This window comes from Chlorobiota bacterium (assembly GCA_016700335.1).
In the GTDB taxonomy this organism is placed as follows: Bacteria; Bacteroidota; Ignavibacteria; order OLB7; family OLB7.
This window is the reverse complement of sequence record CP065014.1, coordinates 1,669,118-1,784,460: the sequence shown is the minus strand read 5'-3', so window position 1 is coordinate 1,784,460 and position 115,343 is coordinate 1,669,118. Positions and strand designations below refer to the sequence as shown.

Annotated in this window: 96 protein-coding genes and 3 tRNA genes (2 of these 99 running past the window's edge); 53 read left to right on the top strand and 46 right to left on the bottom strand. The window is 28.2% G+C overall.

Going from position 1 to position 115,343, the window contains the following annotated elements:
* Positions 1-77 carry the 3' end of a DUF5519 family protein gene (locus tag IPP08_07320; GenBank protein ID QQS65593.1) on the top strand. 193 nt of this gene lie to the left of the window's left edge, so the window shows 77 of its 270 coding nt (coding positions 194-270); its start codon lies off the left edge, out of view; it ends in the stop codon at positions 75-77.
* Positions 78-133: 56 nt separating this feature from the next.
* On the top strand, positions 134-1,654 hold the full coding sequence (locus tag IPP08_07315) for an aminotransferase class V-fold PLP-dependent enzyme (GenBank protein QQS65592.1): 1,521 nt from the start codon (positions 134-136) through the stop codon (positions 1,652-1,654).
* Positions 1,655-1,723: 69 nt separating this feature from the next.
* On the opposite strand, the gene IPP08_07310 is transcribed toward IPP08_07315, so the two are convergent.
* The gene (locus IPP08_07310) at positions 1,724-2,602 is read right to left on the bottom strand and encodes a phosphoribosylaminoimidazolesuccinocarboxamide synthase (protein QQS65591.1); all 879 of its coding nucleotides are present in this window, start codon (positions 2,600-2,602) and stop codon (positions 1,724-1,726) included.
* A gap of 173 nt (positions 2,603-2,775) precedes the next feature.
* Here IPP08_07310 and greA point away from each other — a divergent pair, with 173 nt between their 5' ends.
* The 3 genes from greA to IPP08_07295 all read left to right on the top strand — a co-directional run bounded on the left by greA (position 2,776) and on the right by IPP08_07295 (position 4,476).
* Positions 2,776-3,249: a transcription elongation factor GreA gene (gene greA / locus IPP08_07305; GenBank protein ID QQS65590.1), complete on the top strand. Its 474-nt coding sequence runs from the start codon at positions 2,776-2,778 to the stop codon at positions 3,247-3,249.
* A gap of 125 nt (positions 3,250-3,374) precedes the next feature.
* Complete coding sequence (locus tag IPP08_07300; protein QQS65589.1) at positions 3,375-3,965, top strand: sigma-70 family RNA polymerase sigma factor; 591 nt, start codon at positions 3,375-3,377, stop codon at positions 3,963-3,965.
* Position 3,966: 1 nt separating this feature from the next.
* On the top strand, positions 3,967-4,476 hold the full coding sequence (locus tag IPP08_07295; GenBank protein QQS65588.1) for a hypothetical protein: 510 nt from the start codon (positions 3,967-3,969) through the stop codon (positions 4,474-4,476).
* 11 nt (positions 4,477-4,487) lie between these two features.
* On the opposite strand, the gene crcB is transcribed toward IPP08_07295, so the two are convergent.
* The 5 genes from crcB to IPP08_07270 form a co-directional block, all read right to left on the bottom strand.
* Positions 4,488-4,850: a fluoride efflux transporter CrcB gene (crcB, locus tag IPP08_07290; GenBank protein ID QQS65587.1), complete on the bottom strand. Its 363-nt coding sequence runs from the start codon at positions 4,848-4,850 to the stop codon at positions 4,488-4,490.
* A 1-nt stretch (position 4,851) separates the two neighbouring features.
* A complete protein-coding gene (locus IPP08_07285) occupies positions 4,852-6,798 on the bottom strand; it encodes a T9SS type A sorting domain-containing protein (GenBank protein ID QQS65586.1) in 1,947 nt (648 codons plus the stop codon).
* Positions 6,799-6,837: 39 nt separating this feature from the next.
* On the bottom strand, positions 6,838-8,409 hold the full coding sequence (gene pruA / locus IPP08_07280; protein QQS65585.1) for an L-glutamate gamma-semialdehyde dehydrogenase: 1,572 nt from the start codon (positions 8,407-8,409) through the stop codon (positions 6,838-6,840).
* A gap of 103 nt (positions 8,410-8,512) precedes the next feature.
* A complete protein-coding gene (locus IPP08_07275) occupies positions 8,513-10,495 on the bottom strand; it encodes an OmpA family protein (GenBank protein ID QQS65584.1) in 1,983 nt (660 codons plus the stop codon).
* A gap of 61 nt (positions 10,496-10,556) precedes the next feature.
* The gene (locus IPP08_07270; protein QQS65583.1) at positions 10,557-15,182 is read right to left on the bottom strand and encodes a T9SS type A sorting domain-containing protein; all 4,626 of its coding nucleotides are present in this window, start codon (positions 15,180-15,182) and stop codon (positions 10,557-10,559) included.
* Positions 15,183-15,329: 147 nt separating this feature from the next.
* On the opposite strand from IPP08_07270, the gene IPP08_07265 reads away from it, so the two are divergent.
* The 4 genes from IPP08_07265 to IPP08_07250 all read left to right on the top strand — a co-directional run bounded on the left by IPP08_07265 (position 15,330) and on the right by IPP08_07250 (position 18,701).
* Positions 15,330-15,938 carry a hypothetical protein gene (locus tag IPP08_07265; protein QQS65582.1) on the top strand — a complete coding sequence of 203 codons (609 nt, stop codon included), beginning with the start codon at positions 15,330-15,332 and terminating at the stop codon, positions 15,936-15,938.
* Between the two features lie 207 nt (positions 15,939-16,145).
* Positions 16,146-17,879 carry a S1 RNA-binding domain-containing protein gene (locus IPP08_07260; GenBank protein ID QQS65581.1) on the top strand — a complete coding sequence of 578 codons (1,734 nt, stop codon included), beginning with the start codon at positions 16,146-16,148 and terminating at the stop codon, positions 17,877-17,879.
* 46 nt (positions 17,880-17,925) lie between these two features.
* Positions 17,926-18,010 (top strand) — tRNA-Leu (locus IPP08_07255).
* 421 nt (positions 18,011-18,431) lie between these two features.
* Complete coding sequence (locus tag IPP08_07250) at positions 18,432-18,701, top strand: RDD family protein (protein ID QQS67850.1); 270 nt, start codon at positions 18,432-18,434, stop codon at positions 18,699-18,701.
* A 92-nt stretch (positions 18,702-18,793) separates the two neighbouring features.
* On the opposite strand, the gene IPP08_07245 is transcribed toward IPP08_07250, so the two are convergent.
* Positions 18,794-19,264, bottom strand: a complete 471-nt coding sequence (locus IPP08_07245; GenBank protein ID QQS65580.1) for a redoxin domain-containing protein — start codon at positions 19,262-19,264, stop codon at positions 18,794-18,796.
* 217 nt (positions 19,265-19,481) lie between these two features.
* On the opposite strand from IPP08_07245, the gene IPP08_07240 reads away from it, so the two are divergent.
* Together IPP08_07240 and IPP08_07235 are read left to right on the top strand one after the other, a co-directional pair.
* Positions 19,482-20,129, top strand: a complete 648-nt coding sequence (locus tag IPP08_07240) for an RNA polymerase sigma factor (GenBank protein QQS65579.1) — start codon at positions 19,482-19,484, stop codon at positions 20,127-20,129.
* Positions 20,130-20,178: 49 nt separating this feature from the next.
* A complete protein-coding gene (locus IPP08_07235) occupies positions 20,179-21,456 on the top strand; it encodes a hypothetical protein (protein QQS65578.1) in 1,278 nt (425 codons plus the stop codon).
* A gap of 72 nt (positions 21,457-21,528) precedes the next feature.
* Here the strand turns inward: IPP08_07235 and thrS are convergent, their stop codons facing one another.
* Positions 21,529-23,466, bottom strand: a complete 1,938-nt coding sequence (thrS, locus tag IPP08_07230) for a threonine--tRNA ligase (GenBank protein ID QQS65577.1) — start codon at positions 23,464-23,466, stop codon at positions 21,529-21,531.
* A gap of 338 nt (positions 23,467-23,804) precedes the next feature.
* Here thrS and IPP08_07225 point away from each other — a divergent pair, with 338 nt between their 5' ends.
* The 4 genes from IPP08_07225 to IPP08_07210 all read left to right on the top strand — a co-directional run bounded on the left by IPP08_07225 (position 23,805) and on the right by IPP08_07210 (position 26,522).
* On the top strand, positions 23,805-25,034 hold the full coding sequence (locus tag IPP08_07225; GenBank protein QQS65576.1) for an IscS subfamily cysteine desulfurase: 1,230 nt from the start codon (positions 23,805-23,807) through the stop codon (positions 25,032-25,034).
* 107 nt (positions 25,035-25,141) lie between these two features.
* Positions 25,142-25,579, top strand: a complete 438-nt coding sequence (locus IPP08_07220) for a hypothetical protein (GenBank protein QQS65575.1) — start codon at positions 25,142-25,144, stop codon at positions 25,577-25,579.
* Positions 25,580-25,700: 121 nt separating this feature from the next.
* Entirely contained in the window at positions 25,701-26,111 is a 411-nt protein-coding gene (iscU, locus tag IPP08_07215; GenBank protein ID QQS65574.1) for a Fe-S cluster assembly scaffold IscU, read from the top strand.
* Positions 26,112-26,138: 27 nt separating this feature from the next.
* Complete coding sequence (locus IPP08_07210) at positions 26,139-26,522, top strand: iron-sulfur cluster assembly accessory protein (GenBank protein ID QQS65573.1); 384 nt, start codon at positions 26,139-26,141, stop codon at positions 26,520-26,522.
* A 102-nt stretch (positions 26,523-26,624) separates the two neighbouring features.
* On the opposite strand, the gene IPP08_07205 is transcribed toward IPP08_07210, so the two are convergent.
* The 5 genes from IPP08_07205 to IPP08_07185 form a co-directional block, all read right to left on the bottom strand.
* Positions 26,625-27,209, bottom strand: a complete 585-nt coding sequence (locus IPP08_07205) for a hypothetical protein (protein ID QQS65572.1) — start codon at positions 27,207-27,209, stop codon at positions 26,625-26,627.
* 10 nt (positions 27,210-27,219) lie between these two features.
* Entirely contained in the window at positions 27,220-27,714 is a 495-nt protein-coding gene (locus tag IPP08_07200; protein ID QQS65571.1) for a hypothetical protein, read from the bottom strand.
* Positions 27,715-27,789: 75 nt separating this feature from the next.
* Entirely contained in the window at positions 27,790-29,067 is a 1,278-nt protein-coding gene (locus IPP08_07195; GenBank protein QQS65570.1) for an insulinase family protein, read from the bottom strand.
* A gap of 5 nt (positions 29,068-29,072) precedes the next feature.
* Positions 29,073-30,374: a peptidylprolyl isomerase gene (locus tag IPP08_07190; protein QQS65569.1), complete on the bottom strand. Its 1,302-nt coding sequence runs from the start codon at positions 30,372-30,374 to the stop codon at positions 29,073-29,075.
* 63 nt (positions 30,375-30,437) lie between these two features.
* On the bottom strand, positions 30,438-32,561 hold the full coding sequence (locus IPP08_07185; GenBank protein ID QQS65568.1) for a peptidylprolyl isomerase: 2,124 nt from the start codon (positions 32,559-32,561) through the stop codon (positions 30,438-30,440).
* A 153-nt stretch (positions 32,562-32,714) separates the two neighbouring features.
* On the opposite strand from IPP08_07185, the gene IPP08_07180 reads away from it, so the two are divergent.
* A tRNA-Arg gene (locus IPP08_07180) sits at positions 32,715-32,788 on the top strand.
* 53 nt (positions 32,789-32,841) lie between these two features.
* On the opposite strand, the gene cax is transcribed toward IPP08_07180, so the two are convergent.
* The 5 genes from cax to gatB all read right to left on the bottom strand — a co-directional run bounded on the left by cax (position 32,842) and on the right by gatB (position 37,099).
* Positions 32,842-33,903, bottom strand: a complete 1,062-nt coding sequence (gene cax, locus IPP08_07175; protein ID QQS65567.1) for a calcium/proton exchanger — start codon at positions 33,901-33,903, stop codon at positions 32,842-32,844.
* Positions 33,904-33,971: 68 nt separating this feature from the next.
* Positions 33,972-34,673, bottom strand: a complete 702-nt coding sequence (gene mtgA, locus IPP08_07170; protein QQS67849.1) for a monofunctional biosynthetic peptidoglycan transglycosylase — start codon at positions 34,671-34,673, stop codon at positions 33,972-33,974.
* A gap of 61 nt (positions 34,674-34,734) precedes the next feature.
* Positions 34,735-35,376 (bottom strand): LON peptidase substrate-binding domain-containing protein, encoded by a 642-nt coding sequence (locus tag IPP08_07165; GenBank protein ID QQS65566.1) that lies wholly within the window; start codon positions 35,374-35,376, stop codon positions 34,735-34,737.
* Between the two features lie 14 nt (positions 35,377-35,390).
* A complete protein-coding gene (iscX, locus tag IPP08_07160; protein ID QQS65565.1) occupies positions 35,391-35,594 on the bottom strand; it encodes a Fe-S cluster assembly protein IscX in 204 nt (67 codons plus the stop codon).
* A gap of 50 nt (positions 35,595-35,644) precedes the next feature.
* Complete coding sequence (gene gatB, locus IPP08_07155) at positions 35,645-37,099, bottom strand: Asp-tRNA(Asn)/Glu-tRNA(Gln) amidotransferase subunit GatB (protein ID QQS67848.1); 1,455 nt, start codon at positions 37,097-37,099, stop codon at positions 35,645-35,647.
* A 277-nt stretch (positions 37,100-37,376) separates the two neighbouring features.
* Between gatB and paaK the strand changes: the two genes are divergently transcribed.
* Together paaK and ppk1 are read left to right on the top strand one after the other, a co-directional pair.
* On the top strand, positions 37,377-38,465 hold the full coding sequence (gene paaK / locus IPP08_07150; protein QQS65564.1) for a phenylacetate-CoA oxygenase/reductase subunit PaaK: 1,089 nt from the start codon (positions 37,377-37,379) through the stop codon (positions 38,463-38,465).
* A gap of 59 nt (positions 38,466-38,524) precedes the next feature.
* Positions 38,525-40,684 carry a polyphosphate kinase 1 gene (gene ppk1, locus IPP08_07145; protein QQS65563.1) on the top strand — a complete coding sequence of 720 codons (2,160 nt, stop codon included), beginning with the start codon at positions 38,525-38,527 and terminating at the stop codon, positions 40,682-40,684.
* A gap of 244 nt (positions 40,685-40,928) precedes the next feature.
* On the opposite strand, the gene IPP08_07140 is transcribed toward ppk1, so the two are convergent.
* Together IPP08_07140 and IPP08_07135 are read right to left on the bottom strand one after the other, a co-directional pair.
* Positions 40,929-41,258 (bottom strand): DUF952 domain-containing protein, encoded by a 330-nt coding sequence (locus tag IPP08_07140; GenBank protein QQS65562.1) that lies wholly within the window; start codon positions 41,256-41,258, stop codon positions 40,929-40,931.
* 32 nt (positions 41,259-41,290) lie between these two features.
* Positions 41,291-41,824, bottom strand: a complete 534-nt coding sequence (locus IPP08_07135; protein ID QQS65561.1) for an adenine phosphoribosyltransferase — start codon at positions 41,822-41,824, stop codon at positions 41,291-41,293.
* A 394-nt stretch (positions 41,825-42,218) separates the two neighbouring features.
* Here IPP08_07135 and IPP08_07130 point away from each other — a divergent pair, with 394 nt between their 5' ends.
* From IPP08_07130 to lptC, 3 genes are read left to right on the top strand one after another with little or no spacing between them, the layout of a single operon-like run.
* Positions 42,219-43,391, top strand: coding sequence for an acetylornithine transaminase (locus IPP08_07130; GenBank protein ID QQS65560.1), 1,173 nt, complete (start codon positions 42,219-42,221; stop codon positions 43,389-43,391).
* A gap of 22 nt (positions 43,392-43,413) precedes the next feature.
* Positions 43,414-44,037: an HD domain-containing protein gene (locus IPP08_07125; protein ID QQS65559.1), complete on the top strand. Its 624-nt coding sequence runs from the start codon at positions 43,414-43,416 to the stop codon at positions 44,035-44,037.
* A gap of 56 nt (positions 44,038-44,093) precedes the next feature.
* Positions 44,094-44,654, top strand: coding sequence for an LPS export ABC transporter periplasmic protein LptC (gene lptC, locus IPP08_07120; GenBank protein QQS65558.1), 561 nt, complete (start codon positions 44,094-44,096; stop codon positions 44,652-44,654).
* A gap of 8 nt (positions 44,655-44,662) precedes the next feature.
* Here the strand turns inward: lptC and IPP08_07115 are convergent, their stop codons facing one another.
* Together IPP08_07115 and IPP08_07110 are read right to left on the bottom strand one after the other, a co-directional pair.
* Positions 44,663-45,511 (bottom strand): 3-hydroxybutyryl-CoA dehydrogenase, encoded by an 849-nt coding sequence (locus tag IPP08_07115; protein ID QQS65557.1) that lies wholly within the window; start codon positions 45,509-45,511, stop codon positions 44,663-44,665.
* A gap of 45 nt (positions 45,512-45,556) precedes the next feature.
* Positions 45,557-47,911 carry a hypothetical protein gene (locus IPP08_07110; protein QQS65556.1) on the bottom strand — a complete coding sequence of 785 codons (2,355 nt, stop codon included), beginning with the start codon at positions 47,909-47,911 and terminating at the stop codon, positions 45,557-45,559.
* 138 nt (positions 47,912-48,049) lie between these two features.
* On the opposite strand from IPP08_07110, the gene IPP08_07105 reads away from it, so the two are divergent.
* Positions 48,050-48,709 carry a protein-L-isoaspartate(D-aspartate) O-methyltransferase gene (locus tag IPP08_07105; GenBank protein ID QQS65555.1) on the top strand — a complete coding sequence of 220 codons (660 nt, stop codon included), beginning with the start codon at positions 48,050-48,052 and terminating at the stop codon, positions 48,707-48,709.
* Positions 48,710-48,748: 39 nt separating this feature from the next.
* Here IPP08_07105 and IPP08_07100 read toward each other — a convergent pair whose 3' ends face one another.
* Positions 48,749-49,645 (bottom strand): NAD-dependent epimerase/dehydratase family protein, encoded by an 897-nt coding sequence (locus IPP08_07100; GenBank protein ID QQS65554.1) that lies wholly within the window; start codon positions 49,643-49,645, stop codon positions 48,749-48,751.
* 100 nt (positions 49,646-49,745) lie between these two features.
* On the opposite strand from IPP08_07100, the gene IPP08_07095 reads away from it, so the two are divergent.
* From IPP08_07095 to IPP08_07065, 7 genes are all read left to right on the top strand, one after another.
* Positions 49,746-50,405 (top strand): hypothetical protein, encoded by a 660-nt coding sequence (locus tag IPP08_07095; protein QQS65553.1) that lies wholly within the window; start codon positions 49,746-49,748, stop codon positions 50,403-50,405.
* Positions 50,405-50,974 carry a hypothetical protein gene (locus IPP08_07090; protein ID QQS65552.1) on the top strand — a complete coding sequence of 190 codons (570 nt, stop codon included), beginning with the start codon at positions 50,405-50,407 and terminating at the stop codon, positions 50,972-50,974. Before IPP08_07095 ends, IPP08_07090 begins: the two co-directional genes overlap by 1 nt.
* Positions 50,967-53,849, top strand: a complete 2,883-nt coding sequence (locus tag IPP08_07085) for a choice-of-anchor D domain-containing protein (protein ID QQS65551.1) — start codon at positions 50,967-50,969, stop codon at positions 53,847-53,849. The genes IPP08_07090 and IPP08_07085 overlap by 8 nt, the downstream gene beginning before the upstream one ends.
* A 73-nt stretch (positions 53,850-53,922) precedes the next feature.
* The gene (locus IPP08_07080) at positions 53,923-55,059 is read left to right on the top strand and encodes a hypothetical protein (GenBank protein QQS65550.1); all 1,137 of its coding nucleotides are present in this window, start codon (positions 53,923-53,925) and stop codon (positions 55,057-55,059) included.
* A gap of 5 nt (positions 55,060-55,064) precedes the next feature.
* A complete protein-coding gene (locus IPP08_07075) occupies positions 55,065-56,090 on the top strand; it encodes a DUF354 domain-containing protein (protein ID QQS65549.1) in 1,026 nt (341 codons plus the stop codon).
* A 129-nt stretch (positions 56,091-56,219) separates the two neighbouring features.
* Positions 56,220-57,659 (top strand): sugar transferase, encoded by a 1,440-nt coding sequence (locus IPP08_07070; protein QQS65548.1) that lies wholly within the window; start codon positions 56,220-56,222, stop codon positions 57,657-57,659.
* 80 nt (positions 57,660-57,739) lie between these two features.
* Positions 57,740-58,732, top strand: coding sequence for a Gfo/Idh/MocA family oxidoreductase (locus IPP08_07065; GenBank protein QQS65547.1), 993 nt, complete (start codon positions 57,740-57,742; stop codon positions 58,730-58,732).
* Between the two features lie 13 nt (positions 58,733-58,745).
* Here IPP08_07065 and IPP08_07060 read toward each other — a convergent pair whose 3' ends face one another.
* From IPP08_07060 to IPP08_07030, 7 genes are all read right to left on the bottom strand, one after another.
* Positions 58,746-60,065, bottom strand: coding sequence for an FAD-dependent oxidoreductase (locus tag IPP08_07060; protein QQS65546.1), 1,320 nt, complete (start codon positions 60,063-60,065; stop codon positions 58,746-58,748).
* A gap of 13 nt (positions 60,066-60,078) precedes the next feature.
* The gene (locus IPP08_07055; protein ID QQS65545.1) at positions 60,079-61,779 is read right to left on the bottom strand and encodes a T9SS type A sorting domain-containing protein; all 1,701 of its coding nucleotides are present in this window, start codon (positions 61,777-61,779) and stop codon (positions 60,079-60,081) included.
* Positions 61,780-61,890: 111 nt separating this feature from the next.
* On the bottom strand, positions 61,891-62,598 hold the full coding sequence (locus IPP08_07050) for a succinate dehydrogenase iron-sulfur subunit (GenBank protein ID QQS65544.1): 708 nt from the start codon (positions 62,596-62,598) through the stop codon (positions 61,891-61,893).
* A 73-nt stretch (positions 62,599-62,671) separates the two neighbouring features.
* On the bottom strand, positions 62,672-64,426 hold the full coding sequence (locus IPP08_07045) for a succinate dehydrogenase flavoprotein subunit (protein ID QQS65543.1): 1,755 nt from the start codon (positions 64,424-64,426) through the stop codon (positions 62,672-62,674).
* A gap of 32 nt (positions 64,427-64,458) precedes the next feature.
* Complete coding sequence (gene sdhD / locus IPP08_07040; GenBank protein ID QQS65542.1) at positions 64,459-64,866, bottom strand: succinate dehydrogenase, hydrophobic membrane anchor protein; 408 nt, start codon at positions 64,864-64,866, stop codon at positions 64,459-64,461.
* Positions 64,867-64,897: 31 nt separating this feature from the next.
* A complete protein-coding gene (sdhC, locus tag IPP08_07035; protein QQS65541.1) occupies positions 64,898-65,293 on the bottom strand; it encodes a succinate dehydrogenase, cytochrome b556 subunit in 396 nt (131 codons plus the stop codon).
* 117 nt (positions 65,294-65,410) lie between these two features.
* Entirely contained in the window at positions 65,411-67,429 is a 2,019-nt protein-coding gene (locus IPP08_07030) for a (Fe-S)-binding protein (protein QQS65540.1), read from the bottom strand.
* A 179-nt stretch (positions 67,430-67,608) separates the two neighbouring features.
* Between IPP08_07030 and IPP08_07025 the strand changes: the two genes are divergently transcribed.
* From IPP08_07025 to IPP08_07015, 3 genes are all read left to right on the top strand, one after another.
* Entirely contained in the window at positions 67,609-68,037 is a 429-nt protein-coding gene (locus IPP08_07025) for a YtxH domain-containing protein (GenBank protein QQS65539.1), read from the top strand.
* Positions 68,038-68,105: 68 nt separating this feature from the next.
* Positions 68,106-68,669 carry a hypothetical protein gene (locus tag IPP08_07020; GenBank protein QQS65538.1) on the top strand — a complete coding sequence of 188 codons (564 nt, stop codon included), beginning with the start codon at positions 68,106-68,108 and terminating at the stop codon, positions 68,667-68,669.
* Positions 68,638-69,384, top strand: a complete 747-nt coding sequence (locus IPP08_07015; GenBank protein QQS65537.1) for a type III pantothenate kinase — start codon at positions 68,638-68,640, stop codon at positions 69,382-69,384. The genes IPP08_07020 and IPP08_07015 overlap by 32 nt, the downstream gene beginning before the upstream one ends.
* Here IPP08_07015 and pdxA read toward each other — a convergent pair.
* Both pdxA and IPP08_07005 read right to left on the bottom strand, forming a co-directional pair.
* Positions 69,363-70,394: a 4-hydroxythreonine-4-phosphate dehydrogenase PdxA gene (gene pdxA / locus IPP08_07010; GenBank protein QQS65536.1), complete on the bottom strand. Its 1,032-nt coding sequence runs from the start codon at positions 70,392-70,394 to the stop codon at positions 69,363-69,365. The genes IPP08_07015 and pdxA overlap by 22 nt on opposite strands.
* Positions 70,395-70,411: 17 nt before the next feature.
* Complete coding sequence (locus IPP08_07005) at positions 70,412-72,931, bottom strand: DNA translocase FtsK 4TM domain-containing protein (protein QQS65535.1); 2,520 nt, start codon at positions 72,929-72,931, stop codon at positions 70,412-70,414.
* A gap of 167 nt (positions 72,932-73,098) precedes the next feature.
* On the opposite strand from IPP08_07005, the gene IPP08_07000 reads away from it, so the two are divergent.
* From IPP08_07000 to tnpA (IPP08_06920), 17 genes are all read left to right on the top strand, one after another.
* Positions 73,099-74,127, top strand: a complete 1,029-nt coding sequence (locus IPP08_07000; GenBank protein ID QQS65534.1) for a M28 family peptidase — start codon at positions 73,099-73,101, stop codon at positions 74,125-74,127.
* Positions 74,128-75,330, top strand: a complete 1,203-nt coding sequence (locus tag IPP08_06995; GenBank protein QQS65533.1) for a T9SS type A sorting domain-containing protein — start codon at positions 74,128-74,130, stop codon at positions 75,328-75,330.
* A 46-nt stretch (positions 75,331-75,376) separates the two neighbouring features.
* Complete coding sequence (locus tag IPP08_06990) at positions 75,377-75,934, top strand: CDP-alcohol phosphatidyltransferase family protein (GenBank protein ID QQS65532.1); 558 nt, start codon at positions 75,377-75,379, stop codon at positions 75,932-75,934.
* A 2-nt stretch (positions 75,935-75,936) separates the two neighbouring features.
* The gene (locus tag IPP08_06985) at positions 75,937-76,485 is read left to right on the top strand and encodes a phosphatidylglycerophosphatase A (GenBank protein ID QQS65531.1); all 549 of its coding nucleotides are present in this window, start codon (positions 75,937-75,939) and stop codon (positions 76,483-76,485) included.
* 1 nt (position 76,486) lies between these two features.
* Positions 76,487-76,927, top strand: coding sequence for a GatB/YqeY domain-containing protein (locus IPP08_06980; protein QQS65530.1), 441 nt, complete (start codon positions 76,487-76,489; stop codon positions 76,925-76,927).
* A 42-nt stretch (positions 76,928-76,969) separates the two neighbouring features.
* Positions 76,970-77,734: a triose-phosphate isomerase gene (locus IPP08_06975; protein QQS65529.1), complete on the top strand. Its 765-nt coding sequence runs from the start codon at positions 76,970-76,972 to the stop codon at positions 77,732-77,734.
* A 56-nt stretch (positions 77,735-77,790) separates the two neighbouring features.
* Complete coding sequence (lpxK, locus tag IPP08_06970; GenBank protein ID QQS67847.1) at positions 77,791-78,756, top strand: tetraacyldisaccharide 4'-kinase; 966 nt, start codon at positions 77,791-77,793, stop codon at positions 78,754-78,756.
* The gene (locus IPP08_06965; GenBank protein QQS65528.1) at positions 78,753-79,460 is read left to right on the top strand and encodes a gamma-glutamyl-gamma-aminobutyrate hydrolase family protein; all 708 of its coding nucleotides are present in this window, start codon (positions 78,753-78,755) and stop codon (positions 79,458-79,460) included. Before lpxK ends, IPP08_06965 begins: the two co-directional genes overlap by 4 nt.
* A 14-nt stretch (positions 79,461-79,474) precedes the next feature.
* Positions 79,475-81,301, top strand: coding sequence for a tetratricopeptide repeat protein (locus IPP08_06960; GenBank protein ID QQS65527.1), 1,827 nt, complete (start codon positions 79,475-79,477; stop codon positions 81,299-81,301).
* A 124-nt stretch (positions 81,302-81,425) separates the two neighbouring features.
* Positions 81,426-81,499: transfer RNA gene (locus IPP08_06955), tRNA-His, on the top strand.
* A 50-nt stretch (positions 81,500-81,549) separates the two neighbouring features.
* Complete coding sequence (locus IPP08_06950) at positions 81,550-82,017, top strand: hypothetical protein (protein QQS65526.1); 468 nt, start codon at positions 81,550-81,552, stop codon at positions 82,015-82,017.
* Positions 82,018-82,028: 11 nt separating this feature from the next.
* Positions 82,029-82,790 (top strand): class I SAM-dependent methyltransferase, encoded by a 762-nt coding sequence (locus IPP08_06945; protein ID QQS65525.1) that lies wholly within the window; start codon positions 82,029-82,031, stop codon positions 82,788-82,790.
* A 57-nt stretch (positions 82,791-82,847) separates the two neighbouring features.
* Positions 82,848-84,047, top strand: a complete 1,200-nt coding sequence (gene kbl, locus IPP08_06940; protein ID QQS65524.1) for a glycine C-acetyltransferase — start codon at positions 82,848-82,850, stop codon at positions 84,045-84,047.
* Positions 84,048-84,303: 256 nt separating this feature from the next.
* Positions 84,304-86,874 carry a class I SAM-dependent DNA methyltransferase gene (locus IPP08_06935; protein QQS65523.1) on the top strand — a complete coding sequence of 857 codons (2,571 nt, stop codon included), beginning with the start codon at positions 84,304-84,306 and terminating at the stop codon, positions 86,872-86,874.
* A gap of 797 nt (positions 86,875-87,671) precedes the next feature.
* Positions 87,672-87,962, top strand: a complete 291-nt coding sequence (locus IPP08_06930) for a hypothetical protein (protein ID QQS65522.1) — start codon at positions 87,672-87,674, stop codon at positions 87,960-87,962.
* A gap of 123 nt (positions 87,963-88,085) precedes the next feature.
* The gene (tnpA, locus tag IPP08_06925) at positions 88,086-88,520 is read left to right on the top strand and encodes an IS200/IS605 family transposase (GenBank protein ID QQS65521.1); all 435 of its coding nucleotides are present in this window, start codon (positions 88,086-88,088) and stop codon (positions 88,518-88,520) included.
* Positions 88,521-88,727: 207 nt separating this feature from the next.
* A complete protein-coding gene (tnpA, locus tag IPP08_06920) occupies positions 88,728-89,162 on the top strand; it encodes an IS200/IS605 family transposase (GenBank protein QQS65520.1) in 435 nt (144 codons plus the stop codon).
* Between the two features lie 379 nt (positions 89,163-89,541).
* Here tnpA (IPP08_06920) and IPP08_06915 read toward each other — a convergent pair whose 3' ends face one another.
* The 3 genes from IPP08_06915 to IPP08_06905 form a co-directional block, all read right to left on the bottom strand.
* Positions 89,542-90,909: a DUF1446 domain-containing protein gene (locus tag IPP08_06915; protein QQS65519.1), complete on the bottom strand. Its 1,368-nt coding sequence runs from the start codon at positions 90,907-90,909 to the stop codon at positions 89,542-89,544.
* Between the two features lie 144 nt (positions 90,910-91,053).
* The gene (locus tag IPP08_06910) at positions 91,054-93,117 is read right to left on the bottom strand and encodes an Omp28-related outer membrane protein (GenBank protein ID QQS65518.1); all 2,064 of its coding nucleotides are present in this window, start codon (positions 93,115-93,117) and stop codon (positions 91,054-91,056) included.
* A gap of 58 nt (positions 93,118-93,175) precedes the next feature.
* Positions 93,176-94,186 carry an amidohydrolase gene (locus IPP08_06905; GenBank protein ID QQS65517.1) on the bottom strand — a complete coding sequence of 337 codons (1,011 nt, stop codon included), beginning with the start codon at positions 94,184-94,186 and terminating at the stop codon, positions 93,176-93,178.
* A 156-nt stretch (positions 94,187-94,342) separates the two neighbouring features.
* Between IPP08_06905 and IPP08_06900 the strand changes: the two genes are divergently transcribed.
* Positions 94,343-96,259: a glycosyltransferase gene (locus IPP08_06900; GenBank protein ID QQS65516.1), complete on the top strand. Its 1,917-nt coding sequence runs from the start codon at positions 94,343-94,345 to the stop codon at positions 96,257-96,259.
* Positions 96,260-96,296: 37 nt separating this feature from the next.
* Positions 96,297-97,379, top strand: coding sequence for a hypothetical protein (locus tag IPP08_06895; protein QQS65515.1), 1,083 nt, complete (start codon positions 96,297-96,299; stop codon positions 97,377-97,379).
* A 52-nt stretch (positions 97,380-97,431) separates the two neighbouring features.
* Here IPP08_06895 and IPP08_06890 read toward each other — a convergent pair whose 3' ends face one another.
* A complete protein-coding gene (locus IPP08_06890) occupies positions 97,432-98,910 on the bottom strand; it encodes an amidohydrolase (protein QQS65514.1) in 1,479 nt (492 codons plus the stop codon).
* Positions 98,911-99,119: 209 nt separating this feature from the next.
* Here IPP08_06890 and IPP08_06885 point away from each other — a divergent pair, with 209 nt between their 5' ends.
* The gene (locus tag IPP08_06885; GenBank protein ID QQS65513.1) at positions 99,120-99,800 is read left to right on the top strand and encodes a hypothetical protein; all 681 of its coding nucleotides are present in this window, start codon (positions 99,120-99,122) and stop codon (positions 99,798-99,800) included.
* Between the two features lie 63 nt (positions 99,801-99,863).
* On the opposite strand, the gene fbp is transcribed toward IPP08_06885, so the two are convergent.
* The 8 genes from fbp to IPP08_06845 all read right to left on the bottom strand — a co-directional run bounded on the left by fbp (position 99,864) and on the right by IPP08_06845 (position 111,498).
* The gene (gene fbp / locus IPP08_06880) at positions 99,864-100,853 is read right to left on the bottom strand and encodes a class 1 fructose-bisphosphatase (protein ID QQS65512.1); all 990 of its coding nucleotides are present in this window, start codon (positions 100,851-100,853) and stop codon (positions 99,864-99,866) included.
* A gap of 71 nt (positions 100,854-100,924) precedes the next feature.
* On the bottom strand, positions 100,925-102,694 hold the full coding sequence (locus tag IPP08_06875; GenBank protein QQS65511.1) for an ABC transporter ATP-binding protein: 1,770 nt from the start codon (positions 102,692-102,694) through the stop codon (positions 100,925-100,927).
* Positions 102,695-102,766: 72 nt separating this feature from the next.
* On the bottom strand, positions 102,767-103,732 hold the full coding sequence (locus tag IPP08_06870) for a glycosyltransferase family 9 protein (GenBank protein QQS65510.1): 966 nt from the start codon (positions 103,730-103,732) through the stop codon (positions 102,767-102,769).
* A gap of 58 nt (positions 103,733-103,790) precedes the next feature.
* Complete coding sequence (locus IPP08_06865) at positions 103,791-105,197, bottom strand: phosphoglucomutase/phosphomannomutase family protein (GenBank protein QQS65509.1); 1,407 nt, start codon at positions 105,195-105,197, stop codon at positions 103,791-103,793.
* Positions 105,198-105,261: 64 nt separating this feature from the next.
* The gene (gene eno, locus IPP08_06860) at positions 105,262-106,551 is read right to left on the bottom strand and encodes a phosphopyruvate hydratase (protein ID QQS65508.1); all 1,290 of its coding nucleotides are present in this window, start codon (positions 106,549-106,551) and stop codon (positions 105,262-105,264) included.
* Between the two features lie 106 nt (positions 106,552-106,657).
* Entirely contained in the window at positions 106,658-107,764 is a 1,107-nt protein-coding gene (locus tag IPP08_06855) for an ABC transporter permease (protein QQS65507.1), read from the bottom strand.
* 94 nt (positions 107,765-107,858) lie between these two features.
* Positions 107,859-109,628 (bottom strand): hypothetical protein, encoded by a 1,770-nt coding sequence (locus IPP08_06850; GenBank protein QQS65506.1) that lies wholly within the window; start codon positions 109,626-109,628, stop codon positions 107,859-107,861.
* 79 nt (positions 109,629-109,707) lie between these two features.
* A complete protein-coding gene (locus IPP08_06845; protein QQS65505.1) occupies positions 109,708-111,498 on the bottom strand; it encodes a hypothetical protein in 1,791 nt (596 codons plus the stop codon).
* Positions 111,499-111,658: 160 nt separating this feature from the next.
* Between IPP08_06845 and IPP08_06840 the strand changes: the two genes are divergently transcribed.
* A complete protein-coding gene (locus tag IPP08_06840; protein ID QQS65504.1) occupies positions 111,659-113,449 on the top strand; it encodes an ABC transporter ATP-binding protein in 1,791 nt (596 codons plus the stop codon).
* A 13-nt stretch (positions 113,450-113,462) separates the two neighbouring features.
* Here the strand turns inward: IPP08_06840 and IPP08_06835 are convergent, their stop codons facing one another.
* Together IPP08_06835 and IPP08_06830 are read right to left on the bottom strand one after the other, a co-directional pair.
* On the bottom strand, positions 113,463-114,332 hold the full coding sequence (locus IPP08_06835; protein ID QQS65503.1) for a DUF4905 domain-containing protein: 870 nt from the start codon (positions 114,330-114,332) through the stop codon (positions 113,463-113,465).
* A 124-nt stretch (positions 114,333-114,456) separates the two neighbouring features.
* Positions 114,457-115,343, bottom strand: the final stretch of a protein-coding gene (locus IPP08_06830; protein QQS65502.1) for a hypothetical protein. The gene runs 1,075 nt beyond the window's last position; only the last 887 of its 1,962 coding nucleotides appear in the window; its start codon lies off the right edge, out of view — the gene reads right to left on this strand; the stop codon is at positions 114,457-114,459.

The window sequence follows — 115,343 nt, the reverse complement described above, 5'->3', positions numbered from 1 at the left end:
TTAGTTTATACTTAAAAACAGAATTAGATTATAATTATGCAATAGCTTTACTTAAAAGGAAATTTGAAAATTTATAAACTTAAATTTTTAGATTATTTGAGTAAATATTTTATTCAAAATATTTTTATTTAACATGAATGTAAATGAGATAGCTTCAGTTGAAAATAAAATTGAAAATCAATTTGTTCATCAAACATTAGAAGAGTATTTTCAAAAATTTAGAAATAATATTATTGGAATTGAAGCTAAAATTGAGACTCCATATGGTATCAAGCCACTTATATATACAGATTGGACAGCTAGTGGAAGAATGTATAAAACAATTGAAGATAAAATGATGAATGATGTTTACCCAATGGTTGCAAACACTCATAGTGAAACAACATTTACTGGAATGTTAATGACAACTGCATATCATGAAGCACTTCATATTATAAAAGATCATGTTGGAGGTTCTGATGAAGATGTTATAATTTGTGATGGTTCTGGTATGACTGGAGTTGTAAATAAATTTCAGAGGATTTTAGGTTTTAAAATTCATGAAGCTTATAAGAACAAAATTGTATTTTCTAAAGAAGAAACACCAGTTGTATTTGTTACACATATGGAACATCACTCTAATCAGACTAGTTGGTTAGAAACTATTGCAGATGTGGTTGTTGTTGATCCTGATGAAAATGGATTAGTAAGTTTGGAAAATTTTAAAAATGAAATTGAAAAATTCTCAGATAGGAAATTTAAAATTGCAGCTATTACTGCTTGTTCAAATGTTACAGGAATCAAAACTCCGTATTATCAAATTGCCGAGCTAATACATTTTTACAATGGATTATGTTTTGTTGATTTTGCATGTAGTGCTCCTTATACTAAAGTTAATATGCATCCAGAAAACCAGAATCAAAATCTTGATGCAGTATATTTTTCTCCTCATAAATTTCTTGGAGGTCCGGGCACTTCAGGAGTTTTAGTTTTTAGTAAAAGTTTGTATAAAAATCAGATTCCAGATCACCCTGGGGGTGGTACAGTTGAATGGACAAATCCTTGGGGTGGAAGAGAGTATTTTGATGATATTCAAGCAAGGGAAGATGGAGGAACACCAGCATTCCTTCAAGCTTTTAGGACTGCAATGAGCATCAAATTGAAAGATAAAATGGATGTTAAAAAAATGAAAGAAAGGGAAGATGAGTTATTAGAAATACTATTTAAAGAATTAGATAAAATTCCAAATCTCCATGTTCTTGCAAATGAACATAGAAATAGACAAGGTATTATTTCATTCTATATTGATAATTTACATTTCAATTTAGGAGTAAAAATGTTAAATGACAGATGGGGCATTCAGGCGAGAGGTGGATGCTCATGTGCAGGAACATATGGGCATTATTTATTACATTTTAATCAAGAAGAATCTAATGAGATAATTACCAAATACATTAGTGGTGAATGGCTAAAAAAACCAGGTTGGATAAGAATTTCAATTCATCCTACAACAACTAACGAAGAAATAAATATTATAATTTATGCTATTAAAGAAATTGCTTTAAATCATGAAGAATGGTCTTCAGACTATTTAACAATTAAGAACACTAATTCATTTTATCATAAAAAAGATAAAAACTTGTTTGAAGATTTTTCTAAAAATTTGTTTGTATGAAATATCTATTAAGATTAATACGTAAAAATTAATTATTAAGTCACTATTGAAATTTTTTTGATTTCTAAATTAATCTAAGAAAAGTCCAAATTTATTCAAAGCCTCAAAATACTTTTTCTGCGTTCCATTTATAATATAATCTGGTAAAGGTGGGGGAGGAGGATTTTTATCCCATGAGATACTTTCTAAATAATTTCTAAGAAATTGTTTATCAAAACTTGGTTGTTCTATGCCTAATTTATATTCATCTAAAGGCCAAAATCTGGATGAGTCAGGGGTTAATATCTCATCAATTAAGATAATTTTTCCATTTTCATCAATACCAAATTCAAATTTAGTATCAGCAATAATTATTCCTTTCTCAATTGCGATTTGAAAAGCTCTATTGTATAAATTTAAAGAGTAATATTTTAATTTGTTTGATTCATTTTCTCCAATTAGATTTTTCATTTCTTCAAATGATATATTTTTATCATGACCTTCTTCAGCTTTAGTTGAAGGTGTAAAAATAGGACTCTTCAATTTGCTTGAAAGCAATAATCCATCATCTAATTTGATCCCACAAACACAATTAGTTTTTTTGTATTCATTCCAACCAGATCCAGATAAATAACCTCTTACAATGCACTCAACTGGGAAAGGTTTAGCCTTTTTTACATACATTGACCTTCCTTCAAGTTCATTCTTATATTTAGAACAAGGCTCTGGAAAATGATTAATATTGCTAGATATTAAATGGTTAGGTACTATTGAAGAAAGTTGATTAAACCAGTTAAGTGAGATTTTAGTTAACACTTTTCCTTTGTCTGGAATTGGATCATTCATAACAACATCAAAAGCACTAATTCTATCAGTTGCAATAACAAGTAGATTACCATCTAAATCATAGACATCACGTACTTTACCTCTTCGCCATAAATTTAGATCAGGAAAATTTGAATAATTCATATTAATTAATTAATAAATTTATTTTGATGATTTAAAATTGTTTCATCTACAATTTGTAGAATTAAAAAAAACAATTATATTTGTTTTTTAAATAAAAGCCGTGCGCAAAAATAAGAATGCGACGGTTTTATTTTTTTTGAATTGCAAATTAATTTAAATTTTATTATAATATTATGACTGACGTAGTTTATTTAACAAAAGATCGATTTGAGGAGTTGCAACATGATGTAAATTTAATGAAAACAGAAGGTAGAAAATCTGTTGCAAATAAAATTGCTGAAGCTAGATCATATGGTGATTTATCTGAGAATGCAGAATATACTGCAGCGTTAGAAGAGCAAAGCTTGTTTGAAGACAGACTTTACCGTTTAGAGGGAATAATAAATAGAGCTAGGATAATTGACGCCTCTGAATTACCACTTGATAAAGTGTATATATTATCAACGGTTAAAGTTAAGAATTTAAAATCGAAGAAATTAATAAAATATGTTATGGTTTCACCAGAGGAAGCCAACATAGAAGAAAGAAAACTTTCAGTTTCATCTCCTATTGGTAAAGCATTGCTTGGTTCTAAAGTAGGTGATATAGTTCATGCCAATGTTCCTGCTGGAGAAATTTCACTTGAAGTCCTTGAAATTGGACATTAATCATTACTTTTGTTTTATTATTATTTTCATTTAAACTACTCTTTCATTGTTGGGTCAATCTTTAACAACTCTTTTTAAATTTGAGAATTTGTTATTGTATTGTTAATGCCCGCTTTTTCAAATTTATGATACAAGAGTTAGAAGATAGAAAACTTTTAGATTTATACAATTCTGGTGAGAAACTTTTAGTTTTTAACGAGTTAGTTAGAAGGTACCAAAAAAGAATTTATTATGTTGCTCGAAGAATGGTAAAGCGACATGAAGATGCAGATGATATTGCACAAGAAGTTTTTGTAAAAGCTTACACAGCATTAGATAATTTTAGAGGTGATTCAAATATTTATACTTGGTTATATCGGATTGCAATTAATTTATCAATAAATCATCTTAGAAAACAGAAAGTTAGAAAATTTTTTGATATTGATGAATATGCTGATATTTTAGGTAAAGATGCTGATCAAGACAAAAAATTGATAAAAGAAGAGAATGTATCGTTGATTGAAAAAGCAATTCTTACTTTGCCAGATAAACAAAAATCTGTATTTATTATGAGGTATTATGATGAGTTGCCTTATGAAGAAATATCGAATATATTAGGAACTTCAGTTGGTGGATTAAAAGCAAATTTTCATCATGCAGTTAGTAAAGTTTCTGAATATGTTAATAAAGCCCATGCTGAAAGAAAATTGACTGTCGAAAAAAAATACTATAAGTAACATGAATAATTTAAATAGTAAATTGAATGAAGATGAAACAATAGATTTTGAAGTTAAAAAGCTTAAAAATTTACTTCATGAAATAGGTGAAGATGTTAAAGGTTATAAAGATGAACCAGATGAAACTTATTTCCAAAATTTTTTATTTAATGTTCATTCTAAAATTTCAACACCAAAAAAACTAAGTTTTTTTGATAGATTTTGGAAACCATCAACAATGTTAATTCTACCTTCATTTATAATTATTTCTCTATTTCTGTTTAAAAATAATAATGTTAATTACAACATTAAATTAGGAAATGTAATTACTAAAGTTGAAAATTATATTTACCCATTTGAAAATTTATATACTCAAAGAAATTCAAGTGAAATAGCAGAAACTGAAGGGAATATATCAGGATTTAACAACTCAACAAGTTTAGTGCTAAATAGAAGGCAATTAAAATTGTTAAAAGCAATTTCTTTAGAGGATGAAAATGGGATAATATCTAGTCTTGAAATAAAAGATTAATAATAATGGTTTTATTTTGAAAATAATTTATATCCATAGTATGTGAATATTAAACATGAAGACAAACTAATAAAAATATAAATTACTGAAATTAGAATATTCCCATTCTTTAATAGATTAATATTCTCAATTGAAAAAGTAGAAAAAGTTGTAAATCCTCCACAAAATCCTGTAGCAAGTAAAAGTTTAACTTCATAATTAATTGAGTTTTTATCGAACAAAGAATAAATAATTCCAATAAATAAAGAACCAATTGCATTTACTGAAAATGTTAAATATAAATTCTTATTATTATTTTCAAAATTTAATTGTCCTATTGAATATCTTAATAAACTCCCAATTGCACCACCAATACTTACTAATATGTAATTCATACTAATTATTTACCACAGTAAATTTTCTAATAAAACTACCACTATTACTACTTAATTTACAAAAGTATGTACCATTTAAATATTTTTCAACATTTAATTTAATTAAATTTTTTCCAACTTTACATTCAATCATAGGAATATTATCTACTTTAATACCACTTGAATTATAAACTTCTAATTGAATGTTTTGATTGAATTTTAAATCAAAACTAATTGTAGCTAAATCTAAGGCTGGTATTGGAGATAAAGTGAAGTATAACCCATTGTTTAATGAAGTAATTGTTTCAATTGAAGTTGTCCTATTACCAATTAATACATGTGCCATATATAAATCGATATCTCCATTATTTTTACGACCGTCAGCCCAAACAGGAATTGCATAACCAATAGTAGAAACAGTATTGTTATATTCTCCAATACCAAATGAATTATTTTTTAAACCAATTTTAGAAAAATCAGAACTTAAATTTGATATTGGTATATTAGTACTAAAGGTTTTACCATTATCAAAACTCATAGCACTATAATATGAAGTTTGTTTGTTTAATGAATCTAATCTTTTATCATACCAATTGATTACAATTACACCGTTTGGATTTACAGTCATTGATGGATAAAAATTATGTTTAACAATACCTTTTTTATCATCATTAATTATTATTGGGTTGCTCCAAGAATAACCATTATCTTTAGAACTAGTAAAATAAATATCAGCACCATTTTTTTCTTTTTTAGTAATTCCATATCCAGTCCAACACATGTAAAGATTTCCTCTAGATGAGGTATTAGAATAATCTATACTAAGTTGAGGGCATGGATATTGTCGCTTTGCAGAGACCCCTAAAATAGTATCAGAGGTAAGAAAACCAGTTGCAAATCTAGGCATTCTAAATGAAGTTACTTTTTGTGGTTCATCAAAACTATCACCTCCATTTGAAGAACTACAATGCCATAGTGCTAAGTCATTTGTATCATCAATTGATTTTCCCATAAATGTAACATGAACATTTCCATTTGGAGAAACTTCACATTGAGAAAATTGAACTTGAGTAAAATTTTCTCCTGAGATTGGAATGCTTACATTTTGAAATGAATTTGAATTAGCTAATTTTTTCCTAAAATTTATTACTGCTTGAGGATTACTATTCACATTAATTTCATAAAAAACACAATACAAATTTCCTCTATAAGGAGAATCTGTTTTATCAACAGACATCCATTGTTTATCAAATCCTTTGGTAAGAAATCCTAACTGAATATAACTAGATAACATTGCACCTACTCCAATAACATCATTAGTTGGTCTGACCCAATTTTCTCCACCATCAGTTGATGAAGCCCAAACTAATGAGAAATATCCACTATCAGTTGATTTATTTCCTTTGAGATATAAATTAATCCAAGATAAATAACATTTACCATCTTTATCATATGCAAAAAAGGGATCTCCACCCCCAATTGTTGTAACTCCTAATACTTTGGGAGTAGTTTTGAATGCACTTTTAATCCAAGTTTTGCCAAAATCTTTTGTAAAATAAATAGTACAATACAAATTATTTGTTTCACTTTGATAAATTGCTGAAACAACTATATTATTAGTGTCTTTAGGATTAATTGCAACATGAAGTTCACTCTCAACACCTGAACTAGTTGATACACCTACTTCATCATTATTCTCAACTATCTTTGCTAAATTTGGATAGGAATTATAAATATCTTCGTTCTTACTTTTAGATAACGAAGATTTAATTTCATTATTAAAGTAGATATTCCTTATTTCTTCTAATGATAAATGAGTTTTTTCTTCTATAATATCTTTCATCATTTCTTTGACAAACCAAGGTGTATTTTTCATTATTGAATTAGATTCAACTTGAACTTCTTGAGCAAATGAGTATGATTGAAGTACTGATGATATTATAATTAACTTGAATAATATATTTTTCATATAGAAATAATTGAAAAATCACGAATTAATAATTAAAATTTAATTTTTAGATGACACTTTAATTTTAGTTGCAATAGTTTTAGCTTGCATAAATAATAATAAGTAATCACGTCCACCAGCTTTAGAATCAGTACCAGATAAATTAAATCCCCCAAATGGATGTACTCCGACAAGTGCTCCAGTACATTTTCTATTTAAATATAGATTCCCAACAAAAAACTCATTATATGCTTTTTTGATTTTATCATCATTCTCAGAATAAACCGCACCTGTTAAACCATAATCAGTATTATTAGCAATTTTTAAGGCATCTTCAAAATTTTTAGCTTTAATAATTCCTAATACTGGACCAAAAATTTCTTCTAACGAAATTCTTGAATCTGGTTTGATATTACTGATAACTGTTGGCTGGATGTAATACCCATTACCAGTTGATATACTACCTCCACATAATATTTTACCTTCTTTTTTACCTACTTCTATATAGTCTAGAATTGTTTTGTAAGCTCGTTTGCTTACAACAGGTCCCATTTGGAAATTATCTTTAGGATCTCCAATTTGAATTTTCTTAACTCTAGTTTTAATCATTTCAAGAAATTTATCATATACTTTTGTATCAACAATTGCTCTTGAACAAGCTGAACACTTTTGACCTTGGAAACCAAAAGCAGCCGCAACAACACCATCAGCGGCATCTTCAAGATTTGCTTCACTATCTACAATTATACCATCCTTTCCACCCATTTCAGCAACAACTCTTTTTAACCATTTCTGACCTGGATTAGTAATAGAAGCTCTACTATAAATTCTTTTGCCAATTTCTGCTGAGCCAGTAAAAGAGACAAATCTAATAAGATTATGATCAACAATATAATCACCAATCTCAGCTCCACTTCCTGGAATAAAATTCACCACTCCATTGGGGACTCCAGCTTCTTTTAAAATTTCCATAAACAACCAGCCCATCATTGGAGAATCGCTTGAAGGCTTTACAATAACTGTATTACCAGTTACAATAGCAGCTGAAGTCATACCAACTAAAATAGCAAAAGGGAAGTTCCATGGCGGAATTACAGCCCCAACTCCAAGTGGTAAATATTCTAATTGATTTATTTCTCCTGGAACTTGAATAGGTTGTTCAATTTTCGAATATCTAATCATTTCGCGTCCATAATACTCAAGAAAATCAATAGCTTCAGCAGTATCAGCATCAGCTTCAATAAAATTTTTACCTACTTCACTAATCATCCATGAATTAATTTCATTTCTCCTCCTTTTGACAATATTCGCGCATTCAAACAAAAAGTTTGCGCGAGTATTAGCATCTACTAATTTCCATTTGTCAAAAGCTTTACTTGCAGCTTGAATTGCTGATTCAGCATGACTTTTGTTTGCAGATGAAAAGTTTCCAATCACTTCATCTAAATTCGCTGGATTTAAAGAAACGATTTTTTCATCAGTTAAAATCTTTTTCCCATTAATAATTAATGGATAATTTTTATCGAAATTTTTTCTAACAAATGTAAGAGAGTCTTTTTGAGATTGAGCAATTTTTGAATTACTGAAATTTTGATATGAAGTTGGAAAATATTCCTTTAATTTTTTTGTCATTTATATAGATTTATGTTTATAATTTTTGAATACTTATTTTTTTCTAAAAAAACTTGAATAGAATCTAAGTAAGATCCTATTTTTTTATAATTTATAAAATAATTTAATCTCCTGTCTTAATTGTTACTGTTCTTGAATAAAATCTTCCTTCGGGAAATTTGTTGTCAAATAAATCTGATTCACCTTTACCAATCACGCTAATTACATTTGATGTTAACTTACTCGAAACAGCATTTGCTCTAGCTTGTGAAAGGGTTTGATTTAACTTCTCATCACCTAATTTATCGGTATAACCTTCCACTAATGTTTTAGAATTAACTTCTGTTCTTGAATTAACTATATTGATTGCATTTTGATGTTCAGATTTTAAAACAGAACTATTGTAATCAAACAAAATTAATGAGAAGTAACCAGAACCAAAATGCAAATTTGAATCAATAATTGTTCTAGAAATTGGAATAGAGTATTTCACATTAATAATTTTCCCAGAATTTGTTTCAGCATTTAATTCAAGGATTGGGTTAGTTGCAATTGAATCATTCTTTAAAACTAAATTACTAGATTTATTAATTTGAAAATCATTGCCTGTATTCCATTCTATTTTGCTAGGAATAGAGTCAATACCTTTTCTACTTTGAATTATTTGATTGTTTGAAATTATATTTAAATTCCAATTTTTAATAATATCATTATGATTAACTTCGGGAATTATATTTACCAGTGGAGCATATGTTTTATATAAAGTATCGGAAATTAATATTGATGATAGCAATAAAGGATTATCAGATGAAAGTTCAATTCTTCTATTTTCATCTTTACCCTCAACTATTTCAGAATTACTCAAATTATCTTTTGAATTACTAATTTGAATTGCTATTTGATTCTTAGACACTTTACAAATTTTAAATAAATAATCAACTATGAAATTCAATCTTTGTTGTTGTAAAATATTACTTTCACCATCAGATATTCTAGCTTTAAGCAATAGCTTAGTTGTTTTATTATTATTTAATCTCTTACCAATAATGTTTAATATATTATAATAAGTAGCAAACGCACCTTTTCCTTTTAAATTTTTTAAATCAAAATTATTGTAATCAACTTCATTTAAAATTGTATATCTTTCTGGTAATTTATTAGAATCTTTATCAAAAAATAAATAATTTAACAAAGGATATAGTTCGCTAGTAATAACACGTTTTGCATTTAATTTAATTTCCTTTAAATTATTTCCATTCTCATCGAAGATATCAGTTTTTATTTTTAAATTTAATATAGGTTCAACGGGAACTACAACAATGGGTGGCTTAATTATAGGAATTTCTTTTGATGATTTAAAAGAATTTTCAATTCCAATAATACCTCTAATCTGACTTGATTTTATTTTTGCAATTTCAATTTCATTAGTTAAACCACCTATGTAAGAACATTCTAAAAACATGCTTAAGTTATTTGCAATGGGTGCAAAATATTTTCCTCCAATATTAAATCCATAACTTAATGCTTTAGAGTCAGAAAATTCGCTATTCCCATGATAATGAACTTGTCCACCATTTAAAAACTCCGCATTATTAGGACTAACTATTTCCTCATGAACTAAGTAACTTGAGTTTAAACTTAAAGATATAGTAGGTCCAAACAAAACTCTAAATGGTATATTATTAAATACTTGAAATTCACCATTTAAACGCAAGAGTAATAAACTATGAGTAATTTCTGCTAAATTATTTGTAATAGCTTTAGTAACACTTCCATTTGGTAATCTAATATTTGCAGGGTCAACACAGAGAAATGAAAAAATTCCATTTCTAACTGAATATTCAGGCATAAAAGACAAATGGAATCTAGAAAAAATTTCTTTACTAATCATATTCCCAAAAACAAATCCGTTTCCAATACCATTCTCATATAACCCACATGAAAAAGTAGGTGTTAAGCCACCCCCATGATCAACCATAAAAGATCCAGATAGGATGTTATAACCATAACCACCATAAGCTCCAACACTAATAATCTCTTGTTCTTGGGCATTAGTTGAACAACAAATTAATATAAATGTTATCAACAAATTAATATATATTTTCATAAATGAATAGTCTCTGAATTTTTTATCTTTTTAAAATTTTGATTTATAAATACTTTTAAATCTATTTAGTTATTACCATTTTTCTAGATAATGTTTGTAATCCAGTTGTTAATTTGTATGTATAAATTCCTGATGGTAAATCATCTGCATTAAATTCAATCCTTTTTTTTCCATAAGGTAAAATTTCGTTAACTAAAACCTTAACTTCATCTCCATAATTATTAAAAAGACTCAATTTAACATTACTTTCAAATGCAGTTTCAAATTCAATAACAGTATTTGGATTAAAGGGATTAGGAAAATTTTGTTTTAATGAAATATTTCCAAAAGATTTTAATCTTCTATGATATGCATCACAATAATCATCTAATATAAATTTACTAGTAATTCTTTCGTAAATACCGCTAATATCACTGTTGGTAATTTCTGTAATAATTTCAGATTCAATTAAACTTCCTCTAAGTATATCAAATTGAACTTCAATAAATGAAACATTATTTGGTAAAAAGTTACTTGAGTTTATTTCAAAAATAAACATACCAGTTTTACTATTGTAAACTTCATTTGATATAGTTAATCCATTTATCAATGGAACAACTTTTAATGGATTCATCAAGTTAATATCAGTTTTAATATTTACTTTTAAACTATGTATTTCTCCATTTTGAGGATTTCTTAAACTAAAAGGAATACTAGAAACAACACTCCATCTTCCAAATACTAAACTAGGCGGAACTAATGAAACAATGAATTTATCATCAGGTTTTAAGCCCTCACCATTTAAATTCAAATTCAAAGTATCATTACAATTTCCATTAAAATAAATTATAGCAGTACAAGTATTTAAACCAACAATTTGTGGAATAAAATTAACTTCAAACATAATTGTATCATTCGGGTTTAGCACTTTCCCTTTATAATTGTTTGGTAAAGAGAAGCTAAAACCTGGCTTTGTGAGAATTATACTATCAACAACTTGTACTGTTTTACTATTGTTTTTAATCAATGCAAATCCCTTTGTTAAGGTACCTAAATTAACTGGAGTAAAAGTAGGGTTTATTCCAATTAATGATGTTTCATATAAAGCATGGATATTTATTTCTTTATTTAAATAACATGGTTGAGATGTTATATTAATTTTACTATAAAACTCTATAGGACTATTGAGTAATGCTTTAATTTTGATTCCAACTTCTTCACCTGGAGCTAATACAATATTTGTTGGTTGAACTACAAAGACTCCAGGTAAACTAGATGTTAAATTAACTGTATCATAAACCTGACCATCGTTTTTCAAATAAATAATTTTCTCACCAGTATTGTCACACCTATTTAATATAATATCTATCGAATCTAATAATGTTTTATCTGATTTAAGATAATCTAATTTTACTTTTACACCAATTCCTGAAATACTATAACTTAACCGTTTAGTTATAGGGTCATCTAGTTCAAGAATAACTGAATCTTGTGCTGAACCAGTAAAACTTCCCTTTAAACCTAAAATTATATTTATCTGATCTCCATTTTTAAATGAAATTGGAAAGTTAAAATTATTTAAAATAATAAATTTAGAATTTGCACCTTGAGATAAATAAATATTAATAATATTAGTACTATTTCCACCTTTATGAATTATTGGCAAACTATCTATTTTAGAGCTATCGCATGGATAAACACTACCAAATGAAACTCCAGTTGAATTTACATTTACTCCAATAAAAGTACTTGCTTTCAACTTGAAAGATAAAGTATCATCACATAAAATAGATTTTAAAGTAAACTTTAATTCAGAGTTAATGTTTGATGAACTATCGGATAAATAAATAGTAATTAAAAAAGTTTTTTTCTCTTTTGGTAAAAGAACAAACGGTAGTGCTGTTCCCAATGCAGCATATATAGTCGTTGGTTCAAAGTATGCATTATTTATAGTAACTGGTATATCGCCATCATTACTAATAACTACACTATCTCGATATACAGTTTTTATTGTTAATTTACCTTTATCGATTATTGATTGAGATAAAACAACGTTTGCACCTATTGCATTTCCTTTTATAATTACTGTATCAAATAAAGAACATGGTTCATATTTAACAATAAATTTTTCTTCAAAAGGACCAAGTTTAGTTGGATAACAATTAAAAAGTAAAGAATCAAGTTGTCCTGATTGAATATTCAAATTCTTTGGTTCTCTTACTATTTGAACAGAATTATCGTTATATAATCTAACACTAGATACCATTCTACCATCAACAGTTCCAATATTATTTATTAATACTTGAACTAATGAATTACTTCTAACACAAACATTACCAATATTATTAACCTTAGGAAAAAGTCTAATTGCACTGTTTCCCTTAGATCCTGAAACTGGAATTTTCCATGGATTTCTGAATGGGAGTGCATCGTTACTATTTACTAACAGTTCTGCAATTCTCCTGCCGTTAAATAGTGTAGGTTTGAACTTAACAATAAATTTGTCTTTACTTTTTATTGGAATTTTATATGGGAATAATGTAGGGTACAAAAGTTCAAACTGAGTTGAGTCAGCACCTAAAACATCAATTTTATTAATAACAAGTTCTTCATTACCTTCATTACCTACAATTAAAGTATCAATCCTTGTAGAATCTCCGCAAGCTATTCCTAAAAAATCTATTGATGATTTATAAGGTAATGCAAAAAGAGGACTAGTAGCATAAAATCTTACATATATGTTTGTATCACGATTACAGGGTTGTAATCTAAACCAAAATCTTCTATAATTCCAACCTGTATCTCTAGCAATACCTTTGAAACAAATGTTCATTAATGAATCTTTTAATATCGACATATTGAATGGAGCATAAGGAAATTGAGTTAATGAATCTAAACCATCTTGCCCAATCCCGAAGTTTACAGATTGAATTTGATCTCCTATATTTTTAAAAGTTATGCATCCAGTTGTTGGAGCTCCAACTTTTACTTGAGGTAATGTTAACGTATCTTTAATTGTTGCATCAAACTTATAATCTATTGATCCTGTTCCAACTTTTACTTTAACTCTCACAATTGAATTACTTGAATCATTCGATTTAATAATAAGATCTGCAGTAGCATTTAAATTACTAGTTAATTGTACATTAATTGTTAAGTAGCCATTATCTCTAGGGTTTATTTTATAAGGAAAATTTCCACCAGTTGATAATGAAACTCTAAAAGTGCCTCCAATTTCATTTTCAAAATATACAGTATCAATTGTTAATGGTACTTGACCACCATTTTGAAAAGTAAAATAAGTAAAACTTCCACCATTACAAACTGCAGCATTTAATGTTAAATTATTGGCTGATAATATAGTTGGTTTTTCAGCTATTCCAGTTAATATAACAAAAGGGTTAGGTGAAACTCCTTGAATAAAATATTCTAATTTTGCATATTTTCTACCATATGAAATAGGCGTGAATTTAACTGGAGTATTTGCAAATTCACAAGCAGTGATGGCTTGGGATTGATTTAAATCTGCGGTTGTTGTAAACATATTTGCATCCGGTCCTGTTATAGTTCTATTTGTTACTAGTGAATTCCCACCAATAGAAATAATTTTTGCAAAAAAATCTGGAGATTGAACGTTTAGCAAATAAGCTCCAAAATCCAATGTATCAGGTCTTGTATATGTAATTTTTGAATCTTCATCAAATTTATAAATACCATCCCCAACAGCCCAACCATTTTTACTATCTACAAAATAAATATCATCAACTCTATCAACTGTATCCATTCCACAATTTCTAGAATTCCAAGTTTCTCCACCATCTAATGTTCTATAAGTTTTACCACCATCTCCACAAACCCAGCCTTCTAAATTAGAGTACATCGTCACTCCCCACATCCATCCTGGAAAATCAATAAATTTCCAAGTATTTCCAAAATTTTTAGAAATAGTGATTTTTCCTTTTTGAGGGAAAATCCCTTGGTCATCAATAGATGCGATTAAAATTTTATCTAAACTAACATACATATCTTCTTGGAAACCAAAATTACCAGTGTTACTAAAACTAAAAGTTTTACCATCATCTTTAGAAATCCAAATTTGACCTATCCCACCAGTAACATAATAAACTCCATTATAATAATAAGAAGCACCCATTCTCAAATCACTATAACCAATTTGCTTATTATCAATCCAAGTGGCACCACCATTTGTAGTTCTATAAAAATGGATTGGTCGGCTAGAATCGCTATAATTACTCCAAACATAAATACCATTATTTTTATCTTTAAACCACGCAGTACCACTAGTTGATCCAGCAAAATAGATTCTATTTTTAGGTGATACATCTACCCAAGTTTTACCGCTGTTTGTTGTTTTCCAAACTCCATCATCACCAGAAATAAAGCCATTATTTAAATCTACAAAACAAATATCTCTATTTACTGATCCACTAGCATTTGGTAAAGAATCAACCACCCACGAATTTCCTCCATTTGATGTATGCAATACTCTAACACCGGAATTATAAACATTTCCAGTACCTAAATATGAAGCTTCTGTAATCCAACCATTATTAATATCCCAAAAGAGAACTTCCGTAAAAAAATAATTTTGAAAAATTGGGAGTTTTGTCCATTGAGCAGATAGATTGCTAGTGCAAATCAAAAACAAAAAATTAATTGTAATTAACGATTTTAAAATCTTATTCATATGAAAAAAAATTATATTTAAACTAAAATAAATAAAACAAAAGTAAGTTACGAATTGAATCTTAAAGAAAAATATAGTTGAAAACTTTTTTATTTAATAAAAAAATGGATGTAAATTTGTATTCAATTAAATTATAAGAATACTTAGATGTTTAATAAACATGTTTGGAGCAATAGAAGACATAAGATAGAAGTTTTTTTATGCAATACAGAAGTAATTGGAAGTATCGTTAATTTCGAAAGTAATATTATTTTAGTTAATCCAAAATCTGAAATTTTATCTGCTTTATATAGTGAAGGAAAAATAAAAAATATAAATTCTATCAATACAATTGTGTTAACAAATAAATCTATTGACTGTTCAAGAGGATTATGTTCTGTAATGAATTATTTTAAAGTAATGAGACGAAGAAAAGTTTTAACTGTTATAACACGTAATGATGCTTATGCAATATCAATGAATAATTGGTGTTTAAAAATGTTTTCTGGATCAATTTTCCCAACTAAGTTTGTTACTTTAAAAATTAATAAAAATTTCATATACAACGATTTAAATTTATCTTTTAAAAATTATGAATCTGAGATTGATAAAATTTTTTTAAAGATAAGTTCAAAAGTTCATAATTTATATTATTTAGACTCAGATTCTAAATTCGATTTCTTGCAAAAGATTGATTCAGAAATTGATGTTATTATTAATGAATTCAAATTAGAAAAAGCAGCAAAATTGATTAAATATGAATTAGAAATTGTTTAAATAAATAATGAAGTAATTTATTTGAAAGTAAAAGTTAATTTTTTTTGCATTATTACAAGTTATTTATCCTTTTTAATGTAATTATTGAAAAATAATTTCTTTCAATTGAAATTGGATTTATATTTTTGCAAACCTTTTTTTTAGGAATTAAATAGATTTCATTTTATAATGAGATTTTGTAGGAAATAATATATTAGTCTAATTACAATGTCTGAACAAGAAAATTTAAACATCACTGAAAACAGTCAAGATCTAAATACTACTGCAGATTCGGTAACAAGTAATGATTTAAGTGCCCCAACTGAGCAAGTTGCAAGTGAATTGAATGAGCCATTACAACAAGAGATATTTAGTGAAAATCCAACTGAAGATGTTCAAACTGAGCAGATGAATAATTCAATTGAAAGTAATCCACTACCTGAAGTTGTTTCAAATGATGAAAAATCAATTCAAACGTTAATTAACGATACTCAAAATATTTATTCAAATTTAGTTGAAGAGGAAGCAATTAAGCGAGAAGAAATTATAGTTGTTGATAATGAAAAAGAAAAAACTGAAACTAAAGTAGTTATTCCAAAAAGTAAGTTTCCTGAAATTCCAATTGAAGAAATGAAATCTTTATGGGCTGAAGTAGTAACTAAAAAAAATTCTAATCAGATTATTGAACTTACAACAGTAAATCAAAATCGAGGAGGAGTTGTTGCATCATATAAAGGTTTAGAAGTTTTTATTCCTTCTTCACATTGGACATTAGATAGGAATCCTCACATTACAAAAGAAGGTGATGTTTTCACAGCAAATTTTCTAGAAGTTACTAGTTTTGATACTGATGCTAGGAGGATTACTGCTTCACGAAGATCAATTTTGAGAAGAGAAAAATTAGAAACTTTAAATGTTGGAGACAAATTAAAAGGAAAAGTTTCTTCAGTATTAGATTTTGGTGCTTTTATTGATCTTGGTGGAATTGAAGGACTCCTTCATATATCTGAAATGAGCCATACTAGAGGAAGTAGTGCAAATGAATTAGTAAAGAAAGGAGAAGAGATAGAAGTTATTATCAAAGATATTGATAAAACTAAAAAGAAAATTAGTTTAACTAGAAAAGAATTATTACCATCACCATGGGTAGGTATTTCAGATAAATATAAAGTTGGAGAAATAATCAAAGGTAAAGTTTCAGGAATTAGTAAGGTTGGAGCTTATGTTGCTGTTGTCAATGGAATTGAGGGGTTTGTAAGAATTTCAGAACTATCATGGACAAAAAGAATTAACGACCCATCTGAAGTTTTAAAGAAAGGTGATGAAGTTAATGTCAAAGTGCTTGGAATAGATGAGCAAAAACAAAAAATGAGTTTATCATACAAACAAACCCAAGAAAATCCTTGGCAAATTGTTTTGGATAAATTTACTCCAGAAGCAGAATTTGAAGGAGTTGTCAAAAGTATTTCCTCTAAAGGTGTAGTTTTATCAGTTGATGAAATTGAAGGATTCTTACCAAGAGGAAGAATGGGTAAATTGTCACAAAGACTTACTGAAATTCACCCTGGTGAAGTTATTTCAATTTGTGTTATAGAGGTTGATTCAGCAAGAAAATCTGTCATATTTGGAATAAAAGGTGTTGAAAGAGAACCAAGAAGGGAAGCCATAGGAGAAAGACGAGATGGAGGTAGTAACAATAACCTGAGTAGTGGGGGTGGTGGTATGAAAAGAGAAGGTGGAGCTAAACGTGATGGAGATAGAAGAAACAGTGGAAGCAATAGTGGTGATAAAAGAGATGGAAATAACTTTGGAGGTGGAGGAGGTGGTAAAAGATTCGATCGTCGTGAACAAACTGGACCTCCAACAAAAGGATCCAATGAGTTAAAAACATCTGAAACTGTATCAAACTTCACAATAGGAGAAATGTTAGGAGATGCATTAAAAAAACTTCAAGGAAATTAAATTTTAGTACTTTTAATTAAATTCTTATTTTAGAGTTTAGTTATCTGCCCGGGTGGCGAAATGGCAGACGCACAGGACTTAAAATCCTGGGAGCCGTAAGGCTCGTGTGGGTTCAAGTCCCACCCCGGGTACAAGGTTGTATGTTTTTAAGCGGTTTACTGAGAATGCTGTGTCACTTTAAGTGTCATTCTACTCTATAAACTGCTTTTTTTATTATAAAAATTGAATATCTGGATGAGAAAATATAAATTTTTAAATTGAATTTTAATATAAATCAATTCATATCAATCAAATAAAATCAGAATTAAACTAATACTCATTTTTTAACAATGAAATACAAAAATAGAAAAGAAATATTAGTCAATAATAGTTATAGTTTAACTACTCTTGGAAAACGTTTTTTTCAATGATAGTAGATTTGGTATTTCTAATTATCATTTTTGCATTGCTTCAAGTGTTAATTCAGTTATTTGGTTTTGACTTAAAACATATCAAAGTTGAAGGTTTCACTCATATAGATATTGAATCTGATAACATTAGTGAAACCGGTAAATTATTTATATATGTATCCCAACAATTTATTTTACACTAAGTACATATTTTTTTAATGGACAATCTATTGGAAAGAAAATATTTAAAATAATAGTAATCTCCCTTTTTCATAATAAAATTGGATTTTGGCATTGCCTAGAAAGGAGTTTGGGATACGTTGCTTCTTCATTAGAATTAGGACTTGGTTTTATCCAAGCATTTTGGAATATAAACAAAATGACGCTTCATGACAAAATTACTGAAACAATAGTTATTAATTGTATAAATTAAGATAATCCATAATTTATTAAATTGAAAATTACAAAATAAAAAAATCGAATAATTGATAAACAATTACTCGATTTTTTTTTAGGAAAGATAAATTAAGATAAGATTTTATTAACAGCTTCAAAATTTGGTAATTCACCTGCACTTTCTAATACCTCTGAATGAAGTAATATTCCTTCAGTATTAATTACAAATGCTGCTCTTTTAGATACTCCTTTTAACCCTTGTATCCAAGTTTCATAAAACGCACCATATTGTTGAGATACATCTTTGTTATGATCTGATAAAAGTTGTATATTAATTTTGTTAGCATTAGCCCAAACACCTTGAGCAAAAGGCATATCCACAGATATCCCCAAAACAACAGCATTTAATTTTTCATAACTTTCCATATTTTCTGTCATAGTGCACATTTCATTTGTACAAACACCTGAGCCAGCAGCTGGAAAAAAAAGAAGTATAACATTTTTTCCTGAATAATCACTTAATGATATTTGTTTAACACCATCTGAAGTCATTCCAGGTAAAGTAAAATTTGGAGCTAAATCCCCGATTGTTAAAGACATGTAATAATATTTGATTTTAATTAAAAAAAGATTGCAAATCTATTCAAAATATATTAAATTATTGAATAATTATTAGACGAATTTAAAGTAATTAAATTTTTATATTATATTTTCTAATGTTACAAAATAGTTGTTAATTGTCAAAACAAAGTAGATTTTCTAAATTAATTATAAACAACTCTTCACTGTGGCTATTTTCCAAAAAAATATCATTAGCATGTCTAAATTATCTCTTACTTCTGAAACAGATGAAGTACTGTATAAGAATTTTATGATAGGTGATGAAATGGCTTTTACAGCCATATATGAGAGGTATGAAAGGGGTATTCTTACATATTTGAAAACTACAATGCGTGATCAACCTGCCGCAGCTGATGATTTGTTCCAAGAAACTTTTATTAGATTATACAGAGAAAGAACACGACAAGCAAAAGCATTAGAAACAGGAGGAGATTACCGACCAATTGAAAATTTAAAATCTTGGTTATTTAGAGTAGCACATAACTTAGCAATGAGTTATTTAAGGATTGGAAAAAGAACTGTTTCTTTAACTGTTGATGAAGATGATGATAATCCTAATAGATGGGATGAAAGATTAATGGTACCAGTTGAAGAATCATTTGCTGAATTATATGGAAATGAAGATATTTTTAGTAGTGAACAATTGTATTCAAAACTTTTACAATGTGTTGAACTATTACCTAAATCACTAAAAGAAGTTTATGTATTAAGAGAAATGAATGGATTTGAATATGAAGAAATATCTGAAACCATAGGAGTTTCTGAAGAAGCTGCAAGGATGAGATTATCAAGAGCTAGAAAAACACTTAGAAAAGCCTTGAAAAAGTATATTAAAGTAGATTAACCCTTTTAACAATTTTCGAAAATTACAACAAAATATATAATTTTAAATAATGAACAATATAGAAGAAATAATTTCAGCTTACTTAGATAATGAACTTCCTCAAGAAAAGGAAGCAGAATTACATCAGTTGTTATCCGAAAATGAAGAAGACAGAGTTATATTCCGTCAACACATTAAACTTCAACAATTAGCACGCGAAAGCCAATGTATTGTATCTGCTAGTCCTACATTGAAAACTGCACTTTTCACTAGGTTGCAAATGGAAGAAGGTATGACTTATCAAGCTAAAAATGCTTTAATTGATAAACCCGAGTTAATTGAGAATGTAGTAAGTCAACCTAAAGTTGTAAAATCTAAATTTATTTGGAAAAAGAGTTTGATGTTTGCTCCATTTGTTGTTGCTTCACTTTTTGGTACTGTTGTTTTATGGAAATCATTTGTTAGTAATCCTAATATTAGTAGTTTACCTAAAATTGATAAAACTATTACAAAGGGTTTAGATAACTCATTAAATAATGATTTAAGTTTAGTTAAACCCGTTCCAGATCAAGGAGTTATTTCTACTAATTTATTAGATTCAAAAAGTCCTGTACCAGTAATTTCTGATTTAACAACTAAACTTCCATCAACTACTTTTACTTTAAATAAGCAAACTATAGCTTTAAATTCTGAGGTTCCAGGGACTCGTTCTTTAGTAAAATTTGATTCAAAGTTTGAAAAAACTGATTCTCCATCTAGAAGCAGTTCTCAGAGTAATGGAAATAATAGATCTGCAGGTGGTTTAGAAGTTGCATCAATTGTAAATGAGAATGCTAAAGAAAATAGTCATTCTAATATGACACCATCATTACCTACATCATTAAAGTCTACCGAAGCAGATGTAATTGAAATTAGTGATAATTTTTCTGTAGATACAGGTGGACCTGTTAATAAAATGAATTTTACTTCCTTTAATAGTAATAGTTTAGATGATTTAAATACGATGTTTATCGCTTTAAATAATATGAAATTGACCGATGAAAAGTTGGCTCAATTTCAACCAAGTGAAGAATTAAGGAATAATCCTATTTTATTAGCACATAGGAACGAATTAGAGAGTTCTAATAACGGTTTAAGCAAAATTTCAATTGGTGGTAATGGACTAAGTTTCAAACCATCAATTAAATCATCATACAAAACTTTAAGTATATCAAATAATGACTTTATAAAACTACTGGTATCTATCGTTAAAAGTAAAAGAGATACTAAAGGGAAACATGATGCCATCACAGCACGTGAAGTTTTAGAAATTGCTGACTCTTTATTAAAAGAAAGAAGTAAAAAATAAATTTAAATATTATTTAAAAAATAATAAAGTCTTCAATCTTGAATAGATTGGAGACTTTTTTTTAAAGCTAATTTAAAGATTTTCTATCTTACTTAATGAAATCATGTCAATTATTAATTCATCTATTCCGATTTGACCTTTATCTCCATCGCCATGAATCCTTAAAGAAACTTTATTAGCTAATTGCTCTTTTTCACCAATGATAATTAAATAAGGTATTTTTTGCATTTCAGCTTCTCTAATTTTATATCCTAACTTTTCGTTTCTATCATCAAATTCAATTCTAATTCCATTTGAATGAAATTTGTTAAAAACGTCTTTAGCAAAATCCATATATTTTTCTGAAAGAGGTAATATAATAGCCTGAACTGGTGCCAACCAAAACGGAAAATTTCCAGCAAAGTGTTCAATTAATACAGCAGTGAATCTTTCAAAGGAACCAAATGGTGCTCTATGAATCATTACTGGTCGTTGTTTGCTACCATCACTAGCAATATACTCTAACTCGAATCTTTCAGGTAAATTATAATCAAGTTGAACAGTACCTAATTGCCATTCTCTTTTCAATGCATCTTTTACCATGAAATCTATTTTTGGACCATAAAATGCAGCTTCACCAATACCTACTGTATATTCTAAATCATTTGCTTCAGTTACTTCTTTCAGAGAATTTTCTGCTGTGTTCCATAATTCATCTGTTCCAATATTAAACTTAGGATTATTTTTATCTCTAAAAGAAAGTCTAACCTTAAAATTATTTAATTGCAAAACTCTTAACACGTGTTTAACTAATTCGATAACTTTTGAAAGTTCTTCTTTAACTTGATCTGGTCGACAAAAAACATGAGCATCATCTTGAGTAAAACCCCTAACTCTAAGCAAACCCCCTAATTGACCAGATTTTTCATATCTATAAACTGTACCAAATTCTGCTAATCTAATAGGTAAATCTCTAAAACTATGTTGTTTATTTGAATATATTTGACAATGATGAGGGCAATTCATTGGTTTTAACATATACTGTTCATCATCAACTTCTATTGGCCTAAATTGTCCATCTGAATATTTTTCATAATGTCCACTAGTTTTATATAATTCTAAGTTACCAATATGTGGTGTAATAACTTGCTGATAACCCAATTTACGTTGTTCACCACGTAATAATTTTTCAAGATTCTCTCTAAGAACGGCACCTTTTGGTAACCATATTGGAAGTCCTTGTCCAACTAATTGACTAAACATAAATAACTCCATTTCTCTTCCTATTTTTCTATGATCTCTCTTTTTTGCTTCTTCAAGTAAAATTAAATGTTCATCTAATTGAGATTTTTTTGGGAAAGTTATCCCATAAACTCTTTGAAGTTGTTGTCTTGACTGGTCAGCCTTCCAATAAGCCGCTGATATATTCATTAGTTTAATTGCTTTAATCATTCCTGTTGATGGAATATGAGTTCCTCTACATAAATCAGTGAAGTTACCTTGTTTATAAAAAGTTATTTCCCTGTCTTTAAAATCATTTAATAGTTCTAATTTAAATTCATCACCTTTAATTTTAAAAAATTCAACAGCTTCTTCCCATGAAATATTTTCTCTATAAAATTTATTGTCTTCTTTAGCAAGATAACTCATTTTATTTTCAATTTCATGAAGATCAAGTTGTGTTAAACTATAACCGTCTGCAATTTCCATATCGTAATAAAAACCACCTTCAATACTAGGTCCTATACCAAATTTAGTTCCTGGAAAAAGGTCTTCAACAGCTTCAGCAAGTAGGTGGGCAGAGGAATGCCAGAATATTGCTTTGCCTTCTGGATCATTAAAAGTTAGTAATTTGATTGATGAATCTTCAATTATTGATCTAGTTAGATCATAATTAACTCCATTAACAACAATACCAACAGCAACTTTTGCTAAACTTTGAGAAATTCCTTCAGCTATTTGTAAGCCAGTTACACCAATTGGTAATTCTTTTACTGAATTATCAGGAAGTGTTATTTTAATGTTTTGCATGATAATGTATTAGTTAAAAATTCAATTATAAAATTTAGTTTAATTTATATTAAACAAGTGATAAAAAATCTAATTTAATATTACTAAAAAAGCGGACATCCTAATAAAAAGGAATGACCGCCATATAAAGAGAAATAAGCATTGGAACTAATTAAAAAACCTTACAATTGGCTTAAAAGTTGGTTTGAAAGAAAAAAGCTTATCACCTTTACAATAGGTAATCAATTAAATTTAATTGCAATATATAAAAAATAATTTTAAAGACTTATATTTGTAAAGAAATTATTTTACAATAATTTCGTCTTAACCTTTACTAATAATTTATATTTAATAATAAAATGAAACTTCCAATCTATTTAGATAATAATGCAACAACTCAAGTTGATAAAAGAGTTTTAGATGAAATGATACCATATTTTTGTGAAATATATGGTAATGCTTCAAGTAGAAATCATGATTTTGGATGGCATGCAGAGTCTGCTGTTGAGAATTCTAGGAGTATTATATCCAATTCAATTGGGGCTGAATCTAAAGAGATTGTATTTACATCAGGAGCGACTGAAAGTAATAATCTTGCAATTAAAGGGGTTGCTGAAATGTATTCAACAAAAGGAGATCATATTATTACAGCAACAACAGAACATAAAGCAGTAATTGATACTTGTAAATCATTAGAAAGAAAAGGAGTTAGAGTTACATATTTGCCTGTATCAAAAGAAGGTTTTATTGATTTACAAGCTCTTAAAGATGCTTGTACAGATAAAACACTTTTAGTTTCAATAATGCATGCTAATAATGAGATTGGTACAATTCAGGATATAAAATCTATTGGTGCTATCTGCCGTGAAAAAGGGATTTTATTACATACCGACGCAACTCAAAGTGTAGGAAAAATACCATTTAATGTTGACGATTTAAACATTGATTTAGCCTCATTTACCGCACATAAAATGTATGGTCCAAAAGGAGTTGGTGCACTTTATGTTAGAAAGAAAAAACCACGTGTAAGGTTAGCCTCTCAAATTGATGGGGGTGGTCACGAAAGAGGTATGAGATCAGGTACTTTGAATGTACCTGGTATTGTTGGTTTTGGAAAAGCTTTAGAAATTGCAATAAATGAAATGGATCAAGATACTAATCATGTAATTGGACTTAGAAAAAAATTATGGGATGGTATAAATGCAAAGTTAGATGAAATTTATATTAATGGTCCACATCCTGTAATTGATTCAACAAGAAGACTCCCTGGAAATCTAAACATTTCTTTTGCTTATGTTGAAGGAGAAGGGATGATGATGGGCATCAAAGAGATAGCTGTATCATCTGGGTCTGCTTGTACATCAGCAACTTTAGAACCAAGTTATGTTCTAAAGGCATTAGGTGTTGGTGAAGACTTAGCACATTCATCAATTAGATTTGGTCTTGGAAGATTTACAACTGAAGAAGAAATAGATTATACTTTAGATAAATTAATAGGAGCAGTCTCACATTTAAGGGATATGTCACCTCTATATGAAATGGTAAAAATGGGAATAGATCTTAATTCAATTGAATGGGCTCATCATTAATTCAATAATCTTTTGAGACTTTGATTTTGGCATTAATTTTAATTTAGTACTTAACTCAATTCGTTTAATTTCCTTATTTTTGGCAAACATTTATTATTTATTAAAATATGAATTATAGTCTAAATTCTCTTAAGGAAAATCCAAAACCGTTATTTGATTTTATGAAAGAAAATCATTTCCCAGTTTTTCATAAATCAGGAATATTTTTTAGAGATTTTCAATATGGACTCTCTAGGTTTTTAGATAAGAATCAAGTTAAAGTCCCTTATAGTAAATTTGAAAAAGTTGCTTTAGATTTAGCTAATACTTTAGAAGAAAAGGGTATTTTTAGAAGATTAAATAAATTAGGTTATGAATTAAATATGGTAGATTATTCATTAATTGAACCCTTAGAATATGAAGAAATTGAAGAACATGTTTCTGTAAGTGAATCCAAACCAAAAATTAAAAAAGCTCTAGAACCTGTAAGTCCAGAAATTTCAAATCAGAGAATTTTAAAATGGAAAGAAAAAATAAATGCAGCAAAATTAACTAAAGGACTTTAGAGTAATTTTTATATAATATTAGAATCTATAAAAGTAAAATAAATATTGGTTGAAATCGGCATTAAGAAATTGACTCAATAAAAATTTTAAAATAAATTTAAATAAATTTAAATAAATTAATATGGCATATTCAGATAAAGTTATAGATCATTTTAATAATCCAAGGAATGTTGGAACATTAGATGTAAGTGATGCAACAGTTGGTACTGGTTTAGTGGGTGCACCTGAGTGCGGGGATGTGATGAGGTTGCAAATTAAAATTAATCCTGAAACAGGAGTAATTGAAGAAGCCAAATTTAAAACATTTGGATGTGGTTCAGCTATTGCATCTTCAAGTTATGCAACAGAATTAATCAAAGGTAAAACTATCGAGGAAGCATTTGAGTTGAAAAATACACAAATAGTTGAAGATTTAAATTTACCACCCGTTAAAATACATTGCTCAGTTTTAGCAGAAGATGCAATAAAAGCAGCAGTTGAAGATTTTAAGAAAAAACAGGCAACTTTAATTGCTAGCGTTGAAGTATCATAATTACAAATAAAATTTACAAATTGTCAAATGTCAGATATATTAGATATAGAAATATTATCCCCAAAGATTTCAAATCCATCTTCTCCAATTTCTATAACTGAAAAAGCAGTTTTAGAAGTACATAAAATAATGGAACAAAATAAAATTCCTAGTGATTATGGTTTAAGAGTAGGTGTAAAGGGTGGAGGTTGTTCTGGTTTAAGTTACACTTTAGGTTTTGATTCTCAAAAAAGAGATGGTGATAAAGAGGTGTTGTTAGGTGATGTAAAATTGTTTGTAGATGCTAAAAGTTTGTTCTATTTGATGGGAACTGAACTTGATTTTACAGATGGTTTGAATGGTAGGGGTTTTACTTTTAATAATCCTAATGCAGCCAAAACATGTGGATGTGGTTCAAGTTTTGGAGTATAGGTAAATATTTATGTTGTATTAGTGAAATACAGAGAATCCCGTCAAAATTTTTTTTTACGGGATTCTTTCTTTTATCAACCTACACTTTAATTGATTTAGAATTTATTTCCTTTTTTTGGATTTTTTAGTAGTTTTTCCTTTTTTTGTTGCTGAACTTTTTGCATCTGGATTAACTTCTTTGATTGGAGGAGTTTCCACATATTGTGGTGGTCCAGTCCAAAGAATTGTATTTTGCTTATCAAAAAGATATATTGAACCTGTATTCAAATTACTAGATCCAAAAATTGTAACTAAATTACCTATTTTGTCTGTAATTCTCATAGAACCACCATCTTGAGTACCAGAAAGAACGAAAACAGATTTGTTTAAGTCATTATTAAGATTCAATGAACCACCATTAGTAGTTGTTTGCTTTATATTAACTATATTGTTATTACCTTCAAAACTACTATTAATATCAATGTTACCTCCAGATTGATCTGAATTAACTTTAACTAACTTATCACCCATTGGATTTAAAAGTTCTATGCTTCTTGCTTGTACGACTTCAGCAACCTGAGGTTTAAAGGCAAATATAATTGAACCAACTATCAAACATAATGAAACCAATGAATATCTAAACCAATTGTTATTACTTTTTTCAATTCCTTTAAGCCTTTGCTCAATTATTAACATATTATTATTCATACTATTTGATTTATTTATTTTCTGTTGATGAAATAGGGGACCAAGTCAAATTTCCTAAATTATCATAAATAGACAATGCACCTTTACCATCTTTATCTGGGGATGCATTTAATACTGAAACTCCTTGATTGTTTGAAATAGAAATTATACCTCCATTTTGGAAGCCACCAGCACTAACTACGGTTTTTGCTGCATCATTTTGAATTTTTAATGTCCCATATCCATAACTATTTCCTCCTATATTAACAATGGGAGTTTTAAAAGAATTATTAACTGTTATTGTGCCACCATTATTGTCATTACTTAGAACTACAACTGGATCACCCATTGAGTTTACAACTTCAAATTTTCTTGCTTGAATTACATCAGGAATAGAGGGAATTGCTGCAATTGAGATTATACAAATTATGCAAAAAGTTAATGCAATGGAAATTACTCTCCATTTTTTGTTAGAGGACTCTAATTGAGTCAATCTATTATTTAATGTTACTAATTTTGTTTCCATTTGATTGAAAATTATTAAGTTTTAGAAATTTATGATGATTAAGATTACAAATTTAAAATATAATTTATAGTAAATTTATTCAGGTACAAAGTGTAAAACACAGGATTTATTAAATTCTAGAATCTCGTTTGCAAATGCTTTTACATTATCCTTAGTAATTGAATTATATTTTGAGAATTCTAAATTGATTCTATTTATGTCATTTAAGAAAACATGGTTTGAAGCTAAAGCATTTGAAACGCCACTTAAATAATTAAAAGTATTTGATATAGAAGCTTCCATAACATTTTTCGCAGATTGTAATTCCCTAGTTGAAATTCCTTCAGATTTAATTAAGTTGATCTGTTCCATTAACATATTTTCCAATTCTTCTGGAGTAGAAATTCCATTTGATGTTGCTGAAAAAATAATCATTCCATTTTTTTCAAAAGAAGCATTAAAGCATGATACTTGCTGAGCAATAGGGTTAGAGTTAAATACCATACTAGATTGCAACCTGCCTGAGCGTCCTTCTTCCATTATTAAGGCAAGAATATCTGCTGTTTCAGAATTCTCTGAACCAATTTTTAATCCTTTAAATCCTATAAAAACTTTAGATAAAGGAACATTGTCTTTATGAATTAGTCTTTTTTGTCCTGTAATAATATTATCAATTACACCATCAAATTTCACTTCATCTCCTTGTTCAATATCACTATAATGTTTTTCAATCAACTGAATTACATCATCATATTCAAAATCACCAGAAACTACTAAAGTTGCATTATTTGGTTTGTAAAATTTATTATGAAAAGCTTTACATTCTTCAAGTGTTGATTCAGCTAATTGATCCATATTACCAATTGGTGTCCATGAATAATTTGTATCAGAAAATAACATGGAAGTTAATAAAGGAAACAATTTTCCATATGGAGCATTAACATATCTTTGATTATATTCCTCAAAAACAACATCTCGTTGATTATCAAAATTTTCTTGAGATAAATCTAAAGCACGCATCCTATCTGCTTCTAACCACAATCCTAATTCTAAATAATCAGATGGTAATGTTTCATGATAATCTGTCCTATCAAATGAAGTAGAACCATTTAAAGATCCCCCAACTTTTTGAATATAAGTAAAATGTTCTGACTTTTTAAGGTTCTCACTACCTTGAAACATTAAATGTTCAAACAAATGTGCAAATCCAGTTCTGTTTGGTAATTCATTTTTTGAACCTACATGATACCAGACTAAGATATTGACTATTGGTGCTTTATTATTTTTATACAATATAATTTTTAAACCATTCTTAAGTGAATAGGTTTTAAAATCAATTTTATTAATAGCTGATATTTCCTGATTAGTAAACATAATTATTATTTAATTTCCCAATAAATTTTTGATCTCAACTCAACTAACCATTTGGAATATTCTTTGTTTTGTTTATAAACTGTTGCCATACGGGCTAACTGAATTCTATCTTCTTTTGGGTCAAGTTTATGTGCTGGAATTTTCTGACTAAACTTTAAAATATGATAAGCATTTTCAGTTGGAGAAAGAGAAACTATAGAAGGATTTGATATTTCTCCAACTTTTAAATTTGATAAGTCTCTTTTGTAATCTGGAGTTAATTGTTCTGAACTGAATTTCCCTAAATTCCCACCAGAACCTCTAGAACTTTCATCTTCGCTAAATTTTTTAGCAAGTGAATCAAATGACTCCCCTGAATTTGCCTTATTCTTTAACTCATTCAACCTATTAATTAAATTTGTTTTATCAACATCAGATTCTATTACTTTTAATAAAATATGCCTTGTATGATGTTCATTATTTTTTTTATCCAACAACTGAATAATATGAAATCCAAATTGAGTTTCAATTGGTTTTGATATTTCCATTATGCTTAATTGTTTAGCTGCATCTTCGAATGGTTTTACAAATTTCCCTTCACCAACAAAACCAAGATCTCCACCTTTGACTGCAGAACCAGGGTCAGATGAATATCTTTTTGCAAAATCTGAGAAATCCCCACCATTTTTCAAAGAATCGATGATTTTATTTGCTAAGGCAATTGTTAATTCTTTAGCGTTTTGACTAGGTTTGATTTTTAAAGCAAGATGCTTTATTTCAAATTGTTCAGGAACATATGGTAAAGAATCTTTATAAGAACTATAGAATTCGTTTATATCGTTTTCAGTTGGTTTAACATTAGAAAATTTTCTGCGTTGAATATTCTCAACTAACATTTGTGATTTAATTAATTCTCTTGCTTCATTTCTAATTTGAACCATCGTCATTCCATAAATTTTTTCAAGTCTTTCTTCTGAACCAACTTGCTGGATTAGTCCACTAAGTCTCATATCTAATGCTTGTTGAACTTCGTCATCATTAACAGTTATACTATCTTCTTTTGCCTGAGCTAATACTAATTTTTCATCTATAACAGAATTTAATATTTGTTGAAAAACTTTTGGATCATTTACATCTAAATTGTTGCCCTGTTTTTGTTGTATTAAAATATAAATCTGTTGAATAATATTGCTTTTTAAAATCACTTCATTTCCTACAACAGCAGCTACACCATCAATTAGTTGTCTTTTGGATCCTGAAACAACTTGTGAATGAATATTGATTACACTAAAACAAAAAATAATAACTACTAAATAGAACTTATTCATAAATATCAATTTGTAGATTAAATAATAATAAAAAAATTTTAAACGGAAAAATAATGTTAAAGTTTAATGTAATATTGAAGAATTTATCTTTACACCATATTTTTTACCTAAACCTAATAACCAATCTCTAGTCATTTTTTGTGATTTATAATCCATAAAATCACCACTAATCTCTTGTCTAGCCTCATTGTAAGTCATTTCCTTTTCTGGTTCGTAACTATCAATTTTAAAAATAGAATAACCATCTTGGTACTTCATTGGTTCTAAAATATCACCTGTTTTTAAATTTTTAAATTTTTCAAAAATTAATTTGACAAGTTCAGAATTTTTACTTGTATTTACATCATATTTACCTTTTCTTTCTCTATAACCTAATCTTTGTGTATAAATACTGGCTAGAGAATCAAAAGTAATATTACTTTTTGTTTGCAAATAAACATCTTTGATATCTTTTTCATTAAACATATAAATTTCAGATATACCTAATTTTGCTTGAGAAATATACTTTTTTCTATTTGCTTCAAAATAAGTTTTTGCTTCTATGGAATCGAATTTTACATTGTTCCAAACTTCATCGTTTTCTATTTTAAAAATTAAAGTACCATCTCTAAATTCATTTAACAAAGTCTTAAATTCAGGATACTCCTCCTCCAAAGAAATTGCTTCTAATTCAAGAGCTTGTTGTTCTAAAAGAGATTCAATACCTTTATTCATAGATTCTGATGTTAAAGGCATACCAGCAAACTCCTTATTAGTGTTTACAGAATCTATCCAACTTTGCACTGAATATGATTTGCCATTAAACGAATATAAATTCTTAGATTTAATGTTATTTGGAATATTCTTTGACCAGTTAGTATCATTTGCTGTTTTGCTTCTATCAAGAGGATTTAAAAGTTCGTTAAAAACTCCATCATTTAGTTTGTAACCTCTTTTAATTAAAATAGATTTTATATATGGAGATTTATCTTCATTTAAATAATACTGCCTATAAACTTGGCGTAGCTTATCTTCTTCTTCATTTAATAATGGAACTGATGAAGAAAATCTTTTTAGAATCATAATACCAATTTTTGTTCTAAAAGGTTCAGAATATTCCCCATCTTTAAGTTTATACAATCTATTTTCAATTTCTGGTGCTAACTTACCAGGTTTACCTTCAAACCCCATAGATCGAGTATAAAATTGCATGTATTCACCGCCATATGCAGCAGTAACTTTATCATTTGAGATAGTTTTTGCTAATTTGCTAAAATCCTCTCCAGCCTTTAATCTCTTATAAACAGAATCTGCTGAATTTTTTGCACGAGACAACGACAATGAATCAACCATACTAAAATCAATTTCATTATTGTCTTTATTTTTATCTAGTGGATCTCGAATTATAATGTGACCACCACGAATTTTAATTCTAGGAGATATATCAATAACTTTAATTATAACATATCCAGCTGGTACTTTAACTAAATTTGGATATACTTCACCAACTTTTGTATTAAGCACGGCATTTTCCATGCTCTTCAAAATCATTCCACCAGTAATGTATGGTAATACACCTTTATTAGATTTTGTATTTGGATCATCTGTTGAATCTGTTGCAAGTTGAAGAAAGTCAAACTTACCTGATTTGATCCCGTCTAAAAAGAGATTTGCTTTTTTAAATGCACGTAAAGTATCGGCAGGATCATTTGGTCTCATTGAAATATAAATTGCAGAAAACTGCCATTCATTTTTTCTATTTTTCCACATTTTTTCAATAGCTGGATCAACCAATTTTCTTTCTAATAAAAACCCAGTTGATGGTGGAGTTGGAGTTGCTAGTTGTTTTCTATTATCAGCCATTTCCTTAATTATTTCAGGCTTTAGATCATACTTCGAATCCAAAGCAGCTAAAACTTTTAATCTATAATTTGCATATAAATTTATGAATTCAATAATTGTGTCTTTAGGTTGATCAAATAAATTTTTTCCAGACCTATTCCCATTTTTTTTATACGCTTCACTTAACTGTTTAGCTGAAATTTTCTCATTTCCAACTTGTAGTAATATTGATTGATCTGAAATTGAGTTTACAACAACTTTTTTTAATTTTTCTTTTTTAGTGGAAGTTTGAGAAAAACTTAATTGCTGGTTAACAATAATACTTATTAAAACTAATAATAATAGATTAAATTTTTTTAATAACATTTTTTTGAAATATTGACTTAAAGGAAATTTATTTTTACATTTTACAAAGTTACGATTAATTATTTAGGTTTTAATAATATGAGTGTTCAACTTCATTAAAAAAAATTTTCACCATAAGAGTTGGTTTAGTTATTTTCGCAATACAAAAAACTTGTGCCCGTAGCTCAGCTGGATAGAGCAACAGCCTTCTAAGCTGTAGGTCATTGGTTCGAATCCAATCGGGCATACTCTTTAAAGCAAAAAAGCGGATATTAATCCGCTTTTTTTTGAAATTTATTATTTATCCCCACCAAAAAGCAATAGCTATTAAGGTATAAAGACAAATTAAAGCGAGTCCTTCCAACCAAATTGATTCACCATCGAATACTACAAATGCAGTAACTATTACAGTAAGGGCTAAAGCAGCTAGTAACATAGGTGAAATTACAAATGACAAAATTGCTCCACCTAAAAAGTAAGAAACTAATACTAATAATGGGAACAAACCTAAGGCAACTTGAAGGGAACTATTGAGAATTACACTTACTGCATAATCAGTTTTATTTTTTAATGCTAATTGAATTCCAACCAAATTTTCTATTGCATTACCAGCAATTGCAACAATTACTAAACCAGCAAATACATCATTTATACCTAGTACTTGCATTGCTGGAGTTAATGCATCAACAAACCATTCTGATACAAATGCAGCACCAATACCAGATATTCCTAATACTAATAAGGTTAAACCAATTGGCCAAATATCTTTATGTTGACTTGAATTAGTATCTTTTGGTACAATTGTTTTATCTCCTTTAATAGAAAAATATAAGCTTGCAATAAAAAGTATTAATAATACAATAGCAACAAAAATATTTAATGTATTTAAATGAGTTTCAGCAGAAGTGTGTAATTGATTAGTTAATGTTGGAATTGCTAAAGCTGCAAATGCTAATATCATTAATGTCGCAATCATTTTAGGAGGTTCACTTCTAAAATATTGTGTGCCATTTTTTAGACCTCCTAGAAATAATGCTAAACCAAAAACCAATAATGAATTTCCTAAAATTGAACCTATAAGTGCTGCTTGAACAACTTTATCTAACCCAGCTTTTAAGGCGAATATACAAACAAATAACTCTGGCAAATTCCCTAATGATGATTGTAAAATTCCTGTTACATTGGGTCCAAATCTATAACCAAGTTGCTCAGTTGCATCACCTACTATCATTGCCAATAGTGCTAAAGTAACTGTTACAATTACAAACAATAATACTACATTGGAATTTGAATAATGTAAATATCCAGATATGGAAGTAAATATTACACCTATTGAAATAATCAATTTTTCTTTTTTACTCATACTGTTTTTAAATTATTTTGTTATAAATTATATTGTTAGATAAATGTGGTTTAATTAATCTAATATAATTACTTTAAATTATTCATTTTAATTTTTTGTAATGATTTTAATCCAACGCTTTGGAAACCTCCTCTAACTTTTCCAGCTCTTTTTTTAACATAATTATTAGGTTTACTTGGTGACCATTTTCTTGGATTCGGCAATACAACTGCTAATAATGAAGACTGTGAAGGTGATAAAAACTTTGAATTAATTTTGTAATATTTTTGAGATGCTGATTCAATTCCATAAACCCCATTTCCCCATTCAATTACATTTAAATAGATTTCTAATATTCTTTTTTTTCCCCAAAAAAATTCAATCAAAAAAGTAAAATATACTTCTAAAGCTTTTCTGATATAGTTCCTTCCTTGCCATAAAAATACATTTCTAGCACACTGCATTGATATAGTACTAGCACCATATACTTTTTTCCCTTTTAACTTTTCGTTCCTTTTTTTAGCTTTTTTTACAGCTTCCCAATCAACTCCATGATGTGAAAAAAATTTTGCATCCTCAGCTGAAATAACAGCTTTGATAAGGTTGGGTGATATATCTTCTAAATTTACCCATTCTTGATTTATACCAATTTTTTCACCATTACTCATACCTTCTAATGATCTAATAACCATTAATGGAGTAAATGGTGGGTTAACAAATCTAAATATTAAAGTAAATATTATTGATGAAAAAAAAGCAATTAGAATAAAACGGAAAATCCATCTAAATATACTTACGTTTTTTTTTGCTGAAGTATTTTGTTGTGTTTGCAATTAATTAAATTTGGATAAATTATTTATTATCCATTACTAAATAACCATCATTTAAATGTATCATTTTAATAGACTCATTTTTTTTAATACCTGGGATAATCATTTTCAAATGATCAATTAAATATTCTAACCTCTCATTTTCAGAACCCATTTTCAATAACTCCAATTTTTGATTTGAACTTAATCCAGATTTTGTGGCGAACAAGTAAGAATTTGCATTTGCAATCCATTCTTTAGCAAACAATTTGTCTTCAAGATTTTCAAATTTTATTGAGTCGAGCAATGTTGAAAACAAATTTTTAGTGGTACTTAATAAATACTGATCAACTTCAAATGAATAATCTTTAACTAATTTTATATCTGCTCTATAAAAAATCTCATCATTAACATTTTTAAATTCACTATCTAACAAATATTTTTCTGTTCCAACTACTATAATATCGAATGATCCTTCACTAGTTGTATTCCAAACTTTTGTTACTTTAGCTAAGCATCCAATATCTTGTATACCATTTTCATCAGAATAATTTACACCAAATTCTAAATTTTTCAACCAACATTCATTTATCAAATTAATATATTTTTCTTCAAAAATATGCAAAGGAAACTGTGAACCAGGGAAGAGAACTAGGTTCAAAGGAAACATGCCTATATCTTTCATTTACTTTATTTAATTTATTGATTATCTTTCCATTCCTCATACCAAGCCATCTGAACAGCTTCAAGTTTACTCTCATTTGATTCTGATGGATCACCATTAAAATCCTCAAGTTCAATTATCCACTTTAATAAATCTGTATATCTAATTGATAAAGGATCTATACTTTTATATTTTTCATATAATGAAATTCCAATGTCTTCTATATCATACCAATTCATAAATCTTAATATTAAATAATTTTTAAAATGTTAACTCTATAAAAAAAACTCTATTCTAGTAATCTTGTAAGTATTTCATTTATCAATTTAGGATTTGCTTTACCACTTGTTTTCTTAATAGTTTGACCAACTAAAAAACCAAATAAATTAGTTTTACCGTTTTTATAATCAGTAATACTTTTGGGGTTTTCTGATAGAACTTGCAGGACAGCATCTTCAATAAAATTAAAATCACTTATTTGGAGATATCCTTTTTCTTTACTTATATCACCTGCAGTTTTAGAAGTAATAAGCATTTCATTAAAAATGTCTTTTAAATTTTTGGATGAAATAACTTCCAAACAAAACATATCAATTAGTTCTGCTAACCGCATAGAATCTATTTTAAATAAAGTAACATCAATTTGCTTTTCAGTAAGTATTCTTAAAACCTCAGTCATAATAACATTACTTGTAACTTTAAAAGATTGAGCATTTTTAACTTTTAATTTATTGCATGTTGATTCAAAATAATCAGCTAATGTTACAGTCTCTGTTAAAAGGGTTGCATCGTAATATGGAATGTTATAATGATTTATAAACCTAAATTTTCTTTGAATAGCAAACTCTGGAAGTTCTTTACTCATTGATTCAATAAGTTCATCAGTTACTATTATAGGAGGTAAATCTGGATCAGGAAAATATCTATAATCATTCGCAGATTCTTTCGTTCTCATAATCTTTGTTGACTTAGAGCCAGCATCCCATTGCCTAGTTTCTTGATAAATAATTTCATTATTTTCTAATGCAGTTATTTGTCTAGAAATTTCAAACTCAATTGCTTTTTCAACATTTCTAAATGAGTTCATATTTTTAACTTCAACTTTAGTTCCGAACTTTTCAGCACCAATCAGCCTAACTGAAATGTTAGCATCGCATCTTAAAGCTCCATCTTCCATATTACCTGAGCAAATACTTAAATAAGTAACAATACTTTTAATTTGTTCGAGATAACTGTAAGCTTCTTGAGCATTTCTGATATCTGGTTCTGAAACAATTTCAATTAAAGAATTTCCCGCTCTGTTTAAATCTATCAAGCTATTATTAATATCTAAATCATGAATAGATTTACCGGTATCTTCTTCAATATGAATTCGTGTAATCCCAATTTTTTTTACATCGCCGGAAATCAATTCAATTTCAATATGTCCATCATAACAAATTGGATCCTCATATTGAGATATTTGATAACCTTTAGGTAAATCTGGATAAAAATAATTTTTTCTTGCAAATGTACTTTTACTTCTGATCTTACAATTAGTAGCTAATCCCATTTTGACAGTCCATTCGATCAAACTTTTATTAATCAATGGTAATACACCTGGATGAGCTAGTACAACAGGATCTGTGTTAGTATTTGGGGTTGCACCAAATTCACTACCAGCAAAAGAAAAAGATTTAGTCTTTGTTAAAAGTTGTGCATGTACTTCGAGCCCAATTACAGCTTCGTATTTGTTTGTATTTATTTGAGTTTTAATCACCCGCAAAAATAAGGTTTAAGTTTTAATCAATTGTTTGAATTAAATGAATAATTAATTTGAAAAATTACTCTTATTTATATTTTTTAATATTCATACACTACTTATTATAGAAAATGTTAACAAAATTTAACTTTAAATATGTTATTTGATATTGTATGACTTGTATAGTTAAGTTATTTTTGTAAAAATATTATATTTTTTTAAAATAGTAAACTATATTTCGATTAAAATCTGGCTACTAATAATATATTAAATTTTAAAAATGAATCCAAAATTCCATAATCTTAAAGTTAAAAAAATAATTAAAGAAACAGAAGATTGTGTTTCAATTCAATTCATAGTTCCTGAAAATTTAAAAGAATCTTATCAATTCATTCCTGGACAATATCTTACATTAAGAACAATAATTAATGATGAAGATGTTAGAAGAAGTTATTCAATCTGTTCCTCAGGTATTAATGATGATTTAACTGTTGCAGTAAAAAGAGTTTCAAATGGAAAATTTTCTACTTTTGCCAATTCAAATTTAAAAATTGGAGATGAATTGCAAGTTTTGACTCCAATGGGAAAATTTCATTCAAGTGAGAATTATAATTCATTAATAAAAAAAAATTATGTTGCATTTTGTTCTGGAAGTGGTATAACTCCTATTCTTTCAATAATTAAAGCAATTTTAATAAAAGAACCAAAAAGTAGTTTTACATTGTTTTATGGTAATCAAACTACAGATTCAATAATTTTTAGAGATGAATTAGATGCACTAAAAAATAAGCATATGAATAATTTAAGTATTCATTATTTACTTAGTAAAGAAACTTTGTCTTCTCCTTTATTCTGTGGAAGAATTGATAAAGAAAAATGTGAATATTATTTTAAATATTTAATAAACGTTTCAGAAGTTGATGAATATTTTCTATGTGGTCCTGAAGAAATGATTTTTAATGTAAAAGAAGCATTAAATATAAAAGGAGTTGAAGATAAAAAAATTCATTTTGAACTTTTCAATACTGACGGATTGTATGTAATTCAAAAAATAAATTCGGTTATTACTAATTCTGAAATAAATGATATAACTTCTAATGTAACAGTTATATTAGATGGTTTTACATTTGATTTTAAACTTCCTAAATCTGGTAAAATATTAGATGCTGCTTTAACCAATGGGGCTGATTTACCATTTGCCTGTAAAGGAGGAGTGTGCTGTACTTGCAAAGCAAAATTAATTGAAGGAAAAGTTAGTATGGATTTGAATTATGCATTAGAAAAAGAAGAAGTTGAGGCAGGTTATATACTTACTTGTCAATCTCATCCAATAACAGAAAGAGTGATTGTTTCATTTGATGAAAATTAGAGTTATAAAAACAATTAGATTAAATTTTAAATCAATTCAAATTTTTATTTTAAAGATATATGATAAAAAATAATGGATTAGTTGTAATATCAAACAGTGAAAAAAAGTATTCTAGAAAATATTTTATAAACAGGGAAATTAGTTGGATTGCGTTTAATGAACGAGTTTTAGAAGAAGCTGAGGATTTATCTCATCCAATTTTAGAAAGGCTTAAATTCTTATCAATATTTTCTACAAATCTTGATGAGTTTTTCATGATTAGAATTGCTGGATTAAAAGAACAAATAGAGTTAAGTGTTATTAATACTTCTGCTGATGAAATGTCTCCTCAAGAACAATTGTTAACTATTTCTGAAAAGATTAGACCATTATTAAAAAGACATGAAGAGACATTAATGAATGATGTAATGCCAAAGTTAGCTGAAGCAGGAATTACGCTTTATAGGTATGAAGAATTATCAGACTCTGAAAAAGAAAGGTTAAAAGATTATTTTTTAAAAGAAGTGCTACCAGTTTTAACACCTTTAGCAATTGACCCAGGTCATCCATTCCCACATCTTTTAAATAGAAGTCTAAATTTAGCATATGTTCTTAGAAATCCTAAAAAACATCTAACAGAAGATTCATTCCACTTTTCAGTGATGCAAGTGCCAAGTGTATTTACTAGATTTATAAAAGTTTCTGGCGATACAAGAGGTCATCATTTTGTGTTACTAGAAGAAATTATCCAAGCAAATGCAAATGCCTTATTCCCTGGGTTAGTTGTTCAAGCATCATTTCCCTTTAGAGTTACTCGAGATGCTGATATAGAACTTACCGAAGATGATGCCGAAGATTTGATGAAGACTATGGAAGAAGGAGTTAGAAGAAGAAAATGGGGTGAGGCAATTCGTTTGGAAGTTTCAAATAAAATGCCCGATGATATTAGGTACATTTTAAAAATATCTTTAGAAATAGAAGAAGATGATATTTACGAAACATCAGCTCCAATTAATTTATCTGATTTTATGTACTTACATAAAATTGGAAGAAGAGAACTCAAAGATCCACCTTTTAATGGATGTATAGCTCCTGCATTTAAAGATAAAGAAGAATCAATATTTTCTGCAATTCGTAAAAGTGATATTTTACTTCATCATCCTTATGATTCTTTTTCAAATGTAATTGATTTTATTGTTGCTGCTGCTCGCGATCCAAAAGTAATGGCTATTAAGCAGACCCTTTACCGAACTGGTAAGGATTCTCCAATTGTAGAAGCATTAATTAAGGCTGCAGAAAATGGTAAACAAGTAACTGTGATTTTAGAGTTGAAAGCTAGATTTGACGAAGAGAATAATATTGTTTGGGCAAAGAGATTAGAAAAGGCTGGAATTCATGTAGTATATGGGTTGATAGGTTTAAAAACTCATTGTAAAGTTACTATGGTTGTGCGTCGTGATGCAAACGGAAGCCCTAGAATTTATTTACATATAGGTACAGGTAATTATAATCCTTCAACTGCTAAATTATATACTGATTTAGGATTAATAACAGCAGATCCAGATTTAGGATCTGATGCAATTAATTTATTCAATTATTTAACAGGGTATGCAACTGATATCAAATGGAAAAAATTAGTAATGGCTCCTTTAAATTTAAGGGAAAGAACTTTAAGATTAATTTCACGTGAAATGGAATGTCATACCGAAAAAAAACCTGGTAGAATTATTGCAAAAATGAATTCATTAGTAGATGAAGAGATTATCTCTGCATTATATGATGCATCAAATAAAGGTGTAAAGATTGATTTAATTGTACGTGGAATTTGTTGTTTAAAGCCAGGCATCAAAGGGGTTTCAGAAAATATTAAGGTAATATCTATTGTTGGAAGATTGTTAGAACATAGCAGAATATTTTATGCAGAAAATTCAGGAAATGAAGAAATATATATTGGCTCTGCTGATATGATGCCTAGAAACTTAGACCGTAGAGTTGAAATTCTTGTTCCAATTACAAACCCAATTTTGAAAAGTCAAGTTAAAAAAATTCTTCTAACATATCTATCTGATAATACCAAAGCTAGGCTTTTAAATTCAGATGGAAGTTATTCAAAGCTATTCCCAAAATCAAATTCAAATAGAATAAATTCTCAAGAAAGTTTCTTTATAAGTGAATTAAAAGATTCTCAAACATCATCAACAAGAAAAGTGAAAAGTCTTGTTTCTAGAAGAATAGATTAATTGATAATTATAAAATAGAATCTAATTTGATTTTTTGATTACTTCATTATCCATTAAAAGTAAAATTTATGTATGATTTTAATAAATTTCAAAGATGTATTAATATAATAATATATAACTCTAATTTTATTGTTTTTTGAGGTAATGAAATAGAAGTTGAAATTATGGAATATTTAAATTTGAAATTTTATATGATTTAATATAAATTTATACTAAATCATATATAAAAACTAATTCAATACTATTAAATTTCAAAAAAATAATTCCCAATATTATCTTTTTTTAACTTGATTATATTAGCAATAGAAATCTTGTTAATACTTCCGTAAATATGTGGAAATAATTCATTTGAGTTGTAAATATCTTCGTATTTTAATTTAGATTTTAACAATGTTTCATCTATTTCTAATACAATTAGGTTAAGTTTTGTTCCTTTGAAAAATGTGGTAATGACTTTATTTATTTGAGATATCAAAGAGCAATGTATAAACCCATCACTTTGAAAATTTTCAGAAAAATATTCATCTAATTTTTGATTAAAGTAGTAATCATAATCAACAATATGATAAATCATAAAAGGTTATTTATTAAAAAAGTATTTATTTATTAGTCTTCATTTTTGAAATCAATTAATGAAAAAATATTATTTATTCCAATTGAGTTCATTAATTCTCTCCCATGCAAAAAAGACAATTCTATTAAGAAGCTTGCTCCAACAATATCTCCACCACATTTGTTTATTAACTCTGAAGTAGCTGAAATTGTGCCACCTGTAGCCAATAAATCATCATGAAGTAAAACTTTTTCTCCAGGAAGTATCGAGTCTTTATGAATTTCTATTGAATCTGAACCATATTCTAGATTATAATTTGCTGAATAAGTTTCAAAAGGTAGTTTGCCTTTTTTACGAACAAGTGCAATTCCAGTATTTAATAAATAAGCAACAATACTTCCTAACAAAAAACCACGAGACTCAACTACAACAATTTTACTAATATTGTAACCTGAAAACTTATCTGCAATTTTTTCTCCAGAATATTTGAGTGCCTTATTATTACCCAATAGAGTTGTAATATCTCTATACATAATTCCTAGTTTTGGATAATCAGGAATTGAACGTATGTACTTTTTTAGATCCAATGTTTTTTTATTACAAATGTAGGAAAAGTGAAATAATTATATTTTATCGATTTAGATTTAGATAGAATACCTAAAAAGAATTCTTTAAAATTGAAAATTGAAAATTAAAGTTTTCAATCTATTATAATTTATTGTGCTATAAAAAATGAACTTCCTTATATTTGCACAGTTTTAAAATTACATAACTTATAACAACAAACTCACGGTAATAATATGCCTTGCGGAAAAAAAAGGAAACGTCATAAGATGTCTACTCACAAACGTAAAAAAAGACTACGCAAAAATAGACACAAAAAGAAAAGATAGTTAAAGACCCTTGCTTATAAATTAATAGGCAAGGGTTTTTAGTTTGTTAATTATTTGTAAATTAACCTTTATTAAAAAGAAAAATATAATGAGTTTGATAGAAAGAGAATCAAATGTATTGTTTCATACATACAAAAGGCTTCCAATTGAGATTGAGAGGACTGAAGGTATGTATATTTATACTAAAGATGGGAATAAGTATTTAGATATGTTAGGTGGAATTGCTGTAAACTCATTAGGTCATTCCAACCCTAAAATTATTGAAGCAATAGAAATTCAGATTAGGAGATATATGCATGTATCAAATTTTTTTTATCAAGATAAACAAATTGAATTTGCTGAAAAATTATCGAAACAAACTGGATATTCAAAAGTGTTTTTATCTAACAGTGGAAGTGAATCTACAGAAGGATCTTTAAAATTAGCAAGACTTTGGGGAACTAAAAATAATAAAAATGAAATTGTTGCTTTTACAGGTAGCTTTCATGGAAGAACTTATGGAGCGTTGTCATTAATGGATAAACCTAAATACAAGAATGGAATGGGTCCATTTTTACCAAACATAAAAGTGATTGAGTATAATAATGTTGAAAAATTAATAGAAACGATAAGTATAAATACTAATGCAGTATGTTTGGAATTTATTCAAGGTGAAGGAGGAGTTGAAAAAGTATCAGAAGAATTTGTAAATGTGTTAAAGGAGTTAAAAAATAAATTTAATTTTTTAATAATGGCAGATGAGGTACAAGCTGGAGCAGGTAGAACTGGAGTTTTTAATTCATTCGATCAATTTAATATAAAACCAGATATAATTTGGTTAGCAAAAGGTATAGGAGGAGGTTTGCCTTTAGGTGCAATTTTAGCAAATGATGAAATTGCATCACTTTGGACTTATGGTAAACATGGGACAACTTTTGGAGGAAATGCAGTTTCATGTTCTGCTGGAATCGTGGTTCTTGATGAGTTAAATAATGGTTTAATGAATGATGTAAAATTAGTTGGAAATGATTTTATATTTAAGTTGAATTTATTGAAAAATAAATTCCCAGAAAAAATAAAAGAAGTTAGGGGAGAAGGTGCTATTATTGGAATAGAAATGTTTGAAAATGCTGAAACTTTTGTTAATAAATTATTGGAACAAAAAATAATTTCTAATTCAACGAATGGAAATGTAATTAGGCTTTTACCACCTTTAATTTATACAAGTGAGCACAATGAATTATTTGTGAATGAATTTGAAAAAATATTGTTAACAAATTAGATTAAAGTATAGATTAATAATTATGAATTTACCTCAAGAAGTTCAGTATAACAAAACATATTTAACTTTATCGGATCTAAAATATTTAACTCAAGGTTATGTTAATTCATTAGATATGATTAGAATTTCTGGTGCATATGAAATGGCTCAAGATATTCATTCAAACAAAAAAAGAAATGATGAAACTCCATACTTTTGGCATGTAACTAGAGTTGCAAAAATAATAATTTTAGAACTAAAAATTTATGATCCTGACATAATCTGTGCTTCATTATTACACGATGTTATTGAAGATTTACCAACTCTTAAAGTAGAAGTATTAGCAAATAATTTTGGTATTTATCCAGCTACTTTAGTAGGTTTGCTATCAAAAGACATCTCTGAAAAAGATCCAATTAAACGAATGCTAATTGATGCTGAATACATTGCAAGAATTGCAAATTCTAATCTTGATTGTAAAATTATTAGATTTTCTGATAAGCTAGATAATATGAGGTGTTTGGAGTTTAATTTAAAAAGAAATCCTATGAAATATATTAAAGATACTATTGAAAATTATTTAAATATGATTAAAGATGAAAATGATAACAGTTTGATTTATTTAAAACAAAATATTCAAATTGCACAAAACAGATTCTTGGGTTAGATTCATTGATGTGTAATTAATTTGTTTAAATAAAATAAGTCAATTTATTAAAAATTATGAACAATTATAAATTCTTAATTGTATATATATTCATATTGCCAATCAGCTTCAATTTTTTATCATGTTCGGATTCAAATGAAATTGATTCAACAATTGGTAAAATTGTTATTAAACCTGATGATCCTAACGAAGAGAGTATAAATGCAACAATAATAAGTTCAGATTCAAATTGGACAAAATCAAAAGTTCATTTTGGTAGGGCTAGAAAGTACTATGAAAAATTTGAAACACTTATTGATAAAAAAGTGATTATAGAATTTTTTAACACTAATGGCATTTTAACTTCAACAATGATATCTGATAGTGGTAAAATTGATGATAAAACAAATGATATGTACGCTTATAATAATGTACTAATACATAGTTTAGAAAATAAAACAATAGTAATTGCTGATAGTATTGGATATTTCTCTAATGATAAAATATTTAAATCAAAATCAAAAATAAAGTTAGTTGATAGCATTAAGTTTAGAGAAATTGAAGGCATTGGCTTTGAAAGTGACAATGCCTTACAGAACTATAAGATATATGATGTTTCAGGAATTAGTGGTAGGTAAAAGTTAAATTATTTACTATAATCATAAAATCCTTTCTTTGTTTTTTTTCCTAAGAAACCAGCAGATACCATTTTTTTAAGTAATGGTGAAGGTCTGTATTTACTATCCCCAATTTCAGTATGAAGAACTTCCATTATTGCTAAGCATACATCCAATCCAATAAAGTCAGCTAATGCTAATGGTCCCATTGGGTGAGCCATGCCTAATTTCATAACTGTATCGATATCATCAATTGAAGCCACTCCTTCCATAACACAAAAAATAGCTTCATTGATCATAGGCATCAAAACTCTATTTGAAACAAAACCAGGGAAATCATGAACTTCAACAGGTACTTTTCCAACTTTTTCTGAAAGTTCTTTTATAGTATTGAATACTTCCTGCGAAGTAGAATACCCTCTAATAATTTCAACCAATTTCATTATTGGCACTGGATTAAAAAAATGCATACCAATAACTTTATCTGGTCTACTAGTTTTAGCTGCAATTTTTGTTATTGATATTGAAGATGTATTTGTAGCTAAAATTGCATCAACAGGAGCATTATCATCAATTGTTTTGAAAATTTGTGATTTTATCTCAAAGTTTTCATTTGCTGCTTCAATAATTAAATCTGAAACTTTAGAAATCTCATCTAATTTTGTTGATAAATTTATTCTGGAAATTATTTTTTCTTTAACTTGAATAGTAATCAATTCTTTCTTAATTATTCTATCAAGGTTTGAGGAAATTGTTGTTAAGCCAGCATCTAAGCGCTCTTGTGATATATCAACCATATTAACACTAAAACCATTTTGAGCAAAAAGATGAACAATTCCATTACCCATAGTTCCTGCTCCAATAACTGTAATTCTCATTTTAATTTTTAGTTTTATTTTTATTTTTTATAATTTTGAAATTAACTATTTGTAAAATACTAATTTTTTAATAGAACTATTCGCTCCTGAATATAAAGCTAAGTAATATATTCCTGAATTAAAATCACTAATCGAAAAGCTCAATAGATTTTCATCATTTTGAAATTCTTGGTTCTCAAATAAAATTTTTACTAAATTACCATAACTATCATACAAAAAAAGTTTAGAATTATAATCAGATTCAACTGTAAAAGAGAGACTAACAATTTGATTGTTAAAGTTATTTACTATCTTATTTATTGATGTTTTATTAACAACTTCAATTGACCTATCATTAAAATGAGAACTGCCACAATTACTAATTAACGCCATTCCTGGGGACATATCGTAACATGAATCAGTAGAAAAATTGAATAATACAGAATTTGTATCACCTGATAATGTTAATAGATAAAAGTATCCTAAAGTGTCCAATCCAATTTTATTTTTTTTGGGGAAAACTGCTTTTAAATTTCTAAAATTTCCTGAAATAGAATTTTGTTCTAATTGTAAAAAATCTCCATTTTTGTTTTTAACATAAAGTGGATAAAATGAAAAAAGATTGAAATATAAATAAACAGGTATTTGTAAATTATTCCCAATGTAATCGTAACAAATAACAGGCATTTTTAAAGTATCATTATATCCCAATTTAATTGTATCTCCATAAATATTGTATTTCAATGAACCTCCAGAAATACAATCATCAATTTTTACTAATCCTGGAAATGAATGGAAACAATTTTGTACAGAAAATGTGATTTCAGTCCCTTTAGGATTAGCTTTCTTTGCTTCAAATTTAATGTAACCAATATTGTCAATTATTTTATTAGGTATTAAAAAAGTAGAGTTATAAGCTAGTACATTCCCAGATTTTGAAACAATGCTAGAATTTAAAACATTTTTGGTTGAACTTAAGAATGAAATTGGATTTAAATATGATGTATCAATATTTATAATTAAGTTTAAAGAATTGCTTACATTTGTTATGTTATTCAGTATAATTGGAATTGTAAAAGTATCTTTTATTGTAACTCTAGAAGTATCACTTTTAATTACTGAATAACTTGAGCAACAATCTTTAAAAACCTCAACATCACCAATTTGAATTTTTGAAAATTTTCTTGTATCCCCGTCTGCATCAACAAGAATACTATTAGAAATTGTTCCACCAGATAATGGCAAACCTTGGATACCATAAATTTGTTCAGAAGAATCTTTTCCAATAAAAAATCTAAGGCTATTGCCAGTAACCCACAAAATTGAATCACATTCTAGAACTCCAAAATTATTTTTTGTTCCTAATGTAACACCACCAGCACAACTTGTATTAGAAATTCTTGGATCACCTATTTTATACTTATTTTCTGACTCAGGCAGCCATGTACCTGGAAATCTTGATTTGCTAGAATATTCTAAAACTCTTGATTCATGACCATATTGTTGAATATTATCAGTGTTAATTGTTCTTTCAGCAAGGAACATTTTAGTACCATCAATATTAAATGTTATATCTGAAACGGGGTAAGAATAGTTTACAATACTTCCAAATGATGGTAAATTGATTTCTAATGAATTTAAAACTGGTACAAATTCACTATTAATAATAGGAACAGACCAAATTTGATTGGATAATAATAAATTAGGTCTAGATTTTTCTTCAACAAAACGGCTATAATAAAGTCTAGAATTTTTGTAATAAACTCCAAATAATCTTTCACCTAAATCAGCAAAACCTGGTAAATTATCATCTTGATTAAATGGATCAAAAGTACTTAAAATTTTACCATCTAAAGATATTCTATATATTTTTCCATCTTCAAAATTTGAAGCAAACAATTGGTTATTTTCATTATCATAACATATATTACCTAAGCCTGGTTGATAATGATACTTAGTATCTTTAAAATTAGGTAAAGAAATAAAATTACTAATTGCACCAGAAAATGCATCTATTTTATAGATTCCACCACCACCCAAAGGTCCGTATGAATAACTTCCAAAAGGGTAATCATTAGTTAAAGGCCAATAGTAATAATATGGAAAAGTTGATAGATAAATATTTTTATTTTTATCTAAAGTAATACCAAAAACTGGACCTAATTTTTCAACATTCCAACCCCCAACATTTTCACCGTGATAAATATTAACTTTCCAATTCTCATTTTTATTTACTTTTTCCCAATTATTTAAATTCAAAATCGAAACGACATTTACTTTTGGTCCTGGTGGTGAATTTGCACTATCTCCATAAGTAGTTATTATAGCATATCCACTCTGAATTGGTAATAAAGATTGTTGAGATTTAATAACTCCAAAACAAAGAAAACTTGTAATTACAAATAAAAAATATTTAATCAATTTTAACAATAAGTATGAATAGAGAATTTTAAAAAGTTTTGTTTAACTTTAACTAATTTAACAATAATTAAATATAAATAGTATTGTGCTATTTTTGTTTATTAATATTTATCACCACTGAATATAACAATTACAACTTTGACAAATAAAAGATTTTCTCAATCTGACAGTTTAAAAAAGGACTTAATTAATCAACTCAAACAAAAGGGTATTAATGATCAAAATGTTTTAAAAGCTATTTATGATGTGCCAAGGGAAGAGTTTGTAAATATAGATTTTAAAAGTAAAGCTTATGTAGATGATGCATTACCTATAGATTGTAATCAAACAATTTCACAGCCATTCACAGTTGCTTTTATGACTCAATTGTTGGATATTGAACCTGGGATGAAAGTACTTGAAATAGGCACTGGTAGTGGTTATCAAGCCGCTATATTATATTATTTAGGTGCAAAGGTTTTTTCAATTGAAAGACATTTAGATTTATTAAACAAAGCTAAGTTTACATTTGAAAAATTAGGAATTGAAATTCATAGTTTACATGGAGATGGATCAATGGGATGGAAATTATCTGCACCATTCGATAGGATTATTGTTACTGCTTCAGCTCCTGAAATTCCGGATACTTTACTCAAACAATTAGCTGTTAACGGCAAACTAGTTATTCCTGTTGGTGATAAAATTAAACAAACAATGTGCTTGGTTGTAAAAAATAATATTGGTGAAGGATATGATGTATTCGATTATGGTGAGTTTAAATTTGTCCCATTAGTTGGAAAAAAGGGATGGGAAAACTAATGTTAAGAAAATTAATATGGTTATATTTTTATTAATTAATTATGAATTACCTAATTCTGTTTTCATTAACTTAAAAGAATCAATCAATTTAGTAGGTTGCCAACCATATTTTTTTAATTTTGTAGAATCAAGTAAAATATCACCTTTTATACCTGTATAATTTTTTAGTTCAGAAGTTAAAATTGGTTTTATCAAACTAGTATCTAAATTGAAGAATGAAGAATATCTAAATGCAAAATCTGACCTAGTTAAACTCTCACCACCCCCAATCACAAAAATCTCATTTGTAATATTTTTTGATAACAATAATTCAATAGCATTACATAAATCATCTACAAATAAAAAACATCTAGATTGATCAGAAAAGACAAAAACATTTTCATTTTTAAGAATTGTTTGTTCAATAAAATTATTAAATGAATTTGAAAATTTATTAGAAATTCCATACATCAATGTAGGACGAATTATTAACCAATTGTTTGATGTATTCACAATAATTTCTTCAGCTAAATATTTTGAATTTGCATATTCATTCTCTATTGGTTGAGTAATAGTTGTTTCTTCATTAGAATACTCTAAACTTTTTTGATATATTAAATCTGTTGAAATAAATACTAATTTAAAGTTATAGATTTTAGAGAACTCTGCTAATAATTCAGAACTTAGAACATTTGTTTCATAGATATTACTTGAGATAACTTGAGGGTTAGTTTTAGCTGCACAATGAATAACAAAGTCGGGTCGAAAAACTGAAATTGCATTCTCCAATTCGATCTTTTCGGTACAATTAATCCTGAAAAGCTCATACAGAGCAGAGTAGCTTTGCAAGCAGTGGAATTGGTTATACCCTGCAACTATATGATGTCCATTTTGAAGAAATAATTTTACCAATCTCGACCCGACAAAACCTTGAGAGCCAGTAATTAAAATTTTCATATTAATTAAATTAACATTTAATTAAATAAATAAATAAAAGATTTTTAATGAAATAAAAAGCAATTTTCTAAATCAAAAAGATTGATTAACTTAGTGTATTATGAAAAACTACTTAAACCAAATAGTCGTATTTTTTGTTCTGTTATTGATAACTTTGTTCTTTACAAGTTGTGATAAAAGATCAGACGATAAATTGAACAACAATAATCAAACAAATGGTCAGATTATTGAAGATGATTCTTCAAATACAAGTATTCTTAATGATAATTCAGCTGAGAATCTTATAGAATCAGCATTGTCAAGCTATACTTCCATAGAGGGTTTTATTACTGAAGATCAAAAGATAATTAACTCAAACATTTATTACAAATTAGATATTAATGAAGTTAAAGATTATTCTGCATTAAAAATCATTCTATCAAATCAGTTTACCCAAAAATCTATAGACGAAATTATAACCTATTATTGTTGTGTACAAGATACTCAAGGGATTTTTGTTTGCTCTCATTCTGAAGATGATGTTAATGGCTTGTTTGAAGACTTCATGGTTAAAAATACAATTGATAATAAAAACAACACTGGCAAGATTATTGTTGATCTCCAAATTGGAGAATCTGGTCAATCTGATACAAAGGAAATTAAAGTTGCAAAAATTAATGATAAGTGGCTAATTGATGAAAACCCATTTGCAATAAATGATAAGATAGAAACAGGTAATAATTTAGGAACAAAAGACTCTATTAAAATTAGAATTAAATAATGATTAAAGATTTATTTAAATATATATTTATCGTATTAATTATATACTCAACACAAATTGAAAACTCTATTTCTCAAGTACTTGAGTTATCACTTAAAGAAATGACTAATGAATCTAACAGAATATTTATCGGATCTGTAATTAAAGTAAATAGTTCTTTAGATAACAATAAACAATATTCCACATATACAGAATTTAATGTCGAAAATGTTATCAAAGGAGAAATTAATAAAACTATTGTAATCAAACAATTTGGAGGCAAAATAGGAAAAAAACAAATTTATTTAGAGCATATAAAGTATTTTAAAGTTGGAGAAAATGTATTAGTGATGTTGTATCCTGAAAGTAAGTTAGGTTTTACAAATCCAGTAGGCTTGAATCAAGGGGTTTGGACTATTATTAATCAAAGTCTAAATATTAAATCCACAAAAATTTTTTTTCAAGGTATTAAACTTGATAAATCTTTCAAGGAGAATTTAGAAGTGTACTATGGAAATTCAAAAGTTAAATTAAGTGCATTTGTTAGTTTGTTAAAAAGAATTGTTAACAATCAAAAATCAAATGAATAGTTGTAAAAAACTTTGTTATTTATTATTAACAATAACGATAAGTATAAGCAAGTCGTTTGCTGGTGGACCTAATTATGCAGTTGGCAATATACCAGCAGTTTATAGAGTTAATATTGTTAAGTACCAAACTGATCAAGGACTTTTAGGAATTCTTAATAATCAAAAGGCAACTCAAATAGCAATAAATGGATTCTCAAATTGGGCTAGTTTATTAAATTCTAATTTAAAAATAGAATATTCATCAATTTTATCCCATGATGTAACAAGTCCATTAGATGAATATATTTCTGGTCCAAATCAATTTAATGATAATGTAAATCCAATTGTATTTGATAATAATGGTGATATAACTGATGCATTATTAGGTGTTGGAGCTAAAAAATCAGTATTAGGATTTTCTGGATCTCAATCTGATGGAGTTAATTTAACTGAAGGATTTGTCATTTTATGCGGCAGTTTAGCAATTAAAAATGATACTTTAGAAATTGAAAAATTCCAGACAGTAATGACCCATGAAGTAGGTCATTTCTTTGGTTTAGCACATTCACAAATTTCTTCACATGGGGAATTCCCAACTATGTACCCTAACATAATTGATTATCATAATCAAGGTAAATTAAAATCTGATGATATTACATCATTGACTTTATTGTATCCAAACCCTACTTTCTCAAATTCTTATGGTTCTATAACTGGAAATATTTACAAGCAAAATAATAGTCCATTATCGGGCATAAATGTAATTGCAGTAGATGCTAATAATGGGAATTTATATTCAACTGTTGTTGATTATTTTTCTGGTGATAAAATTAGTTTTGATCAAACACAAAAACCTAATTCAAAAGGATTTTTCAGAATTGATGGCTTGCCTGAAGGAAATTATTTTATTAGGATTGAACCCATAAACTCGAAATTTAATGGTGGTTCATCTGTTGCAAGTTATAGTACTCCAATTAACACAAATATTTACTCTGAATGGTACAATGGTTCAAATGAAAATGGAGATATGTTACGAGATAATGTAAATGAAAAATCCACTATTAGTGTAACAAATACTAAGGTAACAAATGTAATTTTGATAGCAAATGAGTCAAACTCAATAAATGAAATAATCCATCATCCAACAAGACCAACAGATCTTGTAACATGCCCAAACGGTACAACAACTAAGTACGCTCTTAAATTTAATGCTCCTTCAAATGGTTCAGTTGTAGGAATTCGATTAGCATTAGATAAAGGTTCAAAATTACCAAAAGACTCAAAAATTCAAATTACTCTTTATGATGATTTAAATGGATTTCCTAGTAATGTTATTGGATTAATTCAACTAAAATTGGAATATGTTAATAGCGATATAATTAATGATTTTTGGTTGAGGTCTTTAGGTAGAAAAATTAATTTTAAAAATGGAGATTCATTTTACATAGAGGTAACATTGTTAGATTCTGGTAGTTTGGTATTTCCTTCAGCCCCTGATGTATCAACAAGATATAGATCATACACTGATAAATTATGGCAGAATTATGGTTCAGCTTTTTTTATGGATTTGATTTATTCTAATGTATTAAGTCCTGCAACTGAACCCCAGTTAGAATTGAATCCTCGAGATACCATGTATTTCATTTCAAGATTAAATGATTCTATAATTAGTAATCTTTCAATTAAAAACATCGGTGTTAGTATCTTAAATGTTAATTCAATTGAGTTAATTGGAAAAAGTAATGATAAAAATGTTTTCTCTTTTAATGAAAAATCTAATTTTAAAATTTCATCAGGAACAGAAATTATTTTACCAATAAAATTTTCACCTCAAGATTTAGAAAATAGTGTTAGTAAATTAAAAGTTACTAGTGATTTTGGAGTTGAAACTATTACGCTTATTGGTAAAGTTTTAAGTCCAAGGTTATTAATAAATAATGATACATTAAATTTCGGAAAGTGGAGAATTGGAACTACTAGTAATACACTTAATACAATTATAAAAAATGTTGGTAGTGATACTTTAAAAATTACATCAGGAAATTTGATAAATAATGGATCTAACAACAACATTATAAAATTAATTAGTCCAAATTTTGATAAAACTTTATTCGTTTCTCCCACTGATTCACTAATGTTAAGTTTTTCTTTTTCACCTTTAATTGATAAATCATACTCTGCAATTCTAGAACTTAAAAGTAATATATTAGGTTTTAATACAATGTTTAATTTAACAGGAATTGGAATTTCACCAAAGTTAAATGTAAATCCTAGTATGTTAGATTTTGGAAATGTTAAAACTATTGAAAACAATTATTTGGATTTTTCGTTATTAAATATTGGGACAGATGAACTGAGATTAAGCAATTATTTTATTACATCTGAATTAAATAATTTACAAAATAATTCCTTTACTATTAGTAATCCACCAACATTCCCATTAATTATTCAACCAGATTTAAACCGAGTTTTTAAAATTAAATTTACTCCAACAGAAAAGGGAAGCTATAAAGGTTTGTTGAAGTTGTTTTCTATTGATCCAATGGATAGCATAGATATTCCGATTATTGGCAAAATAAATGATATTACAGAAGTAAATTCTGAGGATTATATATTGAAAGATAATCATTCAAATAAGTTATTTATATACCCAAATATAATTTCCAATTTACTTTCCTTCAAAATAAATTTAGATGATTCAGATCAAAATTATATTTTAAATTATAAAATTTTAAATTCTTTATCAAAAATTATTGTAAGTAAAGAAGAACTTGTTAGTAATCAATATGAGTTAAATAAAACATTAGATTTAAGTCAATTTCCGAATGGAGTATATTTGTTAATAGTTGAAATTGAAAGAAAAAAAATGATTAGTAAATTTGTGATATTGAGATAAAATTTTTAACAATTATTATTTAGTTTGTTTGATAAATTCTAGAATAAATAGTCTAAAAAACTTTTTAATAAAGTTGGATTACAAAGGGCATGATCCCTTTGATTTACCAAATTCATTATTTTTTAAATTCATTCCATTTAATTGGTATTATTTACAATTATTAGTTTCAAAATTTGGATCTAGGATAGCCCCTGATTGGCTTAGAAAGTTGTTGTTAGTTCCATTAATTGAAGACCCCAAAACTTATAGTTGTTCATATTTTAGTTATTTGTTAAATGGGGAAGATTCAAATTCAAATGAAATGATAAAGCGCCTTTTATCAATATCAAAAAAGGATGAAATAGGGATTTATTGGGGTTATGATTTTAATTGGCCAACTTTAGATGGAACTACAAATAAGAAGGGAGATTCTACAATTGTACCTGGATCCTTTGCCATGTTGGCTTTATCTGTTGAATCAATTTTAAAGAATGATGAAAAATTAAATTTACAACTAATTAGCTCTGCTAATTATTACATATCAAAACATCTATTATACAATCAATTTAAACAACCATTCATTGGCTATTTTAAACATTCAATTTCAAATACTCATAATGCTAATTTACTTGGTTGTGCTTCAATGACATTAGTTTTTACAATATTTGAAGACAAAGAAAAACTTAAACTTTTAGCAGAATGTGCTAAAACCTCAATTGATGAAATTGATGAAACTGGATACATCCCATATAAAGATTCTAAAGATGGGATGTGGACAGATTGTTTCCATCATCTATATGTAATTGCATCTTTGAGAATGTTATTAGAATTGAATCCATATATAGACAAAGATATTTACCAAATTAAAATTAATTTATTGGAAAACTTTTATAAGAATACATTTTTTAGGGAAGATGGCTTGATAAATTATTATAAAAATAATCAATATCCAATTGATCCTCACAATTATGCAGTTACTTCTATTTACAATATTTTATTTTTGAACAATAATAAATTTGCAATTTCATTATTAGAAAAAATTGACAGTTTAACTTGGTCAAAAAATGAAGGTAGATATTTTCATAGAATAAACAAGTTTGGAAAAATTGATAAAAGGAAATTTACTAGGTGGGGGCAAGTATGGATGTTATTAGCATTTTCAGTTGTTAAGAATGAAGATAAATTAAAAGAAATTATAATTCAAATTCAACAAAAACTTACAAAAAAATAAATATTTTGCATAGACTTTGGATTGATTTAGATAACTCTCCTCACGTACCATTATTTGCGCCATTAATATTAAAACTACAATCTTTAGGATGGAATGTAAAAGTAACTGCAAGAAATTTTGCACAAACACTTGATCTTGTAGAACAGTTAAGTGTTGAAGCGGTTGCTGTTGGTAAGCATGCTGGTAAAAATAAAATAAATAAAGTACTAAATTTACCAGTAAGAGCTATTCAATTAATTAATGAAGTTAAATCTTTTAGTCCTACACTTTCATTGAGCCATGGTTCTAGGACTCAAGCGATAGCATCAAAATTAATGGGAATTCCAATTGTAACTATGTTTGATTATGAATGGAGTGAAATGAAAATATTAGGTACTCTTTCTAAGTATATGTTATGCCCTGATTATATTAGTATGCAAAGGTTAAAGGAAGCAGGTTTACCTATTAATAAGGTAATTTACTATAAAGGGTTAAAAGAAGATTTATATATACATAACTTTTTACCAAATCCAGGATTTAGGCTATCTATTGGATGTTCTGAATCAATGAAACTAATTGTAATTCGCCCACCTGGAATAATTGGTAATTATCATAATGTTTTAAGTGAACTATTATGTAAAGAAATTGTGTTAAAAGCTATAAGTAATGAAAATAATTTTGTAGTAATATTACCTAAAACAGAGTTAGAAAAAAAGTTTATTTCTAAAATTCTCGATTCTAAATATAAAGCAAAAGTTTTGGTTCCTTTGAAAGCATTAGATGGTTTACAGTTAATCTATCATTCAGATATTTGCTTTAGCGGTGGAGGAACTATGAATAGGGAAGCAGTTGCTCTTGGAAAACATGCTTACAGTCTGTTTACTGGTAAAAGAGGAGCTGTGGATGAAGAGTTAAATAAATTGGGTAAATTGACGTTTTTAAACTCTAATAAAGATATTGAAAATATTGATTGGAATTTAAACTCAAAGCCTGAAAAATATTTAGGTAATAATATAACGGATGAAATTATTAAAGTTTTAAAAAAAATATAAATGAGTATTAAAATTAAAATTTTAAATAACTCATTATTAAACATTTTAAAAACTAAGTTGTTTAGAAACAACTATTAACAATTAAATGTAAATAGTTGAAAAATTATTTCATAAGTTATTAGAACATATATGTCAATATTTAAATCAATACAATTTACTAAAATATTTTTAGCATTAATAGATTTTGTAATCCTATTAATAACTGCTGGATTGATTTTGTTGTTCCGGCTTAAATTTTCGAATTATAGTATAGAAATAAATGAGATAGTTTACTTTACTTTATCATCATTTATCGCAATACCAATCTTTAGAGAATTTCAACTTTATCGTCACAAAATATTTACGACTGGTATTGAACAAGTTGTATCTTTAGCTAAAGGTGTACTTTGGATTGGAATATTACAATCTATATCTTTGTTTTTAATAAAGAATACTGAAGCATTGGGTTATAGCAGATCTCATACAATACTTTATATTGTACTTGGTTGTATATTTTTATCACTTTTTAGAGTGTTGTTTTTTAGAAAATTTTATTTAAGGTTAAATGAAAACAAAATAATATTTAGAAATGTTTTAGCAGTTGGAGCTGGTTCAACAGGTCATGCTCTAGCTACTCATATAAATGATAATCCACAATTAGGTTTATCAATTGCTGGTTTTATTGATGATGATTTAAATAAAATAGGTAAGCAACTTTTATCAAAACTTATTTATGGTCCAATTGAGAATGTAAAAAATGTATTAAACCAAATTTCTGTAAACGAAATTTATATCGCAATTAATTCAATACAATATTCTCGTTTATTAGAAATTATTGAGATTTGTAGATTAACAGATATTCCTGTTACAGTGATTACACCACATTTTAGAATAGTTCATGATAAACTTGATATTAGTGAATTCTCAACTATTGATTCTTTTACTTTTAATTCAAATTCAAATGAAGTCTCTTTACCAACCAGTTGGTTTATAAAAAGAAGTATAGATTTTATTGGATCTTTATTAATAATATTGATTTTATCACCTATTTTTATTTCAATTGCAATTGCAGTAAAATTTACTTCGAAAGGAAAAATATTTTATAAATCTGATGTTGTAGGTAAAGATGGTAAATTGTTTACTTGGTATAAATTTAGAACAATGTACCAAAATAATGACCCAAAAATTCATCAAGATCATTTAGAGAAAATTATTAAAGAAAATGGTACTACAGAAAAAATAAAAGATGATCCACGAATTACTAAAGTTGGAAAAATCCTAAGAAAATTCTCATTAGATGAATTCCCTCAGCTTCTTAATGTTATAAAAGGTCAAATGTCACTGATTGGTCCAAGACCATGCCTAAAGTATGAATATGATCACTTTGATGATTGGCATAAGGAAAGATTTAAAATAAAACCTGGAATGACTGGAATGTGGCAAGTATTTGGAAGAAATAATAGTGATGTAACTTTTAACGATTCAATAATTATGGATTTGTATTATATTCATAATTATTCTCTTTGGTTAGATTTTAAAATTGTTTTAAAAACCATTCCAACTGTTTTGTTTGGTAAAGGTGGAGTATAGCTTACAGTTATTTTATTTCTGTTTTTAAGTTTATGGGTTAAAATTAAATAAATTAAAAATTATTAAATTATATAAATAAATTGATAAAAATAGGTGTGATAGGATGTGGTTATTGGGGACCAAATTTAATTAGAAATTTTCATGGTTTACCAAATGCTAAAGTAAAAACTGTAAGTGATTTAAGAAGTGGTAGACTTGATTATATAAAAGAGAACTATCCTGATATAAATACTACAGAAGATTTTAATGATATAATATCTGATAGTGAAATTGATGCAATTGTAATTGTTACCCCAGTAACAACTCATCGTGAATTAGCAGAATTAGCTCTAAAAGCAGGTAAGCATACATTTGTAGAAAAACCTTTGGCACATACTTCTAAAGATGCTTGGGATTTAGTTGAGATAGCAAAAATTAACAATAAAATTCTTGGTGTTGGTCATACTTTCCAATTTACTCCAGGCACGAGAAGAATAAGAAGAGAACTTGAATCAGGTAAAATTGGAAAGGTTTTTCATTTCAGTTCTACTAGAATAAACCTTGGTCCTCCAAAAACTACCGTAGATGTTGTATGGGATCTTTGCCCACATGATCTTTCAATAATACTTCATTTATTTAATGAAATGCCTGTTAAAGTAGATGCTTCTGGTACATCTTTTCAATGGAAAGGATTTATAGATAATGCACATATTAATCTTGAATTTTCTGGAAACAAAACTGCACATATTCATTTATCTTGGTTATCTGCAAATAAAACTAGATTAATCCAGATCTTTGGTGAAAATGGATCAATTGTATATGATGAAATGTTAGCTCCAGATGGAAAAGTAAAGTTATATGATAAAGGTATAGATAATAGAATTAACTCAAAAGATCACGAAGTATTAGCATATTCTGCAGGTGATATACATGTATTAGCTCTTGAACAACATGAACCTTTAAGGTTAGAATGTTCTGAGTTTGTTAATGCAATTCAAAAGGGAACTGATATTCCAAACAATGGAGTTATTGGAGCTCAAGTAGTAGAACTATTAGAATTAATTTCTAAAAAAATAGAATTTAATAATCTGTAGATTTAAAAGAAAATTATTTACAATCTTTTAAAAAAAGTTCTGCTGCTTTAAAACCACTTTTCACACCTCCTTCTATTGTTGCTGGAAGTTTAGTATCAGTCCAATCACCAGATAAATAGAAGCCTTTTAAAATAGTTTTAGTTTTGAGCCTCATTCTTTGGGCTTCTGGGGTAAAAATTGGTGTTGCTCTATTTTCCTTTATAATTTCGAAATCCAAAACTTCAGCATTTTTTAGTTCTTTATAACAAATTTTTAATTCATCAATCACAATATTATATAAATCAGTATTTGTTAATTTAGAAAGTTCTTCAGCAGAACTAATTGTGCAACTTATGAGTGTATTTTCTTTATTCTCAGTAAACATTTTCCGTTTATTAAATAGCCATTCAATTCTAGTTCCTGTTAGTGCATTAAATAATGGTAAATTGTAATGCCCTTTAAACCAAATGTAAATTGAAATTATAGGTGAATATTTAAATTCAGGTATATTTAAGCTACTTTTCAAAATCTTATCATCATTGATAATCCTCGATAAAACATCAGATGGTACAGAAGAAATAATATTTTTTGTTTTAATTTCAGAATTATCTTTAAATACAATTCGATAATAAGAATTATGAAAAAATATCTTTGAAACAGATGAATTATACAATACTTTTCCGCTTGAATTTTCAATAATTTTTGTAGAATTGATAAATAAATTCGATAATCCAGTATTTGAAAAATATAACAAAGATGAATTACCTTTACCTAAAAATCCTTCTTTCATAACATTTACAAACAATGAAGCAGATGCTAATTCAGGTGAAGAATTTATAGTTGCAATTACTATTGGATTCCATAATCTATAACAAATATTTGAACTCTGCTTGAATCTATCTAATAAATTTTTAACAGTTTCATTGGGGTTTACATCATTTAAAAGTATATAATTTATTAAAGGGAATATTAATAACTTTTCCTTGATTGATAAATTCTTAAATTTCAAAATTGCTAACATACTTCCTATTTGTGGATTAAAAATAGCAGGGTAAGATAAATTTGATATTCCTGAATATCTATCTCTGAATTCAATATTACTAGGAAAATTTTTAACTAAAAATTTAAAAGTATCAAGTTTTCTAAATAGCTTAAAAGTATAATTATAACAACCTAAAAACAAATGCTGACCATTATCAATTACATCACCTGATAGTTCATTTATAAATGACCTTACTCTTCCTCCTAAATATTTCCTAGATTCAATGAGTATAGGTTTAAAGCCATTTTCAGCTAATATTACAGCAGATGAAATACCTGAAACACCTCCGCCAATTATAACAATTTCTTCCACTTTATTTTATAATTTAGCTTATAACAAATTTTTTAATTATAGTTTCATTAGTTTCAAGATTTCTAATTTTTAAGAAATAGACACCAGATTTTAGATGCTTTGTTGGAAAAAACAGATGGCTTTCATTATTATATTTTTGAAATGTAATCAATTCACCAATAGTATTAAAAATTTCTAAATTGAATGAAGTAGATTCTTTGAAATTTAAATTTATAATATTGTTATAATAGCTAAATGAGAAATTGTTTTTATTTTGTTCAACTGAAACTGTAGAAATTTTAAATTTATATTTCGCTATAAACCCATCTGTAGTATCAAATTCATTTACAGAAGGAATCATTATATTTCTAGAAGAATCAAAAAACATTTTACCATAAAATTGACCAGCAATAATTACATCAAGTGATTGCCCATTTTGCTTTACATAAACATAATTACCCTCGTTTGTTAACTCACCTCCAATTGAAAGTATATAAGGGTTGATATAAAAATGAATAGGAAAATAAACAATTACATCTGATTTACCTTGACTTTTCAACATATAATTTGGGAAGTCAATACTATCTCTAAATTCTCCAATCATACAGGGAATCCCTTGATCAAACATAAAAACTGAATGTAAATTATCTTCTCCTTTTCCACCAAAATTAAAGAATATATTAAATTTCCCATTGTTTGAATAATCAGCACAATAGGCATCAGAACCTCCAATAGGTAATGAAAATTTTTTTAAATTTGATTTATCGAAATAGCAGGTATCAGAATAGTTACCACCAACAAAGAAATGTGAATCATCAGAGGTGTGTAAACTGTTTACATAATCATTTTGAGGACCACCTATTGTATTTATAAATGATATTTTTCCATTTGGAGAAATGCCACAAACAAATCCATCAACTCGACCATTTGAAAAAGTAGAATCAGTTTGGTTGTTTAAAGATTGAAGCAAGTCAGAAGTATATGAACCACCAATATATACAAATCCTTCAGGAGAGACTGCCATTCTAGCCTCTGTCAATCCAACTGAACCATTCATTGAAGTAGTCACCGAATTGAAAATTACTTTTTCAAAATCTGGTGAGTATTTAATTAAGAAAAGTGATAGCTTTTGATTTGGTTCAATTTCATCAACTGCATTCCCAAAATCCATATCAAAAGTCCCATTATAAGTACCATGAATATAAATGTTATCGTATTTATCAAGTTCGATAGCCTCTATGTATTGGTATCCTTGAGAACTAATGGTTTTAGCATAAACTAAATTACCATCAGGATCATACTTTACAATGTAACCATCATAATTTCCCTTACATTGAAATTTCAAATCAGAGTTAGAGAACTTTAATGTATCATTGTAATAAGCTCCAACAAGATAACAATTCCCTTTTGAATCTAGAGAAATTGAAGTACCATAATCATAATCTTTAGAACCACAAGATCTTATCCATAATACTTCACCATCTTGAGATTGTTTCATTACAAAAGAATCGTATCTTCCTCTTGATTTAATTTTATAACCATCACCTTTGTTTGTACCTACTTCAGAAGTTCCACCAAAATTTCCAATAGAATAAACATTGTTTGATTTATCAACTACAATTTTTTCAATAGCATCAAAATCCCGCCCAGCAACTGTTTTAACCCATTGTAGTTTTTGAGCAAGTAATAAACTACTTGTATTAAAAAATATTAAAAAAAGTAAAAAACTTTTCATAATGTGATTATTAAATCATTAAAAAAATTGAAAAACACAAGGAATAAAAAATAAAAAAAATGCCACACATATATTTAATGCGTGGCAAAACATTAAACCAAACATTTTAATTTAAATACTTCTTGAAACTGCACGTTTTTTCAATTGAGAAAGGTGCCAAGTAATATTAATGTCTTTAGGACAAGCTTCTACACAATTGAAAATTGTGTGACATCTCCAAATTCCATCTGGAGAATCAAGAATATCCATTCTTTCATCAGCTGCTTCATCTCTTGTATCAAAAATAAAACGATAAGCCTTTAACATAGCAGCTGGAGCAATAAATTTTTCATTAGACCATAACGAAGGGCAACTTGTTGAGCAGCATGCACACAAAATACATTTTGTACATTCCATTAACAATTCTGCATCATCATTATGTTGGTATCTTTCAATTTGAGGAGCTTGAGTTTTGGTAATTAAATATGGTTTAATCAACTCATATTTAGCAAAGAATTCATCCATATCAACAACTAAATCCTTAATAATTGGCAAGTATGGTAAAGGTTCTATAACTATTGGTTTTTTATAATTTATATCTTGTAATAAAACTGAACAAGCTAAAGTATTTCTACCGTTTATTTTAATCCCATCTGAGCCACACATACCGTGAGCACAAGATCTACGGTATGTCAGTGTTCCATCTTGGGTTTCTTTGATCTCACTCAACACATCAAGAACCCTCCAATCTAATGCAGCATTTGTAATGGTATAATCTACAAATTTAGGTTCAGTATCTGTTTCTGGATTGTATCTCTGAATACGAAATGTTATGTTCATAATTAAATAAATAATAATCAAAAAGTAAGTGAAAAATAAATTACTATAACAAAATATAAAAACAGATTAGTTATTAATATTTTCTAATCATTGGTTTATATTTTGTAATTACTACTGGTTTGTATTCTAACCTAGGTTCATTGCCTTGATTGTAAAAAGCAAAAGTATGTTTCAAGAAATTTTCATCATCTCTATTTGGATAATCATCACGTGAATGACCTCCTCTAGATTCAGTTCTTTTTAAAGCACCATAAGTAATAGCTTCAGCAGAATCAATTAAATTTTCTAATTCGAGAGCTTCTAATAAATCGGTATTAAACTCATTACTTTTATCATCTATAGTTATTCTAGAATATTTATCTCTAATTGTTTTAAGTTCTTCAGTCATTAATAGCAATTTTTCATGTGTTCTAAATACTCCTACATTATTCATCATTTTGTCTTGAAGTTCTTTTCTAATAGCACCAATCTTTTCATTTCCAATATTATTTTTCAAAGCAGAAATCTTTGCTTTTGTTGCCTCATCAAAGTGATGGGATGGTGGAATTAATGTTGCACCAGATTTAAGAAATTCCATAACTCTTTTACCTGATCTTCTGCCAAAAACGATTAAATCTAACAAAGAATTAGTACCAAGTCTGTTAGCACCATGTACAGAAACACAAGCACATTCTCCAGCAGCATAAAATCCAATTATAATATCACCCTTTTCATTTGATAGAACCTCACCATTTACATTTGTAGGAATCCCACCCATTGCATAATGAGCAGTTGGTTGAATAGGTATTGGTTGATTCTTTGGTTCAACACCTAAGTAAGTTCTTGCAAAACCAGTAATTTCAGGTAACTTATTATCTAGAACTGATTCATCTAAGTGAGTTAAATCCAAACCAATATAATCAGTACCATCAGAACCTTTAATACCTCTACCTTCAAGCATTTCGGTAATAATTGCTCTAGAAACCATGTCTCTTGGAGCTAAATCTTTAACAGTAGGAGCATATCTAACCATAAAGGCTTCATTATCAACATTTCTTAAAATACCACCTTCTCCTCTAGCTGCTTCAGAAACTAGTATACCTAATCTCCATAATCCTGTAGGATGGAATTGAATAAATTCCATATCTTCAACTGGAACACCTCTTCTATAAGCAACAGCAGAACCATCACCAGTACCAGCATGTGCATTTGAAGTAATTCTAAATGCTCTACAAAGACCTCCAGTAGCGAATACAACGGCTTTTGCAAGAAAAGTATGAATTTCTCCATTCCTAATTTCTAATGCAATAACTCCTTTACAAATATTATCTTCAATAATTATATCAGTTACTTGAAATTCATTAAAAAAGTTAATACTATTTTTTAAACAATTTTCATATAGAGTATGAAGCATAACATGTCCAGTTCTATCAGCCGAGTAGCAAGCTCTTTTAACAGCAACTCTTAAGTTCTCATCTTCAGGGCTTGGCCTTGTATGTCCACCAAATTTTCGTTGAGCAATTTTTCCCTCTTTAGTCCTGGAAAAAGGCATCCCCATATGTTCAAGTTCGATAATTGCTCGAATAGCATCATAACACATTACATCAATTGCATCTTGATCGCCTAAATAGTCAGATCCTTTAACAGTATCAAAAGCGTGCCATTCCCAAGTATCTTCTTCTTCATTTGCTAATGCAGCACAAACACCACCCTGAGCAGCACCTGTGTGAGATCTTAATGGATGTACCTTACTTAAAACAGCACAAGTATATGGCGATTGAATTTCAACAGCAGCTCTTAAGCCAGCTCCACCTGCACCAATAACCAAAACATCAAAACTATGTTGCATATAAATTTTTTACTAATTTATGAATTTTAAAATTATCTAATTGCAGTTACTGTTTGAACTCCTGCATTAGGATCAAAAGTGAAAAGAGTATTTAATCCGATTCCTAAAAAAACTAATGAAATTACTATAAACAATCCAAAAAGTGTCATGGTTATCATAGGTTTTAATTTGAAATCTCTTATAATATTCCACATTCCTTGAACTCCGTGATACATTGCAAGAATTAAGAAAGCAGTATATAATCCTATAAAAGCTGGATTAGTTAACCTTTCACTAACAGCCTTCCAAGTGTGCCCTGCATCAGCTGATGAATGGACCATAAAGAAATGTCCTAATGTAAGTACAATCAATGCTAAACCGCTTAGACGTTGCATTATCCAAGCAAAAGCCCCACTACCTCCACGACCAGAATATTGAAAAGACCTTTTTCTGTTTTCCATTTATAAAATTTAATTGAAAAGAATAATTTAATTAGTGACTAAATAGCATTAAATATGCCATGAATAGAATTAATATACCTGCAATAATATATACTAATTTAAGAATTGATTTATGGTTTTTTGCACCTTGTCCTAGATCTACTAATACAATTCTAAATCCATTTAAAGAGTGGTATATAACAGGTATGAATAAAAGAAATTCTATTACAACAAAAATTGGTTTTTGAAACAACTTCATTTCTTCGGTAAAAGCAGCTTCACCTTTTGTAATTGAACTTAATGCTACAATATGAAGAAACAAATACATAGTTAGAGCAATACCAGTACCTCTATGTAAAATCCAAGCCCAAGAACCTGAATTTTTTTTATAAGTTAAAACAATTTTTGACCATCTACTAACAGGTTTTTCTGATTGAATGTAAGCCATTTTTTATATATGAAAATTAAAAATTCTTATTAAAAAAGTTACTGATGTAAAAGAAAGAATTGAGTCTTCAAAAATAACATTTTTAGTTAAATATTATTATTTTTTTCTATCAAACAACTATTTATGAATTGCCTCTAAAACTAACTCAGCAACATCTTTTACTAAAATACCACTATCATTTGCTAATGTTTTAACTCCATCACTCATCATTGTCATACAAAATGGACAGGCAGATGCTATTACCTGTGCACCTGTTGATAAAGCTTCTTCAGTTCGTTCAATGTTAATTCTTTTTCCTTCCGTTTCCTCCATAAACATTTGAGCACCACCAGCTCCACAACAAAATCCTTTATCTTTATTTCTAGGCATTTCAATAATTTCTAAACCTGGTATATTGTTTATCAATGCCCTAGGAGGTTCATAAGTATTATTATATCTACCTAAATAACAACTATCATGGAAAGTTACTTTAGCTTGCATTTCATTTAAACCCTTTATTCTTCCTTCTTTTATAAGATCCTCTATAAAAGCAGTATGATGAATAACTTCATATTTACCACCAAAATCTGGATACTCATTTAAAAGTGTGTTAAAACAATGGGGACAAGAAGTAACAATTTTTTTTACATTATAATTGTTTAATGTTTCAACATTCATTTGAATCATTGAACTTGCTAAATATTCATTTCCCGCTCGCCTTGCTGGATCTCCAGTACATTTTTCTTCAGTACCTAAAATTCTATAATTGACTTCAGCAATATCCATTATTTCAGCAAAAGCTTTAGTCACTTTTTTATATCTATCATCATAACTTCCAGCACAACCAACCCAAAATAAAACATCTAAATTCTCAATTTCATTTTTAGTTGCTGACTCCATTGATTTAACTTTTGTTCCTTGTGTCCAATCAGATCTTTCTGAATTAGAAAATGCCCAAGGGGTAAAATTATTTTCAATATTCTGAAAAGCAGGTTGTAATTGAACAGGGAAATCAGATTGCATCATAACTTGCCAACGTCTCATATCAATTATTGCAGGAACATGCTCAATCATTACAGGGCATTCTTGTACACATGCCATGCAAGTTGTACATTGCCATAATGCCTCATTTGAAATATAATCTCCTATAAGTACTTTTTCAAATATAGATGGATCATCAACACCAGGAATGTCTTGTACACCTTTACTCCTAAGAACTTGAGGAGCTTTATCCATTGTTCGATTATTCAAACCAATAATTATTTCCTTAGGGTCTAGAATTTTTCCTGTTGAATTTGCTGGGCATACTGTACTACATCTTCCACAATGTGTACAGGTCATTCCATCAAGCAATTGTTTCCATGTAAAATCTTCAATATCACCCTTACCAAATTTTTCTAATCCTACTTGTTCAAAATCTATTTTTTCTAATTTATTAACCGTTCCTAAATTACTGAAATACACGTTAGGAATTGAAGTGATAACATGTAAATGTTTTGAATGAGGTAGGTAGTTCATAAACCCAAAGATAACAAGTATATGTAACCACCAAGAAGTTTCAAAAACAATTTTTGAGAAATTTCCATTAGTAAATAATGGATGTAATAATCCACTAATAGGTCTGATTGCCCATGAATATTCTTCATTAGCACCAAGCCTTGAAGCATTTGTTAAAAATAAAGAGGTAACGATTACAAATATAAGCGTGAGAATGATCATAGCGTCTCGTTGTTCAGAAGGGCTAACAACAAGGCGTTTAATGTTACCAGAAAGTCTTCTAATAGCTGCCCAAATTACTCCCACAATAATAGCAATGCAAAAAACGTCTTGTGAAACTGTGATCATTGAGTAAATAGGACCTAGCCAATTGAGGTTGCCATGAGGGATTAAACCTTCAACAATCGATTCTATAACAGCTATTAATAAAACTAAAAACCCCCAAAAAATCATTGCATGAACAGCTCCCGCAACTTTATCTCTTAGTAGTTTAGTTTGCCCGATTGCAATAATTAGAACATTTTTTACTCTGGTTAGTATGTTATTAAAACGATTTTCATTTTGACCTAATTGTAGATAACTTATAAGTCTTTTGACGTTTTGCAACATTGCAACAACAGCTGTAATAAAGCAGATCCAAAAAATTATATGTTTGAGCATTTATAAAGAAAGGTAGAAATTTATTGATGTGAAATTACAAAATTTATTTTAAGTAACTTATTTAATTTCTTATAATAAATTTATAATTTAATGATGAAACTTTCAATTTTAGAATGTGTTTAATAAAAAAAATAAGATTTAATATAAATTAACTATAACTACACAAAAATTAAAAAACTATGTCACAAATTGATGAATCAACAAGTTTAAGCAAAGGACTACTATTAGGTCTTTTGGCAGGTGGAACTGTAGGAGCGGCACTTGCATTATTGTTCGCACCAAAAACAGGAAAGGAGCTTCGTGCTGATCTACAAGAACGAAGCGGTGAATATATTGATAAAGCAGGAGTTGCAATTTCAACTGCATTGGATAGTGCTCAACAAATCGTTACTGATGGCAGAGTTAGAGCTGATAAAATAGTTGAAGATGCTAAAAGTAAAGCATCAACAATTCTTTCAGATGCGGAAAAAATTGTAACTGAAGCAAAATCAAAAGCTTCTACTCAAGGTGGACAGTTGAAAGAATCTTTAAGCAAAATTTCAGAAGCAGCTAAAGCAGGAGTAGATACTTTTAGATCTGAATTTGGAAATTCAAAACAATCTGTTTAATTTACTTTATATTTGTGCCGGATTCATTTGAAAATTGAATCCGGCATTTTTTTTAATAAAATATTAATATGGAAACAATACTTTATGTTTGTGGTTGTTTAGCATTGATTTGTCTTGCAGCCCTATTTTTTTATCTAATTAGATTCTTTTCATCTGCTAAAATATTAGTTGATAAATCATCTAATACAATGGAACAATTAGTTGAAGAGATAAAAATTGTAAGAGTTGAAGCAAAGGAAACTTTAGATAATCTAGATGTTTTAATGCAAAATTTAATACCTACAATTGAGAACCTCAACATTTCAATGGTGAAAGTAAATCAACAATTAGATTCTGTTGAAGTAATTACTCAAAGAGCAAAAAATGTTTCATTAAATATTGAAAGAGCATCTGAAGATGTAAGTTATGCTGTTTCTAAAGCTTCTAATATTGCAACTGCTGTGGTTGGTGTACAACAGTACATGAGTAAAAAAAATAAAAAAAATGTAACTCAAACAGTTGGGGTAATTGGTGCTATTGCAAAAGCTATTGATGCTTTTAAAGAAAGGTATGTTGAAGTAGAAATGCTACAGAATGGTGATATTACTCATCTATATCAGAATGAAGGATACGATGATGTTTATAAACAATAATATTTATAATGACAAATTACATTATTTAGAAATTGGTAATTCTACTTACAAATTAGCTGTAAAATCTGATGATAATACATTTAATATTTTAAGAACAAACAGCCCTGACGAGATATCAAATTTAATTGTTGACAAAAAAATATTAATTGCAATTACTTCCCAAAATGTTGCAAATTATTCAAATGTTGATTTTGAAAAATCTAATTTAGAGATCATTGAAATTAATAAATTATTCACATTTATTTCTGACACATATTCACCTCCAGAATCAATTGGATTAGATAGAATATTAAATCTTTATGGTTTAGAAAATGACTCAATTGTCGTTTCTTGTGGTACTGCAATTACTATTGATTCTATCAAAAACAATTCTCCAATTTGGGGTGCAATTTTACCTGGTTTTAAAGTAATGTTTAATTCTCTAAACAAAACAATTCCTAATCTTCCAACTTCTGATTTTGATTTAATTCCAAAAATTCCTGCTAAAAATACTACAGATTCAATTGCAAATGGAACCTCAAAAGCACTATTTTATGCAATTTCTGGTATTATTAATGAAATTGAATTGTTGTATTTTAACTCTATTAAACAACAAATCATAATAACTGGTGGCAATGCTTTGTATCTATCAAATAACTTAAATTCAAAATCAATAATTATAGAAGATTTGATTTTCAAAGGAATGGAAAGGTATTACAAACTATTTTGTTTATAATTTATTTCAGAAAATAATTTTCTGTTTTTTACAATTTTAATATTGCTTAATACTGATTCTATAGTACTTTGAGGGTCTGCCAAATTTTCTCCCGCAATATTAAATGCGGTTCCATGATCAGGTGATGTTCTTATAATTGATAAGCCTGCTGTAAAATTAACCCCAGTATGACCACTATACATTTTTAAAGGTATTAAACCTTGATCATGGTACATAGCTAAAATTGCATCTTGATTTAAAGGGTTGTATCTAGCAAAAAATCCATCAGCTGGAAATGGTCCACTTATCAATTTTCCTTCAGATTTTAGTCTGTCAATTATTGGGTTAATTATTTGTAATTCTTCATTTCCAAAACTTCCATTTTCACCTGAATGAGGATTTAAACCTAATACAGAAATTCTTGGTGAATCAATTCCAAAATCTTGAATCAATGAATAATATAAAATTCTAATTTTATTTTCAATATTTTTATTAATTTCTACACTTACATTTAATAAAGGAATATGACTTGTTACTAAAGCAACCTTCATTCTTTTTAAACTGTTATTAATAACTTTATCAACCATTAAAATCATAAGTGGAGAACCATCTGTGTAATGTGAAATCATTTCAGTATGACCTTGAAAATTATATCCACCATAATTCAATGCTTCCTTAGATATTGGGAGAGTAACAATTGAATCAATAATATTATTTAAACAATCAATAGTTGCACTTTTTATAGAATCTCCAGCATGACGGCCACTTCCAGAAGATACTTCTCCAAAATTTATAGTTGATGAATCTGAATTTACATTTTTAATTTCACTTTTAAAATTACCAACTTGTAATATATCTCCAACTATTTTAGCTTGAGTAAAATTTATTTTGTATAAATATTCTCTTAACAAATTTATATTAGAATATATTACTGGGGTAAACAAATTCACATCATCAATTCCAAGTAAAGTTTTAACTAAAACTTCTACTCCAATACCATTAATATCTCCAATTGTAAAACCAATTTTCATAAATATATTTTTAATAATTAAAGATATGCTTCGAGTTCAGATTCACTTTCTAAAAGTACAGCTCTGCCCTTAGCACCACTACCTACAATTGGTCCTACAATACCAGTACTTTGCAATTGATCCATAATTTTTGCAGCCCGACCATATCCAAGTTTCATTTTACGTTGTAGGAATGAAGTAGATGCCTGCTGATGAGAAACAACTAGCCTTGCTGCTTCATCAAACAAAGAATCTTTATCTCCAATTTCACCAAGCCTAATTTGTTCTTCTTTTTCAATTATACTTGGCAGAAAATAAGGTCTTGAATAACCTTTCTGTGCTCCAATAGCATTGCAAATATCTTCAATTTCCTCAGTAGAAATATATGCATTTTGCATTCTAATTGGTTTAGGATGAGAATTTGAAAGATAAAGCATATCACCATTTCCGATTAATTGTTCTGCTCCTCCAGTATCAAGTATAGTTCTAGAATCAATTCTTGATGCTACTTGATAAGCAATTCTTGCAGGGAAATTTGCCTTGATAATTCCAGTTATAACATCCACTGATGGTCTTTGAGTTGCAACTAATAAATGAATACCAATAGCTCGGGACATCTGAGCCAACCTAACAATAGGTTCTTCAACTTCTTTTTTAGCTGTTATCATCAAATCTGCGAACTCATCAATAATTAAAACTATGTAAGGAAGTTTTTTAAAGACTTTACCTAATTTGTTTTTTAGTAATCCTTGTTCTAATTTTCTATTATAATCTGCAATATTTCTTTGTCCTGCATCCCCTAAAATTGTATACCTGCGTTCCATTTCCATTACCAAAGATTTTAAAACCAAAACTGCATTCCCAGGAGTTGTAATTATATCTTCATCAACGTCGGGGCAGTGTGCAAGAAAATGATTTGCTAATGCTCTATATTGAGTTAACTCAACTTTCTTTGGGTCAATTATTACAAATTTTAAATCACTTGGATGCATTCTATATAATAATGATGCAACCATGTTATTAACGCCAACAGACTTACCAGATCCTGTTGCTCCAGCAATTAAAAGATGTGGCATTTTTGCTAAATCATCAACCACAACCTCACCTGTTGTATTTTTTCCAAATGCCAAAGGAAGTTGCATATCTATTGATCTAAATCTTTCAGTATTAATTACTGATCTTATTCTTACAGTCTCCCTTACATGATTTGGGATTTCAATACCAACAGTACCTTTGCCAGGCATTGGAGCTATCAACCTAATACCACGGGCTTTCAATGCTAATGCAATGTCATCTTGTAAAGATTCAATTTGAGAAATTTTAATTCCAGCTGCTGGAACAAACTCATACAATGTAACAACAGGACCAGGTATAATTTTAATGTTTTCAATTTTTATTCTAAAAGTCTCAAGTTTTTCTTGAAGTAATCTTGCATTGATTTTCAATTCATCATCTTCAATTAATGCTAATTCTTTTTGAGCAGTTAACAAATCTATTGAAGGAGGTGTATAATCAATAACTTCATCGTTTACATCTAAGAAATCATCTTCTGAATCAAGCTCTAAGTCTAAACTATTTTTTTCTGAATTAATTTTTAATGCATTCATTCTCTGAAACTCTTCATGGTTAGTAAATCTATCTTTTATATTAGTTTCATTATCTATTACATTTGATTTTTGATTATCTAAAGTTTTATTATTTGCAGGTCTTTCAATAGTTGGTTCATGGAAAATAAAATTATCATCATTAAATAAATTATTATTTTTAGAGTTTTCATTTTTAATTTTCCTTAACATAATTGCTGGGTCTTCTACTTTAGATAACTTAATGACTTCATTAGTTTTAATATTCGATTCATTTTTGAAAGGTTCGTGCCCTTCAGAGATTTTAGATTTTAGGTTTGTACTAGTAGATTTTGCTTTTTCAGAAATATTATGAGCAACATTTCTAGTTACAGTTAATGCATGCGAAATATTAAAATTCACAGCATATATTAAAACAATTATAGTTATAGCTGCTAAACAAAGTAAAGCACCAACTGACCCTAACAGAGCAGAAAGCATTGATGCAATAAAAGATCCAATTGCACCTGACCATTCCCATGTTGGTTTAGGTAGCCAGCTAATAAATTGAAAAGAACCAAATAATGTTGCTAATAGTGTTGCTGAAAGGAATGCAAATAACGTCATTCTCCAAACTCGTTGATAATCATTACCTTTAAACAATGCTATACTCCAATATATTAGAATTATAGGAATAATAATTGAACTGTAACCTATTGTTAAGTTAATAATTGCATTTGAAAATATTGCACCAAGTAAACCGAGCCAATTATGTGTTGTATCTGCTTTTGCTGATACTAATGGTTCGTTTTTAATCAACCCTAATAATTCTTTAAATGTAACTTGAATATTAGATTGATCTTTAGTTGTATAACTTATTAATGAAAGAAAAAGTAATATTGAAAATAAAAAAAGACAAACAGAAGCAACTTGTCTGAATCTATCATCAGAATTTTTCTCAATTATTCTTTCTTTATTTTTATTATATCTAGCCATGAATTAAAAATTAGTTTTTTTTAAGTATTCAATTAAAATTAAACAATAAAATTTTGTTGATTATTTTATTATTTAATATACAAATATTTAAATTTATTTATTTTAGAAACTTAATTCCAAGTTTTCTCTTGTAAATATTATTCAAAGTTAATGTAATTAAAATTTCAATGACAAACAAACAGAAAATTTTTAAAGTTGTAGTTTTATTATTAATTGTTTTATTAAATGCATGTCATGAAGTTGGAAATAATCAAACTGATAAAAAAACTGACTCAACATCCTCTAATTTAACTTTAAAAAATGAACAGATAGATAAGTCTGGATTACCTAGCTTTATAGGTAAAAATGCATGGGATATTTGTAATGATTTCTGTAAAATTGGACCTAGAAACCCAAATTCAACAGGTTCCAAAAAAGGATTAAAGTTTATACTAGATTTCCTAAAACCCCTTTCAACAAATGTTAAAGAACAAAATTTTATTCATGATGGTTATAACGGAGAAAAAGTAAATTTAACAAATGTAATTGCAACTTTTAATCCAGATGCTAGTAAAAGAATTTTGTTGTGCACTCATTGGGACTCAAGACCCAGAGCAGAAGAAGATTCTGATTCAACTTTACATAACTTACCTATTTTAGGTGCAAATGATGGTGGAAGTGGAACTGCAGTACTTTTAGAACTTGCAAAAATATTAAAAGAAAATCCACCAAAATTTGGTGTTGATTTAGTTTTTTTTGATGGCGAAGATTATGGTAAAGAAGGAGATTTAGAAAGCTATTTTTTAGGAGCAAGATACTTTTCCAAAAATTTACCAATTGGTTATAAACCTTCATTCGGAATTTTGTTAGATATTGTTGGAGATCATAATGCTATTTTTGAAAAGGAAGGTTTTTCAATGGAAAAAGCACCAGATGTTGTAAATGTTATTTGGAATGGCGCTAATGATTTAGGATTAACTCAATTTAAAAACATTTTAGGAGGAGGAATTTCAGATGATCACTATCCATTGAATGATGTGGCAAATATTCCTACAATCGATATTATTGATATTGAAATGGTAGGTAATAGATCAAATGATCCAAATAGAAGATATTGGCATACACATCAAGATACAATGGATAAAATTAGTGAATCATCTCTTGGAAATGTTGGAAAACTTATGGTTTATACAATCTACAAATTAACAAAATATTAAATGAAATTAATTGCCGTTATTGCAATACAAGTTTTCTTTTTTTCTCAATTGTTTTCTCAAATCATAACTGAACATAATGATAAATGTGGTAAGCTAGATTTGAACTTTGAAAAAGAAAGATTGTCCTTATTAGGTTCTGGGTGGGGCTATAATTATGATTCACTTCTAAATGATTTGACAAGATGGAGAAGTTCACCATATGTCAAAATTGATTCGATTGGTAGAAGTGTTAAAGGGAGAACAATTTGGCAGTTAACTATAACTTCAAAATCAGATAATCTAAAAAAAATAGCATTTATTCATTCGAGAACTCATCCAAATGAAGTACAAGCAAATCATGTTGCAAACCAAATTATTGAACAACTAATTTCAGAAAAAGATTATTCTAAAGCATTTAGAGAAAATGCAATTTTGTATGTAATTCCACAGTATAATCCTGATGGTGTTGAACTAGGTAAACCTCGTGAAAATGCAAATGATATTGATTTAGAAAGAGAATGGGATAAAAGTCCAATGCAAATTGAAGCAGCTTCTTTAAAGAATAGGTTTATGCAGATTATGAGTACAAATAATCCTATTAGAATTGCTCTAAATTTACATTCAGCTTACACATGCAAAAGGTACTTTGTTTTTCATGATCCAACTGGTACATCTATTGAATATTCTGAATTGGAAAAAAAGTTTGTTACTGGAGTTAAATCATTCTTTTCGAATGGTATTGAACCTTGGGATTTTAATATCACATGGGTTGGCACTCCGTCAACATTATTTCCAGAAAGTTGGTGGTGGTTTAACTATAATAAAAATGTTATTGCATTAACTTATGAAGATATGAATTGCGATGCTAACGGAAAATATGATTCTACTGCTTTTGCAATTATTGGTGGAATTGGGAAATATTTAGGAATACCAAGAACTCTTTCAGTTAATGCAAATGAAAAATTGAATTTGAATCTAAATCAAAATTACCCAAATCCTTCTAGAGTTAAAACAACTATTGATTTCTCAATTTTACAAAATGATAATATAAAATTAATTGTATCAGATTTGTTAGGAAATGAATTGATTAAATTAGTTGATGGAAAATATTTAAGTGGAAAATATAGTATTGATTTAGATCTACATAGTTTACCGCAAGGAAATTATTTATATTCATTGAAAACATCTGATAAAATTTTAACAAAAATTCTTACTGTTTATTAATTATTTTTACAACATACCAAACCTAATTTCAGGTTCAAGAATTTTATTGTCTCCACTATTTGTTTGGCTACTTTTAAGTGGTGATAGTATTTATGTTCAAATTGCATCATTAGTATTTTTAATAGCTGTTATAACTGATTGGTATGATGGTTGGTATGCAAGGAAATACAATGCTTCTAGTAGATTTGGAGTTTTTTTTGACCCTTTAGCAGATAAAGTTTTAACTGGATCTGCCTTATTTGCTTTTACTTTTTTAGGTGTAATTTCTTTTTGGGGTGTATTTGTTATTACATTTAGAGACGTTTATGTAACTGTGTTAAGGATTATTGCAGAAAAAAAAAATTTACCAGTGAAAACATCATTATTAGCAAAATGGAAAACTGCACTTCAATTTGTTTTTATCTGGTATTTAGTATTAGTTTTTACAATCAAATCAAGTGTTAGTATCCAAAAATTAATTTCAGTCTCCGATACAACATTTTTATTTTCTAAATGGATTTTAGATTACTCAATGTTTTTATTGTTGTTGTTATCGGTTATAACTTCAATTCAATATACAATTGATAATAAGATGACTATAAAATCTCTATTCAATTATCAATAATTATGATTAGGTTGCTTAAAAAACCTGAATTTAAAATTTCAGTTGTAGGTTTGAACAAAGATGGTTTAAATTATTTAGAACAAATATTTTTAAGTTTTTTTTTCACTGGTTTATCTCCAATTGCTTCAGGTACAATCTCTAGTATTTTAGCATGTCTTATTTATTATTTTCCACTTGGAAGAAATTTTTATTTTTTAATATTTTTATCTTTATCAACATATTTGTTAGGTATTAAGCCATCTCAAAAGGCAGAAAAATTTTTAGGTAAAGATCCAAGTTTTGTCACTATTGACGAAGCCAGCGGAATGTGGTTAACAATGGCTTCACCTTTTATTATTGCTAACATCTATTATGTATTTATATGTTTTGTTTGTTTTAGGTTTTTTGATATTGTGAAAGTTTTCCCTTCAAATTATTTTGATAAAAGAAAAGGGGGTTTTGGTATAATGACAGATGATATTTTTGCAGGTATATATGCCAACATCTGTTCACATTTAATTTGGATAGGTTTAAGCTGGTTCCCAATTTTTAAACATTTCTTTAATAATTAATATGACATTTACTGAAAGAATAAATGAAGATTTGAAATTTTCTATGAAAGCTCAGAATAAAGAAAGAACTGAAACATTAAGGTCTTTAAGGTCAGCAATGATTGAGCTTTCTAAAACTGGCAAGAATGTATCTTCTGACGATGAAATGAAGGCAATTTTAATTCAAGCTAAAAGAAGAAGAGATGCGTACGATGCATTTATTAGTGCAGGAAGGGAAGATTTAGTAAATAAAGAAAAAAATGAACTTTTAATTATTGAAGAATATCTACCTTCACAACTTACTGAAAGTGAGATTAGATCTGAAGTTGAAAGTATTATAAAAAATTTAAATGTATCCGGAATTGATTCTTTTAAGCTTGTTATGCCATTAGCTGTTTCAAAAATGAAGGGTAGGGCTAGTGGAAGTGTAATTCAATCTATTGTTAAAGAATTATTGTCATAAATTAAATCAAATAATAAAAATTAATAAACAAAATTTTAAACTATGCCAAAAAGAATTATAGTTGGGAATTGGAAAATGAATTTAAACCTAACTGAAAGTATTAAACTTGCTGAAGGAATTAAAAAACTTATTGTTAAGTTGAATCTACCTGATGATATTGATGTAGTAATTTGTCCTCCAAGCATTTCTTTATTCCCAGTTGTGAATGCTATTGTTGGAAGCCCTATTTCGTTGGGTGCACAAAATATGCATTACGAAAAATATGGTGCTTTTACAGGTGAAATTTCTGGTGAAATGTTAACTTCTGTTGGTTGTGAATATGTAATTTTAGGACATTCTGAAAGAAGAGGATTATTTGGTGAAGATGATGCATTTATTAATAGTAAAGTTTTATCTGCCATTCAAAATGGCTTAACTCCGATATTATGTGTTGGTGAGAGTTTAGAAGAACGAAATGCTATGCATCATCAACAAATAATTAGACAACAACTAGAACTTGGATTATCTGGAGTTAAAAATGAAGATTTAGAAAACATTGTGATTGCTTATGAACCAATTTGGGCTATTGGAACTGGAAGAAATGCAAGCCCTGACCAAACTGAAGAAATTCACAAATTGATTAGAGATGTGTTAACTACTTTATATGGAAATGACGCCTCAGAGATTCCAATCTTATACGGCGGAAGTATGAAACCTGATAATGCTAGAGATATATTAGCTCAACCTAATGTTAATGGAGGCTTAATTGGTGCTGCTTCGTTAAAAGCTGAGCCTTTTATTGAAGTTGTTAGGTTTTTGTTAGGGTAATTTAACTTCAATTTTAAATTCGTTAAATAATATTAACTTCAACATAATTTTTTGATATTTTTCTTTTAGAAATTATATACCAATTCTTTAATAAACTTGATAGAAGATTTAAAGAAAAAAAGAAATTTAAATCTCATCTTCCGGTAATATCTGTAGGTAATTTATCCGTAGGCGGTTCTGGGAAATCTCAGCTTGTTATTTGGTTGATAAAATCTCTTCAAACTGATTTTAATATTCTTGTACTTACGAGAGGGTTTAATAGAATTTCTAAGTTAGATTTGAGTTCTAAAAAACAAGCACTTACTGTTGAAAATTTTGGAGATGAACCTGTTATGATTTCTAATTATTTATCAAATGGTGAAATAATTGTTTCAAAAAATAGAACTAATTTCCTAATACAAAATCAAGATTCTTATAAAGGATTTATTGTGATATTAGATGATGGTTATCAGCATTATAGATTAGAAAGGGATTTAGATATTTTAATTGTAGATGATGAAACTTCAAAATCAAATAGAACATTGCCAGTAGGCAAATTGAGAGAAAAACCAGAAGAAATTATTAGAGCTAATGTTGTACTATATACTTCCATTAATTCTTACAATTATGCTCGTCAATTCGCAAGTCCTGAAGCAAAATTCTTTGATGTTAAATTTCTAATTGATTCCATTTATAATTATAAAAATGAGGTTGTATTATTAGATAATAAATATAAAAATTTATTAGTAACAGGAATTGCTAATCCTCATAGAGTTTTAAATAGTTTAAAAGAATTCGGTGTAAATATTAATGAGTTTATTGAATTTAATGATCATCATAATTATACAGAAAATGATGTACAAAATTTATTAAAAAAAAATTTTGATTTTATTTTAACTACTGAAAAAGATTTTGTAAAACTGAAAGAATTTGATTCAATAATAAATAGATTGCTATTTATAAAAATGAAAACTATTATTAATGATGAAATAAAATTATTGGAATTTGTAAAGAAAAAAATTAATGATAAGCAATTAAAATGATTATTGGAATTTCTAAAGGGAGTGGTCATCCTAAATATAAAAATTATAGTAATTGGATCTCCAAAGATAGAGCTGACGTTATGACAATTGACTTAAGCGAATCTGAAAATAAATTTGAAAATCTTAAATTTATTGATGGATTAATTCTTACTGGTGGACCTGATGTAAATCCGAATTTGTATGAGTCTCCAGATTTAATGGATAAATGTGATTTAGTTGATATGATGAGAGATGATTTTGAATATAAATTAATTGAATTTGCCGAAGAAAATAATATCCCAATTTTAGGTATTTGTAGAGGCTTACAAATTTTAAATGTTTATTATGGTGGTTCATTAATTCCTCATATACCTGAGGTAGTTTCAGAGAATATTCATTCGAAAAATAATAATCAAGATAATTATCACCAGATAGAAATTCAACCAGGAACATTATTGTACAAAACTATTAATGAATTTAGTGGAGAGGTTAACTCAGCACACCACCAATCTGTTAATAAACTTGCAAATGGATTTATTGCTTCAGCAAAAAGTAATGACGGAATTGTTGAAGCTATTGAAAAATTAGATCCAAATTCAAAACCTTATTTGCTGGCAGTACAATGGCACCCTGAAAGAATGATTAACCAAGAAAGTTCTTTTACAAAAAATATAAAAAATCGATTTTTATTAGAAGTTGAAAGCAAGATAATTTTCAATAGTTAATCTATTGTTTACTAATGAAAAAATTAAGTTTAGTTATTTTTATTTGCATGTACCCCATTTTAGTTTTTTCTCAACCCGAACTAGATAACTCAAGGTATAAGCTTGCAAATAGCTACGAAAATTTAGGAGATACTAAAAATGCAGCTCGTATTTATAAAGAACTTTATGATTTAGATAAGAACTCAGATGAATTATATGAAGATATATATAGAACTTTTTCTCAAAATAACTCACTCGCCGATTTATTAACAATTACTCGTGAAAGATTTTTCTTAAAACCAAATAATTTTTTGCTAACACTTAGATTTGCTGATATTTTATATAGAAATAATCTTAAAGATTCTTCAAATTTCTACTTCGATATTGCAATAAAACAAAACCCACAAAAGTCCGGTAATTACTTAGCAGTAGCAGAAGCTCAAGCAGGATTAACTCTTTACCAAAATGCTATTAATACAATTATTCAAGGTAAAAAGTACTTTGTTTCGAATTCTGAATTTTCTGATGTTCTAGGCAAATATTATGCAAAGATTTCTAAAAATGAAGAATCAATTTTATCTTTTATAGACTATGTAACTGAAAATCCAAATCAAGTTAATTATGTAATTAATCAGTTATCATTTTTTACTGAATCTGATACATTTAATAAAACCTGCATTTCAATATTAAAAAACAAAATTGAAGGCCAAGTTGCAATTAACGAATTAACTCAAATTATAATTTGGTTGTATTCTGAAATACAAGACTTCGAGAATGCTTTCACTTATGTGGTTAGAAATGACAAAGCAACAAATTCCAATGGCTCTAAAATTTATTCTTATGCTAATAAAATGTATCAAGAATCAAAATATGATGAATCGTTAAGAACTTACAAATATATTATAGATAACTATGAAAAAAATAATCCATTAAATCAATCATCAATTTATGGTTATGTAAATTCTCTTGAGAAAAAATATAAAAGTTGTAAAATAATTTCATTGAAAGATGCTAATGATTTGATAGATAGATACAAACAAATTGTTTCTGACAACAAAGGTTCTTTTGTTGCTGGTGAATCATTAGTTAAGTTATCTGATATTACTTCTAAAGTTTTAAAAAATTATAATCTGGCAATAAATAATTTGCAGATTGTTTTAGATGAATATCCAAAAAGCAAATCAATCTTTGAGGCAAATTTAAAATTAGGTGATGTATATTTAATACTAGGAGATACATCAAAAGCTGCAATTTATTATAATAAAGTTATTTCCGAAAAAAGTAGTGGATTAAATTATGCAACTAAATATAAGGAAGAAGCAACATTAAAAATTAATATGCTGCTATATTATCAATGCAGGTTTGATGAAGCTCTAGCAGGATTCACAGAAATTTCTAACAACCCAAAGTTGGATATAACAAACGATGCAATTGAAAAATTATATTTAATTCAAGATAACTTAAATCAAATTCCAGAAGCATTAAAACATTTTTCTAAAGGGGATTTTTATTATATACAAAATAAGTATATTGATGCATTGTCAGAATACCAATTATGTTTTAATCTATCAAAAAAAGAAAATATTGGTGTAGATGCATTAATAAAAAAATCAGATATATTTTTAGAATTAAATCAAATTGATTCTGCATTATTTATTCTAAAATTTATTAAAATAGAGTTTCCAAATTCTCAAAATCTAGATCTAATATATTTTAAAAGTGGAGAAATTTATGAAGAAAAATTTAACAACAAAAATGAAGCAATTTCAAATTATATGCAAATTCTAACTGAATTTCCGAAATCTACTTTAATTAATAAATCGAGACAGAAAATTAGAAATTTAAGAGGTGATAAAAATTAAAAAAATGTAAGAAAAATTTTGATCAATATTAATTTTATCTTTTGAAATTTGTATTTATCCAATAATTGGAATTTTTGTTTAAAATAGTTGGTATAATTTTTTTATCTTTGCATAATAATTTATGGCGGGTATAGCTCAGTTGGTTAGAGCGTCTGTTTGTGGCACAGAAGGCCGTGGGTTCAAGACCCACTACTCGCCCTAATTTAATTCAGCTTTGATTTTACATCAAGGCTTTTTTTTTTAAATCTATGGGGTTAATCGAAGAAAAACATAAAATAAATGCTGAAAAAGTTTTATTTGCAAAAAATTTTAAAGGTCTTGTTCAATCATTAGATTCTCTAATAGGTAAAACTGTTAAAGAAATAATAACAATTGATGAAATAAAATATTCAATATTAATATTTAATGATAATACTTTTATTTTTCATAAAAACAATTCAAATCCAGATCCAAAGGATTTGATTTATTCACTTCTAATTTTATCAAAAACATATTTATATGAAGTCTATAAAAATGAATTTGATGAATTTATTGATATGATTCAAAAAGATATTGAGTTAACAAGAATTTCAAGACAAGAAAATATATTAGGAGCAATTAAAACTAACATTGATAAAATTCCAGAACTTTTTGTTTTGATACCAGAATTATTAGAGAAATTATCAGAAAATAACTTTGATAATTGTACAACTAAAAATGAAAATAATTTAAAGTAATTCAAGAATAAATGAATGAAAATAATTTAGAAATTCAAAGAAGATTAGAAAATGAAGCACGGTTTCATGATGTTTCTTTTACAACAGATTTAAGGCAAAAAGCAGATAAATTTTATTCTATTGTAACAAACTCGAGGGACTATTATTCAAAATTAATCAATGAAAATATTAAAGGTAAAAAATGCCTTGAATATGGCTGTGGAACAGGCTCTTATGGTTTTGGACTTGCCAAAGAAGGTGCTGATGTAACTGGAATTGATATTTCTCCTATAGCAATTGAAGTTGCAAAAGAAATTGCAGATAAACAAGGCTTGAATAACCAAACTGAATTTTTAGTAATGAATGCTGAAGATTTAAAATTCCCTGATGAAACTTTTGATTTGATTTGTGGTACTGGAATTATTCACCATCTAAATTTAGAAAAAAGTTTTTCAGAAATTAAAAGGGTTCTTAAAAAAAATGGGAAGGCGGTTTTCTCTGAACCTTTAGGACACAACCCAATAATTAACTGGTACAGAAATAGAACACCAGAAATGAGAACTGAAGATGAACATCCTTTGTTGATTAAAGACATTGAATTTGCAAAAAAATATTTTAAGAAAGTTGATGTAAAGTATTTTCATATTTTATCTTTAGCTACTGTACCATTTAGAAATACTTTTCTTTTTAAACCATTATATTTTTTAACTGAATTAATTGACAAAGTTTTAATGACAATAATACCCCCTTTAAAAAGTTGGGCTTGGATGTGTAATATTGAGTTAAGTAAGTAAATTTTAAACTAATTAACTATAAATAAAAGTAAAATATTTAGTAATAAATTAAATTCTATGTATAATAAATTAAAGCCTTTTTTAAAAACTGAATTGGATTCAATTAAATCTGCTGGCTTATATAAAAACGAAAGAGTAATAACTTCAAAACAAAGCCCTGAAATTACTATTTCTGGAAGTAACACTACATTATTAAACTTTTGTGCAAACAATTATCTTGGTTTATCTTCTCACCCAAATGTAATTTCAGCTGCTGTTAAGGCGTTAAATACACACGGTTATGGAATGTCATCAGTAAGATTTATTTGTGGTACTCAAGATATTCATAAAGAGTTAGAATCTAAAATCTCTAAGTTCCATGGATTGGATGACACAATACTCTATGCTGCTTGTTTTGATGCCAATGGTGGTGTTTTTGAACCACTTCTAAGTGATAATGATGCAATTATTTCAGATGCTTTAAATCATGCATCAATTATTGATGGCGTTAGGCTTTGTAAAGCAAAAAGATATAGATATGAAAATGCTAATATATCTGATTTAGAAACTCAATTAATTCAGGCAGATAATGATGGTTGCGTTCAAAAACTTATTGTAACTGATGGAGTATTTTCAATGGATGGTGTTATTGCTCCAATTGATCAAATATGTGATTTAGCAGATAAATATAACGCATTAGTTATGGTTGATGAATGTCATGCTGCTGGTTTTATGGGTAAGACAGGAAGAGGGGCTACTGAACATTGTAATGCATTAGGTAGAGTTGATATTATTACTGGAACTTTAGGAAAAGCACTTGGTGGTGCAATTGGTGGTTATACTTCTGCTAGAAAAGAAATTATTGATATGCTAAGGCAACGTTCAAGACCATATTTGTTCTCAAATACTTTACCTCCTATGGTTGTTGGTGCTAGTATTGCAGTACTAGATTTAATTTCAGATTCAACTGAACTTAGAGATAAATTAGAAGCGAATACAAAATATTTTCGTGAGAAAATGATGAATGCAGGACTTGACATAAAGCCTGGAGTTCACCCTATAGTTCCTATAATGCTATATGATGCTAAGTTAGCTCAATTGTTTGCAGAAAAACTTTTAGCCTTAGGTATTTATGTTATTGGTTTTTTCTTTCCTGTTGTCCCTAAAGGTGGTGCTAGAATTAGAGTACAAATTAGTGCTGCTCATACTAAAGATCAATTAGATAGAGCTATTGATGCATTTACTAAAGTTGGTGTTGAATTGGGGGTTATTAAGTAATTAGTTAAGTGTGATATATGATTTTTTTGAATTGATTTATTGATTAAAATTTTTTTTAAAAGTCTTTACAAATAATAATGCAATAAATTATTAGCTTGGCTTAATGATTAGGATTGATTAATCTAATAACTTTACTTAACTTGAAACTGACTCCTACACAAAATCTACATAGATAAATTTTGCCAATACACTGACAAACTTTTCAGACATTAAAAAGTATATAAGCAATTTAAAACATACTTATAAAAAAGAGTAAATGGAAATTATTGAATTGAAACCAAGAAAGGCTCTAAACAAAGCCTTTTTAAAAGTCAAGCCTAATAGGTCTGAAATTGAAGGTTTCAAAACCAATCTTATCCAGTTACTCGACAGGACAAATGACACCGAAAGCGAAGAGTTTCATAAAAACCTTGTCATTGACTTTTTAAAGAAAACTTATTATGACCCAAACCATTTTATAAATACCAAAGGTCGAAACGACCTTGTTATTCATAATGGAAATAACGCAAGTAGTTCTGTCGGGGTAATCATTGAAGCAAAAAAGCCGACAAACAAATCTGAAATGATAACCACTAAAAAACTGAACGCTAAAGCGTTTCAGGAATTAGTGCTTTACTACTTGCGAGAAAGAATAACAGATAAAAACCTTGAAGTAAAATACTTGGTGGCTACCAACATAAACGAATGGTTCATTTTTGATGCTACTTTATTCGACAGGCTCTTTGCTCAAAACAAAAACCTTGTAAAACAATTCAATGACTTTGAAGGTGGGCGTTTGGCAGACACCAAAACCGATTTTTTCTACAAACAAATTGCAGAACCTTTCATTGCCGACATCAAAACAGAAATTGAATTTACATACTTCGATTTACAAGAATATCAAAAACCACTTCGCAACTCTGACAAGGCAGACGACAACAAACTCATTGCGTTATTCAAACTTCTTTCAGCGGAGCATCTTTTAAAACTTCCTTTTACCAACGACAGCAACAGCCTTGACAAAAGGTTTTACAGCGAGTTATTACACATCATTGGTTTGACAGAAACCAAAGAAGGAAGCAAAAAACTAATTGAAAGAAATAAAGAAGGCGAAAGAAATTCAGGAAGCATTCTCGAAGATGCAATCATTCAGCTTGACAGTTTAGACAAAATAAACCGATTAGACAGACCAAGCCAATTTGGAAATACTCAACAAGAACGCTTATTCAATGTAGGACTTGAATTAAGCATTACTTGGATAAACAGAATTTTATTTCTCAAATTATTAGAGGCTCAGTTAATCACTTATCACAAGGGCGACAAATCGTATTCGTTTTTAAGTTTGGACAAAATCAAAAACTATGACGACCTAAACAGCTTGTTTTTTCAGGTCTTGGCTCGTAAATATGACGACAGAAACCAAGATGTAAAAAAGACATTTGAAAAAGTTCCTTACTTAAACAGTTCGCTATTTGAGCCGACAGAAATTGAACAAGTAACTTTATTCATCAGCAATTTAAAAGATGATAAAAAGATTCCTGTTATTTCATCAACCGTTCTCAAAAACGACCAAGGCAAAAAACGAACAGGAAATTTAACAACCTTAGAATATTTATTTGACTTCTTAAACGCTTACGACTTTACAAGTGAAGGTTCGGAAGAAATACAAGAAGATAATAAATCACTCATTAACGCTTCTGTTCTTGGTTTAATCTTCGAGAAAATAAACGGCTACAAAGACGGTTCATTCTTTACGCCAGGTTTCATTACAATGTATATGTGCTGTGAAACTATCCGCAAAGCGGTGGTTCAAAAATTCAACGAAACAAAAAAATGGAATTGCAAAGACATTGAAGAACTCTACGATAAAATTGAAGACCGAAAGGAAGCCAACAAAATAGTAAACAGCATCAAGATTTGCGACCCTGCCGTTGGTTCAGGGCACTTTTTAGTTTCGGCACTTAATGAAATGATTGCCGTTAAAAACGACTTGAAAATTCTGCAAGACCGTGACGGAAAACGCCTGAAAGAATATCAAGTTGAAGTTGTAAATGATGAGCTAATTGTAACAGACGAAGAAGGTGAACTTTTCGACTACAACCCTACAAATAAAGAAAGTCAGCGAATACAAGAAACCCTTTTTCACGAAAAGCAAACTATAATTGAAAATTGCCTTTTCGGTGTGGACATCAATCCAAACTCCGTAAAAATTTGTCGTTTGCGTTTGTGGATTGAGTTATTGAAAAACGCTTATTACAAAACCGACATAGCCCACGGTTTAAACCGTGGGCTATGGGAATTAGAAACATTGCCAAATATTGACATCAATATAAAATGCGGAAACTCTTTAGTAAGCCGTTTTGCCATTGATGCTGATTTGAGCCAAGCACTCAAAAAGAGTAAGTGGTCTATTGATAGTTACAGAATTGCAGTTGACACTTATAGGAATGCTGAAAGCAAAGAACAAAAAAGAGAAATGGAAAAACTGATTACCGACATTAAATCGGATTTCAGAAGCGAAATTTCTTTGAATGACCCTAAAGTAAAAAAGCTTCAAAAACTTACAGGTGATTTATTTCAATTGATAAATCAAGTTCAAATTTTTGAAATGAGCAAAAAGGAAAAAGCTGATTGGAATAAAAAAGTATCGCAACTAACCGAAGAAACCCAAAAATTAGAAACCGAAATTGAAGAAATAAAAGCGAACAAAATATTTGAGAACGCTTTTGAATGGCGTTTTGAATTTCCCGAAGTGCTGAATGATGAAGGCGATTTTGTGGGTTTTGATGTGGTGATTGGGAATCCGCCATATGGTGCATTATTCAGTGAAAAAACGAAAGTCTCATAAAAAGTAATTATCAGTTTTGCGATTATCAATTTGATATTTATATGACTTTTTTTGAACGTTCATATAATTTAAAAGACCTTTCAGAACTATGTTTTATTGTTCCAAATACTTGGTTGCTTAACTTTAAACGCCAAATCCTATCGTTTAGTTTCTTGTTTTAACACACATAATTTTAGATGCATATAATTTCAACATATTTGAAGAAGCCACAGTAAGAAACTATAATTTCCAAGTCACAAAAAACCGAAAATGATATAACATTGGTTCAAAGACCGTTCAAATTATTTTTAAAAAGAATTTAATAGAAAACCAATTTGCAAAAAAGAAATTTCTGAAAATTATAAAAATTAAGATTAGATTTATCTTTCAGACTTTGCTTCAAAGATTGATTTTAAGTTTTCTGCTCTTTTAAAACTTGATAATGTTTCTAAAATCACTCAAGGAACTAAACCATTTCAGAAAGGAAAAGGCAAGCCTAAGCAAGACGAAAAGACAATGCAGGAAAAGCCATTTGTTCAAACTTTCAAAAAAGATGAAACGTTTAGACCTTTATTGCGTGGGAGCTTAATCAACAAATTCGGTAAGTGAATTGGAAAGAATGCATTATTATATCAGTAAAGGAATTGCTAATCCAAGATATTCTGCAAATTTTGACGCAACAGAAAAAGCTTGTGATTAGAAAAAGGTAGCTAATCAATAGGCTTTTGTAACCGCAATTTGTATCAAGAATAACTCTACACCATAATTACCACAAAAAGTATTAAAAAAACCACTCAAATTCTTTTCATTTGGAATGTTTGCTTGCAATTTTCAATTCAAAACTTGCAACATTTTATCATTTCAATTCTTCGCCAAAAGCAACAAAGGGAGCTTTTCCGAAAATTTTAGTTTATGATGTCAATAATTTTCCACTACCAAAACATATTGATAATTTTTCAATAATAGAAACCTTAATCAAACAAATATTGACTAAAAAATCACAAAACTACTCAGCAGACACAAAAGATTTAGAAAACCAAATCGACCAATTAGTTTACCAGCTTTACGATTTGACGGAAGAAGAAATAAAAATTGTAGAAAATGGATAAATCCATTCAAATATCATCGTGTATCAACCATAGCCCACGGTTTAAACCGTGGGCTATAGGAATTCGTGGAATTAAACTAAACCGTTTTAACGGTTTAAAAATTAGAATTAAGAAAAATTAAATATGCCACATTCATTCAACAAAATTTGGATACACGCCATCTGGTCATCCAAAGAACGAATGCCTTTAATACATTCATCGGTTGAAAATAAAATTCATCAATTTATTACTGAGCAATTTCGTGAGCAAGGTTGTCCTGTAAGAATCATCAATGGTATGCCTGACCACATGCATTGTTTGTTTATGCTAAGCCCGCAAAAATCTATTGCAGATATAATAAAACAGATTAAGGGTAGTAGCTCTCACTATATAAATCAAAACAATCTTATCGATGATAAATTTGCTTGGCAAACAGGATATGCAGCATATTCTGTTTCCGAATCAGTCGTTGAAAAAGTATATGAATATATAAAAAACCAAAAGCAACATCATGCCAAGAAAACATTTCAGCAGGAATATGATGAGTTTATAAAAATATATGGATTTGAAAATAAATGATTTATTAGAAAATCGAATAGATCAATTAGTCTATAAGCTATACAACCTTCAGAAGAAGAAATAAAAATTATAGAAAATGGATAAACCCATTCAAATCTCATCGTGTACTAATCATAGCCCACGGTTTTAACCGTGGGCTATAGGAATTCGTGGAATTAAACAAAACCGTTTTAACGGTTTAAAAATTAGAATTAAGAAAAATTAAATATGCCACATTCATTCAACAAAATTTGGATACACGCCATCTGGTCAACCAAAGAACGAATGCCTTTAATACATTCATCGGTTGAAAATAAAATTCATCAATTTATTACTGAGCAATTTCGTGAGCAAGGTTGTCCTGTAAGAATCATCAATGGTATGCCTGACCACATGCATTGTTTGTTTATGCTAAGCCCGCAAAAATCTATTGCAGATATAATAAAACAGATTAAGGGTAGTAGCTCTCACTATATAAATCAAAACAATCTTATCGATGATAAATTTGCTTGGCAAACAGGATATGCAGCATATTCTGTTTCCGAATCAGTCGTTGAAAAAGTATATGAATATATAAAAAACCAAAAGCAACATCATGCCAAGAAAACATTTCAGCAGGAATATGATGAGTTTATAAAATTATATGGATTTGAAAATAAATGATTTATCAGAAACCCAAATAGACCAATTAGTTTACCAACTTTACGAACTCACTTATGACGAAGTAAAAGTAATAGACCCTGAATTTGGTTTAACAAAAAAAGAATATGAAGCCATAAAATTGGATTAAAAAGTTTTTTATAAATAGATTATAACAAGGGTAATAAAATCAATAATTAAGCTAGTAAATATTATGTTAATAGCAAAACAATTTTTGCCAAGAATGCACGAATAAGAAAAACATTCGTGCATGTGTGGCAAATTTAAACTCTGCTATTGCAAGCTTGAAATACAAGATTCCTGTAATTGGTTCGGGTGCTATCAATATGAGTTTGCAGTATAATATATTTAATACCAAACAAACCTTTTATTATTTTAAAAATTAAACACTTAGTATTTCTACTTTTAATCTTGAGTCAATAAACTCTTTTTTAATTAAAGCTGGGTAATAAGCAACAACATCCGATGGTTTGGGTCTGCCACCAGCAAAGCCAGTAACATTAGGTGGACCAGTTAATATTAATGGAGCAATTTCTTTTCCGAATCTTTCAATAGATTTGTAATCTTGACCTCTAACTCCAATCCTCATCATAACTTCTTCTGGGTCAGGGTTTGCATTTTCAGATAAAGCTCCATGGCAAGCATTGTAGCCAATATACTCAGTTAAAACCTCATCAAATTTCAGCCCCAAATTTTCAAGTCTTTGTCTTAAAATTGCATCAGCAGCTTTAGCTTTTTTAATTGCATTGGGCCATGAATAAGTTAAAGATGCAAATGCAGAAAACCCATCTGAATAACTCATTGAAACTTTATAAAATTGAGTATTTTCTCTCCCTTTAATGCCAAACACTTTTACTCTATTATTTCCTTCATCTAGCAAATTAATTGTAGAAAAATCTGCAATAACATCTGGTGTAATATAATTTTTAGGATCTCCAATTTCATATAAGCATTGCTCTGCAACAGTTCCACGAGATACCTTTCCTCCAGTTCCATCATGTTTTGTAACATAAAAAGTACCATCTTCATGGGCTTCAATAATAGGGAAGCCAATGTTTGCCAAATCAGGAACATTTTCCCAATCCTCCATATAATTACCTCCAGAAGCTTGTCCACCACATTCAATTATATGACCTGCAACAGTTCCGCAAGCAAGTTTATCCCAATCATTAAAATCCCAACCAAATTCATATATCATTGGAGCTAAAGTTAAACCAGTGTCGGTAGTTCTTCCAGAAACAATTACATCGGCACCCATTTCAAGGGCTTTAACAATTGGAACAGCACCTATATAAACATTAGCAGATAAAATTCTGTCTCTTACAGTCTCAATTGTTTCACCAGATTCCATATTCTTCAATTCTGCTCCTTCTAATATCAAATTGTCAATATCATCTAAAATATCATCTCCAGTTATAACTCCAATTTTAATGCTAATGCCAAGTTTTTTTGCAACCTCAGCAATTGCTTCAGCACAGCCCCATACATTTACTCCACCACCGTTTGTAATTAGCTTAGCACCTTGAGATTTTAAGAGTGGTAAAATAGTTTCAATAGTTGAAACTAAATCTTTTGCATATCCTAATTTCGGATTTTTTAACTTTTGTTTTTGAACAATAGACATTGTAACTTCAGCCAAATAATCCATCATCATATAATCTATTTTACCCTTAGAAACTTGATCAAATGGAGCTGTTAGGAGGTCGCCCCAAAATCCCTGGCCAGAAGCTATGCGAATTGTTTTACTCATTTATGGTTTTAAAAAAATTAATTGTAAAAATAAAAGTATTAAATGAAATAGTATAAACCAATATCAGTTTTTGAAAAAAAAATAACTACGAGATTCTATTTTATAAATTCTCGTAGTTACTTTGTTATATATTTTATGAAAAATTTATTTATTAATTACAAAATGTTCGTTTATATTTTTATTACCTATTTGAAAGTTAACTGAATAAACTCCAGAGTTTAAATTGTTAACATCAATAATTAAATTATGAACGCCTTTTGAATAATTTTTACTTGGTAACATTTTTACAATTTCACCAATAGAATTAAGAACTTGAACATCTATAACAGAATTATTTTGTAATTTTAAATCAAATGCAACAATGTCATTTGCAGGGTTAGGACCAATCAATGTGATAGAGTTTTTTAACTCGTTATTTAAATCAACTGAAGTTGTAGTTTCATTACTTAACAACCAATCAATACTTTTTTGAAGAACAGAAGTTCTTTTATTTAAATCTGATATACCTTCAAGTCCAAAACCCAAATAGACTAGCCTATATTTATTCTGATCTGCATATCTTAATCCCGCCTGACGATTGTTGTTTTCACTTCCATAGAAGAATATAGGTTTAGCTTCGTTTAGGGCTTTTATTTCGTCTGGAGTATCCTGATTCGGTACACCTTTATTAATTGCAAATGACATTCCATTTGAAATAGGATCATTACTTTTCCCATTGATATTAAATGAAGGTCCGGTATCACCAATATAATTTGCATGCAAATAATTTCTAACAAAAGAATTGTCTTGGAAATAACCTCGGTTAGCAGAACCAGTATCAACTAATCCCCATGAAATTTCAGCACCAGCAATTAATAATTTAGATTTGGTATCCATTAAGTTCTTTAAATATGAAACATCTAAAGAGTCAATTATTGATTTTCCTGATTGAAATAAAACAACTTTAAAATTATTTTTATCAACCAAATTTTCATCTTCTTTATCAATTGGGAGGTAAGAATATTTTGTATCATTTAAGCCTTCCATATAAGAATCTAATATTTCAGGTAGACCTTCATCATGGCTTAGAACCACAACATCAGCAGAAGAAGAATAAAGTTTGAAATTGAATATATATCTAGTTGCATTAGTACCAGTAACAAGTATTGAAATTAAACCTTTTCCAATTTTTGCATTTGGAGTTAATGAGAAATTAACATCAAAATTAAATTGATTACCAGATTTTGTATCAATGTAACCAGAATCAATAACAACATTATTGTTTAACTTAATGGCACTAGTCCATCCTTGAGGTAATGAACTATTTATTTCATATTTATAATTTCCAGGATTTGTGGGAGTTAAATTTAAATTCCAATTTGAGTTTAATTTATTTGGTTCAAGCAATTTAGTAAACTTATCATCCATTTTAATTTCAAAAGAACCTTGATTTGATGCGGCTTGCAATACTTCTCTAGAATCATTATCTTGAATAAAAGCAACTATATAAATTTCATCTTTATTCCAAGTTTTACTAATTGAATAACTTTGGTTTATAACAGCTTCCTCATTTAGATTTAGATTAATAATAGTTCCTTCATGGGTTGGAAGCATGCTTCTAACTATATGGTAAAAATCTTTTTCACCATTTCCACCTGCACTTTCATAATAATGATGACCTTCAACAACAGCAATTTGAAGAACTTTAGAACTTAATTTTTCAGTACTTTTAACTCGAACAGTAACTTTAGAAGAGTCTAAAATTCTTACTTCATTTATAGATATGGTAATTGGAGAGAATTTTGGAGTTTGATTTATTTTATCAGTAAAAGTTTTAACATCAGAAGGCGCACCTGGGTATCCATTTCCTTTTGGAATTTTGCCATTACAAATTGAAGTTGGAACACCAGTAATATTGTAAGGAATATTTTTAATTGGATCTGAATAATAATCAACTCTAGCATTGTGCATTGTTGGGTTTGCCGCATTCATAACATCTTTACCTGGATACTTAGATCTATAACAAAGTGGAATAACATTCTTTTGGATATCACTTCTATTTAACCAAGCTTCATAAGTAGGGTTTTGTGCAGCACACGGACCACAACTTGCATTTGTTGCTTCTTCCATCAAAACCATTCTAGGTGTTTGTGAAAAAGTGATTGAATAATTGAATGTAAAAGTAACAACTAATACAAACAATTCAATTGAACTTAGTTTTTTTTTCATAACTAAAATTGATATAAATTGAGTTAGATAGAGAATCTATAAATAAATATACACATAACTAAATAATAAATTCCTTTTTAAGATTAAGAAATTCTAAAGCGGTACCACTTAATAATCTTTGTTTAGTTTCATTACTAAGTTCAGTCATGCTTTCAACTAATTCACCAGCATACAATTCACCTAAAGGAAAAGGATAATCAGATCCTAAAGCAATTTGATTTTCAGAAACCATATTAATCATTAAATTTAAAACAATTGGATCATGAACCAAAGTATCAAAGTATAAGTTTTTAATATAATCAATAGGATCTTTTTCAGTATTTAATTGCATCAAATCTGGTCTGGCAAAAAATCCATGTCTGATTCTAGCAAACGTAGTTAAAAAGCTTCCACCACCATGAGCAAAACAAAATTTAACATTTGGGAATTTATCAATTACACCACCAAAAATTAGAGACATAATAGAAATTGTTGTTTCACTAGGCATACCCACTAACCATTGCATCCAATATCTTTGCATTCTTTCTTTGCTCATCACATCCCAAGGGTGAACGAAAATTGAAGCACCAGTTTTTTCTGCCATTTCCCAAATTGGATAGAACATTTCATCATCTAAATTAATCCCATTTACATTTGTTCCAATTTGAATTCCCCTTAACCCCAAATCTAACATACATCTTTGTAATTCAATAGCAGCCAAATTAGGAGCTTGCATAGGTATGGTTCCTAAACCAGAAAATCTTTTTGGATACTTAATTACAATTTCAGCAATATGATCATTTAAAAATTGAGAAATATCTAAAGCATCTAATTTCTTAGCCCAATAACTAAACATTACAGGTACTGTTGATAAAGTTTGCATTTTAATATTCATTGAATCACATTCTCTAATCCTAGCTTCTTCATCCCAACAGTTTTCTTGAATTTCTCTAAAAAATTTATTATCAATCATCATTCTAGCACATCCTTTTTTAAAGTGTTCAAGCCTTACCCATCCGCCATAACCGTATTTGCTTTTCAAGTCTTCCCAATTTTTGGGAAGTATATGAGTATGTAAATCTATTTTCAATGTTGCTATTAAAATTTGGTTACAAAAATAGTTTATAATTTATTAATTATGGAAAATTGAAAAAGTAATTTTATAATTAAAAATTTAATATACAAATTATAACTATTTATAAAATCTTAACAAGACTCAATTCATTATTTTTGACTTTAATTATAAATGAAAAAAGTAAGTATAATAATAGTAAATTATAATGTCTGTGAGCTTCTATTAAATTGTATAGATTCTTTAAGAAAAGCATTGCAAGGGCTTGAATGGGAGATCATAGTTGTTGATAATGCTTCTACTGATAATGCAATTGAATTGTTAAATAGAGATCAACCAGATATAATTACACTTTATCAAAACGAAAATTTAGGTTTTGGCAAAGCAAATAATATTGGTATAAATATTGCTCTAGGTGAATATATTCTATTACTAAATCCAGACACAATTGTAGAAGAGGATACTATAAAAACGATGATTGGATTTATGGAAAATAATTCTAATGCAGTTATTGCAGGTTGTAAAGTTATGATGCCAGATGGAAAAATTGATGGTTCTTGTAAACGAGGTTTTCCAACTCCTTTTGGTTCATTTTCTCATCTGTTCGGGCTATCTAAAATATTCCCAAACTCTAAAATTTTTGGTACATACAAATTATCTTATCTTGACTTTGAAGATGAATCGGTTGTTGATTCAGTAAGTGGTTGTTTTGTTTTTTGTAAGGGTGATGTTTTGAAAAAACTTGGTGGGTTTGATGAAGATTTTTTTATGTATGGTGAAGACTTAGATTTATGTTTTAGAGCTCAGAAATATGGGAAAGTATATTATACTCCTTCCACATCAATTATTCATATAAAAGGTGAAAGTACTAAAAGGAGTTCTTTAGATAAGTTATTTGTATTTTATAATGCAATGGAAATTTTTACTAGAAAACATTATGGTAAAAATAAATTACTACTGCAATTGTTAAAATTTGGAATTAGGTTTAGAAGAACTTTTGCACAGTTAAATGAGAAATTCCCATTTTGGAGATTTGCTATTTTAGATTTAATATTTACATTACTAGGTTTTTCAATTAGTACATATCAAAAATTTGGAAAGTTGTTTTATTACCCAGATTATGCTGTACCATGGGTTTATGTTGCACCCCCTATTGTATTTGTATTTTCACTTGCTATAAGCGGTGCATATAGGAAAGATGAAAGTATTGTACAAAGATCCTTGCTTGGCTTTATGTTCGGATTCTTTTTCTTGAGTACTCTTCCTTATTTTTTCAAAAGTTTTGCATTTAGTAGAGGAGTGATTTTATTAACAACGGCAATATCAGTTTCAGCAGGTGTATTTGGAAGATTTATTTTGTTGCTTTATTCAAGAACATTTGGAATTGAAGCTATTAAAAGAATTGCATTATTGAGCAGTTCTAAAGTCAAACCTGAAATTAAAAATTCTATAAGAAGATTATTTTTGGGAAGACCTGTAAAAATTTTAGGTACAATTTATGCTGACCAATCTGAATTTAATCAGAATAAATTAGAAGATGGTTTAGGCACCATTGAAAATATTTTTCAAGTAATTAAGTTAAATTCAATAACAGATATCTTTATTGTAGATGATAAACTTAATTATAGTTTAGTTGTTGCTGCAATGAAAAGGACATCTTTATTATCAGCACAATTTCATGTATATAATCAAGGGAATCAAATTACTAATTTAAATATATTAACAAATTATAAGTTTGGTATTTCGAAAATTATTAGAGATAAAATTCTAGAAATATTATTTCTGTTTTCTTATCCATTGTTATATATTTTCTCTAAAGAATTAAGAATAAATAATTACTTGTCAAAAACAATAAAGGCTTTATTTTCAATGAGACCCTTTGTGGGATCAGTTCCAAAACTTGGAAGTAACAAAAATAGTTCTGCAGTGTTTGTAGCATCTTTGATAACAAAAGAAAAAGTAATTGAACAAAATGAGTTAAAACAAATTGAAGAATATTATACAGCCAATAGTTCATTGTTATTAGATTGTGAAATAATTTTGTCTATACTATTCGAAAAAACAGTTATAAAAGAAAGTATAAAGTGTTAATTTTGTATAATTATTTTTTTAAATAAATTTTTAACTAATGAAGTATTCAATAGCTCATCTACTTGTTTTTTGTTTTTTAACTTACATTAGCTATTCACAAGTTACAATTCAAAAAGATTCTTTCAAAATATTATCTGGAAGGAATCAAAAATTTTATAGTTTTAATTCTGATTCATCTTATGGAAATTTTAAATTAAATCCATTTGGTTCAAGAACTATTTGGGATTTCTCTGAAATTAATTTTGATACTATTCCATCAGGTACAATTTATTTTGATACATCTGTTGCTAAATCTGCTTGTAAAAGTGATCCACAATTTGATTTTTCTAATTTCTTAGTTAAAACTTTAACTTCAAAAGATTCATCTTTTGATTATTATTTTATTGGAAATCCTGGTATGATTCTTTTAGGTGCATGCCCTGATAATCAACGAGTAACAAGGTATAAAGTTGGTTGGATTAAACTCGGCAACTTCCCAATTCAGAGAGGAGGTTCTTGGGATAGTGATAATAAAGCTGATTATTCAGCAGATACATCTCTTCATTATACTATTTTAGATTCTGGATTAGTTGACGGAATTGGAGAAGTAAAAATAAGAGATACTGTTAAAAATAAATTTGTGACTATTAAAGCACTTAGAGTAAGATCAGTTACTGTAATTAAATTTGGTCCAGGCACACCATCAAGGACAGTTAGATATAATTGGTATGGAAATACAGGTGAAGGATATTTTGCTATTGCAACTGTTAATATGAATAAAACAGAAGATAGTATTACTTCAGCTATCTATTATTCACCTTTGAGTCCAATTATGCCGAAAGACACTGGCGGTCCGGGTGGTGTATCAGAAAATTATATATTAGTAAATAATTTTCAATGCAATCCAAATCCTATTTTAAAAAATTCAACTATTAATTTTGATTTGTTAGAAAATAGTAATGTAAGAATTGAATTATCTGATGTAAATGGAAAAACAATTTATGTACCAGTCAATGAAAAATTAATTAAAGGAAACCATAGTTTTAAAATAAATGGCGAAAATATAATTGCAGGTACTATCTTTTGTAGGTTTTTTATAAATGGAAATTTTGCTAAAAGTTTAAAATTATTAAAAGAATAATTTTTAAATTTTGTTGATAAATTTAAGCTATCTATTTTTTAGATAGCTTTTTTTATGTTTCAACATTATAAACTACTTTACCACCAACAATAGTCATTAATACTTTAGTATCAAAGTCAAGAGGGTTTCCTGAAAGCACGACTAAATCGGCATCATTACCAACTTTTAGTTCACCCCTTTTATTTTGTTTTGGTAACCCATATTGTGACCAAATTGTATATGCCTTAATTGCAGAATCCAAATCAATAATTTCTTTGGAATGCCAATCTGAGTCACCATACCCACAAAATGCTCTTATACCCATTAATGGGTTGTGAGATTCGATAGGGAAGTCGCTCCCCCCAAGTAATTTAACATTATCTTTTAAGAAGGATTTCCACAAATAAGCACTTTTTAATCTATTTACACCTAATCTTTTTTCTGCCATTTTCGTATCAGAAACAAAATGAATTGGCTGCACTGATGGTATAATATCATACTTATTAAAATTGTACAAATCATTTAGATCCAGAATTTGAGAATGTTCTATTCTAAGAATTGAAGTTGGAAAATTTTTTCTTAAAATTGAGTAAGCATTTAAAACATTTCTATTTGCTCGATCACCAATTGCATGAGTTGCAATTGCAAAATTTTTAGATAACGGCTTAGTTGCAATTTCAATTAAATCATTTGTTGTAATAAGCCCCAAGCCTGAAGTATCTTGATCAAAATATCTATCAATTAAATAAGCACCTCTTGAACCTAATGCACCATCAGCAAAAAATTTAAAACCTATTACATCTAAATTGATTTTGGTAAAAATTGGTTCAACAAAATATTCAATATTTGAATCTTCATATTTTAGGAAAACATTATTTCTAATTAACATTTCATTATTATTAGCAACCTCAAACATCAAATTACAAATTTCAAAATCAACATTCATATCATGAACTTCTGTTATCCCCATTAACAAACATTCATTAATACTATTTTTTAATATATTTAATTTTTGGGATTTAGTTAAAGGAGAAATTAATTTCTCGAAAAATTTAATTGCATTATCAATAAAAATTCCAGTTGGAGTTTTATTTTTATCAAATAAAATTTCTCCACCAACAATAATTGAATCATAGTCAATTTCCGCTAATTGTAACGCTCTATCATTTACCCAAATAGCATGAGTATCAATTCGATATAGTAAAACTGGGTTCTCTATTTTCGATAGTGAATTTTTTGTGGGATTTATTTTTACATCCCAATTTTCTTGATTCCAACCAAAACCAATAATCCAATCATTCTTACTACATAGATTTAATGAGGCTTCTAGGACTTTTAATGAACATTCTTTTTCAGATTTGCAATCATTTAATTGTACTCTTGATTGCATTAATCCAAGTCCAAAAAGATGACAATGGGAATCTGTAAAACCAGGATATATAAAAGCATTTTCATTAAAAGAAAACTTTTTGTTTTCGATTACTAATTCATTATTTGAGGATTTGCAAATATGAGATATTTTACTATTAACAATTGAAACATTATAATTCATTTTAATTTAAAATTGAAATTGTTGTGAAATAATTTTTTATTACATTGCTATAGTTATTAGAAAATATATTGAATTGATATTTATTTTGAAAAATAAATTTTTATTTATAATTTCTGAAATAAATATTTTTCTATAAAAAAAAAGTTACTTAAATTAAGTTATAAACTTACTTCAAAGAATAGATTTAATAAAAATAAATAGAACTAAATTTGGCAAAGAAACTAACAAAAGCAATACCAGTAAAAGAATCCACATTAATAGGATTTGGAACAATGAGAGAACAATTGATGGAAACATCAGTTGAAGTGTTATTTAATCATGGTGGAGCAAAAGATTTAATAATTCGAAAGGATGCAGCAGAAGATTTAGATAAGATTGTTAAAAGTGATAGAGGAGATAATCGCTTGCGAATTATTGCTCACGAATTAATGCTCATGATGGATATCAAAGTTGATACTAAGATGATTAAAATTTACTGTGAAGGAATTGAGGGTTCATTCATGCATCACTTGTGGGGTTGTCCAGGAATTCATTTAGGGTTACTTGGTAAATCTATAATTCGATTTGGAGAGTATACAATTCAATATTTAATTCCAGATCTAGATAATAAAAAACTACTCACTTCAATCGGTCCTGATGCTATCATTAATAGAACAAATCTTTTTTGTGTTGGTGATTTAATTTATTATTTTTTAACACTAATTTTAAAAAGAGAATGTAAGTTAAATTCAGATCCAGATATTAGAAAAAAACAAAGAGATGAGTTGTTTGACGAGCTTTCTAGAAGAGTTGCAGATCAAAAAAGAAAGGTTAAAGAAGAAAGAAATGCAAAAGAAAAAATTGCTTCAGAAAAGCGAATAGCTAAAGAATTAAGAAAAGCTAAAAAATAGATTTTTGATTTTAATATTAAAAATCCTGATTAAATATTTTAATCAGGATTTTTTATTTAAATATTAAATAAAACTATTAGCTTTCAAAACATCATCAATACTACCACAAATTATAGAGCATCTTTGATGTAAATTTTCTGGTTTGATATCTAGTACCCTATCACCAGTAGATGTAATAGCCAAACCACCAGCTTGTTCAATAATGAATGCTAAAGGATTTACTTCATACATTAACCTTAACTTACCATTAGGCGATTTTTTATCGGAAGGGTAAAGGAAAGTTCCACCATATATTAAAGTTCTGTGTATGTCACCAACAGCAGTACCAATATATCTCAAACTATAGGGCCTATTAGTCTCAACATCTCTTTCTTTCACCCATTTTACATAGTTAGTTGTTGAATCAAACCAATTAATGGAATTTCCTTCATTGATGGAATAATATTTACCTTTGTTAGGCATTTTAATGTTTGAATTTGAAAGTAAAAATTCACCTAATGTAGGGTCATAAGTAAACATATCAACTCCATTCCCACAAGTTAATACAACAACAGTACTAGAACCATAAAGTGCATAACCAGCAGCTATTTGTTTGTTTCCTTGCTGCAAAACATCATCAAGATTTCCATCAGTTAATTCAGATCTTGGTTCTCTTTTTAAAATTGAAAATATGGTACCAATTGGAGCATCTGCATCGATATTAGAAGATCCATCAAGTGGATCAAACAATAATATATAATTTCCTTTATTAGATTCTTTTGGCAAATAAATTAAATCATCACATTCTTCAGAAGCTAAAACACAAACATGCCCACCATATTGCATTGCTTGAATAATTGTGTTATTAGCAAACTCATCAAGTTTTTTAACTGACTCACCATGAATATTTTCAGTACCAGTCATTCCTAAAATGTCATTTAAACCAGCTCTACGTACTTCTCTTGAGATTATTCTAATTGATAAAGTTAAATCCCTTATTAGTCTACTAAACATTCCTGTAGCGTCTTTATGTAAATTTTCTTGTTCAGCTATATGTCTTTCAATAGTAATCATTATTAAATGTAATTGTTAATAAAATGTTTTTAAAATAGTTAAATTTTAAAAGAAAACTAAATATAAATTTATCATTTGGTTTTCTCGAATTGAATATTATATAATTTTGAATATGTTCCATTAAGTTTAAGTAAATCTTCATGGTTCCCAGATTCAACTATCTTACCATTTTCAACAACAATAATTTTATCTGCATTTTTGATAGTTGAAAGTCTGTGAGCTATTATTAATGCAGTTCTATCTACTAATAAGTTGTTAATTGCAGATTGTACTAATGCTTCAGATTCGGTATCAAGAGCTGAAGTAGCCTCATCAAATAATAGAATTTTTGGATTTCTTATTATAGCTCTGGCAATTGCTAACCTTTGTTTTTGCCCTCCAGAAAGTAATACGCCTCTTTCTCCAATTAGAGTTTTGAATTTATCTTCCATTGAAGAAATAAAATCAAAAGCATTTGCAGTTTTAGAAGCAGATATCAACTCATCTTCATCAGCATTTAATTTTGAGTATTTGATATTATTTTCAACTGTATCATTAAAAAGAATAGGTTCTTGTGTAACAATTCCAAACAAATTTCTATAAGAATTTAAATTGAAATTTTTAATATTTTCACCATCAATATATATTGAACCATTTGTAGTATCATAAAGTCTTTGTAACAAATCCATGATGGTTGATTTACCTCCACCGGATGCTCCAACAAGTGCTATTGTTTGACCTTTTATAATTGAGAATGAAACTTTATCAAGTACTTGATTATTAGAATTGTAACTAAAAGATACATTCTCAAATTTAATCTCATTTTTAAAATCATTAATTAATTTCTCTCCACCTAACATAGGATCAAATTTCTCAATAAAATTATTTATTCTAACAGCAGATACTTCACCTCTTTGGATATTTGTTGGTAAACTTAATAATGCTGTAATAGGTTGCATCATAGAAAATAAAATAAATAAAAATGTTATTAACTCATCTGCCTTTAATTCATTGTTAATTACTTGATTACCACCAACAAAAAGTACAGCCATTAATGCTACTATAGCAAAAATTTCACTTGTAGGGCTATTCAAGTTTGCTACTCTAGAAAATTTCATTGAGTTTTTAACAAACCAAGAGGTCTGTTCTTTATATCTCTGAGTTTCATAATTTTCATTTGAATATGCTTTAACAATCCTGATATTATGAAATGACTCTTGAAGCCTACTTAACATATTTACATTACTTTCTTGAATTCTAGAAGAATATTTTTTGATATAATTTCTCAATACTCGTACAAACCAAACTGAAAAAATACTAGTTGAAAATGAAATAACTGTTAATAATGGTGAAAAAGTAATCAAAATTATTAATGATGAAAGTATTTCAACGGGTAATCTAATTGCTGGGGCTATTGAAGGGATTAATGCACCATTAGCAGTTGGAATATCATTATTGATTATATTTATTAACTCGGAAGAATTTGTATTGTTATGAAAAGATAATGGTAAATGTATTAGTTTGCTAAATATTAAATCTCTAGCAGTTTTTAAAATGTTTTCATCAATGTAAGTATTAAGTACATAAGCAATATATTTAACGAAGTTTTTTAAAACAAAAATTGAAATTACAAAGTAGCTTAAATTTAATAATGATTGGCTTTTGTTCGAGGGTGATAAAATTATTGTTTGAATAAAAGCTAAAATATTTTCCTTTATGTTTTGTAGAAATCCAGTACTTGCAACTTTACCAATTATATCCCCTGAAGTAGAATCTAAGCCTGTCCCAGAAAACAACAACCTCATAACAGGTAGGATTATAGCTACTGAAAGAGTACTTAAAATAGACAAGACTATATTCAATAATAGCATCAAAAAAATTAATGAATTGTACTTTTTAATTATTGGAAAAAAGAAATGAAACTTCTTCATATGTTAATTTATAAGTTCATTAATTTTATCAAACACTTCTTTGCTTTTTATATTAAGAAGTCCATTTTCAGAATTAATTACTCTATATTCAACTCCAATAGGAGACCATTGAATTTCATGATTATTTGTATTTGACATTAGTAATACTATTTTCTTTTTTAATGCTGAAGCAATATGAGTTATTGATGTATCAGGAGTTATAATAATATCGAAATTATTTATCAAGTTAACAAATTGTTTTAAAGATGAAAATATTTCTGCACAATTAACATTAGCTTCATTTGCTATTTCTTCTTGAATTGTTTTGTCTTTTAATGCACAAATAATACTCACCTGAAAATTATTTTCTTTTAATAACTTTGCTAAAGAGATCCAACCAATTTTAGACCATTTTCTTTCATCACTACCAGCAGAAATATTTAATCCAATATTTAATTTTCCTAAACTTGGTAAATTTTTGTTTGAGACATTTATAAATAATTGGTTTTGTATTTCATCAGTAAATGGAGTTAATAAAGATTGAGTTGTAATTGAAATGTTTTGTATAATTTCAGGCTTTGGAATATTTATATCATACAAAAATGGATCTTCTTCAAATCCAATCTTATAATTAGCACCAGATGTTTGAGTAGCTAAAACTGCAGTAGTAGACCGGTTCAAGAGTAAGTTTATACAAACATCAAATTGTTCAGTTCTTATTTTATTAATAGTATGATATATAGATTTAATACTTTTATCTAAAAACATAGTATTAGTTACAAATGGCAATAAATCAGCAGAAGATTTATTTTTATTTGACAAGAGCACTGTAATTATTGCATTAGGAAATAATTTCCTAAGTGTAAAAAAAATTGGAGTTGAAATTAAAGCATCTCCAATTCTATCTGTTCTAACTAACAATATTTTTTTTGGAGTAAAATTCTTTTCAAACAAATTTCGTTTTTTCCTACTAAAGAAGGCACTTGCCATTATTAACAGCAAATGCCTTAAATACAATTCTATTATCTTGATAAATTTCAATAAAATATTATTTTAGATCCATTCCTCCTTTTAAAAGTTCATCTACCTTTTCAATAGAAACTGATTCAGCATAATACCTGATAACTGGTTCAGTTCCTGAAGCTCTGATTAAAAGCCACCCTTGTGGAACAAAAAACTTAAAGCCATCTAATGCTGATGAAGCAATAACTCTTTGAGTTCCAAATTTTTCTACTCCTTTTTTAACTCTTGAAATTATAGCATCTCTATTTTCAATAGTTGTATGCATATCAACTCTTTTATAAAAATGTGGACCGAATTCTTTATCTAATTCTTTAGAAAGTTGGCTTAATGTCTTTTTTCTTTTTGCCATCATTTCTAATAGCAACAGTGCATTAAAAATTCCATCTCTTTCTGGAATATGCAAACATGTACCAAAACCACCAGATTCCTCGCCTCCAATAACTACATTTTCAGTAGTCATTAATTTAGCAATATGCTTGAAACCAATTGGAGTTTCTTTCATTTTGATTTCATTTTTACGACAATAATCATTTATCATTGTTGTTAAAGAAACAGTTTTTGCAACAATTCCTTTTAATTTCTTATCTTCAAAAAGATATTTCAATATTAAAGTAAAAACTCTATGAGAGTCTATATAATTTCCTTTTTCATCTACAACGCCTAATCTATCAGCATCTCCATCTGTTGCTATTCCAATAGAATATTTCCCCTTTTTTACTTCCTTAATTAGCTCACCAAGACATTCCTCAATTGGTTCTGGATGACCTAGATTACCAAATGTTGGGTTATGTTCATTATGAATCTGATCAGCATTTGGAAACAATTGATCAAAAGTATTAATTCCAGATCCATACATAGGGTCATATAGAATTTTAAACCCTGCTTTTTTTATATCATTAATTTTTATCTTTTTCTTTAAATACTCTATATAAGGTTTTTTAATATCTGTTATGATAATTTTATTTTTAGAAACTAAATCTTCATAACTATCAATTAATCTATTTGTTTTAGATGGATGTTCTTCAAACCAAATTATATTTTTTTGAATTTGAGCAATATCTTCTGGAATTGAAGGACCACCAAAATCAGCTTTCAATTTAAACCCATTATATTCGGGAGGATTGTGGCTTGCAGTAATAATTATTCCACCTGATAAATTATTTTCTTTTGCAAATAGTGAAATTTGAGGTGTTGAAGAAATTGAATCAGATAAATAGACTTTCATTCCTTCTGTTGCAAAAATTCTAGATACCAATTTAGCAAAATTATCTGAATGAAATCTAGCATCATAGCCAATAACAATTCCATTTGCAGAATTTTTATGGTTATTATAGAATTCATGTGCACTTCTAGCTACAATAGCCACATTAGCAAATGTAAAGTCATCTGCAATTACACCTCTCCATCCGTCAGTTCCGAATATAATTGACAATTTATTAAAAAGAAAAAATTATTTGAAAGATATAGAAATTGAAATAAATAAAAATTGTTTTTCATTAAGAAATAATTTGAGCAGCAAATGCTGTTTTACCAGCAAATTCAGCAGCAACACCTAATTCATCTTCAATTTTTAAAAGTCTGTTGTATTTTGATGTTCTATCAGTTCTGCTAGCAGAGCCTGTTTTTATTTGCCCAGTATTTAAAGCGACTGATAAATCTGCTATAGTAGTATCTTCTGTTTCACCACTTCTATGAGAAACCATTGTAGTATATCCATTTCTATGAGCTAATTCCATAACCGTTAAAGTTTCAGTTAATGTACCAATCTGATTTGGTTTAATCAAAATAGAATTTGCACATTCTTCTTCAATTCCTTTCCACAAATAATCTGTATTGGTAACAAATAAATCGTCACCAACTAATTGAATATCATTTCCAATTGCTTCGGTCAACATTTTCCATCCTTCCCAGTCATTTTCAGCCATACCATCTTCAACAGAAATTATAGGATAAATTTCAGTTAATTTAGCCAACCATTCCACCATTTGTTCTCTGGTCTTTAAAGACTTATCAGATTTATACATTCTATAATTACCATTTTCATACATTTCACTTGAAGCAACATCTAATGCTAACCAAACATCATGACCAGGTCTGTAACCAGCATCTTCAATAGATTTTAGAATAATTTCTAAGGCTTCTTCATTAGATTTTAATGATGGAGCAAAACCACCTTCATCACCAACTGATGTGCTATAACCTTTTGATTTTAAAACATTTTTTAAAGAATGGAATATCTCAACACCGCATCTTAAAGAATCACTAAAAGTATCTGCTCCAACTGGAACAATCATAAACTCTTGAAAGTCAATATTGTTATCAGCATGCTTTCCACCATTAATAATATTCATTAATGGAACTGGTAAAGTTTTTGCATTCAAACCACCAATATATCTGTAGAATGGCATTCCATAAGATTCAGCAGCAGCTTTTGCACAAGCTAATGAAACACCAAGAATTGCATTAGCTCCTAATTTTGATTTATTAGTAGTGCCATCAAGTTCTATCAAAGTTTGATCTATTTCTGTTTGTTCACTTGAGTCTAACCCAATCAACTCCTCAGAAATTATATTATTAACATTATCAACAGCATTGTTTACAGATCTTCCACAATAGTTTGATTTATCACCATCTCTAAGTTCATGAGCTTCATGTTCACCAGTTGATGCACCTGAAGGTACTGATGCAATTCCATAAGCTCCATCTTCTAAATAAACTTCTACTTCAATAGTTGGGTTTCCACGAGAGTCTAAAATTTGTCTCGCATAAACATCTTCGATAATCATTTTTTTATTTAAATTTTTATTGTTAACAAAATTGAAAATTTTAATATTCACATTAATCTATAGTTTAAAAATATTATTGAAAAGTCAAATAATAAATTATAGAAAATTAACTACTTTTTTTATCAAAGGCAATTCTAGGATCGGCAACAGAATAAAGTATGTCAGCAAACAAGACACCAATCATTGTGAGCACAGCGCTTATAATTAACTCTGCCATAATAATTGGATAATCTCTTTCAGTTAATGCTTCAAAAGCTAATTTGCCAATTCCTGGAATTGTAAAAATACTTTCAACTATAATAGAACCTCCAAGTAATCCAGGTAATAAGCCAGCAAGTAAAGTTATAATTGGGATTAATGAGTTTCTTAATGCATGTTTAAAAATAACAGTTTTTTCTTTTAATCCTTTAGCCCTTGCAGTTCGAATATAATCTTGTCTTACAACTTCAAGCATTGCAGTTCTCATTTGCCTTGAGATATAAGCAAAACTTCCATAAGTATAAACTATCATAGGTAAAACTAAATGCCAAAGTAAATCATTTGTTTTCTCAAACCAACTCCATGAATCACTATAATCAATTGAATGTAAATTGGAAGAAGGGAACCAGTCTAAATATCCTCCTCCAATACAAACATAAATAAACATTAATGTTGCAACCCAAAAATTAGGTAATGAATATAAAGCAAATAATGATGTACTTAATAATCTATCCAACCAACTACCTGGATGAGTTGCAGAATAAATACCAATAGGGATTGCTATCAAATATGATAAAATAATTGAAATAATGCTCATTAGTAAAGTAATTGGTACTCTCTCCCAAATTTTTGGAAGTACATCTTTATTGTCTTTTATAGATTTACCAAAATCAAAAAGTAAAGCCTTTTTAGCCCATAAATGATATTGATTTTCTAATCCATTCCACCTAAAAGTAATTTGTTCTATATTTGGAAGTAGCTCACCATTTGCGTTTTTCAATGTATCAAAAAGTGTCCAATACCAAATTGGTTTGTCAAAATTCCATTGTTTTCTCAATTGTTCATATGAAGCTTTACTAAGAACTCTGTCTGCCCTTTGGTTTTCTCCAGAAAGACCTACTTTTAATTCTAACGGATCACCTGGAGCTAATTTACTTATACCAAAAGTTACTAAAGTAATTGCAATTAATGTAGGTATGAAAAGTAATACTCTTTTTATGATATATGTAATCAAGAAACTTACCGTTTATCTGTTATTGATTAAAGATACAATTAAAAAATGTAGATATTAAAAAAATTACAAAATTAAAAAATATAAATTGAGAATTTTAATTTTTATATTTCTGAGCCAATGTTGGAACATACCATAAATTTGCTGCAAAACATGGTCTATTTGGAAAAAATTCAACATTTTGAAATCTAGCACTATAGCTTCCAGTAAAAACTTGAGATATTAAAAAAGTATATGGTTGATCTTCATAAATAATTTTTTGAACATCTTGATATAAAGATTTTCTTTTCTCAAAATCAAATTCACCTCTAATTGTTTCAATTAAAGAATCTACCATTGGGTTGTTATAGAATATCTTGTTACTCCCACCTCCAACGGAGGATTTAGAATGCCAAATTTGATACATATCCCCTTCAACAGCATCCATAGCCCAAGCACCTAAATATGCATCATATTGACCATCACGCTGTTTTTTTAGAAATATTGACCATTCAAGTTCCTCGGTTTCGGCTACTATTCCTATCTTTTTTAATTCTGCAATTGATACTAAGCATATTTGAGTAGCTACAGGACTTGAAGAAGAGATTAAATATTTGAATTTAAAATCTGTTTTTTTCCCTTCAAGAACTTTATCCAAAATTCCATCCCCATCAGAATCTTTCCAACCCGCATCAGTCAAAGTTTTTTTAGCATTTTCAACATCAAAATCTATTGGCTTGAGAAATTTATTGTATTCTGGTCTTTTAAAATAAGTTGGGGATTGAACTTTTTGTGCCATCCCAAAATAAATGGTTTTAATTATTTTATCTCTATCAATTAGTTTACTTAATGCTAGCCTAACAGTTTTATCTTTGAAAATTGAGTTTTTCTCATTATAACCAATATAAGTGTATGTGGGATAATCATATTCAGCAGGTTTTAAATTTACTTTTTCAAAACCTGGTTTTTCCTTAACATAAAGTACTTTAGGCATTGTTGCAATAAAATCAATTTCACCACCTTTTAATGATGAAACAGCTGCATTATAATCATTTATAGTTCTATATATGATTTTATTTGGATACTGTTTCCCATAAATATTTCCAGAATTCCAATAATTTTCGTTCCTATCAAGAACTATTTTTTCGTTTCTTTTGAATTCCATAAATTTATAAGTTCCGCTTCCAACCATAAATTTCGGGTCAGATCCACTTTCACTGTTATTAAATATATCAGCTATTCCTTTAATCTCTGGAGTAATTTTTGCATTATTTAAATCATCATATGAAATTTTATCTGATAAATTATTAGGATCCCAAATATGAGAAGGTATTGCCCATAGTTGACCTATAATCTCATGAGCTAAATAATAAGGCTCTACCATAATAGCTTTTAAAATATATGGATCATTATCCTTTAATTCAATAGATTTAATTTTATCGAAATATCCTCTTAATGGTGCTGCATTAGGTATCTGGGTATTTTTAACTGCTTTAAAAAAACATATAAAATCTTTTCCTGTTAAAGGATGCCCATCACTAAATTTTACATTTTTCTTCAATTTAATTTCATAACTCATTTTGTCATCCGACATTTTTGGCAAAGTATCGGCAATCCAAGGAATAGTTTCGAGTGACTTTGGATCTGTTTTAGTTAAAGTTTCATAAATATATAATCCACAAATTTCTTGGGCTTGGGCATCCTGTTGAGTAACTGGATTAAGAGTTTCAGGATCTGAAGGAGAATGTACAACAACCCAATCTCCATTTGTAGGGACTCCACCACTCACATTTGAATTATTTAAATTTGGTCTATCTCTTCTGCAAGAAGCTATTGAGATAACTAAAAAAATAAAAATAAACTTAATTTGAATTGTTTTAAATAACATATTAATTGATAAAAATGAGGGAGATGAAACTTATTTAAGAATCTTAATTATTTACAAAAAAATTACAAAAATTATTAAATTAATTTACAGGTAATGATTTTCCACTCGAATTATATTTTCTTAAATTTTGTGGTATCCACCATGCAGCAATATTATAGCCTGGTCTTGCTGAGAAATAATTAACATTTTGAAAACGATTGCTTCTAGCACCAGTTCTTAATGCTGAGACTAAGAAATTAATTGGTTGTTCTTCATTTATAATTTCTTGTAATTTATAATTCATTAATTTTCTTTTATTTAAATCAAATTCAGTTCTCATTTTTATAATTAAATCATCAACATCTTGATTTTTAAAGGAAACATAATTTGAACCTCCTTTTATTGCTGAACCAGAATGCCATAATTGATACAGGTCACTTTCAAACGGATCGGTAGCCCAACCAGATACAGTAGCATCAAATTCATGATTTTTTAATCTTTTAAGTAAAGTTGCCCATTCTAACCCTGTAACAGTAGCTTCAATTCCAAGTTTTCTGAATGCATCTATTAAAACTAAAGCTATTTGATTTCGTGTTGTATTATCAGAATTTAAAATAAATTCAAATTTAAATTTGAGTTTTTTACCATTTATTTCCTTATCTAAAATTCCATCACCATCAGAATCAGTCCATCCAGAACTCTTTAGAAGTGATTTTGCTTTTTCAACATTATACTCAATCAATGGTATATTTTGATTGTACTCTTTTGATTTATAATACAATGGTGATTGGACTTTGTTAGCCATATTAAAATAAATTTTAGAAATGATTTCATCTCTATTAATTGCATATGCTAATGCTTTTCTAACGTTCTTATCTTTAAATATTGGGTTCTCTGAATTATATCCAACATAATCATAACTCGGAAAATCATATTCACATGATTCAACTTTAACTGAGTTAAAAGAATTTTTAACATTATTGTAAAGAACTTTAGGCATTGTTGGCATAAAGTCAATTTCACCTCCTTTTAATGATGATAAAGCAGCATTATAATCATTAATTGTTCGGAATATAATCTTATCTGGATAATTAAAATTATAAGCAGAATCACCTCCCCAAAATTTTTCATTTCTTTCAAATACAACTCTTTCATTCCTTTTAAACTCTGATAACAAATAAGTTCCACTTCCAATTATATATTTAGGATCGGTATTCTTGTTAGCATCTTTCATTAAATTTGCAAAATTCGATAAAATAGTATCAGATAAATTTGGTTTATCTAACATTTGCCAACTAATTTTATCGGAAATATTGTTTACATCCCAAATATGTTTTGGGACTGCATATAGTTCTTCAGAAATTGATTGAATTGCTAAACAATTTGGTTTGATCATTTTAAACCTCAATTTATAAGGATCATTATCAATAATTTCAGCACTAAAAACATCTGTTAAATAACCTCTATGAGGTTCTGCTTCTGCTAATAAAGGGTTCTTTATAACTTTAAGATAAAAAATAAAGTCAGCTGCTGTAATTGGTTTACCATCACTAAAAACTGCTTTTTTATTTAGATTAAAATCATATTGAAGATGATCACCAGAATCTACGGGTACATTTTCAGAGATTTGAGGTTTTCTGATTAAAGAGTTTGGATCTGCAACTGTTAATCTTTGATACAAATAGTTAAACATTTCAGATGAAGTAGCATCACTTGATATTGAAGGATTTAAGCATTCAGGGTCAGCAGTTTCATGTTGTACTACCCAATCACCTCTACTAGGTATTTCATTAGCACTAAAATTATTTCCAGAATTGTTGTTACTCTTTCTACAAGACGCAACAAAAATTATAAAAGCCAAAACATATATAATTCTGGAAGTAAATTTCATATTAAAAACTAGAGATTATAAAATTATAAATATTTAAATGAATAAAAAGATAATTTTGCAGACATATTTTTTTAAGTTCAGAATTTGCCACAAAAAATTTTCTTACTAAAATAATTCAAATATTATTATTGATGACTACTCTTCAACCATTATTATTAAAATGAAGCAATTATTATTACTTAAGCCTTACTTTTTAAAATATAAATATAGATTGTTATTAGGATTGTTTACTATGACAATTTCAAATGTTTTTTCTTCATCAATACCTAAGTTTATTGGGAATGCAATTGATATAATTAAAAAAGCATTCGATACAAATATTACTGGAAACCATATTGATATTTTAACTCAACAAGAAGTAACTGATTCATTGCTTAAAATAGTTTATATTATAGTTCTTTTAGCAATTGGCAGTGGAATCTTCTCTTTTTTCACTAGACAATGTATTATAGTAGTATCAAGGTTTGTTGAGTATGATTTAAGAAAAGACTTCAATGATCATATTGCAACTTTACCAATGGATTATTTTACTAAAACTCCAACTGGAGATATAATGGCTCTAGCTACAAATGATATTCCACAACTTAGAGAAATTGCTGGTCCTGCAATTATGTATACTGTTAACACATTTACCACAATATTATTTTCACTCTTTTTGATGCTTAACTTATCAGTAAAAGTTACAGCATTTGCTTTAATTCCATTACCAATTGTAAGCTATTTGGTTTATAGGTTCGGAAAAAAGATTCATGAACTATCTAGAAAAACAAAAGAACAATTTGCTAACATTACTTCCTTTGCACAAGAAGATATTTCAGGAGTTAGAGTTATCAGGGCTTATAATAGAGAAAAGCATTCTAGCAAAGTTTTCAATAAAATGAGCTTAGAATATAAAAATAGAAATTTAGACTTGGTAAAAGTTGATGCTGCAATGCAACCAATAATGATTTCTTTAATAGGAGTTTCACAAGTAATGGTTCTATTGATAGGAGGTTATGAAGCTATTAATAAAAATATTACACTTGGTCAGCTTGCACAATTTTTTAGTTACATTAATCAGTTAATTTGGCCTGTAATTTCAATTGGTTGGATTTCAAATATGTTCCAAAGAGCAATTGCATCAATTATTAGAATTAAAACTATTTTAGATACAAAATCTGAAGATAGTTCCGAAAAAGAAGTTGTTGATTTTAGTTCCGACAAAGTATCGATTGAATTTAAGAATGTAAGTTTTAAATATTTAGAAAATCTACCTTTGGTACTAAAAAATGTTTCATTTAAAGTTGAATCTGGTGATACGTTGGCAATAATTGGTTCAACTGGTTCAGGTAAATCAAGCATAACAAATTTGATTGGAAAACTATATGAAACAACTAATGGAGATATTTTATTAAATGGGATTTCGATTAAAGATATTTCATATAAACAAGTAAGGGAATTGATAGGAACTGTTACTCAAGAAACTTTTTTGTTTAGCGATACAGTAGAAGGTAATATAAGATTCGGAAGCAATACCTCCACATTAAATGATGTAAAGAATGCTGCTGAAATTGCTCAGTTAAATGTTGATATTAGAAGTTTCCCAAACGGGTTTGATACTATTGTTGGTGAAAGAGGTATAACTTTATCTGGAGGACAAAAACAAAGAACATCAATTGCTAGGGCAATTTTAAGAAATCCTAAGATTATAATTCTAGATGATGCTTTATCAGCAGTTGATACTCAAACTGAAGAGAATATTCTAACAAGATTAAAAACTATTATGAAAGATAAAACTACAATTCTTATATCTCATAGAATTTCTACAGTTAAAGATGCTGATAATATTATTGTTTTAGATTCAGGTGAAATAATTGAAACTGGTACTCATAATGAGTTATTGAGCTTGAAAGGGAAGTACAACGAAATTTACGAATTGCAAATTCTTGAAGATGAATTAAGCAATATGTAAATTATATATTAACTTATTGTAAACTTATTGATGATATAATATTGCTGTTTTTTAAGAATATTAAATTCTCTTTCCAAATAAAAAATAAGTCTTCATTGGTATTAACAGAATTTTCTGAAATTAAATCCTTGTGAATTAATTTGCCTTCATGATTAAATATATAGAGCAAAACATTCAAATAATTTTTCAACATTGCATTTGCATTTTTATTTGATTTTTCATAGACAATTATTATTGAATTGTTTTGATAATTCAAGTAAGAAATACTTCCTCGTTGATTAGTATTATTATCACTAATAATTTCTTTAATAATATTAAATTTTGAATCAGAAGTCGTTATAACTTCTGAATTTATCCAACCATCCCATATTACAGAATTAGATGTTTCTTCAATAAATCCCCTACAAGAATCAAGATCTTGACCATAATTTTCAATTACATTTCCATTTTGCAAATTAATCTTATAATAACAGATTTCATTTATATTATCTAAACCTTGTGTATATGCTATATCACCTTCACCTGCTATAAATCTCATTTTTGGTTCATTCCATAATATCTTGCCATCTATACTATTTAAGACTGTAATTCCAAAAGCTTTTGGTAAATCAGGTTTTGGATAATTATGTAAAATAATATAATCATCAACCACAGTCTCTAAAGCAATCCACCATTTTTCAATAAATTTTATATTATTAAAAACTAAATTTCCAGAATCTATATCTATTCCCATTAAATACATCTCTTTTGAATCGATGTTTCGAATTTCACAAATAAGTATATTACTCTTACTAGGGAAAATCTTCCAAATTGAAAAATTATTTACATCAATTTCCCATTTAATATCTAACTTATTTGAAAATAATTTATCGAAAAATTTCACGATTAATAATTAATTAATTTAGAAAATAAATACCAGATTGATATGTAATTAAATTCTTGCTAAAGAATATAATCACAAACAACCTGGTAAAAATAATAACAATTATAAATATACCTATTAAAACTTAGAATTTTTTTCTCGGAGCACTTCTTCTTATTGGTTTTTCATTTAACGAATTGAAATCACCATCTCTATCAGAAGAAAATGAAGTTAATGGTTTTCTATCAACAGGTTCTTTCTTTTTTGCAAAGAATGATTTATTGTATCCATCATCTTCTTTTTTCTTTCCATATGAACCTCTAATTGAGTTACCCCCAAAACCACCTCTAGAATCCGAAATTCTCGGTCTATCACCCCCAAATCCACCTCTAGAATCTGAACTTCTAGGTCTATCACCCCCAAATCCACCTCTAGAATCAGAACTTCTCGATCTATCACCCCCAAATCCACCTCTAGAATCTGAACTTCTCGGTCTATCACCCCCAAATCCACCTCTAGAATCTGAACTTCTCGGTCTATCCCCAAAACCACCTCTAGAATCATCTCTTCGAGGTCTGTCGCCAAAACCACCTCTAGAATCTGAACTTCTAGTTCTATCACCCCCAAATCCACCTCTAGAATCTGAACTTCTAGTTCTATCACCCCCAAATCCACCTCTAGAATCTGAACTTCTCGGTCTATCACCCCCAAATCCACCTCTAGAATCATCTCTTCGAGGTCTGTCTCCAAAACCACCTCTAGAATCAGAACTTCTTGGTCTGTCGCCAAAACCACCTCTAGAATCAGAACTTCTTGGTCTGTCGCCAAAACCACCTCTAGAATCATCTCTTCTTGGTCTGTCTCCAAAACCACCTCTAGAATCATCTCTTCTTGGTCTGTCTCCAAAACCACCTCTAGAATCATCTCTTCTTGGTCTATCCCCAAAACCACTTCTAGAATCATCTCTTCGAGGTCTGTCGCCAAAACCTCCTCTAGAATCATCTCTTAGAGGTCTTCCTTCATTTCTATGTT

What these genes read in the sequence shown, in the direction of transcription:
- IPP08_07275 (QQS65584.1), bottom strand. Translation starts at nt 10,495, where the DNA reads ATGAAAATATATATTAATTTGTTGATAACATTTATATTAATTTGTTGT.
- lptC (QQS65558.1), top strand. Translation starts at nt 44,094, where the DNA reads ATGAACAATTATAAATTCTTAATTGTATATATATTCATATTGCCAATC.
- IPP08_07235 (QQS65578.1), top strand. Translation starts at nt 20,179, where the DNA reads ATGAACAATATAGAAGAAATAATTTCAGCTTACTTAGATAATGAACTT.
- IPP08_07295 (QQS65588.1), top strand. Translation starts at nt 3,967, where the DNA reads ATGAATAATTTAAATAGTAAATTGAATGAAGATGAAACAATAGATTTT.
- IPP08_06935 (QQS65523.1), top strand. Translation starts at nt 84,304, where the DNA reads ATGGAAATTATTGAATTGAAACCAAGAAAGGCTCTAAACAAAGCCTTT.
- pdxA (QQS65536.1), bottom strand. Translation starts at nt 70,394, where the DNA reads ATGAAAATTGGTTTTACAATTGGAGATATTAATGGTATTGGAGTAGAA.
- IPP08_07045 (QQS65543.1), bottom strand. Translation starts at nt 64,426, where the DNA reads ATGCAACATAGTTTTGATGTTTTGGTTATTGGTGCAGGTGGAGCTGGC.
- IPP08_06850 (QQS65506.1), bottom strand. Translation starts at nt 109,628, where the DNA reads ATGTTATTTAAAACAATTCAAATTAAGTTTATTTTTATTTTTTTAGTT.
- IPP08_07220 (QQS65575.1), top strand. Translation starts at nt 25,142, where the DNA reads ATGAATTATAGTCTAAATTCTCTTAAGGAAAATCCAAAACCGTTATTT.
- IPP08_06845 (QQS65505.1), bottom strand. Translation starts at nt 111,498, where the DNA reads ATGAAATTTACTTCCAGAATTATATATGTTTTGGCTTTTATAATTTTT.
- IPP08_06870 (QQS65510.1), bottom strand. Translation starts at nt 103,732, where the DNA reads ATGGCAAGTGCCTTCTTTAGTAGGAAAAAACGAAATTTGTTTGAAAAG.
- iscU (QQS65574.1), top strand. Translation starts at nt 25,701, where the DNA reads ATGGCATATTCAGATAAAGTTATAGATCATTTTAATAATCCAAGGAAT.
- IPP08_07000 (QQS65534.1), top strand. Translation starts at nt 73,099, where the DNA reads ATGACAAACAAACAGAAAATTTTTAAAGTTGTAGTTTTATTATTAATT.
- IPP08_06915 (QQS65519.1), bottom strand. Translation starts at nt 90,909, where the DNA reads ATGAGTAAAACAATTCGCATAGCTTCTGGCCAGGGATTTTGGGGCGAC.
- IPP08_06910 (QQS65518.1), bottom strand. Translation starts at nt 93,117, where the DNA reads ATGAAAAAAAAACTAAGTTCAATTGAATTGTTTGTATTAGTTGTTACT.
- IPP08_07030 (QQS65540.1), bottom strand. Translation starts at nt 67,429, where the DNA reads ATGCTCAAACATATAATTTTTTGGATCTGCTTTATTACAGCTGTTGTT.
- IPP08_07260 (QQS65581.1), top strand. Translation starts at nt 16,146, where the DNA reads ATGTCTGAACAAGAAAATTTAAACATCACTGAAAACAGTCAAGATCTA.
- IPP08_07270 (QQS65583.1), bottom strand. Translation starts at nt 15,182, where the DNA reads ATGAATAAGATTTTAAAATCGTTAATTACAATTAATTTTTTGTTTTTG.
- IPP08_07225 (QQS65576.1), top strand. Translation starts at nt 23,805, where the DNA reads ATGAAACTTCCAATCTATTTAGATAATAATGCAACAACTCAAGTTGAT.
- IPP08_07200 (QQS65571.1), bottom strand. Translation starts at nt 27,714, where the DNA reads ATGGAAACAAAATTAGTAACATTAAATAATAGATTGACTCAATTAGAG.
- paaK (QQS65564.1), top strand. Translation starts at nt 37,377, where the DNA reads ATGAATCCAAAATTCCATAATCTTAAAGTTAAAAAAATAATTAAAGAA.
- IPP08_07240 (QQS65579.1), top strand. Translation starts at nt 19,482, where the DNA reads ATGTCTAAATTATCTCTTACTTCTGAAACAGATGAAGTACTGTATAAG.
- IPP08_06840 (QQS65504.1), top strand. Translation starts at nt 111,659, where the DNA reads ATGAAGCAATTATTATTACTTAAGCCTTACTTTTTAAAATATAAATAT.
- IPP08_06900 (QQS65516.1), top strand. Translation starts at nt 94,343, where the DNA reads ATGAAAAAAGTAAGTATAATAATAGTAAATTATAATGTCTGTGAGCTT.
- iscX (QQS65565.1), bottom strand. Translation starts at nt 35,594, where the DNA reads ATGAATTGGTATGATATAGAAGACATTGGAATTTCATTATATGAAAAA.
- IPP08_06965 (QQS65528.1), top strand. Translation starts at nt 78,753, where the DNA reads ATGATTATTGGAATTTCTAAAGGGAGTGGTCATCCTAAATATAAAAAT.
- IPP08_07005 (QQS65535.1), bottom strand. Translation starts at nt 72,931, where the DNA reads ATGGCTAGATATAATAAAAATAAAGAAAGAATAATTGAGAAAAATTCT.
- IPP08_06960 (QQS65527.1), top strand. Translation starts at nt 79,475, where the DNA reads ATGAAAAAATTAAGTTTAGTTATTTTTATTTGCATGTACCCCATTTTA.
- IPP08_07210 (QQS65573.1), top strand. Translation starts at nt 26,139, where the DNA reads ATGTCAGATATATTAGATATAGAAATATTATCCCCAAAGATTTCAAAT.
- thrS (QQS65577.1), bottom strand. Translation starts at nt 23,466, where the DNA reads ATGCAAAACATTAAAATAACACTTCCTGATAATTCAGTAAAAGAATTA.
- IPP08_07050 (QQS65544.1), bottom strand. Translation starts at nt 62,598, where the DNA reads ATGAACATAACATTTCGTATTCAGAGATACAATCCAGAAACAGATACT.
- sdhD (QQS65542.1), bottom strand. Translation starts at nt 64,866, where the DNA reads ATGGAAAACAGAAAAAGGTCTTTTCAATATTCTGGTCGTGGAGGTAGT.
- IPP08_07090 (QQS65552.1), top strand. Translation starts at nt 50,405, where the DNA reads ATGATTAAAGATTTATTTAAATATATATTTATCGTATTAATTATATAC.
- pruA (QQS65585.1), bottom strand. Translation starts at nt 8,409, where the DNA reads ATGACAAAAAAATTAAAGGAATATTTTCCAACTTCATATCAAAATTTC.
- IPP08_07125 (QQS65559.1), top strand. Translation starts at nt 43,414, where the DNA reads ATGAATTTACCTCAAGAAGTTCAGTATAACAAAACATATTTAACTTTA.
- IPP08_06950 (QQS65526.1), top strand. Translation starts at nt 81,550, where the DNA reads ATGGGGTTAATCGAAGAAAAACATAAAATAAATGCTGAAAAAGTTTTA.
- sdhC (QQS65541.1), bottom strand. Translation starts at nt 65,293, where the DNA reads ATGGCTTACATTCAATCAGAAAAACCTGTTAGTAGATGGTCAAAAATT.
- IPP08_07245 (QQS65580.1), bottom strand. Translation starts at nt 19,264, where the DNA reads ATGTCTTTAACAATCGGGGATTTAGCTCCAAATTTTACTTTACCTGGA.
- IPP08_07300 (QQS65589.1), top strand. Translation starts at nt 3,375, where the DNA reads ATGATACAAGAGTTAGAAGATAGAAAACTTTTAGATTTATACAATTCT.
- cax (QQS65567.1), bottom strand. Translation starts at nt 33,903, where the DNA reads ATGAGTAAAAAAGAAAAATTGATTATTTCAATAGGTGTAATATTTACT.
- IPP08_07195 (QQS65570.1), bottom strand. Translation starts at nt 29,067, where the DNA reads ATGTTTACTAATCAGGAAATATCAGCTATTAATAAAATTGATTTTAAA.
- IPP08_07130 (QQS65560.1), top strand. Translation starts at nt 42,219, where the DNA reads ATGAGTTTGATAGAAAGAGAATCAAATGTATTGTTTCATACATACAAA.
- kbl (QQS65524.1), top strand. Translation starts at nt 82,848, where the DNA reads ATGTATAATAAATTAAAGCCTTTTTTAAAAACTGAATTGGATTCAATT.
- IPP08_07025 (QQS65539.1), top strand. Translation starts at nt 67,609, where the DNA reads ATGTCACAAATTGATGAATCAACAAGTTTAAGCAAAGGACTACTATTA.
- IPP08_06945 (QQS65525.1), top strand. Translation starts at nt 82,029, where the DNA reads ATGAATGAAAATAATTTAGAAATTCAAAGAAGATTAGAAAATGAAGCA.
- tnpA (QQS65520.1), top strand. Translation starts at nt 88,728, where the DNA reads ATGCCACATTCATTCAACAAAATTTGGATACACGCCATCTGGTCAACC.
- tnpA (QQS65521.1), top strand. Translation starts at nt 88,086, where the DNA reads ATGCCACATTCATTCAACAAAATTTGGATACACGCCATCTGGTCATCC.
- IPP08_07070 (QQS65548.1), top strand. Translation starts at nt 56,220, where the DNA reads ATGTCAATATTTAAATCAATACAATTTACTAAAATATTTTTAGCATTA.
- IPP08_07165 (QQS65566.1), bottom strand. Translation starts at nt 35,376, where the DNA reads ATGAAAGATATAGGCATGTTTCCTTTGAACCTAGTTCTCTTCCCTGGT.
- IPP08_07055 (QQS65545.1), bottom strand. Translation starts at nt 61,779, where the DNA reads ATGAAAAGTTTTTTACTTTTTTTAATATTTTTTAATACAAGTAGTTTA.
- IPP08_07190 (QQS65569.1), bottom strand. Translation starts at nt 30,374, where the DNA reads ATGAATAAGTTCTATTTAGTAGTTATTATTTTTTGTTTTAGTGTAATC.
- IPP08_07315 (QQS65592.1), top strand. Translation starts at nt 134, where the DNA reads ATGAATGTAAATGAGATAGCTTCAGTTGAAAATAAAATTGAAAATCAA.
- IPP08_06890 (QQS65514.1), bottom strand. Translation starts at nt 98,910, where the DNA reads ATGAATTATAATGTTTCAATTGTTAATAGTAAAATATCTCATATTTGC.
- eno (QQS65508.1), bottom strand. Translation starts at nt 106,551, where the DNA reads ATGATTATCGAAGATGTTTATGCGAGACAAATTTTAGACTCTCGTGGA.
- IPP08_07020 (QQS65538.1), top strand. Translation starts at nt 68,106, where the DNA reads ATGGAAACAATACTTTATGTTTGTGGTTGTTTAGCATTGATTTGTCTT.
- IPP08_07285 (QQS65586.1), bottom strand. Translation starts at nt 6,798, where the DNA reads ATGAAAAATATATTATTCAAGTTAATTATAATATCATCAGTACTTCAA.
- IPP08_07115 (QQS65557.1), bottom strand. Translation starts at nt 45,511, where the DNA reads ATGAGAATTACAGTTATTGGAGCAGGAACTATGGGTAATGGAATTGTT.
- IPP08_07015 (QQS65537.1), top strand. Translation starts at nt 68,638, where the DNA reads ATGAAGGATACGATGATGTTTATAAACAATAATATTTATAATGACAAA.
- IPP08_06980 (QQS65530.1), top strand. Translation starts at nt 76,487, where the DNA reads ATGACATTTACTGAAAGAATAAATGAAGATTTGAAATTTTCTATGAAA.
- greA (QQS65590.1), top strand. Translation starts at nt 2,776, where the DNA reads ATGACTGACGTAGTTTATTTAACAAAAGATCGATTTGAGGAGTTGCAA.
- fbp (QQS65512.1), bottom strand. Translation starts at nt 100,853, where the DNA reads ATGATTACTATTGAAAGACATATAGCTGAACAAGAAAATTTACATAAA.
- IPP08_07185 (QQS65568.1), bottom strand. Translation starts at nt 32,561, where the DNA reads ATGTTATTAAAAAAATTTAATCTATTATTATTAGTTTTAATAAGTATT.
- IPP08_07310 (QQS65591.1), bottom strand. Translation starts at nt 2,602, where the DNA reads ATGAATTATTCAAATTTTCCTGATCTAAATTTATGGCGAAGAGGTAAA.
- ppk1 (QQS65563.1), top strand. Translation starts at nt 38,525, where the DNA reads ATGATAAAAAATAATGGATTAGTTGTAATATCAAACAGTGAAAAAAAG.
- crcB (QQS65587.1), bottom strand. Translation starts at nt 4,850, where the DNA reads ATGAATTACATATTAGTAAGTATTGGTGGTGCAATTGGGAGTTTATTA.
- IPP08_07205 (QQS65572.1), bottom strand. Translation starts at nt 27,209, where the DNA reads ATGAATAATAATATGTTAATAATTGAGCAAAGGCTTAAAGGAATTGAA.
- IPP08_07095 (QQS65553.1), top strand. Translation starts at nt 49,746, where the DNA reads ATGAAAAACTACTTAAACCAAATAGTCGTATTTTTTGTTCTGTTATTG.
- IPP08_07085 (QQS65551.1), top strand. Translation starts at nt 50,967, where the DNA reads ATGAATAGTTGTAAAAAACTTTGTTATTTATTATTAACAATAACGATA.
- IPP08_06995 (QQS65533.1), top strand. Translation starts at nt 74,128, where the DNA reads ATGAAATTAATTGCCGTTATTGCAATACAAGTTTTCTTTTTTTCTCAA.
- IPP08_06985 (QQS65531.1), top strand. Translation starts at nt 75,937, where the DNA reads ATGATTAGGTTGCTTAAAAAACCTGAATTTAAAATTTCAGTTGTAGGT.
- IPP08_06895 (QQS65515.1), top strand. Translation starts at nt 96,297, where the DNA reads ATGAAGTATTCAATAGCTCATCTACTTGTTTTTTGTTTTTTAACTTAC.
- IPP08_06975 (QQS65529.1), top strand. Translation starts at nt 76,970, where the DNA reads ATGCCAAAAAGAATTATAGTTGGGAATTGGAAAATGAATTTAAACCTA.
- IPP08_07265 (QQS65582.1), top strand. Translation starts at nt 15,330, where the DNA reads ATGTTTAATAAACATGTTTGGAGCAATAGAAGACATAAGATAGAAGTT.
- IPP08_07140 (QQS65562.1), bottom strand. Translation starts at nt 41,258, where the DNA reads ATGATTTATCATATTGTTGATTATGATTACTACTTTAATCAAAAATTA.
- IPP08_07100 (QQS65554.1), bottom strand. Translation starts at nt 49,645, where the DNA reads ATGAAAATTTTAATTACTGGCTCTCAAGGTTTTGTCGGGTCGAGATTG.